Below are 115,343 nucleotides of genomic sequence, written 5' to 3' on the forward strand. Positions count from 1 at the left end.
AAGGATAAAGCCTATGAGTGGGGAAATACCCGTAAAGGGTACTGGCGAGTTGCAGGAAGTCCAATTCTGCAACGTGCATTGAATAACCAATACTGGGAATCCATTGGATTAAAGAGCTTGTCGGACAGGTACATCTCTTTACGGAATATTTCATGAACCGCCGTATACCGAACGGTACGTACGGTGGTGTGAGAGGTCGGGGGCTCGCCGCCCCCTCCTACTCGATACCTAAAGGGCAGTTTAGTTCAGTATGAACCCAACGCAACTTCAGGATTTCTTTAGGCTGCATAGAATCGCATGGTGACTATGCAGTGATGGAGTCGGCTTGAACTAGGTTTTTTGATGTGACTAATGGTAGTGGAAAATCAAAAAAGAACCTGGACAGTTTTACCAGGTTCTTTATATTGCACACAAACAGACACGATGATATAATCAGATCACGACCGTGTCAAGTTATATGGTCAAAAATATTGCATCTTACACTTTAAGTGTACCATGCCGGTAAACTCTTGTCAAATGTTTTTTTTATTTTAATGGTTAGGAGAGATATTGAATGAGTTCTTTGGTTCTCGGTTTTCAGGAAATGGAAAAAACACAGCTTTGGCTCGTTGGCGGAAAAGGGTTGAATTTAGGGGGATTATCAAAAATTCAAGGGATACAAGTACCGGAAGGATTTTGTGTTACAACAGTGGGGTACCAAAAAGCCATCGAACAAAACGAAACGTATCATGTTTTGTTGGATCGACTAACCATGCTAAAAGTAGAGGATCGAGACCAAATTGGTGAAATCAGCAGGAAGATTCGACAAATCATTACGGAAGTAGAAATCCCTTCCGATGTTGTGAAAGCAGTTGCTCACTATCTCTCCCAATTTGGCGAGGAACATGCTTATGCAGTGCGTTCTAGCGCGACTGCTGAAGATTTGCCGCATGCTTCTTTTGCCGGTCAACAAGATACCTATTTAAATATCATCGGCAAAGATGCGATCTTGCAGCATATCAGCAAATGTTGGGCTTCCCTGTTCACGGAGCGCGCGGTAATCTACCGTATGCAAAATGGATTCGATCACAGACAAGTTTATTTATCCGTTATCGTTCAAAGGATGGTTTTCCCGCAGGCTTCAGGGATTTTATTTACCGCTGATCCGATTACTTCTAACCGAAAATTGCTATCCATCGATGCCAGTTTTGGACTTGGAGAAGCTCTGGTCTCCGGCTTGGTATCTGCCGATTGTTATAAAGTGCGGGAAGAGGAAATCGTCGAGAAGAGGATCGCAACCAAAAAATTGGCTATCTATGGAAGGAAAGAAGGTGGAACAGAGACAAAGCAGATCGATCCTGATCAGCAGATGTCTCAAACACTCACTGAGCAACAAATTTTACAGCTGGCACACATCGGAAGACAGATCGAAGCTTATTTTGGTTGTCCGCAAGATATCGAATGGTGTTTGGCTCATGATACCTTTTATATTGTCCAGAGTCGGCCGATCACTACTTTATACCCGATACCTGAAGCGAATGATCAAGAAAATCACGTCTATCTATCTGTTGCTCATCAACAAATGATGACAGATCCCATAAAACCATTGGGATTATCTTTTCACCTGTTAATTACTCCTGCACCTATGCGTAAAGCCGGTGGGAGGTTGTTTGTTGATATTACACAAATGCTGGCTTCACCTGACAGCAGAGAAATTTTATTAAATACCACGGGACAACACGATCCGCTCATAAAAGGCGCACTTATGACCATAATAGAGCGAGATTTTATAAAATTGTTACCAAATGATCAAACAGCACCGATTCTGGGCAGAAGTAAAACAGATATGCTGGCACAATTCGAGAACGATCCGACAATCGTTTCTGATTTGATTAAGCGTAGTCAAACATCGATAGAAGAGTTAAAACAAAACATCCAAGCGAAATCGGGATCGGATTTGTTTGATTTTATTCTGGAAGATATCCAGCAATTAAAGAAGATCTTATTTGACCCACAAAGTTCGGCTGTGTTTATGGCTGCTATAAATGCTACATCATGGATCAATGAAAACATGAACGAGTGGTTAGGCGAAAAAAACGCAGCAGATACTCTTTCTCAATCTGTACCGGGCAATATTACTTCGGAAATGGGTCTGGCGCTATTGGATGTCGCGGATGTGATTCGTCCTTATCCAGAAGTGATTGATTATTTACAACATGTAAAAGATGATAATTTTTTGGATGAACTGCTTAAGTTTAAGGGCGGACAGGAAACCCAAGACGCTATCCATGCTTATCTCGACAAATACGGAATGCGCTGTACCGGAGAAATCGATATTACCAGAACGCGTTGGAGCGAGAAACCAATTACCCTTGTCCCGTTGATTCTGAATAACATCAAATCCTTTGAGCCTCATGCAAGCAATCGGAAATTTGAGCAAGGGCGACAGGAAGCTTTGAAAAAAGAACAAGAGTTATTAGATCGATTGAAGCAATTACCGGATGGTGAACAAAAAGCCAAAGAAACAAAACGAATGATCGACCTCATCCGGAATTTCATCGGCTACCGGGAATATCCAAAATACGGCATAGTAAGTCGCTACTTCGTTTATAAGCAGGCTTTACTGAAAGAAGCCGAACAACTCGTTCAAGCTGGCGTTATCCATGACAAAGAAGATATGTACTATCTCACTTTTGAAGAACTTCACGAAGTCGTACGCACAAACAAACTTGATGATCAGTTCATCAACAAACGAAAAGAGGATTACAAATTTTCCGAAAAACTAACTCCCCCGCGTGTCATCACGTCTGATGGTGAAATCATAGCAGGTGAGTACAAACGAGAAAATTTGCCGGCTAATGCGATTGTAGGTCTACCTGTTTCTTCCGGAGTGATAGAAGGAAGAGCGCGTGTCATTTTAAACATGGAAAATGCCGATCTGGAAGATGGAGATATATTAGTCACCTCCTTTACTGACCCTGGCTGGACACCATTATTTGTATCCATAAAAGGTCTAGTCACCGAAGTTGGCGGACTGATGACCCATGGAGCAGTTATCGCGCGTGAATATGGCTTGCCGGCAGTTGTCGGAGTGGAAAATGCTACCAGACTGATCAAAGACGGGCAGCGAATTCGCGTGCATGGAACAGAAGGGTATATTGAAATATTGTAAGCTTGTGGCATTTACTCCTTGAATGTCAAGCATCTTCGTTGGCATAAGGAATACGCTCAAGAACGAGCTGGAGTTCACCCTCAATTTGCTCAAGCTGCCGCTGGGCCAAACCATATTCTTCGATCAATTGACCTATGTGCAGCTTATAGGCGTGCAAAGCCTGCGTAGCACCAACGCGGCGTTTAGCGAGTGAGATAAGCAGCTCAGCACGCTGTAAACCTGAATGGCGCTACACATATTGCTTCCAGCCGGCAATGACTTGCTCCGTCAGCGTTTTTTAACCATATCCGCGATGACGAGCGCGTCTTTCCGGTCGCTTTTCGATGGGGTATTGTCTCGGTTTTCCTTGTTCTTTTTGACGAGGTGGGGATTCACATAGCAGATCCTGAATCCAGCAGCCAAACCGTTGAAAGCCTTCGCCGTGGTTGCCGAACTCCAGCGGTGAGCCGAGAGCAATCCCCCGATAGCTTACTGCATGAGCAACATGGACTCCCTGGGCGATGTCTACGACAACCAGATGCGATGAGGAAATGTTTTCAATGAGTTGATTTTGCTTGTGTCCTGCGATCTAAACTTCTATAGTAGAGCGACCTCCTGGATGGGCTTTTTGAGGCTATGACCTCGTGCGCAACCCCATCGTACCGAGGCGCTCGTTTTTGTGCAAAGACCAAATTATTCATTCTACAGGAGTTCTAGCAGGACATTATCGGCTGCCTTTTCCACGTTAACAGGCAGAATAGCATAATACAACGCCTGAGATATTTAGAGGATGCATCGAGTATAATGAATTAAAACAGCATCGGTGGGTGGTTAAAATAAAAAAAATAATCTTCACTGGCGGGGGATCTGCAGGGCATGTAACCGTTAATATTGCATTGATGCCTGAATTCATCCGTGCAGGCTGGGCAACCGAATATATTGGTTCAGTGGACGGTATTGAAAGGCAGCTAATCACATCTAACTTTAATGTAAAATACCATTCAATATCTACAGGGAAACTAAGGCGGTATCTAGATTGGCAGAACGTAAAGGATCCGTTTAAAGTTGTGAAAGGGATTTTTCAAGCTATCTGATTTGCACCACCTTTTCGGAAACGGCCTCTGCCTTTAACAATCACAAATGTCATTACATAGGGCCCGTTCTTAGAGATGGATTAATCAAAGGTAATGCCGAACGAGGACGGGCATTCGTGGGGTTTTCGAATATTAATAAGCCTACAATACTTATAATGGGGGGAAGTTTAGGAGCACGGAAAATCAATCATGTGATTCGAGAATCCTTATCACAATTGACAAAGCGATTTAGAGTCATCCATCTTTGTGGGAAAGGGCATCTGGATTCTACTATTTCTAATTCTGATTACCGCCAATATGAATATATAAACGAAGAACTACCGGACATATTGGCCATGTGCGATTTTGTGATTTCGCGAGCTGGTTCTAATTCAATTTTTGAGTTTTTATCTTTAAAGAAACCAATGATTCTGATTCCTCTTACTAAGGAACAGAGTAGAGGAGATCAACTTCTAAATGCGGGTTCTTTTGAAAGCAAGGGTTACTGTAAAGTTCTACATGAAGAACAACTGAATCCTGATAGCTTAATTGCTAGTGTATATGACTTGGCAGAAGAAAAAGAACTGTATATTCGAAACATGAGTTCTTTCGAGCGTAATGATGCCGTAAGCCTTATTTATAATCTGCTTATTGAAACCGCAAAGAATGAACAAAATGATGAATAAATGATTATTATACTAAAGTAAAACTCGTTAACGGATAACGATAGCTGAATAACCATCAAGAGGCTTCCGCAATTGATTGGGGCCTTTTTCAGCTAACAGGCAGGTTAGTTCAGTTATAGAGCATTTCTTTCTAATGAGAAATGTTTTTTTTTTTTTTTTTTTTGGATAAAAAGAATATCTATAAAACAACAATAATATATTTAATATCAGTAATTATTTATTGTAAAACGATATTCTCTATGTTAAAGTCAAATTAAATTTAATAATAAGTGGGGGGCTTTTTATGGAACGAGGAACAACACTCTTTTTAAAGGTAGCTGTTATTCTTATTGGAATCCCAGTTCTTGCTTTGTGCATATTTTTGGTGCCTGAGATAGCGAATTTTGCAGCAGAATTGTATCCTGATTATACGTATATCAAATATCTCGTTTTCATTGATTTGTATGCAACGGCGTTACCTTTTTACTTTGCTCTGTATCAAGCTTTTAAACTTTTAAGCTGCATTGACAAGAACAAAGCTTTCTCGGAATTATCTGTACGGGCTTTAAAAAATATAAAATACTGTGCAATCACAATCAGTGGCTTGTTTGTGGCAGGCATGCCGCTCTTCTATCTCATGGCGGAGAGAGACGATGCCCCAGGTATCATAGTCATCGGAATGGTCTTGATATTTGCCTCCATGGTGATTGCCGTTTTTGCTGCTGTTCTCCAGAAGCTTTTAAAAGAGGCGATAGATATAAAATCAGAAAATGATTTGACGGTCTGAGGTGAAAACAATGGCGATTATAATCAATATTGATGTAATGTTGGCTAAAAGAAAAATGAGCGTAACAGAACTTTCGGAGAGGGTTGGAATAACAATGGCTAACCTTTCTATATTGAAAAATGGAAAGGCAAAAGCGGTTCGATTATCCACTTTAGAGGCGATTTGTAAGGCTTTAGAATGTCAGCCTGGAGATATACTAGAATACAAAAGTGACGAAGACAGCACCATTATCGGTTAGAAAAGAGCCAAAAAGTTTTAGACTGGCCTCGAAGCCACTCGGCGCATAACGAGGAGGTAAACATCATTGAAACCAATATTACAACTATTGCATTTTGGCTATCATCAGGCGATGAGCTGCATATTTCCTGTTGCGATCTTTGGAACTTTAGTTTTTTCTAGCGTAATAGAAGTGCCCTTCATTTACCGTTATGATGCCATTCTTCTTATACTGCTTGCAGTGCAGTACCTTATGTACCGCAGTGGACTCGAGACACTCGATGAAATTAAGGTTATCGGTATATTTCATTTTATTGGTTTGCTGCTGGAAATATATAAGGTACGGATGGGATCATGGTCATACCCTGAGCCTGGGTTTACGAAGTTGCTCGGAGTACCGCTCTATAGCGGATTTATGTATGCCAGTGTAGCAAGCTTTATGTGCCAGGTATGGCGTAGACTGAAGATGGACATGACCGGCTGGCCGGGGCTTACTTCTGCGGGATTACTAGGAGGAGCTATCTATCTGAACTTTTTCACACATCATTTTATTCCTGATTTTCGTTGGTGGTTGACGGCGCTTGTGCTTATTGTCTTTTGGAGAACATGGATCATATATCGGGTACGGACCATTACTTATCGAATGCCTTTGACACTGGCTTTTTTCATTGTGGGTTTTTTTATCTGGTTAGCCGAAAATATAGCTACATATTTTAATGCTTGGAAATATCCTGACCAGTACCAAGCCTGGCAGCTGGTTAGCTTCAGTAAGATCAGTTCGTGGTTCCTACTGGTAATCATTAGCGTCATTATTGTTGCCCAGCTTAAACATGTTAAAGCTGGCCGTAAAACGAAAGTTCCATGGTCCAGCTAAGATTTGGCTAACGGAACACATAACTTATTTTCTGGAGTCGCCGATCTTATACTCAATGTAAGAGAAGGATCGAAAATTCAGATCTGAATATATAGAACGCTAAAGTCGAATGCAAAATGCCCGCCTCCTGCAAACAGGGAACGGGCATTTGATATGTGTATTCGGTTACGATTTCCTTACCGCGCCGTAATATATCCTTCGGCTTTCAGCAGCTCGGCGATCAGCACCGCGCCGCCGGCAGCTCCTCTGAGCGTATTGTGGGACAGGCCGACGAATTTGAAGTCGTACAGCGAATCTTCGCGCAGGCGTCCGGCGGAAATGCCCATGCCGTTCTCAAGGTCGCGGTCCAGATTCGTCTGCGGCCGGTTGTCTTCTTCAAAATACGTAATGAACTGTTTCGGCGCGCTCGGCAGTTCAAGTTCCTGCGGACGGCCTTTGTAGTTCTTCCAGCTTTCCAGAATTTCTTCTTTGGAAGGCTTGTTCTCGAATGAGACGAATACGGTAGCCAGATGGCCGTCCGTAACCGGAACGCGGATGCATTGGGTTGTGATATGCGGAGCGGATGCTTTTACAATCTCCCCGTTATCGACGGTTCCCCAGATGCGCAGCGGTTCCTGCTCGCTTTTTTCTTCTTCTCCGCCAATGTATGGAATAACGTTGTCCAGCATTTCCGGCCAATCGGTGAAGGTCTTGCCCGCTCCGGAAATTGCCTGGTAGGTGCTGGCGACGACCTGTGTCGGCTTGAAGCCGCGCAGGGCGGTCAGCATTGGCACATAGCTCTGAATAGAGCAGTTGGGCTTAACGGCGATGAAGCCGGTTTCGGTTCCGAGACGCTTGCGCTGGCTGGCGATAACCTCCAGATGCTCCGGATTGATCTCCGGAACGACCATCGGCACGTCTGGCGTCCAGCGGTGGGCGGAGTTGTTCGAAATAACAGGCACGCCCGCTTTGGCATAAGCCTCTTCAAGAGCTTGAATCTCATTCTTCTTCATATCGACAGCGCAAAAAATCAGGTCGACTCCGGAGGCTACTTCCTCAACGTGCGAAGCGTCCTGAACGGGGATATGTTTAACACTTTCGGGCATTGGGGTAGAAAGCTTCCATCTGCCCTTCACCGATTCTTCGTACGTTTTGCCCGCAGAGTTCGCGCTGGCGGCGATTGCCGTAACCTGAAACCACGGATGATTTTCCAAAAGAGCGATGAAGCGCTGGCCGACCATTCCGGTCCCGCCGACGATACCGGCTCTAAGCTTTTCTGTCATGACGTTTTTCAGTTCCTTTCGAAGGCCATAAATAATAGCGGCTTATAATGTACTGAATTATAAAGGATATGCCGGGAACCTTCAATATGAGATTGCCCCCAAGCGGCATAATTATTTCATAATGTGTAAGGATTCGGTGACAAACCAGTGATGTCTTTCCCGCATGGTGTCCTCGGTAATTTTATCCAGCCCCCAATCGGGAAATTTGGACAGACGCAAAGCTGCATATAAATCCCAGTAAGGAAGATTTGTGAAATCGATTGCGGTCATCATGGACCGATATTGCCGGGTGAACTCCTTCATGGCCTCTATTCCAAAATGAAAGAGAATTTCGAGCCGGCTATTAGCAAGGTCAACCAAAGGATCGCCCAAAGCTGCGTCTTCCCAGTCGATAATGGCTGCCAGCTTCCCGTCATTCCACAAAATATTTCCCGGCCAATAATCTCCATGCAGGAGGGCGAGATTATTTGTCCGGGTTAGGGGCCAGACCGCATTCAACGTTTCCCGGATCTTGCTTACATTCAGTGATTCGTCGGTATGTAAAGAACTCTGGGCCAGCATTTCGGCGGCAATTTCCTCTTGTATAGGCAAGGGCAAGTGGAGTTGTGAGTAATTCACACGATGAACAGCTGCCAGATTCGCCGCCAACTGGAAAACGTAGGAATTCAAATTTGAGGGAGTGAAGTCCGTCCCGCCTGGCACATACTCGATTACTAAATAGGGCTCCGGAAAAATTTCGCAGGACTCGTCAAGATAATAAGGCCCCGGCACTGGAAGACCTTCGGATCGCATCACCTGCAAAAGCTTGAATTCGGCCGCTGCGATCTTCGGGTTTCGCTTAAGATCGGCTTCGCCGTGCCGGCGGACGATCCTGTTTGTAATTCGGCCGTCGCCGAGCAGCAATTCAATCGCTGTCACCCTGGCCGAAACTCCTCCTGTCATCTCCCGTTTGGAGAGCAGCTTTCCTTCGGGTTCCATCCTGGACACCAGTTGTTCAAATTTGTTATCTTCATTTGATTTAGCCATCAGTTCCTCCAATAAGACTTGATCACATAAAACAAGCGGCAGTACAGGACTTTGGTTCACATTCCCGTCGGCCGCTGTGTTTTTAAATAAAAGGAAGGATAAGCTTTCGCGCTTATCCTTGGTCTTATATTTTTACGGGAAAACGTGGCTGAGATGGAACAATTACGCCGTTCCTGGCGTCTGGGATTCCCGGGTTAGACCTCCTGTATTTTAACCAGATTTGTTGTGCCTGTCTTCCAGATCGGGATGCCCGCGCACAGCACGACGGTGTCGCCGGCGGCGAGCGTTCCCGTCTTCATCGCATTCCGGACCGAAGACTCGAACATCTCGTCGGTCGTGGATACCGGATCGCCAAGGACAGGGACGACGCCGGAGAACAGACAGATTTTGGGCAGCACCTCCGGATGGGGCGTAACGGCGATAATCGGCGCCTGCGGCCGGTGCTTGGAAATCATCCGTGCGGTGAAGCCGCTCTCGGTTGCCGCGATAATCGCCTTCGCTCCCAGGATCAACGAGGAGCTGACGGCGCTGCGGCTGATAACCTCGGTAATGCTCTCACTTTCCCAGTCGAAGCCCTGAATAAAACGGTCTTTGTAATTGATCATCGTCTCGGCTTTTGCGGCTACGGCCGCCATAGTACGCACCGACTGAACGGGGTATTTCCCCGCTGCCGATTCACCAGAAAGCATGACGACGTCGGCTCCTTGAAGCACCGCGTTTGCCACGTCGCTCACCTCCGAGCGGGTCGGCCGCGGATTGATCTGCATCGACTCCAGCATATGGGTCGCCACAATGACCGGCTTTCCGGCACGGTTGCACTTGTCGATCATTTCCTTTTGCAGCATCGGCACATCTTCGATGGGAACCTCGACCCCAAGATCGCCCCGGGCCGCCATGATGCCGTCCGATGCCAGAATAATATCATCCAGATTAGTCATGCCTTCATGATTTTCGATTTTGGAAATAATTTGCACATGGCCGGCTCCACTTGCGTTCAGAATGCCCCGGATTTCCCGGATGTCGTCGCCCTTGCGAACGAAAGAGGCGGCGATCATTTCGATGCCTTCCTTTAACCCGAATTGAATATGCTTGATGTCTCGCTCAGTGACGCCGGGCAGAGTCGTGCGGATGCCGGGAAGATTGACGCCTTTTCTCGGCTTCAGCAGCCCGCCGCTGACAATCAGGCATTCGATGTCATGGCCCTGCACTCCCGTCACGGTCAGGTCGATCAGCCCGTCGTCGATCAAAATCCGGTCCCCGGGCTTAACGACTGCAGTCATGTCGGGATAGTTGACGGAAATGCGCTGCGCGTCGCCGAGGATTTCTTCGGTCGTCAAAATCAGTTTCTCTCCGGCCTTCAGCGTGCAAAACTCTTCTTTCAACTTCCCGATCCGCACCTCGGGTCCCTTGATATCCATCATAATCGGCACAAAAGTGCCCAGTTCGGATGCGGCCTGCCGCACATTGCGGATTCTGGCCGAATGCTCCTCCAGCTCCCCGTGCGCCATGTTCAGCCGGGCGACCGTCATCCCGGCGGCGATCATTTCCTTTAGCGTCCCGATCAATTCGGAAGCGGGTCCGATGGTGCAGATAATTTTGGTTTTCATGATTATTAATATTCCTCCTTGCATCGCAAGATTGGCGGACATATGCTGAATATATTATATCGTATGTCCATCCCGTTATTCATTGAATTACCCTTGTCTAACGGGTATAAACGTTATAGAGGAGGAGTGAAGGTTATGACGACATGGAATCTTGAAGGAACAAAATGCCATCTGCTTGTCTGCGGGGGAAGCAGCTGCAAGAAGCGCAGAGGCGAAGATATTCTGGAGACGATCGAAGAGGAGATTGAGAAGCAGGGGGCTGAAGCTTTGATTCATCCGACGCAGACCCGCTGCATGGGCCGGTGCGGTGATGCTCCGGTGGTCATTGCCTATCCTGAAGGGGTCTGGTACGGGGAAATGTCGCCGAAGCTGGGCAAGACTCTGGTCAGAAAAACGCTGCTGGGCGAGCCGCTCGAAGAAAATAGAATGTACACATACGGAGAGGAAGGCATGAAGGCGTCCACCGAACGGGGGACAAAGGGGAAGAGAAAGGGAAAAAAAGCAGCCAAAGTGTAATTGACGCAATTTGGACAGGCCCTGCCTACCCGCTTTGGCAGTTTTGCCGCCGCGGGTTATTTCTTTTTGCGGCGCGGGGGATTATGATCGAGAAGCAAGGATAAAAAAGGAAATAGTTAGGGGTGAACCGGATGTTCGCAAAGCTTGCCGACCGGGATCCCGTTCTAAACGGAAGTTCGTTCCTGGAAGACGAGATCCGATTTAATCTGCTGCATCTCATCTGCGGTTCTCCGGACGCCCTGCGGATTAAAAATTGCAGTAATGAGCTGATATTTGCCCAGACCCCGGGATTTAATCCTTGGCTCTGGATCGCTCCCGGACTTTCGGAAGAAAGGGAGGACGAACTGCTCCGGAAGCTGGCGGAACATGTTCGGTCGCAGGATTTTCCCGGCATATCCGCCGATTACGGGATCGCGGAGTCTTTTGCGCGTTATTATACGGAAAGCCGCGGGCTTAAGCATGAGCCGTATATGATGCTGGAAGCGTATGCCTGCCCGGAAGTCAAGCCTCCGGCGGGTGTCGGAGGAGTCATTGAACGCGCGAACTCCCGGCATACGGAAATGATCGCGGCGTATTTGGCCGCTTTTTCCAAAGAAGCCTTCAATTTCACGCCCCAACCGAACGAGGTGTATAAAGCGGCCACGGCTGCGATCGGCACGGGAGGGTTGTACCTTTGGCAGGAAGGAGGCGAAACCGTCTCCATTGCGAGAATCGCCCACCGAACCGCCAGACATGCCCGGATTAATGATGTATATACGGTGCCCGGTGCGCGAAAAAAAGGATATGCAAGCGCCATCGTGGCGGCTTTATCCGATTACTGCTTGCGGGACGGCTTAACGCCGATGCTCTACGCGGATGCCAAAAATCCGGATTCCAACAAAGTATATCAGTCCATCGGCTTTGTAGGCGCGGGGAGAATCTCGGATGTGCGGTTCAAGCAATGACAAGTGTCATTCCTGGGCGGCTCTGCCTGTGCCGGATCTTCTAACGGCGTTAGCGGTACCATGAAACAATCCGGCCGGCCGAACGTTTTCGTTCAGGAACGGGACGGCCCAATTTGACTTGCCCAAGTCATGTTGACTATGCTAGCAAGAAGAAACGTCAGACGGCGTCTGTTCAAGACGCAAGTACGTTTCTCGTAGAAATAGAAGTCATCATACGATAAGCGCGAAGCTTATATAGTCTTATATTTTAAAAAAGCTTACGGCCGCTTTATTACTCGCAAAGTGGGAGGCTGAAGGATGCAAAGGTTCCAAGTCTGGCCGGAAAAATTCCGCAAATTTTTTCTGAACAATAAATTCGTCGTCTTTCTGCTTGTGATGCTGCTAATCGGACTCAACGTGCTCGTATTCGCCAAAATTCCGTTCGTCTTCAGACCTTTGTCGGTGCTGCTTCATACGGTGGCTCTGCCGCTGATTTTATCGGGCGTCGCCTATTACCTGCTGAATCCGCTGGTGGACCGGCTGGAGAAGAAGAGCGGGGTGAAGCGCGCTTACGGCATTGTGGTGCTGTATCTTTTTATTATAGGCGTGATCACCGTCATTCTGCTGACAGTTATTCCGATTATCCGGGGGCAGCTGCTGGGGCTGATCGACAACTTTCCCCGGTACAGCTCGCAGATTCAGCAGGAGCTTGCCCATTTGACGGGCAGCGAGCTGTTCGATCAGCTGCAGCAGAACACGGGAGCCGAGCTTGACACGGTGACAACCCGGGTCACGACATGGCTGACCACTTTTTTGCATAACGCTCTAAACAGTGTCGGCAGCTTTGTCGGGGCGCTGACTGAAATTGTGCTGGGAATCGTGACAACCCCGCTCATTCTCTTCTATCTCCTTCGGGACGGGAAACGGCTGCCCGATTATATTTTGCGTCTGGTGCCCACCGCGCTGAAGCCTCAGACCCGGATGGTCCTGTCCGAGATGAACCAGCAGATCTCTTCCTATATCCGCGGTCAGATCATTGTCAGCTGCTGTATCGGCGCGCTGCTCTATATCGGCTACCTGATTATCGGGCTCGAATATTCGCTTGTGCTGGCCATCGTGGCTGCCTGTACCGCGGTAGTTCCTTATCTGGGCCCGGCCATTGCGATTACGCCCGCGCTTATCGTGGCGCTGGTCACCTCGCCTTTGATGCTGCTGAAGATGGCGATTGTCTGGACGGCCGTACAACTGGTCGAAGGCAAATTCATCTCTCCGCAGATTATGGGTAAATCGCTTAAAATTCATCCGATTACCATCATCTTCGCCATTGTTTTCTTCGGCAAAATGTTCGGCGTTGTCGGCATCGTTCTGGCCGTGCCCGGCTACGCCGTGCTGAAGGTAGTGGCGACGCATATTTTTCAGTGGTTCCGTTTCCGTTCCGGACTGTATGCTTCGTCCGGCGAGGATGACGGAGAACACTCATAAGACACACTGACGAAAGGGTGACCGCTTGTGAGACAGGCTGAAGCATCAACGATATATGGAACGGTGAGAGGCATACGGAAAGATGGCGTCAACGTCTGGCGCGGCGTCCCTTTCGCCTCTCCGCCGGTCGGAGAACTCCGCTTCTGCGCGCCCTTGCCTCCGGAGCGTTGGGAAGGGGTGCGGGACGCCTCCTCTTTCGGTCCGGTAAGCCACCAGCCGCCCGACCGGAAAGGCACCCGATTCCCCGGAGAATCTCCCGTTCATGACGAGGATTGCCTGTATTTGAATGTATGGGCGCCTTTAGAGGCGGATTCACTGCCCGTCATGGTATGGATTCACGGAGGGACGTTCCTGACGGGAGCGGGCAGCCAGCCGCTGTTTGACGGAACGGCTCTGGCCTTGGACGGAAACGTCGTTGTCGTATCGGTCAATTACAGGCTTGGACCGTTCGGGTTTCTTCATTTGTCGCCGCTTGGCGGCAACTACTCGTCCAATGCGGGACTGCTGGATCAGATCGCCGCGCTGGAATGGGTAAGGGACAATATTGGCGGCTTTGGGGGCGACCCGCGGCGGGTAACGGTGTTCGGCGAATCGGCGGGGAGCATGAGCATCGCCGCTCTGCTGGCCATGCCTGCGGCTCGCGGACTGTTCACTGGAGCGATCATGCAGAGCGGCGCGTCGCAGACGCTAAAGCCCGCCCAGGGCTGGGGAATTGTCATGGAGCTGCTTGCCGAGCTGGGCCTCGGCCGGGAGGATGCCGGGAAGCTGCGGACGCTTCCGGCCGAGACGATTGCCCAGGCGGCGGGCAGAATGATACAGCGGCTGACCGGGGGATCTCCCGGCATGTTTTTTCAGCCGGTCATCGATCCGCTGACGCTGCCCGAAGAGCCGGTTCGGGCCGTCGCGAACGGTTCGGCTCAAGGCATTCCCGTGCTGATTGGAACCAACCGCCACGAAGGGGACTATTTCTTCCGCGAAGGGGCGCCGGTTCCGGAAATCGGCCAGTCGCTCAGGGCGCTTGAGCAGGCGCTTGGCGTCCCCGATTTGTCGGAGCTTGCCGCTCATTATCCTGCGACCCGTGAAGGACAGGCCGGTATTTTGACCGATGTGTTCTTCTGGCGCAGCGCGGTTGCTTTTGCGGAGAGCCTGCTTGAACACGGACCGGTCTGGATGTACCGTTTCGATTGGGTCGTGGAAGCCCATTCGCTGCTCTCCAGAGCGGTACACACCGCGGAGATTCCTTATGTGTTCGGAAACCTGTCGCATTTGCGGCGGATGGGACTTGCGGTCAGTCCCGCGATGAAGACTCTGTCCGACAGGATGCGGAGCGCATGGATCGCATTTGCCTACAGCGGAAAGCCGGATACCGGACAGCTTACTTGGCCGCAGTATGGGCTTGCGGAACGGGCTACCCTTGTCTTTGACGAGACGGCATCCGTTCTGAAGGACCCCGAGCCTGATAAACGCCGGCTGTTGTCCAAATTTACGGAGGCGGGAATATGAGCGCACCGGATAGCGTGCAGAAGGAATATTTTCGCCGGCTCTTCCGGCATGCAAGCTGGGCGGACAAGAGGATTATAACTGCTCTGCGGCAGAGAAACCGGATTCCCGAGAAGCCGCTGGCTCTGCTGGGACATATACTGGCGGCGGAAAAGGTATGGCTGATGCGCATAAACGGCACAGACGGTCAAACGGTGAAGCTGTGGCATCCTCCTACCGGCCTGGAGGAATGTGCCGCCCTGGCAGAGGAGAACGCCGCAGGGTACGGGGAGCTTCTGGACATGCTGGACGACTCCGGGCTGAACGCGGCGGTTGCGTACCGCAATAGTACCGGGAAGGCGTATAACACTTCCGTTTCGGATATTCTGACTCATGTTGCGCTTCACGGAAGCTACCACAGAGGACAAATCGCTTCATTTTTGCGGCTTGAAGGGCTGGAGCCGGTGAACACCGACTATATCACCTTCGTTAGAGACAAGGACGTTTGAAAATCGGGATTGTATTTATAAACCGACTGATCTGGTGAAAATCCGGAGCCGATAGGGGATTGCCCCAGACCTTTTACCTAAAAAGAACGCCCAAGCCGGTTGTTGCCGCTGGCTTGGGCGTTCTTTTGCGTCAGCCGGATTTCACCGGACAGGAGGTGGAATTCGGCTGATTCGGCACTTATTCGATGTGGGGAACAAGCTTTACCGATCCATAGCCAAGCGACCCCAGCTGACCCTTGGTCATGAACAGCCTTCCACCGGTATTAAAGCTGTTCGAAGGGGTAAGGACGATTTTTGCCGCTCCCTTGGAGATTGTATATTGGTAGTTCGCCGCTTTATAGGTACCCGCCGGCTGGTCCAGCAGATCTACCTTCCAGCCGAGCGCTTTCGCGAGAGGACGCACCGGAATCCAGCGGGTGCCGTTAACCTCGAATACCGTGGATACCGGGATGCTCAACCCGTTTATCCCCGCCGTATATTCGTATTCTTCAATAACAGGAACAGGGACAACGGGCAGATTGTCGGGGCTAATGCCGTCAGGAAGAGAGAGCTTTGGCTTGGAAAGAACAGACGGATAGATAGCAGAACGCTCGGCTTCGTCCTTCAGGAGATGGGAGGAAGCCTTCTTCAGATCGTATACCCGCAGCAGCCGGCGGGGCTCGTTCTGCACGTAAAGCAGCTTGGAGCTGGCATTGTTGAAGGCATACATACTGCCCGCCAGCACCGTTGTTCGTTGGTTCGTTTCGGGATTGTAAGCCGTAATCATATTCTGCTTGGCCCTGCTGTCGTATCCGGATTCCAGCAAAGTGTGGCGGTCTACCCATGCCGTCAGGTAGCTTGTCCGCGTCGATTTGAACAGCTTTACGGCGCCGGTCTTCATGTTTTTCAAATAGTAGTCATTAAGCTTGGCGATATAGTCGCTGTACAGCCCGGGTGATGAAACGTAAAGGTAGCGGGAACGCTCCAAAATTCCCCAATTTCCGTCGGGAGAGAGGGAATAGATATTTCTGTGAAGGATGGACTGCCGCTCTGGATCATATACATTGCCGCCTTCGGGATCATCTGACCCTCCGATCCGCGCGGTGCCGTCTTCCCATACACTGAATGAACGGAACGGTTCCTGCCATTTGGCATAAGTGCCGTCCTGCTGTCTATAGACCACCGATTTCCGGTTTGTTCCGTCAGCCGCGCTGCTGATCGAGTACAGCTCGGTTCCTTTGGAAGCATCCAGCAGGTAGTCCTGCACGACGACGCCGGATTCGGCATGGATGGAAGGCGAACCGTCGAGATGGAAGGCCAGGAGCACTGCGGCGGCCAGCACGAAACGGCGGATTTTAAAACGGAATGAGAACTTCATAATCTGGTCGTTCCTCCTTTTTTTAGATAATAATATAGACTGGTTCGACCTGGAAAAGGTTTCGAATCAAATGTATAATAATCCATTTTATAGAAAATAAGTTCAGCTGGTTGCCGATGAAAAAGAGTAAAAATAAGCCTTTCCACCCATACTACCGTTAATCTGGCATGCCGGCGCTTTGGGCCGGAAGGAAGAGGGTCTCGCCCAAAGCGGGCGGCTCTATGTTGAGATTGCTTGATGAGGAGGGCAGCGGATGAAGACCCAATCTGGCTCCGCCATCTATATACAACTGAAGAATCGGGTGACGCTTCCTCATGGAAAAGGGGTGACCCTAGGCGACATTGCTTTTTTAATCGCCCCGCCGGAGCTGGAGGAGCGGCTCAAATCGCTGCTTCTGGTCCAGCCGGAGTACAGTGACGGCAACCTGATTCTCATCGATACGCTAAAGGTCATTCCCCTCGTGAAAAAGCTTGTGCCGGATGCCGATATCGAGCCCATTGGCGAAGGCAGAACGATTGTGCAGATCAGCGGACCCGAGGAACCGCGCAAGCCGTCTCCGGCGATGTTCGCCCTTGTCTGGCTGCTGCTGTTCTTCGGCGCGGCGCTGACGATTATGAATTTCCATGCGGACGTAAGCATGCAGGAAGTGCAGATCCGGATTGTGGAAATGCTGACCGGCCGCAGGGATGAGCATCCTTATTTGTTCCAGCTGGCCTATTCGATCGGCATCGGCTTTGGCATGGTCATCTTTTTCAACCATTTGTTTAAGAAAAAATGGAACGAGGAGCCTACCCCGCTGGAAGTGGAAATGTTCCTGTATCAGAAAAACATCGACCAGTACGTCATTCATGAAGAATACCGGAAAATGAAGCGCAGCGAAGAGGGAATGAGCGGGGAGGAAACGTAAAATGACGGCTCCGATCGAAGTGGGCCTGAATTTGCTCCTTGGCATTGCTGGAGGCATCGCCGTGGGCGGCGGGGTAATCGCCCTGTTCGTCGTGCTCGATATGATTCCGCGACTGGCGCAGCTGACGGGCTCTTACGAAAAGGTCCATTGGTACGAAGGCGCCATGGTCTGCGGATCGCTGCTTGGGACCGTGAGTGATTTCTGGAACTGGAAAATAACGGCGGGACCTGTGGTAGAAGCGGCGGTCGGCCTGTTCGACGGAATCTTTGTCGGCATGCTTGCAGCGGCTTTGACGGAGGTGCTGAACGTACTGCCGATTTTGGCCAAACGCCTTCGCATGACTTCATACCTGTTCGGACTGCTGCTGGCGATGGTATTCGGTAAAGTTGCTGGTTCATTGTTTGATTGGTTTGTGTATCGACAGTAAACGGAGGGCTTGAGATGAGCAAATACATTCACAGCGGAGATTACTTGGAAAGCAATGGAGCCGGGCAGGCCGATGCCGCAACGGAGCAGGGCATCGTGGATGCCGCCGCGGAGCAGGGCATCGTGGATAGCACGGGTGAGGCCGCTCCCGGCGCAGATCAAAGCACCGTAGATGCCGTTGTCGGCCCGGCTGATGCCGCCGCGGAGCAGGGCGCCATTGATAGCACGGGTGAGGCCGCTCCCGGCGCAGATCAAAGCGCTGTGGATGCCGTCGGCCCGGCCGATGCCGCCGCGGATCAGGACATCGTGGATAGCACGGGTGAGGCCGCTCCCGGCGCAGATCATAGCGCCGTGGATGCCGTCGGCTCGGCTGATGCCGCCGCGGAGCAGGGCATCGTGGATGGCGCGGGTGAGGCCGCTCCCGGCGCAGATCAAAACGCCGTGGATGCCATTGTCGGCTCGGCCGATGCCGCCGCGGAGCAGGGCATCGTGGATAGCACGGGTGAGGCCGCTCCCGTCATCGATCAAGGGACCGGCCCCAGCGATATGGAAGCTGGCCGCGAGCTTGGAGCGCCGGATGATGTCTCCGAAGGAGAGACGTCCGGCTTCCTGGGCATTCTGCCTGACAGGAGCGATGAGGAGTCTCCCGCGAAGCAAGCCCATGGAGATATAACCCCTTCTTCGGACGAAAACGCGCCGTCAATGATGGAGGCCGGGGACACGCCGGAAGAGGACGAGGCTAATCGGGGAACGGAAACCCTTCAAGGAAAGGGGGAAAGAAACGGAAAGCCCAAGGACCCCAAACAGAAGAAAAGGGATAAGGAACTGTCGAATTCGGTGGAAGAGTCGATCGAGTATTGGCATGGCGAAGACAAGGTTCCGGAATCGCTTAATCAGACCAAAGAAGTGCTGACCGAAGTGATGGGCCTTGGGGCGTCCTTTGACGTTGTATTCCGCGAGATGACGTTCGGCGGGACAAAAGCCGCTCTGCTGTTCATCAGCGGCTTTGCCAAGGACGTCATTCTGGATGAAATCCTGAAGCGGCTTACCTACCTGACCCCGGAGGATATATCATCCGACGCTTTTGCCGCATTCATGATAAACTACATCCCCCATATCCAGGTCGAGAAGTCCGAGAAGCTCAGCGATGCGGTAATCAAGACGATGTCGGGAATGAGCGCGCTTTTTGTCGAGGGGGAAGCCCAAGTCATTATCATGGATACGCGGTCCTATCCGGTCCGCGGACCGGAGGAGCCTTCCATCGAGCGGGTGGTGCGCGGCGCGCGGGACGGGTTTACCGAGACGCTGCTGAGCAATATTGCGCTTGTGCGCCGCAGACTGCGCGATCCGGGCCTGAAATTCGAGCTGCACCAGGTAGGCCGGAGAACGAAGACTGATGTGTCCATCGCCTATATCGACGACATTGCGGACAAAACACAGGTTAAAGCGGTCACCGAAAAAATCAAAAGCGTCAACATCGAAGGCATTCCGCTGGCCGACAAGCAGCTTGAAGAAGCGATAATAGGAGAGAAATGGAATCCGTATCCTATGGTCCGATACTCCGAGCGGCCCGACATCGTCGCCTCCCATCTGCTTGAGGGCAGAGTCGTTGTGTTCGTCGATACATCGCCGAGCGTTATGGTCATCCCGACAACATTTTTTGACCTGTGCCAGCATGCGGAAGAGAACCGCCAGACCCCGTTAATGGGTTCATATTTGAGGTGGGTGCGGTTCGCCGGAATTTTCGCTTCCATTTTTCTGCTGCCGCTCTGGATGCTGTTTGTCATCCATCCCGAGCTCAAACCGGCGCCGCTTATGTTTATCGGTCCGCATGAAACGGCGAAAATCCCGCTGCTCACTCAGTTTCTGATCATCGAGTTCGGTGTGGATCTGCTGCGCATGGCCGCGGTTCATACGCCGTCGCCGCTGGGCTCTGCCATGGGCCTCATCGCCGCGATTCTGATCGGGGACATTGCCGTCCAAACGGGGCTGTTCGTCAATGAAGTCGTTCTCTACATGGCCGTGGCTACCATAGGCATGTTCGCTACGCCAAGCTATGAACTCGGACTGGCCAACCGTGTCGTCCGGCTGCTGCTGCTGCTGGCTACGGGTTTGTTCCACGTCGCCGGGTTCGTAATCGGCTCGACCCTGCTTATCGTGCTGCTGACGGTCAACCGTTCCTACAACTCGTCCTATCTGTGGCCGTTTATACCTTTTAATGCAAAAGCGATGGGAGCGATCCTCTTCCGCCAGTCGGTGATTTCTTCCAAAACGAGGCCGTCGTTCAACAAAACGAGGGACAATACGCGCATGTCCCCGGCCACCGGCAAGAAGGACAAATCGTAGGATAATACAAATCAACTGCGCATTTGTCCATTCTTTGACGTTCCCTTCCTCTGCTATACTGAATATCATAAAAGAATGGGATGGATATTCCACAGAAATCGGAGGATTGCGAATTATGTTTTTACACGGGACGAGCCGGATTAACGATGCCGGACATTTGGAAATAGGCGGTTGTGACGTAACGGAACTCAAGGCGGAGTATGGAACGCCGCTGTATATAGTGGACGAGCAGCTTGTTCGCCGCCGCTGCCGCGAATATATGGATGCTTTTGCGGCTTCCGGTCTTGGATTTCAGGTGGCTTACGCGAGCAAGGCTTTTTCGGTAATGGCGATGTGCCGCCTGGCCGATGAGGAAGGCCTGTCGCTTGATGTCGTATCCGACGGCGAGCTGTACACCGCGCTGCAGGCGGGTTTCCCGGCCGAGCGCATTCATTTTCACGGCAACAACAAAACACCGGATGAGATTGAAATGGCGCTTGAAGCGGGAATCGGCTGCTTTGTCGTCGACAATCTGGTAGAACTTGAACTGCTGCAGGCTATTGCGGTCGATAAGAATAAGACGGTCAGCATCCTGCTGCGCGTGACGCCGGGCGTTGAAGCGCACGCCCATCACGCTTACGCCGCCACCGGCCAGACCGACTCGAAGTTCGGTTTCGACATCGGCAACGGCTCCGCACAAGAAGCGGTAGGCCTGGCCTCGGGTAAAGCCAATTTGCAGCTTCTCGGCGTTCATTCGCATATCGGCTCGCAAATTTTCGAAACGGAAGGCTTCCAGCTTGCAGTTGAGCGGGTCGCCGGATTCGCCCGCAAGGTGAAGGAAGAGCTGGGCATTGAGTTCAGCGTCGTGAATCTCGGCGGAGGCTTCGGCATCCGCTACGTGGAAGGCGATACGCCTCTGCAGGTATCGGAATACGTCGCGGCAATTACCGATGCGGTGAAGACGCATTTTGCCGGAATCGGCAGTGAGCTGCCGGAAATCTGGGTGGAGCCGGGCCGCAGCATTATAGGCGATGCCGGCACGACGCTCTACACAGTTGGTACGAGCAAGGAAATTCCGGGCGTACGCAAATATGTCGCCGTCGACGGCGGCATGACCGACAATCCGCGCCCGGCGCTGTACGAGTCCAAGTATGAGGCCCTGCTTGCCAACCGGGCCAACGAACAGCCGGAAGAGACCGTAGCGATTGCGGGCAAATGCTGCGAAAGCGGCGATATGCTGATTTGGGATCTGGAGCTTCCAAAGGCGGAGAGCGGGGATTTGCTCGCCGTAGCCTGCACAGGCGCCTACAACTACTCCATGGCCAGCAACTACAACCGCATCCGCCGTCCAGCCGTCGTATTCGTGCAGAACGGCCAAAGCGATCTTGTGGTTAAGCGCGAAAGCCATGGCGATCTGATTGCCAATGACATCGTGCCGGCGCGAATCGCGAAACAGCCGGTTACAAAATAAAGAAGAACTGGAGAGCCATCCTGCACATGATGTGCATGGATGGCTCTTTGCCACGCCCAGCGCGGGCTAAACGTTCCCGTAAATAGGCGGCTCCGGGCAGATCAGCGCAGCGCTTCGGCGCAGGGCGTGCCGCCCATCCGGCTCGGGGTGACACGGCGGGCATAAGAAGCGGCGTACGCTCTTTGCTTTGGGGAGGCTTTCATAGTAAACTGTTAAGGGATTGCACATTTTGTCCAATGAGAAAGGGGTATTTATATATGGCAAAGCAAGCGAAAATCACACTCGAGAACGGCGGCGAAGTGGTGCTGGACCTGTTCGACCAGGACGCTCCCAATACAGTAGCCAACTTCGAGAAACTGGCGAAAGACGGTTTCTATAACGGTCTTGTCTTCCACCGCGTCATTCCGGGCTTCGTCGCTCAAGGCGGCTGTCCGAACGGAACCGGCGCCGGAGGCCCTGGATATACGATCAACTGCGAAATCAACCCGAACAAGCACGAGCGCGGAACGCTCGCCATGGCGCATGCCGGACGCAACACGGGCGGCAGCCAGTTCTACATCTGCTATGCTCCGCAGCCGCATCTGGACGGCCAGCATACGGTATTTGGCAAAGTCGTAAAAGGCATGGAATATGTCGACGCCTTCCAAGGCCGCGACAAAATGACTTCCGTGGAAGTATACGAAGCGTAAGAAAACTCTTCGAGTTAAGCCCGTCTGTAAGTTCCAAGTTATTCGGAACCTGCGGCCGGGCTTTTTTGTGTTACAAAAAATTTAAGAATCACCGATTTATGGAAGTCATAAATTATTTTTATACAGCACCTCTCTTCGTCCCCAGTATTGTCTGGATTAGCCGCAAATGGCGCGTTTTTGCCGATAATCCCTCCCTTTAAGTCCTTGCCGGATTGAAGCCTGTGTTTTAATTATTTAACGTGCCTTCTTGTACACTTTTCGTTCTTTATAGTAGACTATTTTCATATCTTACAGCGAACGAAAATAGCGGTTTGTCCGCCAGCCGGTTCTGCACCAAATAATACCTCTTAAAAATGATTGAATTTCAATTTCGATCATGAAAAAATGGGTAATACAAATTAGGGTTATTCGAGTACCATACCTGATTTGGAGCATAATCTTTGGGCGACTGGAGGAGTTGGAACGGATAGGCGAGAGCGGGGCCGAAGCTTGAGATGGGGACGGGAGCGACCGGGAGACATACATAAGCGAGCGCAGAAGAGGGTTGAAACGCAGAAAAAGATTGATTAGCAAGGAGGCAGAATGCGGGGGGAGACAACATCATACATTCGGCATCAGTCCGCTTTTTATAAATCAATGATCAAGGTACTGTACCTTCAAATGACTATGGGAGAGGGGAATAAAAGGATGACGTTGCGGAAAACGATTAGGAAGAGATTGGCCCTGTGGCTCGTGATCCTGATACTGGTTGCCGAGTACAGCTACGGGCTGGGATTTGCAACCGAAGCGAAGGCGGGAGCAATCGAGAGTGACAGGAACATCATCACCAGCGTTTCGATGGCGGTGTACGGTCCGGACGGCCAGACGGTTACGGGGGATGTTTACGAACAAGGCTCCGAGGTGACGTTGAATTATACGTGGGCTTTACAGGACGGGCATGGATATCATGACGGGGATACATTTTCTTTTCAGATTCCCGAACAATTCAAGCTGTACAATGATATCAGCGGACCGCTGGTTTCGGATGAAGGCGATGTGGGAAGCTTCACGGTAAACAAAGATACCCACCTTGCCGTAATGACATTCAACAGCTTCATCGAAAATCATGATAATGTCCATGGAACGTTAAGCCTCCGCACCAAGTTCGATAAAGAGGTTATCAAAGGAAGCACCGTTCAGGAGATTCCGTTCCCGATTAACGGGGATACCCAGATCGTCGTGCTGCGCTTCAAGCCGGATGTCGCGTCAACCATTGAGAAGAAAGGAACACCGGAGGGGTATAACGCGCAGAGCATTCATTGGACCGTTGACGTGAACAAGACGCTGGAATCCGTATACGGCGCGACTGTAACCGACCCTATTCCCGAAGGACTGACCCTGGATCCGGTGACTGTCGCCGTGTATCAGCTGGATGTCCAACTGGACGGAACGGTAAGTCAGGGGGTTCTCGTCGATCCCTCAAACTATACGCTGGATTCGCAGGACGGAGTGCTCAAGCTGAAGTTCGCCGGTTCTCCGGTCGACGGCGCATACCGTCTCGCATTTTCCACAGAAATTACCAATCTGACCAAAACGAAATTTACAAATAAGGCATCTTTCTCGGGCGACAATCTGACCCCGGTGGAAGCCTCGGCAACGGTTGAGGTTAAACGCGCGCCGAGTCTCCAAAAATATGCTATTCATTATGAGCCTTCAATCCAGACCATCACCTGGGGAATTAATTACAATTATAACTATGGAAGCATTCCGCAGGCCGAAGCGGTGCTGAAAGATTTGTTCAACGAGACTCAGGGACTGGCCGCGGGTTCGGTTAAAGTCTACAATGTGACGGTGGACGGTGATGGAAAAGCAACGGTGGGCGCACAGCTTGCCGAAGGAACGGATTTTACGCTCACACCGGCATCGGCGGCTGGAAAGACCGGCTTCGAGATCAGGTTTTTGCAGGATGTAAGCACGCCTTATTTTATCGAATACAAGACCAAGTCCAAGGATCGGCTGTTCTCGCCAAAAAGAATCACCAACACCGTAACCTCCGGCACTTATAAAGCAGAAGCCAATCAGGATATTTATCCCGTCATTATTTATAAAACGGTCGATGCTACCGGCGCGAATTACCGCAACAAAACCGCGGACTGGAAAATTACGATTAATGATGACGGCTACCCGATGAGTAATGTAGTCGTCAAGGATACTTTTCCGTATAGCGGACTTACTTTTATTCCGGAATCACTGGTCGTCCGCAGCGCTTCAGGAGCCGTGGTCCCCGCTTCGGAATATACCCTGGAGTACGATAAACCTGTAGTGCAGGGCAAAGGGTTTACCGTCACCTTCCTGAAGCCGATTACCGGAAAATATACGATCAGCTACAAGCTGCATTTTGACTATTACGGTCTTACGGACGGCAAGGATAAATTCTATAATACGGCTTTCTTGACCTGGGACGGAGGGTCCGCTTCGGCGGAAGGAGTGTTCAATCCCAGAATCGAAGTCAAGAACAATGGATTTAAATTTGGCGAATACAATGCGGTCTCCAAGTCCATCTCGTGGTACGTCGCAGCCAACTATAACAGCAAGCCGTTAAAGAATGCCGAAATCGTGGATGTGATTCAAGCCCCACAAACCCTGATTGACGGTTCGGTGAAGCTGAAGGAGCTCTATTTATATCCGAGCGGCCTGACCTCCAGAAACGGGGATCTGAACGTCAAATATACGTATACCGTCACTCAAGAGAACGGCAACAGCATTTTGCGGATAAAGCTGCTGGAGCCGGTCGATTATCCGTTTTATATCGAGTTCAAGACCAGTCTGGATGGAAAACTGATCAACAACGCCAAGATCAACAATACGGCGAACATTTATGACGAAAATAAGCCGGTATCGGGAAATCTCACCGGTTCTGTAGCCATTCCGTACGGCGGAGAGTACGTGGTCAAGAACGGGGAGCAGATTGGCGACAAAATCAATTGGAGCATCCATATCAACCGCGGTCAATCGTATATCCGCGACGCGAAGATTACCGATGTCGGAAGCGCAAACCAACTGCTGCTGACCGATTCGTTCCATCTGTATCCGACGACGGTTTCCCCAAGCGGAACGATAACCAAGGCAGGCGCCGAGCTGATCCAGGGAACCGACTATATTCTTGACGTCACTACGACGAATGATGGCAAGCAGACGTTCGTCTTAAGCTTCAAGAATCCGATCGGGTCGCCTTATATTCTGGAATACCAGTCGCTCATCGCCGCGCGCAGCGGAGAAACGGTGACGAACGCCGTAACGCTCAGCGGCAATAACGTAGTGGAAGTCACCAAAGTGACCTCTACGGAAATTATTGTCGGGGTATCAAGCGGTTCGGGAACGGGTAACGGTACACGAAGCGTGCTGGCGGTCAAAAAGCTGGATGACAACGATAATCTGAAGCTTCTTGCCGGAGCAACGTTTGACCTGTACCGGTTAAACGGCAGCGAACGCCTGTTAATTGGAACGCAGACGACAGGCGCGGACGGCATTGCTGTATTTAACGGCATTTTGTCCGGAAGCTATATACTGGTTGAAACCAAGGCACCCGCCGGATATGTTCTCGATTCCGCCGAGCGTCCGATAAGCGTCGGGGCCGGTGCGAACATTATTCTGCCGATAACTAACCATGTGCTTGCTTCGGCAACGCCGTCCGTTACCCCATCGGCAACACCGTCTGCGTCACCGACGCCAACGCCGTCCGTTACGCCATCAGCAGCGGCATCCGCGTCACCGGCGCCAACGCCGTCCGCGGGGGGGCCGTCGGAAACGCCGACTACGCCTCCGGTGGTCGTTCCGGTTCCGTCAGCTACGCCAACCGGTTCAAGTGTTCCGGGAGTAATCATCCCGGATGAACAAATCCCTGGGGGACCGGCGAATACGAGTGAGCCGCAGCCTACGCCGCAGCCGAGTGTAACGCCGACGGAAGTGCCAATTGATGACGAGGTTCCGCTAGGCGGGGTCGACATTGACGAGGATGACGTACCGAAAGGGAATCCTTCCGATCCGGGAGTAAGCCCCGCCTCCGGCCAGCTGCCGAAGACCGGGGAAGGAAGCTCGCTGCCGATCTATATGGGCGGCTTGGGTCTTATCCTGATCGGCATTGTCCTGAACCGCTGGTTAACCCGCAACAAGAAAACGGATTGAATTTGACTTTAACTCAAATAAACGGCCGGCTGAGCCGGAAAGCGCCCGGGATGCTTAAATCCCGGGCGCTTTTTATGTATTAATTTTGCCTAGCCGTCCGTATCTGTGATCAGAAGCTAAAGGAAGAAATGAGTAGATCAAATAAATGGAAAAAGCGGAGCTAATTCGATTCAAAACTGAGCTGCGGCCTAGTCTAAAGGGAAAAGCTCCATCTAAATTGGGCGGATGTGCTGGGATTTGGCCTTATGCAAGCATTAAGAAGGAGTTTTTCCATCTAATTAACCGAAAGAGTCCTCTGCCGAAAAATAAGAGGGAGATTTTCCTATTAATGTATAGCCGGATGCCAGCCGAGCCGTATTTATTAATAAGGAATGGCCATTCCTCGGCAGCGAACAAGGCATTCAACGGCCTGAATAAGCTATACTGGTAAGGAAAGGTATAATCATTGAATAGCGGGGAGGAATGGTATGCTTCAGGAACGGCTTATCGTCAATGTGTTGACCGCAGCGCTTGAGACCGGCGGTGATTTTGCGGAGATATTCGCCGAGGACAAGACTAGCGGAAGACTGGAAATGGTGGGCGGAGTTTTGGAAAGCTCTCTCTCCGGCCGCGATTACGGAGTAGGCATTCGGATTCTGAAGGGGAACTTTTCCGTCTATGCGTACACGAACGACAGCAGCGAGCACAATCTGATCGCCACGGCTCGTTCGGCTGCTGCGGCGATCCGCGGCAGCGCAGCCGGGAGCGCGGTAATGGATCTTCGGCGGACGGACTTCGATAATCGCCATTCCGTCGAAATCATGCCGGACAGCTCGCAGAAGAAGCGCAAAATCGAACTAATGCGGCGCGCCCACAGTACGGCGGCAGGATTTGATCCATGCATTGCCCAGACGAAGATCCATGCGACTAATCAACTGCAAAATGTGCTGATTGCAAATACCGAAGGCTTGCTGGTGCAGGATACGCGGGTCTACACGAGGCTGGGGATCAGCGCGGTGGCGGAGGATGGCGACCAGAAGCAATCCGGATTCAGCGGGCCGGGCGCCTATGCCGGTCACGAGTTCCTCGAAGGTCTGGACATCGAAGAGCATGCCCGCACGGCTTCCCGGATTGCCGTCACGATGGTGAAGGCGGGCTTCGCGCCCAGCGGAAGGCTTCCCGTCATTATCGACAACGGGTTCGGCGGCGTCTTGTTCCATGAAGCCTGCGGCCATGGGCTGGAATCGACGGCCGTCGCTCCGGGATCGTCGGTGTTCGCGGGCAAACTCGGCGAGCGGGTCGCTTCGCCGCTTGTAACCGCGGTGGATGACGGCACGATTGCGAATGCTTGGGGCTCGCTGAATATCGACGACGAGGGCGCAAGGACGCAGCGCAATGTCCTGATCGAGAACGGCTTACTGAAGGGCTACTTGATCGACCGGATGGGCTCTCGCAGAATGGGTATGCCTTCCACTGGCTCCGGCCGCCGGCAATCGTACAAATTCGCTCCGGCGTCACGGATGAACAACACGTTCATCTGCAACGGAACATCGACCCGGGAGGAGATTATCGCGAATACCGAATACGGCATTTATGCCAAGTCCATGGGCGGTGGATCGGTCAATACGGCGACAAGCGATTTCAATTTTGCCGTTCAAGAAGCCTACATTATTCGTAATGGTAAAATCGCCGAACCGGTCAAGGGTGCGACCCTGATCGGCAAAGGAATCGACTGCTTAAGCAAAATCGACATGGTCGGCAACAATCTCGAACACGGACAAGGCATGTGCGGGTCAGTCAGCGGAAGTCTGCCGGTTAACTGCGGACAGCCCACGATCCGGATATCGGAAATGACCGTAGGCGGAAGAAAGGGGGAGTAGCGCGGTGAATATCGAAGAGTTTCAGGAAGCCCTTTTTGCCAAAGGCAGGAAAGCGGGATTCACCGAAATGGAGATTTATTATGCGAACAGCCGGTCCATCTCGGTATCGGTGCTTAAAGGCGAAATTGATGCGTATAAAATCGTCGAGAGCGGTGGTCTGTCGTTCCGCGGCCTCATCGGGGGCAAAATGGGCTATTCATCCACCGAGAGGCTGGATGATGAATCCATTGACTATTTGCTTGACGAAGCGGGAAGCAATGCTGAAGTGCTGGAGAACGAGGAGCCGGAAGAATTGTTTGCCGGTTCCGAGCGCTATCATTCCGTGAATACTTATTCGGCTTCTCTGATTAAGACTTCCCCCGACCGATTGATCGAAGCCGCCCTTGCGATGGAACGTATAGCTCTTGAAGCCGACCACCGTATTGATATGGTTAGACGCTCCGCCGCCTCGGTCAGTGAAAGTGAAGTGCTGATCGTCAATACGAAAGGCCTGAACTGCCACAGAAAGCACAGCTCCGCATCTGCGAGCATTTATGTACTGGCTAAAGAATCCAAGGACGCGAAGGAGACTGTGACCGGAGGCTGGTTCGATTTCTCTCTTCGAAGCTTTGACGATATCGATCTGGAAGCGGTGGCGCTGACAGGCGTCCGGGAGGCCGTTTCCAAGCTTGGCGCAAATACGGTACAATCGGACAATTATCCGGTCATTTTCCGGAATGACGCCGCGACCTCTTTGCTGTCAAGCTTCACTTCAGTGTTCTCCGCAGAGTCGGTGGACAAAGGATTTTCCCGGCTGAAGGGCAAGCTCGGCGAGCGAGTGGCGGGGAGCAATGTATCGATTATCGATGACCCGCTGATGGACAACGTTCCGTCAAGCAAATCGTTCGATGCGGAAGGGAGTGCTACCGCGCGCCATGAGCTGATCAAGGACGGGAGACTGCTTACTTTTTTGCATAATCGTAAAACGGCCCGGAAGACCGGAGCCGCAAACACGGCCAACGCCGCAAAAGGCGGATACAAAGGCATGGTCGAAGTTTCGCATCATAATCTGTATATCGCACCCGGAACGGCCGCACTTGCGGAAATCATCCGCGGCACGGAGCGGGGAATTCTGATCGTTGAGCTTCAGGGCCTGCATGCCGGGACGAATGCGACTTCGGGGAGCTTTTCCCTGGCGGCAATAGGCTATTTGATTGAGCACGGAGAAATTGTAAGACCGGTGAACCAGATTACGGTATCCGGCAACTTTTTCGAGCTGCTGAACGGGATCGAGACGATCGGAAATGACCCGCGGTTTGTCGGCAGCTGCACCTCTCCGACGCTCAAAATCGGCTCATTGTCCGTGTCGGGAGCTTGATTCCACACCGCACGACGCGTCAAAAATCAAGGCAGATGGCGGAGTTCCGCCGTCTGCCTTTTAAAATATAAGGATGAAAGGTTTTGGAACAAGCTTGCGGAGACAAGGCTTTACCTTGCGGGCAGTCTTGCCTGCAAATTCAGGCACAAAATGTCGGATAAACCTGTTCATTTTCAGTTAATTTATTAATGAGAGGAGGTCATAACCATGGATTTGCTCAAAAGTATGAATGGAGCGTTGAGATATATCGAGGAAAATATCGCTGGCGACATCGACTTCAAGGAGGCGGCAAGGGCGGCTTGCTGCTCCGATTTTCATTTTAGAAGAATGTTTTCCTTCCTTGCCGGCATCACACTTTCGGAATATATCCGGCGCAGGCGTCTTACTCTGGCGGCATTTGAGCTTCAAGGAAGCAGCGTAAAGGTCATAGATATTGCGGTCAAATACGGATACAGCTCGCCGGACGCTTTTGCAAGAGCTTTTCAGAAACTGCACGGCATTGCACCATCGGAAGCGAGAAATAACGGCCATTCGCTTAAATCCTATCCGCCGATGACCTTCCAGTTAACCATTAAAGGGGGAAAAGAAATGAACTATCGGATGGAAGAGAAAGAGGCCTTTCGCATAGTGGGGATTAAGAAAAGAGTCCCGATCCGCTTCGACGGGGTCAACCCGGAGATTGCCGCGATGTGGGAAAGCTTGGACAGCGAAACAATCCATCAGCTCAAAAGGCTTTCCAATGTGGAACCCAGGGGGCTGCTTAGCGCATCCGTGAACTTTTCCGAGGGCAGGATGGAAGAAAAAGGGGAGCTGGATCACTATATTGGAGCAGCGTCAACAGAAGAGTGCCCGGCCGGCTTGACGAAGCTTGAAGTTCCCGCCTTAACTTGGGCGGTATTCGAAGCCGTAGGCCCTTTCCCCGGTACACTGCAGAATATTTGGGGACGCATTTATTCGGAATGGTTTCCGTCGGCCAACTATGAGCAAGTGGAAGGACCGGAAATGCTGTGGAATGAAAGTAAAGATGTGACCTCGCCGACATTTAAAAGTGAAATATGGATACCGGTGATGAAAAAGCAAAGGATGCAATCTTATTAGAAGATTCGGGAGTGCAGCGAAATTCTGGGTGATTTGGCTTACAATAATAAAGTAAATTTAAATATGTGATTTGATAAGGATTGATTTTAATCCGATAAAATGATAAGATACCGTCATAATCATTGGTATTTATTACGTTCTCAAATAAATATGACAATCCTTCAGGGCAGGGTGAAATTCCCTACCGGCGGTGATGATTCGTATGACGCGACAGCGGCATGCGAAAGACAAGTCCGCTACCCGGATCGCGCTTCCCGCGCGGACGGTGGACCCGGTGAGATTCCGGGACCGACAGTATAGTCTGGATGGAAGAAGGAGAGTTGCCGTTTGCCCTTGTCGTTAAGTGGCAAACCTGATGAAATGGCTCTGCATAACATGTGCGATAATTCACAAGGCCTTTAGTCCGGTGATTTATCCGTATATGGGTTTCGGATGCATTCACACTCTCAAACTGCCCATTCACGGCTCCTTAAAGGAGTAGTGGATGGGTTTTTTAATTAAATCAGCATCTGGCGGTTGAAGATCGGAGGCTAGGCATGGAAGTAATGAATGACGAGTTCTACATGTCGCTTGCGCTTGATATGGCCGAGCGGGCCCAAGGACAGACGGGGATTAATCCGGTTGTCGGGTGCGTCGTCGTTAAGGACGGCGCAGTGATCGGCCTGGGAACCCACCTAAAGCGGGGAACGGGCCATGCCGAGGTACATGCGCTGAATATGGCTGCAGGGCAGGCGGCGGGAAGCACCGCATATGTAACGCTGGAGCCGTGCAGCCATTACGGCAAGACACCTCCGTGCAGCGAGCGGCTGATTGCCGAAGGCGTGGCAAGGGTCGTTATCGCTTGCGAGGACCCGAATCCACAGGTAGCCGGACGCGGAATCGCGATGCTCCGGGAGGCGGGAATCGAAGTGGAAGTCGGGCTGCTGCGCGAACGCGCCCTGCGGCTGAATGAAAAGTTTGTCAAATACATTTTGACGAAGCGGCCTTTTGTCACATTGAAAAGCGCCAGCACGCTGGACGGCAAAATTGCCACGCGTACGGGAGACAGCAAGTGGATTTCCAACGAGTCGGCGCGGGGAATCGTACATACGCTGAGGCATCGACATCAGGGCATCATGGCCGGTGTTGGTACGATCATTGCCGACAATCCCTCGCTGACAACCCGGACCGAGGTGCCGGGTATCAATCCGGTGCGGATCATCATCGATTCGGGCCTCCGTACACCCCTTGAATCGTCGGTTGTCACCGACGGGCAGGCGCCGACGATCATTATTGCAGCGGAAACCGCCGATGCCGCGAAGGAAGAAGCGCTGACGGCGGCCGGGGTACAGGTGCTGCGCTGCGGCGCGGGGCCGCGTGTCGACCTGGCTGCCGCGATGTCCAGGCTCGGCGAGCTGGAAATCGGCTCCATTCTGCTGGAAGGCGGCGGCATCCTGAACGGGGCGATGCTGGAGCAGGGGCTTGTGGACCGTGTGGTGCTCTTTTTCGCTCCGAAGATCGTCGGAGGAGGCGCCGCGGCGCCGGCCGCGTTTGCATTTGACGGGGTGGAGCTGATGAGGAATGCCGTTACGCTGCGGGGTGTGGAAGTGGAAGTTCTCGGAGATAATGTGTGCATCAGCGGCATTCCCGAGCTTGTATAGAAGGAGGGTGGAAGCAGGATGTTTACAGGACTGATTGAAGAAATCGGCGTGCTGCGCGGCGTTTCGTCCGGTGGAGAAGTAATGGTCCTAAATATTGGCGCATCCGTCATCATGGACGATCTCAAAATCGGCGACAGCGTGTCGGTCAACGGAGTCTGTCTCACGGCGACTTCCTTAAGCGACCACGGCTTTACCGCCGATGTCATGCCCCAGACGTACCGCAACAGCACCCTTAAGGAGCTGCGGGCGGGCAGCCGAATCAATCTGGAGCGGGCCATGGCGGCCGGCGGACGATTCGGGGGACACATCGTGCAGGGCCATGTCGACGGTATCGGAACTATCAAAAGTGTAAAACGCGATCAGAACGCGGTTGTGTTTGAGATATCGCCGGGCCGAAAGACGCTGTTCAAGTTTATTATTCCGAAAGGCTCGATTACGATAGACGGCATCAGCCTGACGGTGGCGGGCACGGCGTCCTCGTCGTTCACGGTGTCGATTATCCCCCATACGCTCGGCGAAACCGTGCTTGCCTATAAGCGCGCCGGGGACAGTGTCAATCTCGAATGCGACGTGCTGGGCAAGTACGTGGATCATCTGCTCCGGTACGGCTCGTCCCCGCAAAATGCCGAGGATGGGGAAGAGGCCGAAGGCTCCCGCATCAGCAGCGAATTTTTGGCGGCGAACGGTTTTTTATAAGATTGTGATTTTCTTGAATCCAGGAGGTCAAAAAAATGAGTCAACAGCACAACGAAGATATTCGTTTGGACCCGATTGAGGAAGCCATCTACGATTTAATGCGCGGCAAGGTCGTTATTGTTGTCGATGATGAAGACCGCGAGAACGAAGGCGATTTTATCGCTTTAGCGGAACGGGCGACCCCGGAAGTGATCAATTTCATGATTACCGAAGGACGCGGGCTTGTCTGCCTGCCGATTACGGCGGAGCGGGCGGCGGAGCTGGATTTGAAGCCGATGGTTAGTCAAAATACCGACTTTCACGGCACGGCGTTCACCGTTTCGATCGATCATAAGGATACGACAACCGGCATCTCGGCCTATGAGCGGTCGCTGACCGCCAAGGCGATTATGGACCCGAAAGCCGGCCCTTCGGATTTCCGCAGACCGGGCCATATGTTCCCGCTGATCGCCAAAAAAGGCGGCGTGCTGCGCAGAAGCGGCCACACGGAAGCCGCCGTCGATCTGGCCCGGATGTGCGGCGCCTATCCCGCCGCAGTGATATGTGAGGTCGTAAAAGAAGACGGGACGATGGCCCGTCTGCCCGATCTGCATGAAATTGCGAAGAAGCACGATCTGAAACTCATCAGCATCGCAGACCTGATCCATTACCGGAATGAAAAGGAAAAGCTGGTCACCCGTGAAGTTTCGGTCCGCCTGCCCACCGACTTCGGCGAGTTCCAAACGATTGCCTATACGAACGAAGTGGATGAAAAAGAGCATGTCGCTCTCGTCAAAGGGGATATTTCCGGAGACGAGCCGGTGCTGGTCCGCGTGCATTCGGAATGCCTCACCGGCGATGTATTCCATTCCCACCGCTGCGACTGCGGCCCGCAGTTCGAAGCGGCGCTCCGCCAGATCGAAGCCGCGGGAAAGGGCGTTCTGCTCTACATGCGCCAGGAGGGCCGGGGCATCGGCCTGATCAACAAGCTGCGCGCGTATAAGCTTCAGGAACAAGGTCTCGACACGGTCGATGCGAATCTGGAGCTCGGTTTCCCGGCGGATCTGCGTGATTACGGAATCGGAGCGCAAATCCTGAAGGATTTGGGCGTTCGCCGGATCAAGCTGATGACGAATAATCCGCGCAAGATCAAGGGGTTGGAAGGTTACGGACTTGAGGTCGTGGAGCGCGTGCCGATCCAGATGCCGGAGAACGAAGACAATACGAATTATTTGCACACCAAGCAGTTGAAGCTCGGGCATCTGCTGAAGTTCGACGACATTGAGCAGAACGAAAGCACGAAAGCGTAAGCCAATTTATTTCGCAAGCCGATTTTTAACGAAAACCGACTAATTTATTGAAAGGGTTGTTGATGAGTATGCCGCAGATTTTTGAAGGACATTTAGTTTCGGAAGGTTTGAAATACGGGATTGTAGTAGGACGTTTTAACGAATTTATTACGAGCAAACTGCTGTCGGGCGCACTGGACGCTTTCAAGCGTCACGGCGTCAAGGATGAAGAAATTTCCGTAGCCTGGGTACCGGGAGTGTTCGAAATTCCTCTGATTGCGCAAAAGATGGCCGAAAGCGGCAAATATGACGCGGTCGTTACACTGGGCACCGTCATCCGCGGCTCCACGACCCATTACGATTACGTCTGCAACGAGGTAGCCAAAGGAGTAGCCGCCATTAATCTCAAGACCGGCGTTCCGACGATCTTCGGCGTGCTGACGACGGAGAACATCGAGCAGGCGATCGAGCGCGGCGGCACAAAAGCGGGCAACAAGGGTTGGGACGCGGCGGTATCTGCTATTGAGATGGCCAATATTTCCAAATTATTCTAACCGTAGGCAGAACCGGCGGACAAAGCGTGTCTTTGACATGTCAAATGTCCGGCATCTGTGATAGAATAATAGTGAAAGAGTCTGCATGGCAGCAGGAATGCGAAGAAACCGAATTTAATCTTAAGTTTTCGACTTGTGTAGCGTCTGATTCAGGCGCTGCACTTTACTTTTTTGAAATATAAAATGTATAAGCTGTTTGCTTATCATTATTGTCTTATATTTTACGGGAAACGGCTGCCGTTCGTTCAAAGGCGGAGGAACGTTTCTAGTTGGCGGGAGGTGCCTCGTGACTGTATTGTACAAGCTGGAGACGTTTGAGGGCCCGCTGGATTTATTGCTGCATTTGATCGACAAGGCGGAAATCGACATCCAGGACATTCCGGTCAGCGAGATCACCGAGCAGTACATGGAATACTTGCGGAACATGCAGGAGCTTGAACTGGAAATCACAAGCGAGTTCCTGGTAATGGCCGCAACTTTGCTCTCCATCAAGAGCAAGATGCTGCTGCCCAAGCCGCCCGTGATCGAGATCGACGATTTCGAATACTACGAGGACGACGGTTACGATCCTCGGGCAGAGCTGGTGCAGCGTCTGATTGAATACCGCAAAATCAAGAGCATCGCCACCCAACTGATGGATATGGAAAGCGAGCGAAGCCTGATTTTTACGAAGGAACCGGACGATTTGGCTCCCTTTGTGCCTTCCCAGGTCGACAATACCCTGAAGGGGCTTCATGCTTCCGATCTGATCGCCGCATTTCGCAAGGCGCTTGGCAAGGCGGCCAGACGTTCCTCCTATGCGCGGATCACCAGAGACGAAATCTCCGTCAAGGACCGCATCCGCGACGTTTCCGCGGCGCTTCGGCGAACCGGGAAAGGCGGCCGGCTGCGCTTCTCGTCGCTGCTCGACGACAGCATGGCAAGGCATGAGATCGTTGCGACCTTTCTCGCCATACTGGAGCTGATGAAGATGAAGGCGATCTTTTGTTATCAGGAGAAATTGTTTGACGACATCGTGATGGAATGGAGAGGGGCGGAAGACATCGATGGATTACAAACGTCTGAAATCGATTATTGAGGGGCTGCTGTTTCTGGCCGGAGAGGACGGTTTGTCCGCGCGGCAAATCGCCGAAATTACCGAGCAGCGGACGGAACTCGTCGCAGGGGCTATGGAGGAACTGCGCGAGGATCTGGCCTCACAGGGCCGCGGTCTTCAGGTTGTGCAGATTGCCGGCAATTACCGGCTGGCGACTCTGCCGGAGCACGCGCCTTATTTCGAGCGTCTGGCCTATTCGCCTTCCCGTGCGTCTCTGTCGCAGGCTGCGCTGGAGACGCTGTCGATCGTCGCTTACAGGCAGCCGATTACGCGGGTGGAAATCGAGGAGATCCGCGGGGTGAAATCGGAAAGGGCGATCCATACGCTGAACAACAAGGATCTCATTCAGGAGGTCGGCCGCGCGGAAGCCGTTGGGCGTCCGATTCTTTATGGAACGACAAAATCTTTTCTGGAGACTTTCGGGCTGGCCAGCCTGAAAGAACTGCCAGAGCCCTCGGCGCAGGACGGCGGAGACAATCTGGAGGAAGAAACGCAGCTGTTGTTCGACAAGCTCGATACGCGCCAGTTGACGATCGATGAAATGGAACCATCGTAATATATTTTGCAGATGATGAAGAATCATAGACGAAACGGGTCTATGATTTTTTTACATTGGAGAGAAAAACTCATTTACGGGAGGGTCCAAGGTGGAAGCATGGTTTAGCTATAACTGGATGGTGAGGGAACAATGGTATGAGTGGTGCGGGGAATTGACGGAAGAGGAACTGCTCTGTGAACGGACTGGCGGCGTCGGAAGCATATTACGCACTCTTTTTCATATTGTCGATGTGGAATGGAGCTGGATTCGTTCTTTGCAGGGCAAACCGGATTTCCAGGAGGATTTCGAGGGCTATAAGACACTGGAAAAGGTGAGGAAGCTGGATGCGGAATTTCGTCCGGAAGTCGAGACGTTTGTTTACGCCTGGGATGACAATATGGAGACCCGAATTTTCCGCGATCCCCAGCCGGATGGCAGTGTAGCCGTTGACGCTTGGGGTGAAGTCATGCGCCATATGATTGCCCATCAAATCCACCATCTCGGTCAGCTTTCGGTTTGGGCCAGAGAAATCGGCAAGCGGCCGGTATCCGCTAACTTTATTGGGAAGAGCCTCATTAAGCCGGAAGAGTGATAGGGGTATCGCCAAGAATGCCGCCTATGAATCCTAGATTAATAACAATAATGTTAATTCAAAAACGAAGAACAACAATTAATTCTAATAACTGACGTTTCTTTAACGCCATTGGCTTTTACAGTAGCGGCTGCCTCAGTTAGCAAGGAGGAAGCTCCAAAAGCTGTTTCTAAAGTTTTTATTGGAGTATCTGCGGGTATGGTAGTCGGCGTACCAATCGTAAGTTTTATTGCTAATACTGTGTCGTTAGAAATGGCGATGGCATTCTTTCCTATTGTTAATGCAATTGTATTCATTGTTACATTACTATTTGTACCATCGATACCTGTTAAGGAAAGACTTTCTTACGGAGCTCAATTAAGCGTATTAAAAAAGTCAATTACATGGCTTTCCATTGCGGCTGGAAAATTACTTACTAATAATTCCATCAAAACTGCCGTATCATTTCCTTTTGTATTGGGAGCTGTTTACATCATATTATTCTTATTTAGACAGTTTAGCGTACCAATGGCTATCATTACTTTAATCTGGGGTATATTAGCTGGTATAGGGGCGAATATCAATGAATATTGGATGATGTCCGCAGCCCCAGAAGCCCCTGATTTTGCTAATGGATTATTTTTAACATCCTGTAACTTAGGAACAACATTTGGTGCGTAGGCGGGTTATTTATATCAGAGATGGGTACACAATACGTCGTATTGGTGGGAATTCTATCATTGTTATTAAGTTTGGTAACTATACTTAGAAACTACATGTCTACTCCTATACAACAACCTTCTAGGTAATAAATTCATGTATCAAAAAAGACCAGGTATGCTCGCTGCCTGGCCTTTTTATTTGAATTAATTATTTTAAGAAATACTATAGAATCCTCTCAAGTAAAATCCCCAATTCTTTTGCTATTGACTGAGGCGGAGAAGGCATTCCATCCTTTAACCATGATTCCAAAACCCCAACGTAAGCATTTGCGACGAATTTAACAATAACATCTTCATTTAGACCTTCATTTTTTCCATTTCCATTTGTTTTGTGCAACTCGTCCTTGAACCCTTCGATAACATAATCTAGAAACTTACTACGAAAAGAAGGGGCTGCTTCTTTACTGGCTAACATGGTTGAAAAGAATAGAGCGTGATTCTCAAAGTATTCGAATAAGATCTGGATAGCCTCTACCCATTCCACTTGACATGCCCATTCACTTGTTTCCTTAAGCTTGTTTATATGTTCTTCTATCAGCTTATCTAATAGATCAAATTTATCCAGGTAATGGAGATAGACCGTACTTCGGTTCACATTTGCCCTGTCAGAAATATCCTGTATGGTAATTTCATCGAATTTTTTTTCATTCATAAGTTCAAGAAATGCTTTTTTTATCGCTTCCTGAGTTTTGAGTACTCTTCTATCTACTTTCTGCATTGTTTCATCACCATACTTTCCTAAATATTATCAACAATTTTCATTCCTTTGCTGGATAAACAACACATTCCTTTAAATTAGCTACTACCGAAGGAAGGGATATGGACTGTAAAAAAGGGGAAATCCTATCGGTAATAGAAACTGTAGACAAAAACGCTTTGAAAATAATCGACAATTTTTATTGATTTGTTGAGTAAACAACAAATAACGTTCATTTAACGATTGTAAGCATCCTGTTTCTATTTATAATTATAAACAGATGTTGGTTAAACAATCAATGATGTTTTTCTTTGCTGGGCGAAGTCAATGTCCACCACTATAGTTTCAAAAGATTGACTACTAAACCATAAAGAAAGAGTGTTATTAACTATGTCAAAAGTTCAAGATAAAGTTGTTGTTATTATGGGTGCATCTAGTGGAATTGGTGAAGCAACGACCAAGAACTTGCACAAGAAGGAGCGAAATTAGTTATTGCGGCTCGTCGTGAGATCGCTTGAAAGCTCTTGTTGAATCATTACCAATTGCTGATATTTCATATGCTGTTGCAGATGTAACAAATAAAGACGAAGTTCAAGCCGTTGTAGATTTGGCGGTCGAAAAATATGGTCGTGTCGATGTACTCTACAACAACGCCGGAGTCATGCCACTTGCTCCACTTTCAGAAACACGCTTTGATGAATGGCGACAAATGTTAGACATCATGAAAAAACAACAATCGGGTCAAATTATTGCGACTGACTCCGTAGCTGGGCATGCTGTATGGCCTGGTTCAGCTGTGTACTCTGGGACAAAATTTGCTGTTCGTGCGATCATGGAAGGGCTACGTCAAGAAGAACGGGAAAATAATATTCGTAGCACCATTATCTCTCCAGGAGCAGTGGATACGGAGTTATATAACACTATAAATGATCCAGAAACACAAGAAATGTCGAGGAAAAATGCACGTACAGAAGGTTTCGGAATAAAGTCAGAGGATGTGGCAGATGCAGTAGCTTATGCCATTAGCACGCCTGAAACTGTTTCGGTAAGCGAAATTTTGATTCGTCCAACGAAACAAGCTCTTTAATAGATGTTACGAACAAGGAAATCTTTTCTAAAGAAAAATAAAAATTACTAACTAACGGATGCCGAGGCTGCCGTCAAGTTGGCTGTTGACCGATTTGGCCACATTGATGTGTTGGTCAACAACGCAGGTAACTTCTATGGTGGCTTCTACGAGGAACTGACCCCAGAGCAGATTGACCGTCAAATCACCACCACTTCTATGGCCCGATGAACGTCACCCGTGCCGTGTTGCCTGTGATGCGTAACGCTCGTTCTGGTCACATTATTTCAATTTCTTCACTTGCGGGATTGGCTGGATTTGAGTTCAATGCCGCTTACGCTGCTTCGAAGTTCGGTCTTGAGGGTTGGATGGAGTCGTTACGTTATGATGTCGCTCCATACGGCATTATAACGACCATCGTCGAACCAGGTTTCTTCCGTAAAGAACTTTTGGAGCCGGAATCAACCTACTGGGCTGAGCGATCTATCGATGACTACGCCGAGCGTAACCACCGTTTCGCTGGATAGCTGGTGCAGATGCGATTGCTGGTGCGGAACAGAAGGTCACTAGACTTCAACAACAGATCAACGCCTATCGTGACCTGTCGACCTCCCCGCTTACGAGGATGCATAATTTAGAGCAGAATTTTATGGTTTAAAGGGGGAATAACATTGGAAAGACCATATATTATCTGCCACATGCTAACTTCATTGGATGGGAAAATCATTGGAGATTATTTGAAAACGGAACGAGCAGCTTACTTTTCAGACGAATACGAAACAATCCATAACCGTTACGGATGTAAAGCATGGATGTGTGGCAGGGTTACCATGGAGAAAGACTTTACTTTCGGACATAAATTAGATTTAAAACAAGATCACATTTCGACGATCCCTAGAACGGATTACGTCGCAAATAAAGATGCTGAAAGTTATGCCGTAGCAGTAGATCCCTCTGGGAAATTAGGATGGACAGAAAATTCAATTGCACCATGGAATGAGAATAGGACGGAGGATCACATAGTAGAAGTCCTTACAGAGCAAGTTTCTGATGCTTACCTGGCTTATTTAAAAAATCTGGGTATTTCTTATATTTTCGGCGGAAAAGACCGATTGAATTTTACTGTCGTAGTGGAAAAGCTAAAAAATCTATTTTCAATCGATGAATTAATGCTAGAAGGTGGGGGCTTTTTGAATGGCTCCTTTTTGAATGAAGGATTAATTGATGAATTGAGCCTGGTTTTAGTCCCAATTGCAGATGGTGCATCTAACTCTGTGACACTATTTGAAACGAGCTCTTTTCTAACAAATCAGCATCCAGTAAATTTCTTCTTAAAAGAAGTCGAAAAACTGGACGATGGTGGGCTATGGTTGAAGTATGTAACAAAACGTGACTAACCTTCATTTAACAAAAGAATAGACGAATTTGCCGCCATGCGAATTTTTCCAGTAAAGAATTGCCATACTAATCCAAGGAGTTCTAACACAAGGATGCTTGGAGGTTAACACGTGAAGCTATGGCTGTTGATTGGCGCCTGGCTGCTGCTCGCGGCCGCGATACTGCTGCTCTCTTCCCGCATTTTTTTTCATTTCAGTCTGAACAGAAGAGGGCATGATGACCGGATCGTGCTTGATATCACCGCCCTTTTCGGACTTGTCAAGTATCATTACACGCTTCCGGCGCTCGTATTCGAGGGACTCAAGCGCGGGCTGCATGTCAAGCTGGAAGAGACCGGAATCGCTCCGGTCAAGTCGGCGAAGGAGGGGGAAGCGAATATCGACAAGGAGGATGTCTCGGAATGGTTTGAATTCGGAAAAAAAGCACTGAGGGCCACGCGCGGACTGAAACGCTGGACCGCCGACACGCTGTCCCATGTGCAGATTACGAAGCTGGACTGGTCCACCAATTTCTCCCTCGGCGATGCGGCGGGAACGGCCACGGCGGCCGGGGCGCTCTGGGGATTGAAATGGACGGTCATCGGCTGGACCTCACAGTGGGTGAAGCTGATGCGCAGTCCCCGTCTGTTTGTGGTTCCGGTATTTGAAGACACCGTGAAATTCTCCACTGAGGTCGATTGCAAGGGGAGAATATCGGCGGGCTACGCGCTGTATGCGGGATTCAGGCTGCTGGTCCGGGCTATGCAGGCCGATGAAGGGATCAAGCAGTGGAAAGAGATCGTCCGCGAGATGCGGTCCCGCCGGCGCGAAAAAAGCGTCGCATGACTTCGGCGGGTTACATAGTAACACTTCTTTCGGGGGAATATATACGACGTGAAGGAAATCAATTCCCTAGAAGCCGAAGGAGGATAACAATATGAGTGACCACCCCATTCAAGGTCTGATGCAGACCGCGATGGAAAACATCAAAGGCATGATCGACGTTAACACCATCGTCGGCGAGCCGGTTGAGACGAAGGATGGCAGCGTCATACTGCCGATCAGCAAAGTCGCGTTCGGATTTGCCGCCGGCGGCAGTGACTTTCAGGCGGAAGACGACGATAAGCCTGTGACAGGACAGAACGGCGGCGTGAAGCTGCTTCCGTTCGGAGGCGGCAGCGGGGGCGGGGTTTCCATTCGGCCGATCGCATTTCTCGTAGTCGGCAGGGAGGGTGTGCATATCGTCCCGCTGGACAATCAAACTCATATTTTCGAGAAAATTATCGACGCTACTCCAGGCCTGATCGACAAAATCCAGTCGATGTTCCAGACCCAAGGCGGAAACGCTACCGGACAGCAGTATACGCCTGCTCCGCCTCCCGTTCCAGTTAGCGACGTTACTTTTACCCCGTCTACCCCGGTGTAGCCGCCCTGCATAAGGCTCGCTTTGTGCGGGATCTCCGGGGATGACGAATGGATTACAAGACAGGTGCGGCTTCGCCGCGCAAATAGGGATGTCGCTTAGCTGCGATATCCCTTTTTTGTCAGGAGAAGAATTTATACGATTTCAGTATCCTTCTAAGGAAGCTGTTGCAACGACGAGGCTCCGCTTAGCGGGGCTATTTTTTGCGGCAGGGCGCCTTTGGGACATACCGTTCCGGTCGCCCGCATACACTTGTACAAAATGCCGATAGGAAGCCGGAGGATGAACATGAAAAGAGTAAATTTCAGATCTTCTCTAGCCCTGGTCTGCTGCAGCCTGCTCCTCCTCTTCACTCCGATTGCGGCGGCTGAACCGGATCAAGGGAGCGTATCTACCCATGCCAAGGCGGCCGCGCTGATTGATGTGGAGTCCGGGCGGATTTTGTACAGCAGCCACGGCGACGAGCCGATGCTGATCGCGAGCCTGACCAAGATCATGACCGCAATCGTGGCTATTGAATACGGCGATTTGAACAGCAAGGTCAAGGTCGGAAAGAAAGCTTTTGCCAAAGAAGGGTCATCTCTGTTTCTCAGGCTGGGCGAGGAGATGACGCTTGAGAACATGCTGTATGGTTTGATGCTGCGTTCGGGCAACGATGCGGCGACGGCCATCGCGGAGCATGTCGGCGGTTCGGAGGAAGGCTTTGTTCACCTGATGAACGCCAAAGCGGAGATACTGGGCCTTAAAAATACCCATTTTGCCAATCCCCACGGGCTTGACGCCGAAGGGCATTACTCCAGCGCGAATGACTTGGCCGTGCTGACGGCCTATGCTATGCATAATCCCGTATTCAAGGAAATCGTGAAGACGCAGGTGAAGACGGCGGACAATCCGTACGAGGAATGGGACTACAAATGGAGCAACAAAAATAAAATGCTGCGCCTCTATGAGGGAGGGGACGGGGTGAAGACCGGCTATACGAAAAAAGCCCTGCGCTGCCTTGTCAGCTCCGCGACCCGGGACGGCCAGCAGCTGGTCGCCGTGACTCTAAATGACGGCAACGACTGGAACGATCACTCCGCGCTCCTGGATTTCGGCTTTAACCGGTTTCCGCTTAAAATGATGATCGAGCGGGGAGAGAAGCTTCAGGGCTATGAACTGGTGGCGGGATTGAATTTCTCATATCCGTTTAGCCCGGGAGAACAAGAGCGGGTCGTCACGGAGCTGGTTCTTAACGGGAAGCAGGAGACCAGAGAAGGCGCCGATAAGGACTTCGGACTCCGGGGGGCGCTCGTGCTGAAGCTGGGCGGCGTTCCGATCGGACGGGTGCCGGTCTATGAACCGGAACGTCTGCCGCCTGCCGCGACTCCTTACGCCGACAAGTATGCTTCAACATCGGCCCACCCGGCTGACACATGGCTTCAAGCGGCGGGCAGCGCGCTTCGCGCCCTGTTCCGACTCGGTACGGAAGGAGGAGTCTCCCATGATTAACGGGATATGGCTCGGCATGATCCTCATCGGTTTTGTGTTTGCCGCGGTGAACGGCCGGATGGACGCCTTCACCGGAGCCGTGTTCGACGGCGCGAAGAACGGGGTGACGGTCAGCTTCGGGCTGATCAGCGTTCTGGTGTTCTGGCTGGGCATCATGAAGATTGCCGAGGATGCCGGGCTGCTGCGAACGATCGCCAGGGTGCTTGGACCGGTCGTCCGCTTTCTGTTCCCGGATGTGCCGAAAGGGCATCCGGCGATCGGCTATATTCTGTCCAATATGAGCGCCAATCTGCTCGGCCTGGGCAATGCGGCGACGCCGATGGGCATCAAGGCGATGCAGGAATTGCAGACGCTGAACCCGGACAAGGATACGGCGACTCCCGCGATGTGCACTCTGCTGGCGCTGAACACCGCCAGCATCACGCTCATTCCGGCGACGCTGATCGCGATCCGCCTGAACTACGGCTCCGCCGATCCGGCGGGCATCGTCGGCACGACGCTGGCGGCGACGCTGGTCGCGACACTCGCCGCCGTCTTCGCAGACCGGCTGTGCCGCCGGCTGCATTTGCTGCGAAGGCCGCCGGGGCCGCCGGCGGCCCGCCGTTCCCGCACCGGGGGAGGAACGGCTTCTCCGCCCCCGGTGGCGCATTCCCAAGCGAAAGGGTGACCGCCCTTGTACCAGATGATCAGCCTAATATCAACCTGGGCCATTCCCGTCATGATCGCTTTTATTCCCTTATATGCCTATGCCCGCAAGGTTCCCGTCTACGAGTCGTTCGTAGACGGAGCCAAGGAGGGCTTCGGCACGGCGATAGCAATCATTCCCCATCTGGTCGGCATGATGGTGGCGATCAGCGTGTTCCGCGCTTCAGGAGCGCTTGACTACCTGATGGGATTCATCTCGCCGCTGCTGCGCGGTCTTGGAGTTCCGGCGGAGGTGCTGCCGCTCGGACTGCTGCGACCCCTGACCGGCACAGGGTCGCTCGCTTACACTACCGAGCTGATTCGAGTGCACGGCCCCGATTCGCTCATTGGGCGGATCGCCTCCACGATCCAGGGCAGCACGGACACAACACTGTACGTACTGACTGTCTATTTCGGCGCCGTCGGAATCCGCAACGGGCGGTATGCACTTAAGGTAGGGCTCTTCTCGGACCTTGTCGGCTTCGCGGCGGCGATCGCGGTCTGCCTGCTGGTATTCGGCTGACGCCAAGTCCGAATGCCGGGATTGGTCGGTGGTTGAGGGGGTTGATTGAGGGGGGCTAGGCTGGGGGAAGGCTGGCTAGTGGGATGTGGGGATTCCTGTGTTTACGGGTTTGCAGGAAAAACGCCAGCCACCGTACCTCGGACACAGACTGAACAGAAGCAATTAGTTATTGGGTCAATGGGTGGTTTTTGCAGGAACCTGCCGCTAACCGTGCCGGTCCCTTGCCCCCGCCATCTCTAAGCCGCCGTTAAACGGGCGGCTTTCGGCTTTTCGGGCGAAGGCGTAACGCCGGCTCCGCTTTTTTCATATGTTATTGAAGCAATGAAAAAGGGAGGCGACGCGGCGTGCCTTATAAAGGGTTCATCATTCATACTTCCGCCTGTCCGTCCATCAACGGCAAAGGCTTCGATTTCTGGATCGACGCCTCGGGAACAGTCCATGCGGCCCCGCTTCTGACAGATCCAGACTATATTCACCTCTGTCTGGAGGGAGACTTCGGACTTCCTTCGGCAACCGCGGCGCCCGCCGAGAGCAAGCAGCAGACCTTTGGCGCCTGCAAGCTGATCCTGGACCTGGCAGCTTTGTACGGCATCACCCCGCTGATTGTTAAGCCCCATAACGATTTCTGTCCCGGTTCCTATTTTCCATGGAATGAACTTGTGCTTTATCCCGGCGATGGTTATCATTAGTCTGAGGTGACCAATCGACAATGGAAAGATTACAGAAAATACTGGCACAGGCGGGTGTGGCGTCAAGACGCAAATGCGAAGAGCTGATCCTGGCCGGCAAAGTGGAAGTGAACGGCGAGGTCGTTACGACGCTCGGAACGAAGGCCGATCCGAATACCGATATTATTAAGGTGTCGGGCAGACCGATCTCGGGCGAGAATAAAGTCTATATTATGTTTAATAAGCCGAAGGGCGTTATTACAAGCGCTTCCGATCCGAAGGGCCGCAAAATCGTAACGGATTACATGAAGGGCATCAAAGAGCGCGTGTATCCGATCGGAAGGCTCGATTACGACACGGAAGGTCTGCTCCTGTTGACCAACGACGGGGAATTTGCCAATCTCCTGACCCATCCGAAGCATCACGTACCCAAGACGTATCTGGCTACGGTCAAAGGCATTCCCCACGGAACGGCGCTGGACAAGCTGAAGGCCGGCATCAAGCTGGAGGACGGCATGACCGCTCCCGCCGAGGTGGAATACAAGGATATTGACGAGGACAGCAAGGAGTCGGTTATCAGCATCACGATCCACGAGGGCCGCAACCGCCAGGTCCGGCGCATGTTCGAAGCGATTTCCCATCCCGTCATCCGGCTAAAGCGGATTTCGTTTGGCGATATCCTGCTGCAAAATCTGAAGCGCGGTTCGTACCGTCATCTGACCAAGGATGAGATCAACGGGTTAAAGCAGCTTGCCATGGCCGGACTGGCCAAAGGAAATAACACGCGCAGAGACACATAATGTTCACAAGTGCCGCCAAGACCCCACGGAAAAATGTGACCGTATTCGTTATAATGTTCATAGGATGTTCACACTTCTCGTTAACGATATGAACTGTATCACAGAAGGGGGCAATCTGTGTGGGCAAAGCGAGAAAACCGGTGCAAATCATCATTTTGGCTTTAATCGTTCTGCTTGGCGGTTACGCGATTGGAACCTCGGCGTTTGGAGGCGGCGGCAAGCCCGAAGAGGGCAGCCGCGCTCCATCCATCGAGCTGCTCGGGCTGGACGGCCAAACCCACACGCTGGACGAATATAAAGGCAAGCTGGTTGTCCTGAATTTCTGGGGCTCCTGGTGCGCTCCATGCGTTAAGGAAATGCCTGCGCTGGAGGCCCAATGGCAGCAATGGAAGGACCAAGGTGTTGTCGTCGTCGGCGTCAATGTCGGCGAAGATCAAATGACGGTCCAGAATTTTGTAAACGGTACCGGCGTCGATTTCCCGATTCTGATGGACCCGGACAGGGAGGCTGTGCGCCGCTACGGGGTTTCTCCCCTGCCGACAACTTTTTTTATCAACGCCAAGGGAAAAGTCGATACGATTCATATCGGACAGCTTGATCTCAGCACGCTGAGTGCGCAAATCGGAAAGCTGGTGAATCCATGAACGGACGTCTGCCCCTGATTGTCAATACGAAATGCGAATGCGGCCACCAGAATCCGGTCGGTACGGTGCTGTGCGAAGCATGCGGCAAACCGCTGCTTGATGACCCCGAATCCGGCGAGACTCTTGAAATGCGCTATGACGGCATGGCCCGCCGCTCCCAAAAGGCCGATCCTGACGTTATCGACCGGGTCTGGAACTTTTTTTCCTCGGTCAAAATCGCGATCTACCTGATCGTCCTGACTCTTCTCGGCTCCACGCTGGGAACCATTTTTCCGCAAGAAAGCACTTTTCTGAATATCGATCCTTCCACGTACTACGAGCAGCGTTACGGCACAGCCGGCGAAATCTATTACAGACTCGGCCTTTCCCATACCTATGAATCATGGTGGTTCATCACCCTGCTGGTCATGATCGGGGCATCGCTCGTCATCTGCAGCCTGGACCGCGTGCTCCCTCTCTATAAAGCGCTCAGCCGGCAAAAAATCCGCAAGCACCGACGTTTCCTCACCCGGCAGAAGGTTGTTCTTGTAACGATGGTGGCGGAGGACCCGGAGGTATGGACGGCAAGGGCCGTTCAGCCCCTGAAGAAACAAGGCTATCGTGTCTTTACGGACGGCGGCGCGCTGCTGGCGGAGAAGCACCGGTTCAGCCGATGGGGACCTTACGTTATACATATCGGTCTGATCGTTTTTTTGCTTGCCGTACTGGCAAGAGGGCTGCCGGGCCTTAATATGGATCAGCATCTGGCTTTTCCCCAGGGAGATCTCATTCACATTCCGGACACCTCCTATTACTTGAAGAACGAGAAATTCACCGTGGAGTTCTACTCCGATGAAGAGATGCCCGAAGAGTTCCGCGGCAAAAAAGTGCTGCCAAAGCTGTATGAAACGAAGGCGGTGCTTTATGAATGCACGGAGGACTGCGGCGATCCTTCCAAGGAGCCTAAGCTCACGAAGGTGGCTTCCCATCCCATCCAGGTTAACGATCCTTTGAGCTACAAAGGAATGAAAGCGTATCAGTTCGACTACGACCTCACACCCGTGCTGCGCTCGGTGACGCCGAAGCTTGTGAATTCCAGGACGGGGGATTCTTACGGCGCCTTCAAGCTGGAGATGAAAAATCCGCAGCGTTCTTTCAGCGCCGGCCCGTACACGCTGGAACTGAAGGAAAAATATATGGAGTTCGGACTGAACGAGGCAGGGCAGCCGATATCCAAATCGCCGTATCCGAACTCGCCGGCCTTCCTTTTTCTGATCAAGGGTCCGAATTTGCCGGCTGGCGGAGAGCAGTATTTCTATTTTCCGAAGCAGAACGACAAGGCGGAATTTCAGCAGGACGCGATCAACGACAAGCTTGGAGGAGCCGGCCGCTTTCTGGAGCTGGAGGTGGGTGATATGAGCGGCGTCGATTTCTCGGAGTCGACCAGTTATCTCAACATCCGGGTTGACCGCGCAATGCCGTTTGTTTGGATCGGCGCCGGGATAGTCATGCTCGGCCTGGTGCTTGGCTTCTATTGGCAGCACAGACGGATATGGCTGATCGTGGAAGGGGGAGAGCTGACGCTTGGCGGGCATACGAACAAGAACTGGTTTGGCTTCCGGCGGGAGGTAAGCTTTTTTCTGAACAAAATGGATATCACTGCGGATGAAAAATCATTGGACAACGGGGGAGGCCAGGCATGAATCTGCTAAAGTTCAGCAATGATGTATTTATCGCCGCTTTTTTCCTGTACAGCATAGCGTTTATGTTGTTTACCATCGCCATTATGGGACGCAAATGGTCCGGTCGCAAGCCGGAGGAGCATACCGCGCGTTGGGGCAAGATCGCCTTTATCACCTCATCCCTTGGACTCCTGTGCCATCTCGCCTACTTCTTCACCCGCTGGGCGGGCGGGGGACATATTCCCGTCAGCAACATGTATGAGTTCATGAGCTTCCTGTCCATGATGGTGATGGTTGCGTTTACCGTTATTTTCTCCATTTACCGCAAAATCCTGCTCGGACTCTTCTCCGTTCCGATTTCCATCATTGTTATGGCGTACGCCGCCGTGTTTCCGCAGGAAGTGCAGCCCCTCATTCCGTCGTTAAGATCGATTTATCTGAATATCCATGTGACGCTGGCGGCGCTCGGCGAATCGTTTTTTGCCGTAGGCTTTGCGGCGGGACTGATGTATCTGCTGCGCACGGTCAATTTTAAAAGCTCGTCAAAAAGCGACAAACGCCAGCAGCGGGGAGTCGAATTTACGTTGTTCACCATCATCGTCATCATCGGATTTTTGGCTTCGGTGTTCGCTTTTCGGGGGGCGGGATACGAGACGGTTTTTATTAGAAGCAATGTTACCGTTGACAATCCCGGGCAGAATGATAGTACAATAGAGAAAGTCAGTTATAAAATGCCACCCCTTGTGGCACCTTACCATAGCGAAATTGAGAGCTTCCAGTCGTTTTTTGGCATAAAGGAACCGCTCTTCGAGGCGCCTTTCTGGATGAAAGGAGTCAATGCCGGAAGGAAGCTCAATACGGTCCTCTGGTCGCTTTTGTCGGGTGCCGTACTTTACGGTGTACTGCGTCTCATTGTCCGCAAGCCGCTGGGCAAAGCGCTTCAACCTGCACTCGATGGAATCGACGAAAGCGATCTGGACGAGATTACTTACCGGGCAATCGCCATCGGTTTCCCCATATTTACGCTGGGGGCTTTGATTTTTGCCATGATATGGGCCCAGGTGGCATGGGGAAGATTTTGGGGCTGGGACCCGAAGGAAGTATGGGCACTTGTGACTTGGCTGTTTTACAGCGCCTATCTCCATCTCCGGCTGGCCCGCGGATGGCAGGGCCATAAATCCGCATGGCTGGCCGTACTCGGCTTTCTGGTTGTCATGTTTACTCTGGTTGGCGTCAATCTGGTTATTGCCGGACTCCATTCGTACGCCGGTACAGACTAAGTTCTTCGGGCGGAAAATGGGAGCGCCATTCTCAGAGTAATCTTCTACTGTACTCGATGAAGGGGTTGTTGTGAAATGGCAGAGCATCTGAACAGAATTCTGGTGGTGGATGACGAGGAACGCATCCGCCGGTTGCTAAAAATGTATCTTGAAAAAGAAGGATATGAAATCGACGAAGCGGAAGACGGAGAGATCGCGCTGCGCAAAGCGACCGCCGCCGATTACGGATTAATTTTGCTGGATGTCATGCTGCCCGGAATCGACGGTATCGAGGTGCTGACCCGGCTTAGAGACGTGAAGTCTACTCCGGTCCTTATGCTGACGGCCAAGGGCGAGGAGATTAACCGTGTACAGGGCTTTGAGATGGGCGCCGATGATTATGTCGTCAAACCTTTCAGCCCGCGTGAGGTGATCTACCGGGTGAAGGCGATTATGCGCCGTTCCTCGGCGACCGCTTTTTTGTCCAAGGAGTCCAATTCCAGCAACAATATCGTATTTCCGCATCTGGTCATCGAGCATGACGCTCACCGCGTCACTGCTGGAGGACAGGAGGTCAGCCTGACGCCGAAGGAATACGAACTGCTGCATTATTTGGCGGTATCGCCGGACAAAGTGTTTTCGCGGGAGGAACTGCTGAAAGATGTGTGGAATTACGAATTTTTCGGCGATCTGCGCACGGTGGATACCCATGTCAAGCGTCTTCGCGAGAAGCTGAACAAGGTGTCGCCGGAATCCGCGGCTATGATTACGACAGTGTGGGGCGTTGGCTACAAGCTTGAGGTCCCGAAATAAGTGAACTTCTGGAGAAGCCTTGTCGGCAAGCTGTGGGTGACGATTATCTGTCTCGTCGCTGTCGTGCTTATGACACTGGGGCTGTTCCTGCTGCCATACATTGACAGCAATTTCGCCAATTCCGGCGCTATTAAACGATTGTTTATGTACACGGCTTTGATCGGATTTTCCATGACGACCTTCTTCGCCTTATTTCTGTTCACGAAGATTACGCAGCCGATGCAGCAGGTCATCTCCGCGGCGAACGCCATTCGCCGCGGAGAGTACGGCAAGCGGCTGAAGCTGGTTACAAGCGACGAAATCGGTGAACTGGCGACCTCCTTCAATCATATGGCGGCTGAACTGGAGGGCACGATCCGAAGTCTGAATCATGAAAAAGGGCTGTTGTCCAGCGTGCTCCGCAGCATGAGCGATCCCGTGATCACTTTCGACAACGAAGGGCGGATCGTTCTGACGAATCCGCACGGCCAGTCCCTGCTTGAGAGCTGGAGCGATTTGAAATGGGAGCAGGAGGGGGAAGCCGATCTTGAGGAACCGGACGGTGAGGCCCAGGGCATTCCGCTTCCGCTCCGCCCTCTGTTTCAACGTACGCTTGAGGAAGGCGGCGATCACAGCTCCAATGTGCATGTGCGCCAGGGAGTATGGTCGGTGCATATGGCGCCGCTCTATTCGGATAACCAAATTCAGGGCGCCGTGGCGGTTCTGCGCGATGTGACGGAAGAAGTCAGACTTGAGAAAATGCGCCGCGACTTTTTGGCCAACGTGTCCCATGAAATCCGTACTCCGCTGTCGATGATGCAGGGCTACAGCGAGGCTCTGCTTGACGGTATGGCGTCTTCGCCGGAGGAGAGCAGCGAGCTTGTGCAGGTAATTCACGACGAATCGCTGAGGATGGGACGGCTGGTGAAGGATCTGCTTGATTTGGCCCGAATGGAAGCGGGACACACGGATTTGCATAAATCCCCGGTCGACATGAACGAGCTGCTGGAACGGATATACCGCAAATTCTCCGTGCGCGCCAAGGAACGTGAAATCGAGCTTCACTGCATTAGAAAGAGCAATGAGTTATGGCTTCATGATGCCGATGAAGATAAGCTGGAGCAGGTGCTGACGAATCTGCTGGACAACGCGTTCCGTCATACTCCCGCCGGTAAAAAAATAGATATCGTCGCTGACTGGGTCGCTTATTCGAACCGTTCGGAAATCGAAATCGAGGTTCGGGACGAAGGCGTGGGCATACCGAGCGAAGATCTTCCGTTTATCTTTGAACGTTTCTACAAAGCGGACAAAGCGCGGGTTCGCGGGGAAACCGGCGGTACGGGCCTCGGCCTTGCGATCGTGAAGAATATCGTCGAATCCCACAGGGGACATATTTCGGCAGCCAGCAAGTTAGGGGAAGGAACCTGCTTTACCTTGCGTTTGCCTGTCGAAAAACAATAAAATTTAAACAATTCTTGACAGCGCCTCTTGCAGTAGAGGTGCTTTTTGTTGAATGGAGCCGATAAATCTTGTTCTCCGTGGAACAAACGGTGTAAATATAGGTATCCGTAGAACAGGAGGATTTTCCATGAGAAAAACGACAATCGTTGAACATTTTTTTTATTCTTCGGCAATCATCCTGTTACCAGATATGCTTCTGGGCGGAGGCGCGTCATGAGCCGCTATATTTTGTCGCTCGACCAGGGCACGACCAGTTCGCGGGCGATCCTGTTCGACGAAGATGCCAGAATTGCCGGCCAGGGTCAATACGAGCTTACCCAATATTTCCCCCGACCGGGTTGGGTGGAGCATGATCCGGAGCAGATCTGGGATATGCAGCTCAAGGCGGCAAGAGCCGCCATGGTTAATGGCAATATCGATGCCTCGCAAATCGCCGCTATCGGCATTACGAATCAGCGTGAGACGGCGCTCGTCTGGGACAGGGCGACAGGCGAACCGGTTTATCCGGCTATCGTATGGCAGGACCGTCGAACCGCGGAGATGTGCGAGGAGCTTAAGAGAAAAGGGCTTGAGCGGGAAATCGGGGAGAAGACGGGCCTTGTGGCGGATGCCTATTTCTCGGCCACGAAGATCGCCTGGATTCTGGATCACGCGGAAGGCGCCAGGGAAAGAGCCGAGCGGGGCGAGCTGCTGGCCGGAACGGTCGACACTTGGCTGATCTGGAAGCTTACCGGAGGCGCTGTGCATGCCACGGACGTTACCAACGCGTCGCGTACGATGCTGTTCGACCTGCACCGGAGAGTCTGGGACGAGAAGCTAATGGCCGAGCTGAATATTCCGGCGGGGCTGCTGCCTGAGGTCCGGATGTCGGGCGGGTCCTTCGGGACGGCGCTTAAGCAGTGGTTCGGAGCGGAAATCCCTATCGCGTCAGTGCTGGGAGACCAGCAGGCGGCGCTCTTCGGTCATACCTGTCTAGAACCCGGGAGCGCCAAAAATACGTACGGCACGGGCTGCTTCATCCTGATGAATACCGGAAGCGAAGCGGTAGCCTCGCGGCACGGGCTGCTGACGACGGTGGCCTGGGGAATGGGAGAAGAGCTGTATTATGCGCTTGAGGGCAGTGTATTCGTTGCAGGTGCAGCGGTTCAGTGGCTGGAAGAGGGCCTTGGCCTGATCGAAAATCCGGGGCAATCCGAGCAGAAGGCCCGGGAGGTGGAAGACAGTGAGGGCGTTGTTGTTGTGCCCGCTTTTACCGGACTGGGCGCGCCGTACTGGGATATGTATGCCCGAGGAGCGGTATTCGGGTTAACGCGCGGAACGACGTCCGCCCACCTTGTACGCGCCACTCTGGAATCGCTTGCTTTTCAGTCAAGGGATGTAATTGGCGCGATGGAGAAGGATGCCGGAATGCCGCTTGCCGAGCTTCGGGTGGATGGCGGGGCGGTCCGCAACGATCTGCTGATGCAGTTCCAGGCCGACATTCTGGGGAGCGAAGTGACGCGTACGACGTATGCGGAGACGACGGCGCTGGGCGCAGCTCTGCTGGCGGGACTTGCCGCGGGCTTCTGGAGCCGTGAAGAGCTGCGGAACTTCAATAAAGCGGAAAAGACCTTCACGCCAGCCATGCCGCAGGAAGAACGGGAGAAACGCTATCACATCTGGCATGATGCTGTTTCGCGGACCAGGGGCTGGGAGAAGCATGAGTCTCCGCGGGGGTAGTTGGCGGCCTATCCTCTAAATAGCCTTACACTTGAAAAGGCGGATCGCGATCCCTTAGGGGAGACGCGGTCCGCCTTCTGCGATATGGCCGGCATCAGCTGGTTGTTAGGTCACTCTTGCCGGGGTTCTCTCAAAATTTAAAAATATGAATCGTTTTCTGCAGGTTCAGGACCGCCCGGGTCATTTTTTCAGTCTCTTCGGCTACGCCCTTCAGGGCACGGATTTGCTCATTCATCGCCGCCGAAACTTCCTGGGTGCCCGCTGCCGACTGCTCGGTGATCGCCGATATATTCTCAATGGCTCCCGAGATTTGGAGCGCACTCTCAAGCATTTGATCGCTCTCGGCCGAAAAAACGGCGATCTGTTCCGTTATGTATTGAACGCTCTGGACAATCTCGGAGAAAATATGGCCGGATTCCAGGATTTTTTCATTTTGAATATGAACAATTTCTTCGTTGATCGCCGTGTTTTCCACAGCTTGAGCCATGTCCGATTCGATTCCCCGAACGAGCTTGAACACTTCCGTGGCGGCCGTCGCCGATTCTTCGGCAAGCTTGCGGACCTCCTCGGCAACCACAGCGAACCCGCGGCCGTGTTCTCCTGCTCTCGCAGCCTCGATGGAGGCGTTCAAGGAGAGAAGGTTGGTCTGTTCGGCAATTTCTGAGATGGTCTTCGTAATCATCGTTATACCGCGCGCGTTCTTCGACAGGGCTTCAATGCTGTCCGCGACCTTTTGCGTCGCTTCGATATTTCTGCGCATGCCCTCTGCCTGCACATCGATGGATTGGCGTCCCTTGTCCACAAGACTCAATGTCTGCTCTGAACGGTTGTTCATTTCTTTTGTCGCATGGGTGTAATTTTTCACTTTGTTCTCAATGCCCTTCACCGATTCCATCATGCCGGCGATATCGTTCGAGATTTCATTGGCTCCCTGCGCCAGTTCGTGGGAAGAAGAGGCGACCTGTGCCATAACGATCTGAAGCTCCAGATTTTTGTCCTCAATGCCGCGGCTGGCGTCCGTAACATGGCGGGTGATTTGGGAGGCTTCGCTCAGTATGACTCTAAGCTTGTCAATCATGGAGTTGAAAGTGCGGCTGATATCACCAACGGAGCCCGATTCGTCGGCTCGCACGGTGAAATCCCCTTTTGAAATTCTGTGAGTCACGGTGGAGATTTCCTCAAAAGTAGTTGTAAGCGCTCTCTCGATGAAACGGGATAACGGATAGGTCAGGCCGACCAGCACGGCGATCAGAATGAACCCCCAAATAAACTTGCCGATTAACGCAAAGACGACCAGTACCGGGATCGAGAATAACGCTGCCACCAGAAAACAACCCGCGAGTACCCTTTGGTTCAGCGGGAGCTTGCTCATCCAAGCCATATGAAATTCCCCCTTGAAAATTTTTACTGTATCAGTATAGGACTTTAGGCGGTCATGGTCTATTGTGAAAAATGCTTAATCTTTTTGTATGCCTGACATGGTGAAAAGGCCGATATTGACGGCAGGATTGTGCCGGTGTTTCTTATGGAAAAATAAAAAAAGACGCCGGCTGCCCTCGAAATGGGCAGCCGGCGCTTTATCTATACCGTCTTACAAGTTAGCGTTGAACAATTTACAGCAGTACGACCTCAGTAGCCGTGTTGATCTCCGGCAGAGCGGCCAGCTTCACAAGCACGTCTTTCGGCACTTCTTTGTCGACGGTCAGCAGCATAACGGCTTCGCCGCCCACAACGACCCGTCCCACCTGCATGGACGCGATGTTGACATCGTTCTGGCCGAGCAGCGTACCCACATTGCCGATGATGCCCGGTTTGTCGTTATGGGACACCAAGATTTGATGGCCTTCCGGAGCAATATCGATCGGGAATTTGCCCACTTGAACGATCCGTTCGCCGTATCCCTGCAGAAGCGTACCGGCTACGATGCGCTCTTCTCCGCCCTCGGCAATGAGCTTCACGGTAATCAGGTTGGTGAAACCTTTGGTTTTCGAAGCTTTCGTCACAACGACATTGACTTCGCGTGTCTTGGCCAAGTGCATGGAATTGACGATATTGACGTCTCCGCCGAAGTGGCGGGACAGCACGCCTTTAACGATATAACGGTTCAGCGGCTGTGTATCAACATCCGAAAGGTCTCCGGCAAATTCCAGATGAATTTCATTGATGGCGCCCTTCGTAATTTGCGAAGCGAAGCTTCCGAGCTTCTCGCCGAGATTAAAGTAAGGCTGCAGCTTGTTCATAACGCTTGGCGCAACCGGAGGAATGTTGACGGCATTGATAAACGGCTCGTTCCGCAAAATATGCAGTACCTGCTCGGACACGTCGATTGCCACGTTCTCCTGCGCTTCCACGGTGGATGCGCCAAGGTGCGGAGTAACGATAATCTTCGGATTGGACAGGAAAGGGTGATCCGCTTGAGGCGGTTCCTTTTCAAATACGTCGAATGCGGCTCCGGCCACGATGCCCGCATCGATAGCTTCCACGAGCGCCCCTTCATCAATTACGCCGCCGCGTGCACAGTTGACGATGCGCATGCCTTTTTTCATGACCTCAAACTGCGGGCCAGAAATCATATGACGTGTTTGCGGCGTCAGCGGTGTATGAACCGTGATGAAGTCAGCCCCACGAACGATGTCGTCGACGGATGCGAGCGTAACTTCAAGCTTTTCCGCCCGGTCTTGCGTCAGGAACGGGTCATAGGCCAAAATGTTCATGCCGAACGCTTTGGCGCGCTTGGCGACTTCGCTTCCGATCCGGCCCATGCCAAGAACACCGAGCGTCTTCCCGCGAAGTTCCACGCCGAGGAACGATTTTTTATCCCACACGCCGCCCACTGTCTTTGCATAGGCTTGGGGAATGTGACGGGCCAGAGCCATCATCATGGCAAAAGCATGCTCGCAGGTAGTGATCGTGTTGCCATCCGGAGCATTGATAACGACTACGCCGCGTTTGGTAGATGCTTCCAGATTGATATTGTCCACGCCGACACCGGCGCGTCCGATAACCTTCAGCTTGGACCCGGCTTCGATGATTTTCTCAGTGACGGTTGTCTGCGAGCGTACAAGCAGACCGTCGTATTCGCCGATAATTGCAATGAGTTCATCTTCACTGAGTCCCGTTTTCTTGTCTACCGTTACGTCGCTTGCTTCCGTCAACTGTTGGATGCCCAGATCGCTGATCGGGTCCGATACCAAAATTTTAAACATGCTTTCTTTTTCCTCCTTAAATGTGTATACACTTTATATTTTTGAGGAGGCCCTAAAGGGCTCTCCGGATTACCCTTAACAATTATTCCTCAGGCGAAGGCGATCATACCGCATTTTCAGGCAAGCGTCAACGCGGTGCCGCAGCAAAGAGCAAGGCTGCAGCCGGACCTGGGACGAAGGTATGCCTTCCGGACGATCGTTACGTCGCAAAGCAGGCAACAAAAAACTCCCGACCCCATACCGCTTCCGCGGTAAGGGACGAGAGTATCGTGGTACCACCCTAATTCACCGCATCCTTTAAAGACGCAGCCTCATTATCCTGTAAACAGGAACACTGGTAACGGAGATGATCCGATTGTGCCTACTGAAAGTTCGACACAATATCTCAGGAGCGCTAAAGACAACTGTCCGCCACCGGCTTGCACCACCCGCCGGCTCTCTGAAGACCTTCAGTAACTTTGTTCCATCATCGTTTTTTGCTTGATTAATTTTTCATAATGTAACATGGCTGTGCCACATGTGTCAATAGGATTTTGCCGGATAATTATGATATGATGCATTAGCCGGCTTAGTCGTAAAAGAACGGAAGCTCGGGCAGCGTCTCCTTGCCGTAGTACTGCAGGCGCCATTTGGAGAAATCCCGTTCCCCGAAGGCATCGGTGGATACAAGCAAGGACGTCGCACTCTGGATGCTCTGAAGCTTCAGGGAAGCCGCCATGCCTGAGTTGATCAGGTTATCGATCTTGGCTGTTACGTCCTGCGGGTCATAATCCGCAAAAACGCTTCGATTAAGCAAAATATCCGCGATGGCGGCGTTCTTGAGAAGGAGGGGCATCTTTTTCCATTCTCCAATCGAAATAACCTTTGGATTCCCCGTCTCGGAAGGAATGGAAGAATTCGCCTGGGAACCCCATTTCAGCATCGAGGTATAATAATTGCTCTGGCCCAAAAGGCCGTATTTGATCGCGCCCGCCGCGAGCTCGCCACTTTTCAGCGTCTTCGCCGCCTGGGCTCCTCCGGAGGCCGCGGACGCCTGATTCGCCGCTTCGGAGAAAAGGCGGAGGCTTTTCAGGATATTAAGCTGGCCCCGCTCCAAAAGAGGGGAATCGGTGAATAGGGAGGCCTGATTTACTTGCGCATAGGCGCTATCCGCGAGAGAGCGGAGACTTTTGAGTACATCAGAGCTGTCTTCGGCGCCTCCGGCAAGACGGCCGACCTTTTCGTTCCAGTTCCGCTTGAATTCCCGATAAGGCGAAAATACGTTATGATAGAAAGTAACGAGATCCGTTTGCCGGTAAGAGGTGTAACTTTTCGCGGATTGCTCAGCGGCCATTATTTTCTCGTATTTGCCCTCTACCTTGTCAGCCCCGACCTTCACTCCGGTAAAAAACACGGCAAAGGCAAAGATCAGGCAGAACAAAAATCCGAGCGTATACAGCAATGGGGTTCGGGATGTGAGGCGATTCATAAGCGACGGCTCCTTTTTTCTATGAGGATAAATTGGAATTTATCATCTGGAATATACACTATTAGGGAATAGGCAGGTTATAATGAAAAAATTTAAATTCGGCGATATAAAAGTAAAAAAAGCAACCCCGGAGCAGCTAACCGACCGGTTGCTGTTGATTAATCTGTATTTTACGCAGGGCCTTACCCTTATTATCGGTTTGGTCTGGATATTATTTCAGAAAAGAAACCCTTTTCACGTATTAAATTTTCCCGACGGTGTCCATTTTGCGGCCTGGGGCCTAGGTCTTGCGGTCATTATGCTCGTCGTGGACTTCGTGTTAACCTATATTGTCCCCGAAGAAACGATGGATGACGGCGGTATTAACGAACTGTTGTTCCGGGGCAGGCCGATCTGGCATATTGCGCTCATTGCCGCCATCGTATCCATCTGTGAGGAGCTGCTGTTTCGCGGAGCCATACAATATGCCTTCGGGCCCTATTGGACAAGCGTTCTGTTCGCCATAATCCATGTGCGCTATTTGAGGCACTGGATTCCGACAGGCTGGGTTTTTGCCAGCAGCTACGGTCTCGGACTTATCTATATCTATTCCGGAACGATCTGGGCGCCGATTTTATGCCATTTCATCATCGACCTGTTCTCAGGGCTGGTGATTCGCTACAGGAGGGAGTCATGAGTGATGAGCTCAGCCGGATAAAGTCCCGTCAGAACAAAAAGAACCGCGGGACAACATCCGGCGCCAATGCAAGCAATCGGGGCAAAGCGGAAGCTTCTTCTGCAAAGAAAAAAGAAGGGGGATCCGCGCAAACCCTGTCCCGCTCCCGAAAAAGGACCGCCGACGGCGGTAAGTCCGGTCAGGCAAGCCGGAAAACCGCGACCTCAAGGGGAGGAAGAAGGGCAGACCGGCCCAGACCGGGAGAGAAAGAGGAGCAGTCGGCTCCGTCCCGCTCGGTAACCTACCGGTCGGAGCGAATAAAACTTAGCAAGCTGTTTGTCAATTCGCTGAATGTATTGTTTATGATGCTCCTGATCCTGCTGGTATGGTGGGGGATAAAAGGCGCACCGCCGCTGAGGACGCTATGGTAGCGGTTTGGGCCTTGCTGCTTACCGCAGCCGGCTTGGCAGCGATCGGTTCAGTCATGCTTGCCGGAGCTTTCCGCAGCCACCTAGTCAAAACGGATATCGAACTGGAATCTCTCCCCGGACCATTCGACGGTTACAGAATTCTGCTTGTGACCGACATCCACCGCCGGAGCCTTCCCCAAGGGATGCTGTCCGGCTTAAAGGGCAAAGTCGACCTCGTCCTGGTGGGCGGAGATATGACGGAGAAGAGCAGTCCTCTCCAGCGTCTTCACGCCAATATGGCCTTGCTATCTTCCATCGGGCCCGTCTATGCCGTGCACGGCAACCATGATTACAAGGCGGAAATTGAGGAGGTCGACCGTATCCTCGAAAAAAACGGGGTTCGGCTGCTGGCGGACGAGAATATTCCGCTGAAAAAGGGCGGGACGGAGCTTTGGCTCACCGGCGTAGATTACCCGAGGACAGGCGGCAAAGTCGCCTATGCTCCTCTGCCGGGGATGCCCCCAGGCAAGGAGAGGGAATGCCGGATGATCCTCGTTCATGATCCGATGTGGCTGCTGAAACGAGAAACAGTCCCGGCCGATCTCATCCTTTCGGGCCATACACACGGTGGACAGGTGGTGCTGCCCTTCATCGGACGCAGACATGTCGAAGCCTTTTACCATACGTATTCGGCCGGAATGTTCTTGTGGCCCAAAGGAGACGGTACGGGAAAAAAAGCCAAACTGCTGATCAGCCGCGGATTCGGCACCGCCCATCTGCCGCTGCGCTGGAGAAGCCCCGCCGAACTGAACATCTTGACGCTGAGAAGGCCGGCGGCTGGCAGGTAAATGATTGGCTTGGTGTACTAAGGAATATACGCATGTAACATAGCGGTATCAACAGATAACGCAGCCCCAATAAAAGGCCCCATTCTCCATATACAAGCGGAGAATGGGGCTTCTTAAATTTATCGCATCTTCAGTTCGATGCTGCGCGGGTCGACAAAGCCGTAGCCCTTGCCCTCAAGCGTGGTCAGCAGCGTGTCCAGCGCCTCGGTCGTCCATGGCAGCTCATGCATTAGAATATTGCTGCCGGAATGCAGCTGGTCGGTAACGTTCTTGATGATTTTCCCTGTTTTGTCGGCTTCCTTTTCGCCCATGGTCCAATCCAGCGAGCCGTTGGACCAGGTCATATACAGAAGACCGTTCTCAGCAGCGACCTTTTTGCCGACGTCTCCGCCCGCGCCGTGTGGAGGCCGGAAAAACACCGGCGTTTCCCCAGTGACTTCCTTAACGATTCTTTGCACATCCTCGATCTGCTTTTTTACAGCCGAATACGGTTTGTCTTTAAGAACGATATGATCCCAGCTGTGATTACCGATGATTCCGCCGCGTTCCTGGATCAGCTTGAGCAGCTCCGGATGTTCCTTGATTCGGTAGCCGTTGACGAAAAAGATCGCCTTGGCGTGATGCTTCTCCAGCGTGTCAAAGATTGAATTGATCGTCTTGGCTTCCTTCGGACCGTCGTCGAATGTCAGCAGCACGATCTTCTTGTTCGTGCTTTCATCATTGGGCTTGATGTCGTAGTTTTTGTTCATATGATACAGGAGCGGCACTTCCGCATTCATCCCGCTTTCGGACTGCTTTCCCCCACCCGGGGAGCTGTCACCCGATCCTACGGCAGCCGATGCGGCAGCTTCCGGAGACGCCGAAGCCGCAGGCGACGACGCGGCAGGCGACGAAGCGGCAGCTGTGACGTTTAGGCCGGCATCGGATACCTGTGGGGAGGGACCGGGTGCTGCCGCCGTTCCGGCCCCGGCCGGAGAAGGTGAGACTTCCGCGCTTTGCGCCGGAGCAGCCGAACCGCCGCCCGGGGACGAATTGTTCGAGCCGCCGCCGGTGCTGCTGCACGATGTCAGCAGAAAGGCGGCAATCAGCAGCGCTGCTGTCTGTTTACCCACTTATTTCAACTCGCTTTCCTGTCGTTAGGCTGTATGAGGCGGAAACTTTCCGCGAACACTAGTCATGATTTTACCATACAAGGAGGTAATAAATGTGAAGACTTCGTCATTTTTATGGGGAGTAATGCTGGGCGCCACCACCAGCATGCTCATGTCCAAGAAGCGGAATATGTTCATTCCTATGTTGGGACAGTCCGGCGCAGCCGGCAAAGCCAAGAACAAAATCATGGATATGGCAATGACAGGCTTCGGCAGCACATCCGCGGGCCAGCAGCATTCGAAAATGGAAAGCTCCCGGCCGGAGGGGCAAAAGGCGGAATCGACTGTCCGCTCCAAGGAGGCCAACCTCAGCATGCTGAAGGATTTCATCCGCAGCAACCCTGAAGTGAAACGGGATGTGGAACAGATTCTCAAAGAAACCCATACGGCCATACCGGGTTTGTAACCGTAACTAATGCTTGCAGAATCATTTTGGAGATTTCACATCGCCAAAATGGTTCTTTTTTTTGACAGCCAGGTTATTACTTAGAGCCGACAAGTCACATATTTTTAAAAATGTAGGGTGCTCCGCCTATATATTTACGTGCATTTATCTCGGCAAAATGGTAACATACATACATATCAATCACCATAATAACCATTTTTGGCTCATTACTCGGGACTCATCATACACTATAATAAACCTGAGTTTTCAAAAGGAGGATCCTGTCATGAGAATAGAGCGTTTAAGTCAAGATAAGATACGGATTTTCCTCACTTTTGACGACCTGAGCGAGCGGGGAATCCAGAAGGAAGACATGTGGCAGGAGGTCCCCAAAGTTCATGACCTTTTTACGGAGATGATGGATCAGGCTTACAACGAACTTGGATTTGACGCAACCGGTCCTCTTGCCGTAGAAGTGTTTGCTCTGCCCGCACAAGGCATGGTCGTCATCGTCACCCGAGGCAAATACGATCATCATTACGGAGCGTCTGGAGAAGAAGAACTGCCCGATGAGATTTATGAGATGGAAGTTACCCTTGAACAAGCGGACTCCATCGTCTACACTTTCCGCGATTTCGAAGTCGTGGTTGAAGCGGCGCATGTGCTTATCGGCAATATTACTTCCGCAGGCAAGCTTTACTCCTATAACAATAAATGGTATCTCTATTTTGATCCGAAGGAATTTGAGGAGCCTGCGCTGTCGGCGCTCGTGGCTGTTCTTGCGGAATTCGGGGATTCTTCCCCGGTAACCGAAACGGTGCTGGACGAATACGGCAAGACGGTTATGGCAGAGAACGCCGTTCAGCAGCTTTGCGCCTTTTTCAAACGCCAAGAATAAAGCGGGAGGGACGTATGCTTTGGCATTCCCTTTCCCTTGTCAACAACGCCGGCTGGCCCTGCCTGTTTCATAGGGAAAGAGCCGGCCTATTCTTTTATATTCGCTAGCGGGGAGGAACGTTCGGTGCTTTTGTTATCGGTAGTTTCATCGGCAGTGGCACCGGGTCTGGCCTTGCTGATTTATTTTTACCTGAAGGACAAGTATGACCAGGAGCCGCTTCATATGGTGCTTAAGGTCTTTTTGCTGGGGCTGCTGATTGTGTTTCCGGTTATGATTATTCAAAGAGGGCTGTCATTAGGGCTGGATGCGGGTCCGTACACGGAATCGTTTTTGATTTCCGCCGGGGTGGAAGAGTGCCTGAAATGGTTCGTGATGTATCATATCATCTACAATCACACCGAGTTCGACGAGCCGTATGACGGTATTCTCTACGCTGTGGCAATATCGCTCGGTTTTGCGACAATTGAGAATGTGATGTACGCTTGGTACAGCCACGCATCGCTCGGTTCCATGTTCCTCAGAGCGCTGCTGCCGGTATCGGGGCATGCCATGTTCGGCGTTGTAATGGGTTATCATCTCGGCAGAGCCAAGTTCTCGAAAGGGGCCAGAAGCCGCGGAATACTTGCCGTATCGCTGCTCCTTCCCTGGATGTGGCACGGAATCTACGACTTTATTTTGAATACGACATCGAGCTATTGGATCTGGTTTATCGTTCCGCTTATGGCTTTTTTATGGTACGGGGGCATGATCAAGGTGGCGCGGGCCAACAGCCTTTCGCCTTTTCGCCTGTTGAAACGGGAGGAAGAGATTAATCTTTAACGCAGATGGACACACTGTTACCGGGAAGATTTTCCACTGAGAAACTCACTCGGAGGCGAGGTGTCTTTTTTGCGTGTGAAAGTGCGGATCGTGTGCAAGCAGTGCGGCGAAAGCTTTATCCTGCGCGGCATAAAGACTCATGGCATTATTCAAACGGGATTCAAGCAATGCCTATGCAACTGCACCGAGGGTTTTTTGATTGAAGAGCAGGCATGAAATGCGAGCTTGCTCTTTTTTGCGTTTACTTAGCCGTTAGCATTGACGCGTTCCCTGTGCGGCGGTGCATAAGACTTCTTAACTTTTGTCAAACTAAGGGCAATAAGTTACCTGAAGGGAGTCTTTCAGCCATATGTACAGAAGAATGAGTGCCGTATTGTTCCCGTTGACGGCTCTGCTGCTCATCGGAGCGCTTGTATGGGGTTACCAGGAGAATCAGGAGAAAAACGCGGTCCTGCTGAAAGCGGAGAATCAATATCAGCGTGCCTTCCATGACCTGTCCTATCATGTGGAGCGGCTGCATGGTGAACTCGGCAATACGCTTGCCGTAAATTCGACCTCCGACGGAATGCACCGCAAGAGTCTTACGAATGTGTGGCGTCTGACAAGCGAGGCGCAAAATGAAATCAATCAGCTTCCCCTGACGATGCTGCCTTTCAGCAAAACAGAAGAGTTCCTCTCCAAAATATCCAATTTCTCTTACAAGGCGGCGGTGCGCGATTTCACGACCAAGCCTCTGACCGACGGGGAAATGAAAAACATGATGGCCCTGTATAAAAATTCAGGCGAAATCTCAAAGGATCTTCAGGAAGTTCAGAACAAGGTTATCACGAACCACCTCCGTTGGATGGATGTCGAGTCGGCTCTGGCATCGGAGAAAAAGGCCGAAGACAACACAATTATCGACGGTTTCAAGACGGTGGACAAACGGGTAAGCGCATATCCGGAGCTGGATTGGGGGCCTTCTGTTGCCAGCGTCTATGATAAACGTTCCGTCAAAAAGCTGACCGGTCCCCCGGTTTCGGCGGATGATATCCGCCGCAAGGCGTTGAAGTATGCGGATGCCGGAAGAGGAGCGAAGGTGCAGGTTACCGAAAACGGAAAAGACACAGAATGGGCTTCGTACACGGCGACGGTAAGCGGAGCGAAAGAAACGGTCAGCATGGATTTTACGACTAAAGGCGGACTGCTGATTTCCTATAATAATAACCGCGAGGTCGGAAGACCCAAGGTATCGATGGAAGAGGCGGCAGACAAGGCAGGCGAATTCCTGGAGCGCAAGGGTTATTCGAATATGGTGCCGGTAAGCGCCGACCGGTTTGACAACTTGGGAAACTTCACTTTTGTAACGGAGCAGGACGGAGTGCTGATCTATCCTGAAAAAATAACGGTCCGCTCCGGACTGGATACCGGCGACGTCACCGGATTTCAATCCAGCGATTACGTGGGCGAGCATCAGGCGAACCGCAAAATTCCGAAGCCGGGAATGAGCCTTGCGGAAGCGCGGAAAAAACTGAACCCCGGTCTTCGCGAAATGTACAACCGTCTGGCCTGGATCGAGAACGACGACGGGGAAGAGGTGCTCACTTACGAATTTGGGGGCCGCATCAACGGGTCGCAATACCGCATCTATTTGAACGCAAGCACCGGCATAGAAGAATCGGTGGAGGAGATCCGAACCGCTTCCGGAGCGCAGAAACAATAATTTATTGGGACTTCAAAAAGGCCATCCATAACCGGGTGGCCCTGTTTTATGTTGCGGCCGGATTCAGCAGAATGGATGACTAACTGGGGAAGATTCAGTAATATTTTCTCACCAGGCTGTCGAAACGCATGGTATAATCGCCATTATAGAATATCTTACTAATTTAAACGGCGGTGACAGGCTTGTATCCCAAAATCAACGACCATCTGTTCATAAAGGCGGCATCCAGCGACGCGACTGAATCGGAAACTGAATACCGGTCCAGAATTACGGAATGGGAAGACGAATCGTTTCTGATCGAAATTCCGATGCAGGAAGGCAGCGGACGGCTCAAGAAACTTCATATAGGGGACGAGTTGTCGGTCTATTTTATGAGCGAGGGCGGAATCAAGAACTATTTTTACACGCATGTGCTCGGTTTCAAGGAAGATGTCATCCGTATGGTGCGTGTGCGCAAGCCGGCGGAGGATGAAATTATTAAAATGCAAAGACGAAGCTTCCTGCGGGTCAGCGCAGAGCTGGAGCTTGCGGCCAAAACCAAGGGAGGAAGCCGGTTTCTGGTCCATACCGAAGATGTAGGGGGCGGCGGAACGTCATTCTGGACGGACGCGAACGTATCACTGGAACTGGGGGAGCGGCTGCAGTGCTGGCTGCTTGTCCCTTATCGCAACGGATCGAACGAACATGCATCCTTTGAAGCCGAAGTTGTCCGGATGAAGGAGCTTGAGAACGGACGGAGTCTCGCCATGCTCAAATTCGTGAACATTCAGGATGGCGAGCGGCAAAAAATAATTCGTTTCTGCTTCGAGCGGCAATTTGATTTCCGCAACCGTTAACGGGCTTTTATTATTTTTTCACGTGATATTGTCGCAAAGAGTTTCCGAATTCTCCAAAATTCGCCGTTTATCCCCGCTTTATAACCCATATTTTGAGTCTATGCGATTTTGCACTACCGTATAAACTGTGGTATAATTTTATAAGTCGCAGGCAATGCCTGCTTTTTTCTTGAAGATATCAGAAGGTAAGAATTTGGAATTCGGACCTTTCGGTATTTCGGGAAGAAACACCCGTCAAGAGCGGTCTTGGCTTTATTTTGAGGAGGAATGCCCCTTTGGTTAGGCAGGGGACACATACTTTGGACAGAATCAACGTCGCCATCGACGGACCTGCCGGGGCAGGCAAAAGTACAGTAGCCCGAATGGTAGCACAGAAGCTTTCTTACATTTATGTCGATACGGGAGCGATGTACCGGGCCGTTACCTGGTATTTGATCCGTAAAGGCATTAAGCCGGAAGATCACGATAACGTGCTTCAAACAGTGCGAAATATGGTGATTGAATTAATACCGGGACAAGAAGTGCAGAGAGTGTTGATCAATGGGGAAGACGCTACACCTCATATCCGCAGCCTCCAGGTCAGCGGCTTGGTATCGCAGTATGCAGGAATAGAGTCCATACGAACCAGACTAAGCCATTTGCAGCGTGAGATGGCGCTTGTCAAAGGGGTCGTGATGGACGGGCGCGATATAGGCACGACCGTGCTGCCGGATGCCGAAGTGAAGATTTTCATGACGGCAAGCGTGGAGGAGCGGGCACTCCGCCGCTACAAAGAGCTGAAAGATAAGGAGCAGGTGAGTCTGGAACAGCTTGAGAACGATATTGCACAGCGCGACCATCTCGATCAGAATCGGAAAATATCGCCGCTGCGACGCGCGGAGGACAGCATTCTGCTCGATACGACGTCGATGGATATCGCTCAGGTTGTGGAGACGATCGTGTCCCACTGCAGATCTTATGTTGGCGGGGAGAGAAATCATTTATGATTTATGTCATTTGCCGAGGATTGCTGCGCATGATTTATGCCGTCTTGTTCCCGCTGAAGACAGTCGGAAGAGAAAATATTCCGGAAGAGGGCGGGGTGCTGCTGTGCGGCAACCACACCAGTCTGCTTGATCCCATGACTATGGGCATCAAGCTGAAGCGCAAAGTGAACTATATGGCCAAGGCGGAGCTGTTCAACATTCCGGTTCTCGGCCAATTGGTCAGACAACTTGGCGCTTTTCCGGTGAAACGCGGCGGCGTAAGCAAGGAATCCATTAAAACGGCGCTTAATTTGCTCCGGGGCGGGCAAGTAATGGGGATTTTCCCGGAAGGGACGCGGAACAGTGACAGCGGAATTGCCAAAAAAGGAGCGGCAACCTTTGCTCTCCGCAGTGGCGCGGCTGTTGTTCCGGCGGCGATTATCGGCCATTACAAGCCATTTCGCCGGATGGTCGTCGTTTACGGCGCTCCGATTAATCTGAGCGAATATGCCGCAGGCGGCAGCGATTCGGCTGAAGCGGTTACCAATCTGATCATGGCCCGGATTCGTGAGATGCTGGAAACCGGCAAGCCCAGCGGCAACTGAAGCGATTTAAGAAGCGAAATGATTCCTCTGCCGAAAAGCGGCATAGCCGTTATTTTTTGGCACATAATAGGGAAGTAACAAATTAAAGCGGGGCTTTCGTTAAAGATGTATGTTTTGAACCCTGCTCTAGTGCGGGTTTAAATAAATGGGGTTTTGAATCGAGGAGGGTAATCACATGTCTGAAGAAATAAGAAATCAGGAAGCTGCGGAGAATGTGGTAAACAATGAATCCGTAGAAGCGGTAGATTCCGCTGCTAACAACCAAGAGGAAATGGCAAGCCAGGATGAGCTGGAGCAAATCATTTCCTTGAAAAAAGGCGACACCGTGAAAGGAACGATCGTCAAAATCGAAGATAACCAAGCTTATGTCAGCATTGGATATAAATATGACGGCGTCATTCCGATTCGCGAATTGTCTTCCGTTCAGCTCGACAATGCCGCTTCGGCAGTCGAAGTCGGACAAGAAGTGGAATGCAAGGTTGTCAGCATCAATGACAACAAGGAAAGCCTCGTTCTTTCCAAGCGCGCTGTAGACAGCGAGAAATCTTGGGATGACCTGGAGAATTACTACAATTCCCAGGAAGCTTTCGAAGTTACCGTCGCCGACGTAGTCAAAGGCGGTCTGGTTGCCGACGTAGGCGCCCGCGGATTTATTCCGGCTTCCATGGTTGAGCGTCATTTCGTTGAAGATTTCAGCGATTACAAAGGACGTACGCTGCGCGTAAAAGTGAAAGAGCTTGACCGTGAGAACGGCAAAGTTATTCTTTCCGCCAAAGAAGTGCTCGAAGAAGAATTCGAAGCCAACAAGCAAAAAATTATGTCCGAGCTCTCCGAAGGCCAAATCATCGAAGGTACTGTACAGCGTCTGACCCAATTCGGCGCGTTTGTCGATGTGGGCGGCGTTGACGGACTGGTTCACGTATCCGAAATCGCTTGGAGCCATGTTGACAAGCCTTCCGATGTGATTTCCGAGGGAGACAAAGTACGTGTGAAAGTACTGAAGGTCGATCCGGAAAAAGGCAAAATCAGCCTGAGCATCAAAGCGGCAATGCCTGGTCCTTGGGATACGGCTGCCGACAAAATTCATATCGGCGATGTAGTAACAGGCGAAGTAAAACGCCTTGTCAACTTCGGTGCGTTCGTCGAGCTGTTCCCGGGCGTTGAAGGCCTTGTGCATATCTCGCAAATTTCCCACAAGCACATCGGCACGCCGCATGAAGTGCTTAAGGAAGGACAAGAGGTACAAGTTAAGGTTCTGGATTTCAATCCGTCCGAGAAGCGCGTTTCCTTAAGCATCAAGGAAACGGAAGAAGCTCCAGCGCCAAGTGCCAAGCCGGAGAGAAACAGAGACCGGGCGCCTAAAGAAGTGCTCGACAACCCTAACGTTTCGCTTAGCAACCAAGGACTCAGCTTTACGCTGGCCGAACGTTTTGGCGACAAACTGGACAAATTCAAGGAGAAATAATTCCTCTTTTTGTCTGACATAACGGGTATACTTATCGGCGAACCCTTTATTTGAGGGTTCGCCGATTGTGTTTTTAGGCGTTAGCCAAAGATAAGCTTTTTTGCTATGATGGGAAACGTAAGAAAGACAGGAGGAATGAAACATGGCAAGACCCGTTGTGGCCATCGTAGGAAGGCCCAATGTCGGGAAATCGACGATTTTCAACCGGCTGATCGGCGATCGGCTGGCTATAGTTGAGGATAAGCCCGGAATTACCCGGGACCGGATATACGGCGTATCGGAATGGAACGGCAAGGCGTTCAGCGTAATCGATACGGGCGGTATCGAGATTGATGGCGAGGATACGATTCTAAAATCCATCCGTGTTCAGGCGGAGCTTGCGATCGAGGAAGCGGACCTTATCGTATTCATGTGCGAAGCGAAGAGCGGACTGACGAATGCGGACGAAGAAGTGGCCCAGCTGCTGTTCCGGTCGGGCAAGCCGGTGATTCTGGCGATCAATAAAGTGGATAATATGAAGCGGGCTGAGGACATCTATGAATTCTACAGCCTGGGATTCGGCGATCCGATCGGTATTTCCGGCAGCCATGGCACCGGAATCGGCGATCTGCTGGATGCGGTTACGGAGAAGCTTCCGGAGCCCAAGGATGAAGAGTATGATGAAGATGTGATCCGCGTTGCGCTAATCGGACGCCCGAATGTAGGCAAATCGTCGCTGGTCAACGCAATTCTCGGCGAGGAGCGCGTAATTGTCAGCGATGTGGCGGGCACGACACGCGACGCGATTGATACACCGTTCGAACGCGATGGACAGAGGTATGTTCTCATCGATACGGCCGGTATGCGCAAGCGCGGAAAAGTGTACGAAACGACCGAAAAATACAGCGTGATGCGCGCCATGCGGGCGATTGAACGAGCGGATGTCGTGCTTGTCGTCATTAACGGCGAGGAAGGCATTATCGACCAGGATAAGCATATCGCCGGGTATGCCCACGATGCCGGCAAGGCGTCGATGTTCGTAGTCAACAAGTGGGATGCCGTCGAGAAAGACGACAAGACGATGCAGCACTTTGAGAACAAGATCCGCGACCATTTTCTGTTCATGACTTATGCGCCGGTCGTCTTTTTGTCCGCGCTGACGAAGCAGCGCCTGCATAAGCTGCTGCCTATTGTACAGCATGTCGCACAGCAGCACTCCCTCCGCATCGCCACGCATCTGCTCAACGATGTCGTATCGGATGCCGTTGCGATCAACCCGCCGCCGACCGACAAGGGACGCCGTCTGCGCATCAACTATGTGACGCAGGTGGCGGTGAAGCCGCCGACGGTTGTTGTATTCGTGAATGATCCGTCACTGATGCATTTCTCCTACGAGCGTTATCTGGAGAACAAAATCCGCGGTGCGTTCAATTTTGAGGGAACGCCGATCCGAATCTTTACACGGCGTAAATCCGACGATGAATAGGGGAGAAGAAGCGTGGCGTTTGAAATTGCGGTAATTGTAATCAGCTATCTGCTTGGCTCTGTCAGCTTTAGCGTTCTGCTGGCGAAGCTGCTCAAGGGTATTGATATAAGGCAATACGGAAGCGGTAATGCCGGGGCAACCAATACACTGCGGGTTCTTGGAACAGGACCCGCCATACTGGTACTTGTTCTGGACGTGCTTAAAGGCATTATCGCCGTTTGGCTTGGAGTATGGGCGGACGGTTGGGGAAGCGGAGTCGCCGCCGCTTGCGGCATCGCTGCCATAATCGGGCATAACTGGCCGTTGTACTTTCATTTCAAAGGGGGCAAAGGGATAGCAACCACGATCGGCGTTATGGCGACGTTATCCTTAATGCCCGCGTTGTATGCCGGAATTATCGCGATTCTGGCCATCGTTGTTACCCGCTATGTCTCGCTCGGCTCGCTTCTGTTCGTTGCTTTGACACCGGTGTTCCTGCTGTTCACCGGCTTTACATATCCGGTGCTCTGGACGAGCCTCATCATCGCCGTCTTTGCATTTTGGCGGCACCGGACGAATATAATTAAAATCGCGCAACGGCGCGAGAATAAAATCGGTTCCAAATCCAAAGGAGGGAAACGCGTTGTCTGACAAAATCGCCGTACTGGTCGCGGGCAGTTGGGGAACGGCGCTGGCAAGCGTTCTGGCGGCGAACCATCCGGAGGTTTATCTGTGGACGCGAAATAAAGTTCAGTCGGACGAAATCAATTCCAACCATACGAATGAGCATTATTTGCCTGGCGTTGTTCTGCCTGAAAGCATCATCGCCACGACCGATATGGAAGAGGCGGTTAGGGACACCAAGGCGGTTGTCATTGTGGCTCCCTCTTCAGGCATGCGCCAGGTCGCCCGCAGTCTGAAGGCTTACTGGAAGGATGATATGCTATGCGTTCATGCGACCAAAGGCTTTGAGACGGAGACGATGAAACGGATGTCCACGGTGATATCCGAGGAGCTCGGGTGCGATGAGGGACGTATCGTTGTCCTGTCCGGGCCGAGCCATGCGGAGGAGGTTGTCCGTCATTGCCCGACGACAGTCGTTGTCGCTTCGCTGGATGAAAAAGCCGCGGTATTGGCGCAGGATCTGTTCATGAACAACGACTTCCGGGTGTACACGAACCGGGATATGGTAGGCGTGGAACTGGCTGGAGCGCTCAAGAACATCATAGCGCTCGGGGCTGGAATGTCCGATGGTCTCGGTTACGGCGATAATGCCAAGGCGGCGCTGATTACCCGGGGAATTGCGGAAATCTCCCGTGTCGGCGTGGAACTCGGGGCGAATCCCCTGACGTTCGCCGGTCTGGCCGGAATCGGCGATCTGGTCGTAACGGCGACAAGCAAGCACAGCCGCAACTGGCGGGCGGGTTCTCTGCTCGGGCAGGGCAAGCCGCTGGATGAGGTGCTGGAGTCGATGGGCATGGTGGTTGAAGGAATCCGCACAACCCAGGCGGCTTATGCCATTTCCGCCAAATTGGGTGTCCAAATGCCGATTACGGATCAAATTTATCATGTGCTGTTCCAGGGCCGGAGTCCGCGGGAAGCAGTTGAGGCACTTATGGGACGCGATCCGAAGGCGGAATTGGAATCCATCTCCCAGGAAACCTGGGAGCAGTGGCATACCTAAAGCGAACTAAGGTACGCCCAACACCTTTCGCCGGATATCCTCATATGCTGTATCGGGGATTGACGGAGGAGGGATTAGAAAATGAGCCGAAATTTTTCCAAGGACGCCTTGAACGCCATTAATAAAAAGACGGGCAAAAACATCTCGGAAGGCGCCGTTAAAAAACTGGCCAGTACGGTCAAACCGGGAACGCTGCAGAGTGAAGCCCAGCTCCGCCAATTGATCAAGCAGGTGTCCGCGATGGCCAAAGTGCCGGTGAGCGAAGACACGATCAAAGAAATTATCAGTGCGGTGAAGAAGACCGGGAGTTCGAGCAGCATGGAAAGCTTAATGAAAATGATGCTGAAAAAATAAGAGTTTTCTTTTCCAAAAGAGCAGAAGGACCTGGCGGTTCGGATGCTCTTTTTTTTGCGGCCGTGTTATAATATAACTACAATTCCAGCTGAATGGAGGCGTACGCATGGACCCGATGACGAAAATGTGGCTGTCCCTGATTGCCATTTTGATTATGGGGTTGTCCGTATTTCTCATTACGTTTGCCCGCAGCAGGACGAAAGGCCTTCTTCGCGGAGTTTTGTCTGTCATCGCTTTTCTGACTATGCTTATCGGGCTGCTTGGCGGCGCGGCCTCAATTATGTAAGCCGTTACATATTTCGGATTGAATCGTATTGCGATTTTTGAAGGAATGGGGCGTGAAGAAATGTTGGGCGGCAATACAATGCCACAGGAGTTGCGTCAGGCTATTGTACAGGCTGTTGACGCACTAAGCGCTGCGGGTGAGGGAGACCCGCCGTTATGGCTGCTAGGGGGGAGCTGCGGACTGCTGCTGCACCATGTTCAGCTGGCGGCTCCTCCCCGTGATATTGATGTGTATGCGGACTTGGAAGCTGCAGGCAGGCTTCATGCGGCTCTCAGCCGATATGCCTGCGGAGAGCCGGCCGAAGACCGGAGCCGCGGATGCTATTCGCTAATCGGCCATTACCGGCTGGGAAATTATCATCTGGAACTCGTTTGCGGGTTCGAGGTGTGCAGCGGTCCTTCGAAGTACTGTGTGGAGACCGGGGTTTTACGGGGGAACGCGCCTGTAGAGGATTACCCCGGAATCGGAAGGCTGTGCCTTATGCCGCTGGCCCATGAATTTGTATTCAACGTGCTGCGCGGACGAAGAGACCGATTTGAGGCGATCGCCGCCGTCATGAGACAAAATTTACCGGCGCATCTGCCTCTTTTGCAAAACCTGATCCGGCGCAATTCGCTGGAGAATTCCCATATCGGGCTGCTTGGAGAACTTCTAGGCGTTTCGGCGCTTTGTTCCTAAGAGTGCGATTCTTACTTGAATCACCATTAGGAGGATAATAACATCGATGAAACCGCATAAAAGATACAAGGTCATCTTTCTCCCGGAGGGACAGCAGACCGAGGCGGCAAGAGGGCTTTCACTGCTGGAGGCGGCGCGGAAGGCGGGCGTCAAGATTGCAACCCGGTGCGGCGGGAAAGCCGGATGCCTGATGTGCAAGGTCAAGGTGGCCGCGGAGGAAGCAGGAGCGGTGAAACCGCCCGGAGATGCCGAGCGCCGGAAGCTGGGCAGCCAACTGAACGAAGGCGTGCGTCTGGCCTGCCAAGCCGAGGTATGGGGCGACGTCCATGTTACCGTTCCCGAAGACCCATTGAAAGCTGCCGTGCGCCGCAGGCTGGAAGAAGCCCGGCGCGGCCGGGAGGATGAATTATGGTAAGAATACGGAGTGGATGGATGACTCGCCGGGTGCAAATTACTCGAGAGGGCACACTGCCGTCTTTACGCGCCGCCGGTTTGCAGGGTATTCTGGTCCTTGCTCTTTTTCTGTCGGGCTGCATGTATCCCGGCAAGGAGGATAGCGGTTCTGCCATCATCTACCGGGAGAGTGTCAAAAAGATACAGACCGCTGTCGATGATTACTATAAAGAGGAAGGCTTGCTCCCGATCATGAATGCCGACGAGACGACGCCGAGATACGAGAAATTCCGGATTGATCTGGATAAGCTTAATAAAAGGGGCTATTTGGACGCCATTCCGGCGACGGCCTTCGAAAAAGGAGGCAGCGCCTACTTTTTGCTGCTGGATGAGGAGAGGAATCCGACGGTCAAAGTGATGGATCTCGTAACCGTCCAGGCCGTGAATGATGTCCAGCGGAAGGTGAATCTGTACCGTTCGTCCCATGGCGGCGAGCTGCCCGCTGCAGGAGAGCTGTACCCCGGCCTGTATTCGGTCGACGGCAAAAAAGCCGGAACGGAAAGCCTGAAGCTGACCAGCGTATATTCCGGCCAGGAGATGGATTTCATGATTGACAGGACTGGCAGCGTATACGCGGATTATGTGTTCGATATTATGTCTGCGGTGGACAAGGGGACAGAACAGCCGGCTCCCGATGAGGATCTGCGCTCGTACTTGCTGGAAAATTCCTGGTTTGTCCCTGTCAAATCGCTCCCTTATTACTGGGTGGGGGGGCAGCCTGTTCCCCATCCTTTATCCGATAAGTAAAGTGACGGTCTAACCGAATACGCGCATTTTTTCAAAAAGGCGGATATCCGACGAGGGAGCCGTCTTTTTCCTGTTACCCTAAAGATTATGGGTTTGTCCGGCCTCCGCTTCACAAGGGTTCTATTTCGGGTGCCATCCTCATATACATGATGAGAAAGCTTCCGGGTGCCGGTAACGCCAGCCGTGTATTGCTCCTCCTAAGGAGAAACAACCTTCAAATTGCGTGAATGCAGGTCATAAATCCGCAATGGGTACATATGATGATACTAGTCCAAATGCATGTCCGAGCGTTCGGAGTTTACCGCGGGGCAAAGCTTACGGACCTTACGGACCAAGCTTCAGCCGGGCAGTGCGAAGTCCGGTTCATTGCCCTGCAGGCGATGAACACCGGCGGCAAGCGCGAAGTCGATGCTCTTCAGGCATTTTTCTTCGGAAGTATATGAGGAGGGGATCTCTTTTGGAAAAAGTGGATATTTTCAAGGACATTGCCGAACGTACCGGCGGGGACATCTATCTGGGAGTCGTCGGCGCGGTCCGCACGGGGAAATCGACATTTATTAAGCGCTTTATGGAAACGATCGTACTGCCCAACATCACGAGCGAGGCCGACCGCGTGCGTGCCGTGGATGAGCTGCCGCAGAGCGCGGCGGGCAAGACGATCATGACAACCGAGCCGAAGTTCGTTCCGAACAATGCGGTTCAGATTAAAGTGGCCGAGGGGCTCGAGGTCAATGTCAGGCTTGTGGATTGCGTCGGCTATGCGGTTGATGGCGCAAAGGGCTATGAGGACGAGAACGGTCCGCGGATGATCTCGACGCCGTGGTTCGAAGAGCCGATTCCCTTCCAGGAGGCTGCGGAGATCGGCACGCGCAAGGTGATTCAGGAGCATTCAACGCTGGGCGTCGTCGTCACGACAGACGGAAGCGTTGCGGAGATTCCTCGCAGCTCCTATGTAGATTCGGAAGAACGCGTCATTGCGGAGCTGAAGGAGGTCGGCAAGCCGTTCGTGCTCGTTATCAACTCGACCCGGCCTAGGAGCGAGGAAACCCAGCAGCTCCGCGGCGAGCTTGCGGCCAAATACGATATTCCGGTCATGTCGCTTAGCGCAGCCACCATGACTGAAGAAGATGTCACCGGCGTGCTGCGTGAAGTATTGTATGAATTCCCTGTGCATGAAGTGAATGTCAATCTGCCGAGCTGGGTGATGGTGCTTCCCGAAAATCACTGGCTGCGCAGCAATTACGAGAATTCGGTACGCGATACGGTCAAGGATATCCGCCGCCTCCGTGACGTCGACCGGCTCGTTTCCCAGTTTACGGAATATGACTTTATCGACAAAGCCGGACTCAGCGGCATGAATATGGGCCAGGGCGTCGCGGAAATCGACCTGTATGCGCCCGAAGAGCTGTACGACCAGGTGCTGATGGAAGTCGTCGGTGTCGAAATCCGCGGCAAGGACCATCTGCTGCAGCTGATGCAGGAGTTCTCCCACGCCAAGCGGGAATACGACCGGTTCGCGGAAGCGTTGGAAATGGTCAAGACGACCGGCTACGGCATCGCCGCGCCTTCCCTGGCGGAAATGGCGCTCGACGAGCCGGAGCTGATCCGCCAAGGCACACGCTTCGGAGTGCGGCTGAAAGCGACGGCTCCTTCCATCCATATGATCCGCGTCGATGTCGAATCGGAATTCTCGCCGATTATCGGTACGGAGAAGCAGAGTGAAGAGCTTGTCCGCTACCTGATGCAGGATTTCGAGAACGACCCGATCAAAATTTGGGAGTCGGATATTTTCGGCCGGTCGCTGCACAGCATCGTCCGGGAAGGCATCCAGGGCAAAATTGCGATGATGCCGGACAACGCCCGCTACAAGCTGCAAGAAACGCTTGGCCGTATCATCAACGAAGGCTCAGGCGGCTTGATTGCCATTATCTTGTAAGGAGCGCAGCAGTTAGAAGGGAAATAGGAAGAGCGGGACCTTGGGGTCCCGCTCATTTTTTGATAGAATCGAATGTGCAATTTTTCGGGAGACGAGCGAAATCACTGAGCAAATTCGAGGCCAAGACCGCATTTTTGGGGCTATTGTATGCGGATTGGAGGTTCAGGAAATCATTTCAGCTTGTTTTTTTAGGAACGCCTTGAAATTATGGATGGCCTGTATTACTATAAATTTGTTGCGCATCCGGGGAAGGATGCCGGCAATGTTTCACTTTACGAAATAATCACGTATATTTTACGTTGAAACGGAAACAGTGAACAATAACAGAGAATTATCCAGGGAGGTGAGAAGAAATGAATAAATCTGATTTGATCAATCAAGTGACGGAAGCCACTGAACTTCCCAAGAAAGATGTTACCAAAGCGGTAGACGCCGTATTCGAGGCGATTACGGAAGCTTTGCAGGGTGGTGACAAGGTACAACTGGTCGGATTTGGCAACTTCGAAGTCCGCGAGCGTTCCGCACGTAAAGGCCGCAATCCGCAAACCGGTGAAGAAATCGAAATTCCTTCGAGCAAAGTTCCGGCATTCAAACCGGGCAAAGCGCTTAAAGACGGAATCAAATAAGATTTCTACATATCCGTTCTATAATCTTGATTTGTAAGTTCATGCCGCCCTTCCAGGCGGCATTTATTTTTAAGAGCGGGAAGCGACAGGTTAGAAGAGAGGAGATTAGAGATGAGCGACAGCAAAAACGCGACCGCCCAGGATGCAGCGGCAAGCGATTATATCGTGGTCAAGGCCAAGGAGAACGGCGTGCAGGTGATCGGACTTACGAGAGGCCTGGATACTCGTTTCCATCACACCGAAAAGCTCGACAAGGGCGAGGTGATGATTGCCCAGTTTACCGATCAGACCTCTGCGATGAAGATCCGCGGCAAGGCGGAGATTATGACCAAGCACGGACAATTGGAAAGCGGGATCTGAACCAGCAGGCATAGCCTGCTTTTTTTTGACATATAAGAAGGTATACGCTCTATGCTGTCCTTATTCTTCTGTGCGCGGACAATGCCGCAAGGCGTAAAGGGGGATGAACGATGAACCGGACATGGTGGATCGGAGCGGCGATGCTGCTTACGGCGGCGTCCGCCGTCCTGCTTCCGAAGATGGAGAGCCTCCATTCTTCCGCTGTGCGTGTGCATGGAACGTTGGAAACCTTCTCGCCTGGTTCAAGCGGCATGGTTCTGAGCAACGGCAACCTGGTGGATGCTGTGGGTGGCCTGGATTTATCCCTGTCCATCGGCAGCGTCGATTGGGAAGACGGGGTGCTTACGCTGGATTTGAAGGTGACGGACAGCAGTCTCCAGCCCAAAGAAGTATACGCCGATATGGCCAAGACGTTCTATTTCGCTTTCCGGGATACGGAAAATGTCGATCAGGTTATGCTGAGAGTCATTGCGGAAGACAAATGGCTGGGTACGGCCCGCCTGCTGCTGGCCGCCGACGCCAGACGCCGGGAGTTGTCCCCCGAGCTGCTGGGCGAGCTTCAGACGGCGGATAATTTTCCGCTTCCGGGTCGGCTCAAGGCGGCTTTCCGGATCAGTGAAACCAGCCTGTGGAAAAATCAGTTCATTGCTCCCTAATCCGGGTAAAAAGGTACTAGGAGGCTTGAAGCGGCGAGATACAGGGCCGTGCGCGACCAAAAAACATGTGATATAATAGACAAGATTGTGAACAAAAAGATCGGTCATACTTTAAATTGGCTCGGAGGCTCAAATGAAACCGTACCGCATACCGCAACTGGCTAAATCTTATACGGACTACGACATGATTCAGCGGCATACGGAGCTGCCGCCATTTCCGGATGCCCGGGGATCGTTGTTATATATATTTCTGAACCATGGCGCTGCCCGGCAGCCTGATGCAGAGCTGTATACGCTCGTTACAGCCCTTGTCCAGCTGGGACTGGATACCCATGAGTCGATTGACCTTCCGGCCGGCTCTTCAGGAGAGGACGCCATGCGCCCGCGGCAGCTGAAGGTGCTGGCGGGAGATTATTTCAGCAGCTGGTTTTACCATCTTTTGGCCAAGAGCGGCGAGATCGGAATCATCGGTTCCTTAAGCTCGGCTATCGCTGAATTTAATGTTCTTAAAGCCCAGCTGTATAGTAAGGCACAAGAGCTGATGCTTACGGCTGAAGCCTATTTGCAGGCTATGGTGCAGCTGAATATGCGGCTGTTCCGTTCATTTACGCCCCTGATCGATCATCGGCTGGCCGACCCTTGGCAGAATCTGCTGTACGAGTTCAGCCGGTGCGAGACGGTGGTGCTGGAGCTGAAGCGGGGAGCATCCCCTGCCGAAGCGCTGAACGGATTCTGCTATTGGCATCTGCTGGAGGCTGGCAACGAGGACGAGAGACGGCAGCTTCGGGAACGGAAGTTCGAGCTTACAGACTGGAAGAAGCTGAAGATGAAGTATAAATGTGATTCCCTGCTGACGGACAAGCTGCACCAGGCGTTGGATTCCATTCAGGGAATTATTCAGGACCTCAGGGACGAAAGCCTGACCCGCGAGCTGCGGGCGGCGCTCGACCGCTTCCTTTTGCAGTCGAAAATTACAGGACAAGCTGCGGGGGAGGCATAGGATATTCCATGAATAAGTCAACGATAACCGGCGATAACGGAATCAAGCCGAAGGAACAGTATGTACATTCCGTATTTGAGAAAATCGCCGGAAAGTACGATACGATGAACGATATTCTCAGCTTCAGGCGTCATAAGTCCTGGAGGCAATTCGCCATGGACAAAATGGCGATGCGCCCCGGCGACACCGCCGTCGATTTATGCTGCGGCACCTGCGACTGGAGCATTGCACTGGCGGAGAAGAGCGAGACCGGCGACGTCATCGGTCTTGATTTCAGCGAGGGCATGCTTGCCGTAGGCCGCCGCAAGGTAGAGGAGCGGGGGCTCGACGAGCGGATTACGCTTGTTCAGGGCAACGCGATGAATCTGCCATTCGGAGACTGCTCCTTCAATTACGCGACGATCGGCTTCGGTCTTCGCAACGTGCCCGATCCCGTTCAGGTGCTTCGCGAAATGAAGCGCGTTGTGAAACCCGGAGGGATGGTCGTCTGCCTGGAATTGTCCAAACCGACGGTACAGCCATTCAAGGGCATTTATTATTTCTATTTCAGACGGATGCTCCCGCTGCTCGGCAAGCTGTTCGCGAAGAGCTATGAGCAGTACAAATGGCTTCCCGAATCGCTTGCACTGTTTCCGGACCGAAAGCAGCTGGAGCAGATTTTCCGTGAAACCGGCCTAGAAAGCGTAGAATCGTTCCCCTTGACAGGAGGCATCGCGGCATTACACATTGGGCTCAAGGAGAATGGGGATGTTTAAGAAAATCGGTATTTTTCTGCAGATGATCAAGTTTGAACACACGGTCTTTGCCCTTCCGTTTGCATTTATGGGCGCATTGCTTGGCTCGATGGTCATGTCCGGTTCACTGCCTTCCTGGCGGGACATCGGCTGGATCATCATTGCCATGTTCGGTGCGCGTAGCGCTGCGATGGGCTTAAACCGGCTGATTGACCGCGTAAGCGACGCCAAAAATCCGCGTACGGCCAAAAGAGCCATTCCTGCGGGACTGCTGAAGGCGGGGGAAGTGATTGTTTTTATCGCCTTTTCCTTCTTCCTGCTGTTCTGGGCCGCTTTCAAGCTGAATCCGCTGTCGGCCAAACTGCTGCCCATCGCGGTCTTTCTTTTAGTGTTTTATTCTTTTACCAAGCGTTTCACCTGGGCTTGTCATCTGATACTCGGCCTGACGATCGCGCTTGCACCGCTTGGGGGGTGGGTTGCGGTCACCGGCAAGGTGGACTTGACCGCAATGGTGTTTTATTTCACCATCATGTTCTGGACGGCCGGCTTTGACGTCATTTATTCTTGCCAGGATGTCGAGTTCGACAAGAAGGAAGGGCTGCGCTCCATTCCGGTCCGTTTCGGCGTCGCGGGAGCGCTTAAGATCGCCAAGGTGTTTCATATCCTGACCGGTCTTGGTTTTATATCGCTACTGTTTATGGCCCATTTGAGCTGGTGGTATATCGTTGGTATGGTGATCGCTTATATTATTTTGTTCTATGAGCACCATATTGTTTCTCCGAACGATTTAAGCCGTCTGCAAACGGCGTTTTTTACGATGAACGGGGTGCTCAGCATCGTGGTGTTTTCTTTTACTTTGATTGACTTGGTGGTGCAGACTTACAAATGAGCAATTCTAGCTCCAAAGGCTTCGTTGTAGGCATTACGGGGGCCAGCGGCGCAATCTATGGCATACGCCTGACGGAAACGCTGCTGTCGCTCGGCCGTACGGTGCATCTCGTTATAAGCAATGCGGGCTGGCGCGTTCTCAAAGAAGAGCTGGGCTGGAACGTCTCGGACCGGGAGGGCGTTCTGAATGAACAGTTCAGAGGCCGTCCCGGTTCTCTGTTCTATCATCCCGTCGCCAATATTGGCGCTTCCATTGCAAGCGGCTCCTTTCGTACGGAAGGAATGATCATTATGCCTTGTTCCATGGGAACGCTCTCGGCCGTGGCGAACGGCTCGTCCGACAATTTGATGACCCGCGCCGCAGACGTGATGCTGAAGGAAGGACGTACGCTTGTGCTGGTGCCGCGGGAGACACCGCTGCATGCGATACATTTGGAAAATATGCTGAAGCTGTCCCGGCTCGGCGTGCGCATCATTCCGGCTATGCCGGCTTTTTATTTCGGGCCGCAAACTATGGACGACCTGATCAACTTCATGGTTGGAAAGGTGCTGGACAGCTTCGGAATCGATCACGCTTTATTTCGCAGATGGGGGGAGTGACCACATGAAGAGCGGCCGTCCTGCCATAATCGGCAAAATCAGCTATACCAATTCATGGCCCGTTTTTTATAACTTTGATCCGTCGGTTCTTTCGTTTCCGGCGCGGATGGTAAGCGAGGTGCCCTCCGTGCTGAACCGCGGCATGGCCAGCGGAGACATCGATGTCGGGGCGCTCTCTTCCTTTGCCTTTGCCGAGGCCAGCGACAGGCTGCTGCTGCTGCCGGATCTGTCCGTCAGCTCGGACGGTCCCGTGGGGTCGATTTTTCTCTTCTCGAAGGGAACGGTTGAAGAAGCGGCGAAAGGTACAATCGCCGTAACGAACACGTCGGCTACCTCGGTGAACCTGCTGAAAATATTGCTGGAAAAGGCTGTGGGCGGAAAGCCGGAATACATAAGCGCCGAGCCGGATCTGGAACAGATGATGGAACGGGCCGATGCTTGTCTCCTGATCGGCGATCACGCCATTCGGGCATTGTGGCAGAACAATAATTATACGGTCACCGATCTGGGCAAGCTCTGGAAGAAGTGGACGGGGTTCGGGATGACCTTTGCGGTATGGGCGGTAAGCCGGAAATCGGCGCGTGAGGTGCCGGAGGCGATCGGCGAAATTTACAGAGCCTTCGCGGAGAGCAAGCGGCGCGGATTAAAAAATCTGGAGCCGGTTGTCATGGAAGCCTGCGGCCGGATCGGGGGCACTCCCGAGTACTGGTACGGATATTTCCGCAATTTATGTTATGATTTTGGAGAAAGGCAGCAGGAAGGTCTGAATCTCTATTTCCGCTACGCCTACGAAATGGGACTGCTGCCCCGGAAGGTGAAAATGGAGTTTTGGAGCGATAATCTGTTGACACGGGTGAAGGAATGAAACGACTGCAAATGTTCGGCCTGCTGAATAAGGATATGGAAGTTCTTGAAAAGGAGCTGTACCTCAGCGTACAGGGAGACGATCATCTGCTTACGGAAACGTCGCTGCACCTGCTGAAAGCCGGCGGCAAACGGCTGCGTCCCGTATTTGTGCTGATGGGCGGCAAATTCGGCACTTACGATCTCGGTAAGCTGAAGCGGGTCGCCATTCCCCTGGAGCTGATTCACAGCGCTTCCCTGGTCCACGACGATGTCATCGACGATGCCGATACGCGGCGCGGCGAGCCGACCGTCAAGGCCAAGTGGGGCGACAAAATCGCGATGTATACCGGCGATTATATCTATGCCAAGGCTTTGACCATAACGGCGGAGCTGCCGAATCCGCTTATCCATCAGATTCTCTCCAAGGCGATGGTGGAGATGTCGATCGGCGAAATGGAGCAAATCCGCGATTTCTTCAACAGCGGCCAGAGCGTCCGCCATTATTTGCGCAGGATACGGCGTAAAACTGCGCTGCTCATCGCCATCAGCTGCCAGCTTGGAGCGTTGGCAGCCGACGCGGAGCCGGAGGTCGCCCGGCAGCTCTATAATTACGGCTACAATGTGGGGATGGCTTTCCAAATCGGCGACGATCTGCTTGATCTGAGGGGAACGGAGAAGCAGATCGGCAAACCGCCGGGCAGCGATATGCGCCAGGGCAATATTACTCTGCCGGTCATCTACACGATGGAGGACGACCGTCTGCGCGGCTCTCTTCTGGACGAACTGAAGATGATCCGGGAAGGGAGCGCCGGGGTAGGGCGGGCTATCGATCTGATTCTCTCCGGAGACGGAATATCCCGGGCGGAGCAGCTGGCCTCGCGTTATATCGACAAGGCTCTGGCGGCGCTGGATCACCTGCCGAACAACCGCACGAAGGGCAATTTGCGTGACATCGCCTATTTTGTGACCGGCAGAAAGTACTGACAAAGGGGCAAGACTTAAAGTACGGCATTTTGTAAAATGCCCGGTTAACAGCCGTCTCCGATTTTGGTAAGATATCGTAAAAGACCATCATTCGTAAGGGAAAATGGAGAGTGAACCCTATGGAAAAGACGTATTTGATGATCAAGCCTGACGGCGTGCAGCGCGGACTAATCGGCCGCATTGTAGCGCGTTTGGAGGACAAAGGCTTTAAGCTAGTTGCCGCCAAGCTCATTACGATAACCGAGGAGCAGGCCAAGCGGCATTATGCGGAACATGAGGGCAAAGATTTTTTCCCCGATCTTGTCTCTTTTATTATTTCGGGCCCCGTTTTTGCCATGGTCTGGGAAGGCGATGACGTAATCGCCCTGTCAAGGCTGCTGATTGGCAAGACAAAGGTGGGCGAAGCGCTTCCGGGTACGATCCGCGGGGATTTTGCCAGCCACACGCCGCTCAATCTCATTCACGGTTCCGACTCTCCCGAGAGCGCAGCAAGAGAAATTGCCAACTTTTTCGCTCCCAAGGAACTGAATGATTATAACAAGGACATTGCGGCCTGGATCTGATCCGGACATAAAAGACAGGGGTAGATGAATATGATGCCTGAACGCGAAGCGCCGGCGGCGGATCCTGATTACACAGGATTTATTCACAATGTCAATAAAAGTACGGGCATCGACCTGTCACAGTACAAGGAAGCCCAGATGAAGCGGCGTCTGACGACTCTTCGCACGAAGAACGGATACCATAGCTTTTCCGATTTTTTTGCGGCGATGCTGAAAGATAAGGGGCTGTTTTACGAGTTCCTCGACCGGATGACGATCAACGTCTCTGAATTTTGGCGCAACCCGAACCGCTGGGAAGTGCTGCGCGATCATATTCTGCCCGAGCTGCAGGGAAGCGGCAAAAGGCTGAAGCTGTGGAGTGCGGCCTGTTCCACCGGTGAAGAGCCGTACACGCTCGCTATGATCCTGTCCGATAAAAAAATACTGTCCCAAACAAGCATTCTGGCGACCGATATCGATGATGGTGCGTTGTCCAAGGCCCAACAGGGGCTTTACCTGGAACGTTCGCTTAAGGATGTGCCCAAGGATGTGGCCGCGCGTTATTTTTCTCCGGAAGGTCATGTTTTCAGGGTTAGCGGCGATTTGAAAAAAAATATCGACTTCCGCAAGCAGAACCTGCTGCTGGACAAGTTCGATACCGGATTCGATCTCATTGTCTGCCGAAACGTAATGATTTACTTCACGGAAGAAGCGAAGGACAAGTTGTATCACAAATTCTCGGCCAGTCTTCGTCCCGGCGGCTATTTGTTTGTGGGGAGCACGGAGCAGATTTTCACCCCTTCCAAATACGGATTCGAATCTACGGAAACCTTCTTTTATCGTAAAAAATAGCGCCGGCACCGCCGTTGTCCAAATACTTGCAGCGCAAGGTATACTTTCAGCCGCATACAGAGATACTGAATGATAGAGTCAGTATGCCAAGCGAAAGGTCGTAAGGAAATGGATAAAAGCAAGGTGATTGACGCATACCGGCGCGGGATCATAACCGTGAGGGAATGCGGACAAATTCTCGGTGTGGAGGATGTGCAGCTTCAGCGCCTGCTTCAGCAGGAGGAGAGCAAAGCGTCTTATCCGCGGCAGAATCAGCACGTTGGGGGATAAGCTCGGCTGCTGCGTGTCCGGCCATAGCGCCGCCCGCTCCTTAAATGGAGTTCGGGCGGCGCTTTTTGTTCAGACAATTAAGAATGGATAAGCTTCGTGCTTTTCTTGTCAAAAGGGATTTCCCTATACTATAATGAGCAAAGGTCATTACGGATTTTAGCAGTTTACAGTTTGAAAGCGCGAAGGGGGAACGCAGCATGAGTTTACGTTATTTGACGGCTGGGGAGACACACGGTCCCCAGCTTACGGCGATTATCGAGGGTCTGCCCAGCAATCTTACGCTGGATTTTGAACAGCTTAATTTTCAATTGCAGCGGCGTCAAAAAGGATACGGCCGCGGCCGCCGCATGCAGATCGAGAAAGATACCGCCCAGATTGTCGGCGGGGTGCGCCATGGCGGCACGACCGGCGCTCCGGTTGCGCTCGTTATAGAAAATAAAGACTGGACGCACTGGAAGAACATCATGAATGTCGAGCCGATTCCAGGCGCGGACGAGGACAAGCGTCGGGTAAACCGCCCTCGCCCAGGCCATGCGGACCTGAACGGAGGTCTGAAATACAATCTGACCGATTTGCGCAATGTTCTGGAGCGCTCCAGCGCCCGGGAAACGGCAGCGCGGGTGGCCTGCGGCGCGGTGGCGCGGCAGCTGCTTGAAGCATTTGGAGTGAAGATCGCCGGACAGGTTATCCGGATCGGCGAAATCGAAGCTCCAGTGAACGACCTGCCGATTGACGAATTGATCGCCCGTACGGAAGAATCCTCGGTCAGAGTCGTGGACAAGGAAACCGAGAAGAAGATGGAAGCCTACATAGACCAGATCAAGGAAGAAGGCGACTCCATCGGCGGAATCGTGGAATGTATCGTCGAAGGACTTCCTGTCGGCCTTGGAACCTATGTGCAGTACGACCGCAAGCTGGACAGCGCCATTGCCGGAGCGGTTATGTCAATCAACGCCTTCAAGGGCGTGGAGATCGGCATCGGCTTCGAAGCGGGCAAACTGCGCGGCTCCAAAGTGCATGACGAAATCATGTACGATTCCGGCCGCGGATATTACCGGGCGAGCAACCGGCTCGGCGGCTTCGAAGGCGGAATGACGAACGGCATGCCGGTGGTGGTGCGCGGAGTGATGAAGCCGATTCCGACGCTCTACAAGCCTTTGCAAAGCGTGGATATCGATACGAAGGAGCCTTTTACCGCACAGGTGGAACGCTCCGATGCTTGCGCGGTGCCCGCAGCCTGCGTCGTGATGGAAAATGTGGTCGCCTGGGAAATCGCCAAGGCATTCCTGGATAAATTTGGCGGGGATTCCATGGAAGAAATCCGGGCCAATTATAATAACTACCTGGCCCAACTGGAGAGCTACTGATATGCGGAGAATTAAAGTAGCTTTGGGCGAACGCTCCTATCCGATTGTGATAGGCAGCGGAATTCTGGAGGGCATTGCCGGTCTGTGCGCGGAAGCTGGATTTCCGGTGCGCAGCCCACTGCTGATCGTCAGCGACAGCGCAGTGGCCCCTTTGTATCTTTCTGATTTGGAGACGCGATTAGAGGCCGGGGGCTACACGGTTGTCAGTCATATCATTCCGTCGGGAGAAGCCTCGAAATCTCTGACCGTATATGAAGAAGTGATGACGACGGCGATCTCTGCCGGTCTTGACCGGAACTCCGCCGTTTTGGCGCTGGGCGGCGGTGTCGTCGGCGATCTGGCGGGCTTTGTGGCCGCGACCTATATGCGCGGCATCGGCTTTATGCAGATTCCGACAACGATATTGGCGCATGACAGCAGCGTCGGCGGTAAGGTGGCGGTAAATCATCCGCTGGCGAAGAATATGATCGGGGCTTTCTACCAGCCGAAAATGGTCGTGTACGACCTGAATACGCTGCTTTCGCTTCCTCCGCGCCAGGTGCGTTCCGGTTTGGCCGAAGTCATCAAGCACGGACTTATCCTGGACCGCGACTTCGCCTACTGGTGCCGGGATCATGCGGCAGAACTGCTTGCACTGGACCCGGAAGCGCTCGGCTACGCGCTGGAGCGCGGCTGCGCCATCAAAGCGGATGTGGTCGGCGAGGATGAAAGGGAGCACGGACTTCGCGCCATTCTGAATCTGGGCCATACGATCGGACATGCCGTTGAAGCGGTGGGAGGCTATGGAACCTTTCTGCACGGCGAAGCCATCTCCATCGGAATGGCGGGCTCTGCGCTCCTGGCGGCCAAGCTGGGGCGTCCGCGTTCCCTGTACGAGGAGACGGTTTCCCTGCTCGGCGCGCTGGAGCTTCCAACGAGACTGCCGGCGGAATACAGCGAGGAAGAGATCATCGAAGCTATGATGCATGACAAGAAATTCAAAGAAGGCCGGATAACGTTTATCGTTCCCGACGAGATTGGAGCCGTCAGCATTGTTAATGGTGTTGAGGAGTCCGCGGTGCGCGAGGTTATCAGGCAGCTTAAAGAGGAGGGAAGCCCATGGTAAACCGCGGCATTCGCGGAGCGACTACCGTCAACCGCAACGAGGAACAGGAAATTTTGCGGGAAACGGTACTGCTGCTGCGGGAAATGGTCGAACGCAATGACATTATCGCCGAAGATATTTGCAGCGTGTGGATTACGATGACCACTGATCTTGATGCGACCTTCCCGGCGCGGGCGATCCGCGAAATTGAAGGCTGGGAGCTGGTACCGCTGATGTGCTCGACTGAAATTCCGGTTAAGGGAAGTCTGCCGAAATGCATCCGCCTGATGGTGCAGGTCAATACGGACAAGAGCCAGCGCGATATCCGCCATGTATACCTGAATGAAGCGCAGAAGCTGCGTCCCGATCTTTCAGAGAGCAAATAGCAGCAGAAGTTTTATAATAATATAGAACTCGGGGCTTTCCAAATAATTGGTTGTCTCAGGGGTTGTCAATAAGCGTTTGTATCATGTATAGTGTTATCAGACGAGTGAAGCAGAGTTAAGCCAGAGTTGAGATGAGCTGAGAAGAGCTGAGTGCAAGGGATGTTAAGGATACAGCCGAAGGGCGGATATTCAAGTGCAGGAACTGCGAACGTGAGGTTTGCAGGTGCACGGATAGCTGATCATTACTGATGCCTGGTTGTATCGTTTGGACTTTATCTTCCATAGGTGGGGGATAGCGTCTTTTTCGGAGATTGTATTTTGCGTTGCTTTGAATGCGGGGATCTTTTATGCATCGTCCGCTGCAGAGCGGCTGCAACTGCCTGATGCCGAAATCCCGCTCTTTTATACGCTTGCTTAACCTAACCTCTACTTCGGTGGAGGTTTTTCTGTATTTTCAGCTCAAATACCCTTTCTAAGTCCAAGGAGGAACGACAAATGACCAGTCCCAGTGTTGAACAAGTGATGTCGCTCTCGCGGCAGTATAACCTCATTCCCGTGGTGAAGCGGCTCCTGGCCGATATGGAAACGCCGATCCGGATTTTTCAGCGGTTTGCTGGACGCAAAAATGCCTTTCTGCTGGAAAGCGTGGAGGGCGGCATCCAATGGGCCCGGTATTCGTTCATCGGCAGCGATCCGTTCCTGCTCATTTCCGGCAAAAAAGGTGTCATCAATGTGGAAATCGGCGGCGAGAAAAAGCAGCTGAAGGGCAAACCGATCGAAGAGCTGAAAAGCCTGCTCCGTTCGTACCGCAGCCCGAAGCTTGCGGAAATGCCGCCGTTCACCGGCGGGGCGATCGGATTTTTCGGGTACGACCTGCTTCAGTATTACGAGAAGCTACCGGCCCATGCCAGCGATGATTTGAAAATGGATGATATTCGCTTCATGTTCTGTGACCGGATTATCGTGTTCGACCACGTTAAACAGCAGATTTTGCTGGTCGGCAACCTTCATATCAAGGATGGCGACACGGATTCCGATATCAGAGCCAATTACGAGAAATTGGACCGCAAGCTCGAAGAGATGGCGGAGGAGCTGCACAAGGAAGGACCGCAGGAAAATCTGAACCGGCGCAGCATTCCACAGGATATCGAGCTGGGTGATATTCACTCCAATTTGACGAAGGAGCAGTTTATCGGCAATGTGGAACAGGCCAAGGAATACATTCGGGCTGGCGATATTTTTCAGGTCGTGCTGTCCCAACGGTTCCATATCAATACCGAAGTGTCACCGCTTCATGTGTACCGGCTGCTGCGGACGCTGAACCCGTCGCCGTATATGTATTATCTCAAAATGGACGATGAAATCATTGTCGGCACATCGCCGGAGGCACTTGTGAAAGTGGATGGCGACCGGGTGGAGACCCGGCCGATTGCCGGAACGAGGCCGAGAGGCGAGAATGAGGCGCGGGACCGAGCGCTGGCGTCCGAACTGCTGGAGGATGAAAAAGAGAGAGCCGAGCATCTGATGCTCGTCGATCTGGGCCGCAATGATCTAGGCCGGGTTTCAAAGTTTGGAACCGTTAAGTGTGACTCCTTCATGGAGATCGAGAAATACTCCCATGTGATGCATATGGTGTCGAATGTTTCGGGCACGCTTCGTGAGGATAAAGATTTCTTCGACGCTTTCCTGTCCTGCCTGCCGGCGGGCACCGTATCCGGAGCGCCGAAGCTCCGGGCGATGCAGATTATCGCCGAACTGGAGCGTGAAGCGCGGGGAGCTTATGCGGGAGCGATCGGGTACCTTGGATTCTCCGGAAATATGGATTCCTGCATAACGATCCGGACGATCATCTTCCGCAAAGGCCGGGCCTATGTTCAGGCGGGAGCGGGCATTGTTTGGGATTCCGTGCCGGAGAAGGAGTACGAGGAGACCGTCAACAAGGCCAAGGGCATGCTGAAAGCGATTCGGATGGCCGAGGCGATGTTCCCGGCGAAGGCGAAGGACAGAGGCAGCATCAATCAGGATTACATGTACGAATATACCCCTTGACCGGGTCCTGTAACAGGCGGCTTAAGCGATAATCAATCTCTTATGAGCGAGAGGAGAACAAATGGCAATGAGCAGCAGCGTTAACCAATTGGTGCAGTCCGGGATCGCCGGACTGATTGAAAGCAAGGATTTATCCCGGGAGCAGGCGCGGGACATCATGGGCGCTATTATGGAAGGGGCGGCGACGCAGGCCCAGATCGGCTCCCTGCTTACCGCTCTGCGGATCAAAGGGGAGACCGTGGATGAGATCACAGGCTTCGCGCAAGCCATGCGCGGGTTCGGAACTCCGGTTGCCACAGAGAACGAGCGTCTGCTGGACACCTGCGGAACCGGCGGTTCAGGTATCCATAAGTTCAACATTTCCACGGCTTCTGCGATTATTTCCGCAGCCGCTTCGGTGCGCGTCGCCAAGCACGGCAACCGTTCCGCCTCAGGAAGAGCGGGCAGCGCTGACGTGCTGGAGGCGCTCGGCGTGAACATCCATCTGGATGCGGAGCAGGCGAAGCGGTGCCTGGACGATATCGGCATCTGCTTCCTGTTTGCGCAGATTTACCATCCGTCAATGAAATACGCAGCCGCCCCGCGGAGGGAACTTGGCGTGCGGACGGTGTTCAACATGCTCGGACCGCTCACGAATCCGGCCGGAGCGGACCGGCAGCTCCTGGGTATTTACGACCGGGAGAAGACCGAGACGGTCGCGCTGGTGCTCAAGGAGCTTGGCTCGAAGCGTGCGCTCGTGGTCAGCAGTCACGACGGTCTTGACGAGATCAGTATTTCCGCGCCGACCACCGTGTCGGAGCTTCGGGACGGCGCGGTGACGACCTATGAAATTACCCCGCATGACCTGGGACTTCCCAGCCATCCGCTTGAAGCCGTTCTCGGCGGCGGACCCGAAGAGAACGCGGCGATTATCCGTACGGTGCTGGACGGCGCAAAAACGCCTTACCGGGACATTGTGCTCGCCAATGCCGGAGCCTGCATCTATGTTGCCGGTCTTGCGGGTACGCTGGCTGAAGGTGTGCGAAAAGCGGCGGAAATGATCGATTCGGGCGAAGCGGCACGCAAGCTGGAGCAGCTTATTGCTATAACGGAGGAGCTTAAACATGTATCTCGATAAAATCGTAGCGACCAAGATAAAAGAGGTTGAGACGCTCAGTGCGTCGTTTTCCCTCTCGGAAGTGGAACGCGAAATCGCCGGACTGCCGGCAGCCCGCGGATTTCGCAGGGCGCTCACGCTCGGAAGGAAGCGTGATATAGGACTGATCGCGGAGGTGAAGAAGGCGTCCCCTTCCAAAGGGCTGATCCGCGCGGATTTTGATCCGGTGCAGATTGCCAAGGCCTATGAGGCAGGCGGAACGGACTGTCTCTCCGTCCTGACTGACAGGCAATATTTTCAGGGCAGCGGCGAATATTTGCAGCAGGTTCGGCAAGCGGTAAGCCTGCCGCTGCTGCGCAAGGATTTCATCATCGACGAGAAACAAATCTATGAAGCCCGGCTCCTCGGGGCGGACGCCGTTCTGCTGATCGCGGCTATATTAACGTCCGCCGTGCTCTCTTCCTTCACGGATACCGCGGGAAGTCTTGGGCTCGACGTATTAATCGAGGTTCATGACCGCAGCGAGCTTGAAGGGGTGCTGGACACGGGCAAGGCGCAGCTTTCCCATGTGCTGCTCGGCATTAACAACCGCAATCTGCATACGTTCGAGACCTCGCTTGCCACGACGGCCGAGCTTGCGGCGCTCGCGCCGGATGGCGTTCCCCTGATCAGCGAGAGTGGTATCGCGGGACCGGAGGACATCGCCTATTTGAAGGCGAACGGCGCGGACGGCGTGCTGGTCGGTGAATATTTCATGCGGCAGCAGGATGTGGAACAGGCAGTCGGTACGCTGCTCGGCCCTGTTTTGAAAGGCGAGGACCGGGTGCGGAATGGCTGAGGCGAAGGTAAAAATTTGTGGACTTCAGGACGTTGAAGTGCTAAAATCTATTGTACACTTGCCGGTTGATTATATCGGCCTTGTCTTTGCTCCGAGCCGCCGGAAGGTGTCGCCGGAGCAGGCAGCGGAACTGGCATCCGTCCTTGGAGAGTGGAAGGCGGGGCAGGCTCCGCTTGCCGCCGGGGTCTTTGTCAATCCGGAGATGGGCGAACTGAACGAGATTGTTGCCGCTGTACCGCTTGGCATTATTCAGCTGCACGGGAACGAAAGCCCGGCATTTTGCCGGGAGGTCAAGAAGGCCTTCCCCGATGTTCAGGTATGGAAGGCGCTTCCGGTAGCTGCGGAAATAAATGATACAGATAACAATGGATCGCTGCTGGAAAGCTATGCCGGCACGATTGACGCGCTCCTGCTCGATACGTACGATCCCGCACAGCGGGGCGGCTCCGGGCGGACGTTCGCATGGGAAGAGATTCCGGCTTACCGCAAGCGCGCGGGGGCGATGGGAGTGCCGCTGTACGTGGCCGGCGGACTTTCGCCGGACAATGTGGACGGGCTTCTGGCGGCTTACGCTCCGGACGGAGTGGACGTATCCAGCGGAGTGGAAAGTGATGGAGTAAAGGATATCGCCAAAATCACAGCTTTTGTGGAAAGGGTGAAGCAATCATGATACAGGTGCCGGACCGGCATGGACGTTTCGGAGCTTTCGGGGGACGCTTCGTGCCCGAAACCTTGATGAATGCATTGATAGAGCTGGAGGAAGCTTATAACAAGTTCTCAGCCGAACCGGAGTTTCAGGAGCAGATTAATTATTTGCTTAAGCAGTATTCGGGACGGGAGACGCCGCTGTACTACGCCGAACGGCTCAGCGCTCAGCTGGGCGGGGCGAAAATATATTTAAAGCGCGAGGATTTGAACCATACCGGGGCCCATAAGATCAACAACGCCATCGGTCAGGCGATTCTCGCCAAAATGATGGGCAAGAAGAAGGTTATTGCAGAGACGGGGGCGGGCCAGCATGGCGTGGCGACCGCTACCGTCGCCGCGCTTCTCGGAATGGAATGCAAAGTATTCATGGGCGAGGAGGATACCCGCCGCCAACAGCTGAACGTATTTCGAATGAAGCTGCTTGGAGCCGAGGTCATTTCCGTTACTTCGGGATCGCGGACGCTCAAGGACGCAGGCAACGAGGCGCTGCGTTATTGGGTCAGCAACGTAGACGACACTTTCTATGTGCTCGGCTCCGCGGTCGGCCCGCATCCGTATCCGATGATGGTCCGCAATTTTCAGCGGATTATAGGGGATGAGACGCGGAAGCAAATTCTGGAGGCGGAAGGTAGACTGCCGGATCTGCTGGTGGCCGCCGTCGGGGGCGGCAGCAACGCTATCGGCATGTTCTATCCGTTCCTCGAAGACGAGAGCGTGGGTATGATCGGCGTTGAAGCCGCGGGCAAAGGCGTCGATACGCCGTATCACGCAGCTACGATGAGCAAGGGAAGCCAAGGGGTGTTCCAGGGCTCGATGAGCTACCTGCTTCAGGATGAACACGGTCAAGTGATAGAGGCGCACTCCATCTCCGCGGGGCTCGATTATCCCGGGGTAGGACCGGAGCACTCCTATCTTAAAGATATCGAACGCGTAAAATATGTACCGATTACCGACCGGGAAGCGCTCGATGCCCTTAAGCTGCTGTGCGTGACTGAAGGCATCATTCCCGCGCTGGAATCGGCTCATGCAGTGGCGCAGGTTGAGAAGATCGCGCCGACGCTCTCCAAGGATGACATCATCGTAATCTGCCTTTCGGGCCGGGGCGACAAAGACGTGGAATCGATTATGGCGTATACGGAAGGGGAGGGGCTGAAATGACAACCGAAACGACGAACCGCATGGACTTGGCATTCCGCCGCCTGAAGGAACAAGGCCGGGCGGCGCTGATTCCGTTTCTTACCGTGGGCGATCCCGATCTGGAGACGAGCCTCGCGATTATTGCCGAGCTGGAAGCGGCGGGCGCGGATATGGTCGAGCTGGGGGTTCCCTATTCCGATCCGCTGGCGGACGGGCCGGTGATCCAGCGTGCTTCCGCGCGGGCGCTGCGAGGGAACATTCACCTGCGGACCTGTATGGAAGCGGCGCTCAAGGCCCGTAAGGCAGGAAGCCAGCTTCCGTTTATCCTTTTTACTTACTACAATCCCGTGCTGCAAATGGGACTCGATACTTTCTTTGCGGAACTGGGCAATTATGAAATCAGCGGGCTGATTATTCCGGATCTGCCGGTTGAGGAGTCGGAAGAGATGCGCCGCCGCAGCCGCGATGCCGGGATCAACCTGATTCCGCTCGTCGCGCCGACCTCCAGTGAACGCATCGCCAAGATCGTATCCGGCGCGAGCGGCTTCGTATACTGCGTGTCCTCGCTTGGCGTGACAGGCGAACGTACGTCTTTCCATGAAAGCGTGGACCAGTTCATCGAATCCGTCCGTCAGGCGACCGATCTTCCGGTGGCCGTCGGATTCGGCATTTCTACTCCCGAGCAGGTTGCCAGATTCGCAAAAATCTGCGACGGAGTCGTAGTTGGGAGCGCGATTGTCCGCAAGATCGAGGAAGTGATTTTCCTTCTTCAGGACCCCGGGAAGCGCGGCGAGGGACTGTTGCAAATCCGCGATTTTGTGGCACAATTAAGACCATAGTTAAAAACATCGACTGATATTACCGAGAGAGAGGACCGCTCATGAAGCCGAAACCCCATATCGTAGGCCTTCCGGTTTACAAACCGGGCAAACCCATAGAAGAAGTGAAGAAGGAATACGGACTTGACGAGGTCATTAAGCTGGCCTCCAATGAGAATCCGTACGGTTCATCGCCGAGCGCCAAAGCCGCCATTCAGGCCGAGCTCGATAATCTTAGTCTCTATCCCGACGGCTCCGCCGCCGAGTTGACCGCCGCACTGTCCGCCCATCTGGGGGTGCAGGCCGACAATATTATTTTCGGCTGCGGCTCGGACGAGATTATTGCGCTGATCGCCCGCGCCTTTTTCCTCCCTGGCGACGAGACGATCATGGCCGACCAGACCTTCTCCGTATACAAGAGCAACGCGGATATCGAAGGGGCGATCAGCATCGAAGTGCCGCTTGCTGAGGGCACCCACGATCTGGATGCGATGCTCGCCCGCGTCACTGACAAGACAAAAGTAATCTGGGTGTGCAATCCGAACAATCCGACGGGCACGATTGTGTCCGAAACGGCGCTAACGGCTTTTCTGGATGCGGTCCCGGACCGCGTAATGGTTGTGCTGGACGAAGCCTATTACGAGTATGTGACCGATCTATCCTACTCCGACGGCATCAAGCTGCTGGATCGCTATCCTAACCTTGTCGTGCTGCGGACATTCTCCAAAATTTACGGGCTGGCGGCGCTGCGGATCGGATACGGTATCGCGAGACCCGAAATCATCACGCTTATTAACCAGGTGCGCGAACCGTTCAACACCTCCCGTCTTGCGCAGGCAGCCGCGATTGCGGCGCTGGGAGACCGGGATTATGTGGAAGAATGCCGCCGCCTCAACAGCGCGGGGCTGGTGCAGCTTCAAGATGAATTCAAGCGGCTTGGGCTGCAATATTTCCCGTCGCACGGAAACTTTATTATGGTTGACGTCCGCGTGCCGGCGCTTGATATTTTCGAACTGCTGCTGCGCAAAGGCGTCATCGTAAGAGCCGGACACCGCCTCTATCCTACTTACATCCGGGTTACCATCGGCTCGGAGGAGCAGAACAAGGTCTTTATCCAGGCTTTGGAGGCCGCGCTCAAAGAACAGGGCGTTCGGGCATAGCACGGGCGACGCAAGGAATCTACAGAAGGCGAGTTGTTCAAAGACATGACGACTAAGATTGCAATTTTCGGCGTCGGGCTGATCGGCGGTTCCCTTGCCCTTTGCTTTAAGGGCAGGGAAGGCCTGAACGTTGTAGGCCACGCCCACCGCCCGGAGTCGGCTGCCAAGTATGTGAGCAGAGGCGTAGTCGACAGCGCGACGCTGTCATTTGAAGAGGCGGCGCTTGGCGCCGACTTTATTTTTTTATGCGTTCCCGTCGGGATGCTGGAGGAGTATCTGAACAGGCTGAGTAAGCTGCCGCTTAAGAAGGGCTGCATTATTACGGATGTCGGCAGCACCAAAGCGAGCATCGCGGCCTGCGCGGCTTCAATGGACCTTCCGGACGTTCATTTTATCGGCGGTCATCCGATGGCCGGTTCGGAGCGTTCCGGTGTGGAAGCGGCCTCGTCGCTGCTGTTCGAGAACGCCTTTTATGTGCTTACTCCGCCGCCTGGAGTTCCCGAAGAGGCGTATGAGTCGCTTAAGGCTCTGTTGGTACATACGAGAGCGCAAATCGTCCGGCTGGACCCGCAGCGGCATGACGAGATTGTCGGGGCGATCAGCCATTTGCCTCATATCATCGCTGTGGCGCTTGTGAACCAGGTTCACGAGTACGACTGCACCGACTCGCTTTACAGCACACTGGCTGCAGGTGGATTCCGGGACATTACGCGAATCGCGTCCAGCGAGCCCGTCATCTGGCGGGACATTCTGCTGAACAACCGGATGGTGATGCTTAAGCTGCTGAAGGATTGGAATGCGGAGGTTTCTTCCTTCGTAGAGCTGCTGGAGAACGCTGACGGAGAGGGAATCGAGGAAGCGTTTAAGGAAGCGAACGGTTTCCGCAGCAAGCTGCCTGAACGGCGCAAGGGCATGATTACACCGCTGTTCGACCTGCATATCGACGTTCCCGACCACCCTGGCATCATCGGACGGATTGCCACGGAGCTGGGCGATCAAGGCATCAACCTAAGCAACGTGCAAATCATCGAGAGCCGTGAGGACGTCCCGGGCATTATGCGCCTGTCTTTCCGTCAGGAAGGCGATATGGAGCGGGCCAAAGTGCTGCTGCAGCGGCATGATTATACGGTGTACGTATAGCGAATATAGGGAAGAGCAAGGCCGGGCAGACGCCCGGCTTTTTTAATTTAAGTATTTATAAGTTTCACACTTATTACTGAGGTATCCGTTAATTTGTCGGAATTATCAAAAAAGGCAAAAAAAAGACCGCTTTCAAAAAGCGGCCTTTGCTCATGTAGAGCTGAAGTATTGGATAGGAGTGGAGAGAAACCATACTGTACCTTTATTATATGTATCCGTTTACAATTTGTCAACGCTTTCATGAAAAAACTTACTCCAGTATTTTCCCCCGCTCCGGATGTGCCCGGAATCAATTTCGGCACGAAGTTGCCAGCAGCGGTTTTTATGTCGAACAGGGTTGGCGGAAAGAAGTTTACATGCGGCATCCGTCTATTAATGTCATCGGAAACCGAATTGTGGTACAATAGGAAAGTATTTTTATAGATTTGTTGTTAACCAATACGTCCGAATATTCGAAGCTTAAACATAGCCGTCATGAATATACATAGAAACCGGAGTGGAAATTGGCTCTTTTTTCAGAAAAAACCGCAACTTTTTTGGACCCGCTCGGTAATAATGATTACCAACGGGATATATCGTGCTATGGCGAGGAGGAAACGCCCACCATGACGGATTCCCAGTTAATCCAGCTGATCAAGCAGGGAAATACCGAACTTTATTCAGAACTCATGCGACGTTATCAACGCAAAATCCTGGCATTTGTCTATCACATGCTAAAGAACTCCCAGATGGAGCTCATCGCCGAAGATCTCTGTTCCGAAACGTTCTACAAGGCTTTTCGCAGCCTTCATTCCTTTCGTGAAGTAGACGCCTCCTTTTCCACATGGCTTTACACCATCGCGCGCAATACCGTGCTCAGCGAGCTGCGGAAGCACCGCGTAGGCAATGTGTCGCTTGAAGAAAGCGGCTATACGCCTGTTGCACCGCTGGAAGTGGCGCCGGAGCAGGCTGTGCTGCGCAATGAACGGATGAATCTCGTACGCAAAGCGATCAACAATCTTCCGGAAAAACAGCGGTCCGCGCTGATTTTACGGGAGTATGACCAAATGGATTACCAGGAAATCGCGATGATTCTTGATCAGAGCGTAAGCTCGGTCAAATCGTTGTTGTTTCGCGCCAGAAGCAGCGTAAAGCTTCAGCTTGAGTCCTATTTTTATGAACCTGCTTATGATGAACAGCCTGAGAGGATGAAAAGCCAATGAACTGTAGAGAAGCGCAGAATCTGATTCCGCTTCTTTGGGATGCTCCTCCCGATAAAAGGGAGCGCAAAGCTTTATTGCAGCATATCTCTCAGTGCTCCTATTGCTCCGCCGAATGGGAGATGTGGGAAGAAAGCGGCCGGCTGATCCAGGACATGAAGGCTTCGGTCAGCGACGAACGAGCCGAGGCTGTCAACGCGCGCGTAATGGAACGCATATATCTGGAAAGCCCTTGGCTGATGCCGGGCGACGGCAAGTCGGCCGGCAAGCCCGGAATCTTCCGGCGGCGGATCAGCTTGTGGATCGCCTGTTTTCTGGCGGTGTTCTTGTCCAGCTTCCTCTACTTTACATTGGTGCAGACGCCGGACAACACCACTATGGCGCAGAGCGGAATTGTACCGACCGGCGTCGCCGGATCAACCGGTGATTGGCAGTCCGTTTATCCGGTCAATTCCGGAGGCAGCGAGATAGTCGAGCCGCTTGTCGTGAGCATGGGGCCAACCCATCCGCAGTATTGGATGGTACTGTCCATGCTGGGAATAGGCTTATCCATCTTTTCGTTAACCCGGCTTAACCGGTACCGCAGACATTGAAAGAGCTCTCTTGAACACCCAGGAGGGCTTTTTTGCTGTCCGTACACTTTCAAAGTGAAGACATTTAAGCTCATCCATGTTACAGTAAGAAAAAAATATATACGGAAAAGGATGGGAGTTACTTATGTTGATGGGCTTGATACGCCATGGCCAGACGGACTGGAACGCTGTAGGCAGGATTCAAGGGCAAAGTGATATCCCGCTTAACGGCGAAGGCCGCAGACAGGCGAAGATGCTGGCAGAGCGTCTTCAGCACGAACCTTATCGCTGGGATTACTGCATTACCAGCAACCTTTCCCGGGCGGAAGAAACGGGGAGAATTATTGCCGGTCGACTTGGGCTTCCGCTGCTAGAGGCAGACGAGCGTATCAGAGAACGCGCATACGGTCAGGTAGAGGGGCTTACAGCCTCTGAGCGTGAAGCCAGATGGGGAAGGAACTGGGATCAGGAGGAATTCGGTCAGGAGAAGGATGAACAGCTTCAGACGCGGGCGCTTGCCTTTATGGGAGATATATCCGCGAAGCATCCGGACAAAAATGTGCTCGTTGTGTCGCATGGAGGTTTACTGGCCCAGCTTTATTCGGCGCTTTACAAGAACAAATATTCCGAGCGGATCGGCAACCTGTCCCTGACCATTTTGGAGAAGAAGGAACAGGAATGGAACCCGCTGCTGTACAATTGTACCCGCCATATCCTGCATAATCAGCGCTAACCCGATCCCCTCGGGTTATTTTTTTTGCGAAAAATGGAATAAAAAAAGCTAGCAATCCCATAATGGTATTAAAACGGCGAGGCGATGAAGATGAATCTGGCGGATATGCTCAGCTTTGCGGACATGAATCAGCTGACGGCCATAGCAGGCCGTTACCGCTGCGAATGCAAGCAAAATTCCAAGCAGGACCTTATTCAGACGCTGCTCATTACGCTTGGGAGCAAAGATTTTATGGAGGCCCAGGTAAGGGAATGCTCACAAGAAGACTTGCGCTTCCTCAATGCCCTGCTGTTTGACGAAAGAAGCTATCTTACTCTTGAGGATTTGCTTGCCGCGGCGAGGGCGGCGTCATTCGATACTCCGGCCGGACAAAGTGGAGGTTACCGCGACACCGTGACCCGGTTTAAAAATGGAGGCTGGCTCTTTAACGGTACTTCCCAGCAGTCCAGATACTTGTTTCAAGTTCCGAAAGACTTGAAAGAACGTTTCCGGGATCGGATGGCGTCACGGCTTAAGGAGGGATTGGAGCCGAGCGGAGAGCCCGACATATACAGGGAAGAAGGCGACCTGGCCGCCGCCGATTTGCAAGCGCTACTGCGTTTTATCCATGAAGACGAGCCGGAGCTGAATATGGAAGGTGCCATGTACAGAAGATGCCAGCAGCTTCTCATGAACAGTCTGCATATTCCCGAACCGCTTCTGACAAAAGGCGGCTGGCGGTTCGGTTACGGCAGAGCCTGTGAGCATTATCCGCCAAGGCTGGCCCTCCTGTACGACTATGCCCGCCATCGGCGCTGGATCGCGGAAGAAGGACAACGGCTAAGATTGACGAGTACGGGCGCTGCGGTTTTGGAAGAAGCAAAATACGAATCCCTGTTGCAGATTTTCTCCTTTTGGTTAAGACTTTATAAAGGCGCTATTCCAAACCTTCCATCACTCGTATACTGGATTGGCGTGTGTGCGAACGAATGGGTGACGGTTAAATCTTTGGAAAATGCGCTGGGCTGGCTGATCAAGCCGTTTTATTACGACGATGCCGGTTCGATTATGGAAAAACGCATTCTGCGTATGATGCTGCATCTGGGAATGCTTAGATTGGGTGAAGCGGCTTCAGGCCCCGTTGTCAAAATGACGGCTTGGGGAATGGAAAGGGCGCAATCCAAACAACTGCTCCTATAGAGCAGAGGAGTTTTGCAAGGCCGCATCACCAGAGCAAGCCTTCCTATGGATGCTAAAGGGGGAGAGTACTTGCGGATTGCGTATGGGACCTACATACCGCAGCTTCATCCGTCCGTCTATGTGGCTGAAGGAGCGAAACTCGTAGGTGATGTTAGAATTGGGCAGGATTCCAGCGTGTGGTTCAATGCCGTGCTCCGGGGAGATCTTGCTCCTGTCATTATCGGAGAGCGCTGCAACATTCAGGATGGTGCCATAGGTCATGTTGCCGACCGATTGCCGCTTGTGCTGGGTGACGATATTTCAGTCGGACACGGGGCTATCATCCATGGCTGCAGGATAGGCAATGGAACATTAATTGGAATGGGCGCCATTCTGTTGAACGGAGCAGAGATTGGTGAATATGCTTTAGTAGGAGCCGGTTCAATTGTAACCGAAAACAAAAAAATCCCCCCATACACCCTTTCCCTCGGATCTCCGGCCAAGGTAGTACGGGAACTGACGGATCGAGATCTGCTCCGGATGGCGCGTACTTCCGCCAGTTATGTGGAGAAAGGGAAAGAATACGGAATAACATAAACAGCGGAGGTGTATTCGAATGGACAAAATGAAGGCAACCTATGAAGTGATGTTAGGGCTCGCGGCAGAAATGGTGTGGGACGAAGCGCTGCGCAAGCGCCGGTGCGACATCTTGTACCGTGAGATTGACACGGCGCTGGCTACCGGTGACGAGGTTGCATTCCGAAACCTGACAGAAGAACTGAAAAGTTTGGCATAGAGGAGATGCGCTTTACGGCGCACCTCTTTTTTTGCAATATCAGAAAGTATAAGCTTCGCGCTTATCCTTAACCTGATATTTTTACGAGAAACGGATGCCTTCCTCTTCCAGAGGACGGCGAAGCCGTTTCTTCTTACGGTAATCATACTTCGCGTCTAATATAATACGGAAAAAACGGGGAGAGGCGGCGAGAGGATGAAATTCAGCGATTTCGACAGCGGCAGTTGGGCGGTAAATGGACAATTTTATGACACCTGTCTCATTCCCTTTACAGGATTGACAGGAAGGGAAACGCCTCCCCATACGGTGGAGCGTCTCGAACGTCTTCGCGACTCCATCGATATAGTGGAGCGTCCTTTCAAGGGACGAATTGTGGTATATCCTGCAGTGCAATACGACGTTGTTGGGAAAAGCGATATTATAAATGAAATATGTCACAATATCAAATCCAATAATTTCCGGTATGCCATCGTGCTGGATGCGATTGGATTGCTCACCGCCGACAACATAAATGAAAGCGATTTAATTATTGCTGTTAACGACTTTTTCGGCGATAATAGTGGTAAGGGGATTGCGTTTGCATTGCAAAAAATCCGGGAGATGTGGCATAAAGAAATGAACTGAAAATGTGACGATAAATCGACAATAATTATGCAATTAAACTTTTGTCCGTTTCTTATCCCTGACGATTTTATTGACGGGTATTGGAAGCTAAGCTATGATTAGGTTGAATGGATATATGTGATTTATATCATTGTAAACGGATTAATTCTTCCTCCGAGCGCTTTCCCAAATCCGATTTAGGGGGTAAACGCAAATATGAGCGGCCATGACGAATACCGGAATCATCCGAACGAGAAACCGCCCAGCCGTAAAGAAATGTCACGCAGACAGTTTTTGACGTACACACTAGGAGGAGCCACCGCTTTTATGGGAGCGGGCGCCGTTCTGCCGATGATCCGTTTTGCCGTGGACCCGATACTACATAAGAAGGGCGAGGGAGAATTCATCAAGGTAGCGGAAGAATCCAAGATAACGGGCGAACCGCAGGAATTTAACTTTGAGCTCAAGCAGCAGGACGGATGGTATGCCAGCACGGCGACGCTGACTGCCTGGATCCGCAAAAACGAACAGGGAGAAATTTATGCGCTTTCACCGGTCTGCAAGCACCTTGGCTGCACGGTCGGATGGAACAATAATAAGGCGACTCCGGACGAATATCATTGTCCCTGCCATGGCGCACGATACACCAAGGCGGGCAAGAATCTGGCCGTAGCGCCGAAGCCGCTCGATCAGTATAAGACGAAAATTGAAAATGGCTGGGTATACCTGGGCGATATTGTGCCCAATACCGAGGCCGCCAAGGAGGCGTAACCGCCGATGTTTAAAAATGTCTACAACTGGATTGACGAACGTTTGGACATTACACCCATCTGGAGGGATGTCGCCGATCACGAGGTGCCTGAGCATGTAAATCCGGCCCATCATTTTTCCGCATTCGTCTACTGCTTCGGCGGATTGACCTTTTTCATAACCGTCATTCAGATTCTGTCCGGTATGTTTCTGACGATGTATTATGTTCCCGACATTATCAATGCTTACGCCAGCGTCGAATATTTGCAGACCAAGGTCGCCTTTGGACAAATCGTCCGCGGCATGCACCACTGGGGAGCCAGTCTTGTCATCGTCATGATGTTCCTGCATACGATGCGTGTATTCTTTACAGGCTCCTATAAGGCGCCCCGGGAGATGAACTGGGTTGTCGGGATGCTTATTTTCTTCGTGATGCTGGGACTGGGACTTACCGGGTATTTGCTTCCCTGGGACAATAAATCGTATTTCGCTACAAAAGTCACGCTGGAAATCGCCAACTCCACGCCCGTGCTTGGCCCGGTGCTGAAGGAATTGATGCAGGGCGGCAGTATTGTAGGAGCGGAGACGCTGACGAGATTTTTCGCCCTCCATGTATTTTTCCTCCCGGCGGTGCTGCTTATTCTGCTCGTAGGACATTTCATCATGATTCGCAGACAAGGCATTTCCGGACCGCTGTAACGGCCATCCGGAGAGAGGAGGACATTTGATGGCACATGAGGACAACTCCAAGGAAAAAATAGTCTTTGTCGGCGACTCGCGGGTCAGGCGGGGAAACGGCTTTGTCCCTCCTCCCGACTATTCCGCCTATCCTGGGAAATCGGAGGCGTTCATCCCGAACTTCCTGCTCAAAGAATGGATGGTAGGCGTTGTGGTGCTGGTCGGCATTCTGGTTCTGACGATTTCGGAGCCTGCGCCCCTCGGCTTTCCCGCCAACCCCGGCGCGACGGTGATTCCGGTACCGGACTGGTATTTTCTGTTTCTGTATCAATACCTGAAGCTGCCTTACGCTTCGGGAGATTATATCGTCCTTGGCACGATGGGCGTTACAGGGGTCGCATTCGGCTCCCTGCTACTGGCTCCTTTTCTGGATACAGGCAGAGAACGCAGGTTCTACCGCAGACCAATTGCTTCGTCGCTGATGTTTCTGTCTCTGGCCTCCATTGTCTACCTGACGAACTCGGCCTGGACGGAATATAAGCATGAAATGGCAGCAACGGGACAGGTGCCCGAAGATGTGCAGCGTGAGGAAAAGGCGGCCGAGAACCGGGCGAAGGGACTGCCAACAAGCAGCGCCGTACAGGCGAAAGAGGTTGTCATCGTAGACAAGGAAGATCCGGCTATGGCAGCTTATCAGAAGGCCGGGTGCGTCGCCTGCCACGCCGCCGATATGAAGGGCGCGGCGGGCCCGTCCCTGCGCGGCGTCGGCGACAAGCATGACAAGGCTGGCATCATAACGATTATTAAAGAAGGGTACAACAACAAGATGCCGCCGATGTACGACACAGCCATCAATGCCGGCTTGACCGACAAGGACATCGACCACCTGGCCGAATGGCTTGCGAAACAAAAAACCGAACAGTAAAATAGAGGAAGATCGCATAACCTGATCGAATAATACGGTCAGGTTTTTGCATGCTTTGAGGGAGGCTTACCGTGTCAAGAGTTGCAAGAAAGATGGACAAACTGCTGAAACACCGGGCCATTATTTGGCTGCTGCTTGCGGTCAATATTCCGGGAACGATTTATGGATACATATGGTACGGCAATCAATTGGCCTATACGGCAGCCCATTACCCGGGCTGGCTGCTGCCGTTCGTACCCGACAGCCCGACGGCAAGCCTGTTCTTTACGCTGGCGCTTATCCTTATGTTATATCCACCCAAAACAGTGACCGGGGTTTCTGTAAGAGCTGTGATCGAGGCGCTGGCGGTCGTAACATCCGTCAAATATGGCATTTGGGCGGTCTCCATCATTGTAGCAGGCGGCTACCAGGGGGGGCCGGTCGATTGGCGAGACTGGATGCTGATGATTTCGCATACCGGGATGGCGGTGGAGGCGCTGCTGTACGCCCGGTTCTTTATTTGCCGGAAAATGATTCCGGTCGCGCTTCTGTGGACTCTGCTTAATGATACGGTCGACTATTCTTTCGGCGTCTACCCTTGGCTTCCAGCCACGCTTGAGGATGATGTGCTGCAGGTCCAGATATTCACCTTTTTACTGACTCTCGTCAGCGCGTCGGCTGCTTGGCTGGCCTCAAGGGACGTCCGGCTCCTGCGTCAGCGGGCTGAGCAATAAGACGATGTTCTAACCCTTGTCCCTGCGCATACACATAAGGCAGGAGGGATGTCTCATGCTGCGCGGGAGGTATTGGGTATTTATGACGCTGCTCGCCTTGGTCTGCACGGCGGCGGCAGGATGTGATGCGGCAAACGCTGCAGGCTACAATGAGGTTCTCCTGCCAGTGGGCAGGATGGTTTCCGGCATGGCGGAAACGCCGGCGGAGAAGACTCAGCCGCCGGTTGCCGCCAAAGCAGGCGCGCTGCAGTTAGAGCAGCAGACTGAGGCGCTGTATGGGTATGTTACGGAAGGAAATATCAACAAAGCAAGGGAAACGATTGATGCGATTTCCAGGTTGTTCGTGGCGTCTTCTTTTGAAGGACTTACATCCGTTGAAGGGGTTAATGCGCTCTCTGGAGCGATTTTGGACATGAAAGCCGCCGCCGCAGGGGTGAATGTGCAGCAGCAGCGGTGGGAGACGGCCGCCGCCAGACTGCGTCTGGCCGCCAATAGTCTGGCCCATCCCCGCCAGCCGATGTGGCTTCAATATTACAAGCTGATCCTTGAGGATCTGAACGATATGGAACATAGCGCGGTCGGAAACGATCTGGCGGGCTGGAAAACGGCGGTTTCCCATATACAGGAGCGCTACGATACAATCCGGCCGGCCATCATCATTGCCCGTAAGCCTGAAGAAGTGAACCGGTTCGATGCCTGGCTCTCCTATGCCTCAGGGCTGGCGGCGGCGTCCAGGCCGCCGGGACGGGAAGAGCTTATGAACGCCGTCTCGAACGGGCGGGAGGCCGCAAGGGTGATGTTCGGAAAAGAGAAGGATGAACCGACCCTGTCGCTTCCGCTCGCTCCTAGGGAATACGGCCCGGCGGGATGGCTGGGCGCGGGATTTATTCTCGCTACGCTTGCCTACACCGGGTACAGAAAATACCGGGGGGATAGAAGCCGGTGGCAGCCGTTCTGAATTAAGCGGCGATGATGTTCTCATAAAACGGAATCGCAAGCTGAGCGGGAAGAATTATTTCTAAAAGCGGGACCGGGTCTGGAATCTTCCATGCCCGGTCCCGCTTGGTCTGCTTATCCGTTTCTGATTACTAGTGAACTCTCCCCCACTTAGCTTACGCATGAAGTGGGGGCTTCTGTTGGCATCGATACAGGGTTGCACACGCTTGCGAGCTTCATGATTAAAGGCTCAGCGCCTGTTGCACCCGAATGAGGGAAGCCAACGTCCAATACGTTCGTTTTGCCAATGAAGGGTCTTTTGCCTCCAAGGACAACCACATCTTTTCAGATGTGGATTTTTGTATAATACGTAGCACGTACCGTGCGCCGATGTTATACGAGGCATTAAGGTCCGCGTGATACGTTTTTCCTGTTGCGAATACAGCAATATCACGCTTTATGTTGCGTTTTACAAATCCACTGCCATCAAAAGCAAGCGCACTTGTATTTGCAGGGTTGATGATGGAAACCCGTATCCCTAGAAAATGCGCCATTTCGCTCACTTTCGTTTGGATGCGCCGTTTCGCCCAAAACTGGAGTTTGGCACGAAGTCGCTTGGCTCCCCACGTTCCTTTAGGGAGACGCATCTTGCCTAAAAACTCCATGACAATGACCTCTGCGCTGTGCTTTTGGGCAAAGGCGATGATTCGATGCGCGGTATCGTGAACGATATGCGTCTGTAAGCCGTTCATCCGCCGCCAGAAATTCGGTTTTGCCCCTATACCGGATTGACGCTGGGCTTGTTTCAGTTTGCCTGTGATTTGGCGCATCCGGTCTTTTTCTTTGGCTTGGTTGATAAATGTCCTCGCCAAGACAGTGCCGTTAGCGTCCATCACGGAACAGACTGCGGAATTCGTTAAACCTAAATCAACGGCACACACCCGTTGCTTGGAAATTTCCGCCTGAGTCAACTTCACATCCCCTTCATAGGCGATATGAAGGGCATAGCGTTTTCCTTTTCGAACCAATGTGGGGTTGCGTTCTTTCATGCTCCACACGTTACGTTTGAATAGGTCTTGGCCTTTAAAGGTAATGGAGAGCCATACCCAATCGCCTTGATGAAATATCTTAATGTTGGCTGTCGTATCGGAGGTTCGAATGAACATATTGCCTTTGTACAAGCAAGGGAACGCCTGATGCTGAGCTTGGAGTGTCGGCGGTTTCTTCGAAAAGCGTTTCCCTTCTTGCCCAGCGTGTTGTCGCTCGGCTTGCCAAAGCTGAAAACGGGAATGATGACTTTTCACAATGCCAAACGCTTCCGCAATAGCACTTCTGCGGAAGTAAGAAGGAAACTTATAGAAGCGTTGATCGAATTCGGCGTAGAACGGATTCGGATTGTGCTTGGTACGGTGAGTCAGCCGTTCTACCGCCGTCACCACCGCTTGGGTGGATAACGATTCCAAGGCCATAAACTGCTCTTGAATGACCGTAATCAAGAACGACAGCGCCTCTTGATACACATGAAGAGTCGCATCTAGCATGCGGTGGTGAGACGTAATCGGATGTTTGAGTGTTTTAACCACCTTCATGAGATACGCCTCCATCGCAAGTCTGATGGATCTAGCATAACACAAGAACATATGTTTGGTGAAGCGAAAGTGTCTAACCCCCACCTTCGCTGTTGGCTTTAGAGGTGGGGGACTGCGACACTAAATCTGTTCAAATTTCCCGGAAGCCTTCCCCGTGAACGTCGTGCACATCGCTGATAATGACGAACGCCCGCGGATCGACCGATTTGACCAGTTGGCTGAGCTGCCGGATTTCCTGACGGGAAACGACGCAGTACACGGTATGCTTAGCTTGTTTGGAATAGGCGCCAATCGAAGGGATTAAGGTGACACCCCGATCCATGTCCGTGGTGATCAGCTCGGCGATTTCCTGCCCGAAGTCGCTGATTATCGTAAATGCCTTGGCGGCATATGCACCTTCCTGAATAAAATCGATCACGCGGGAAGAGATGAAGACGGCGACCAGCGTATACAAAATTTTCTCTCTCGGGATATAGAGCAGGGAGGAGCCGATAATAACAACGTCGATCGCCAGTATGACCTGCCCCATGCTCCAGCCGAAACGGCGGCCGCATATGCGGGCGACGATATCTACTCCGCCGGTCGTGCCGCCGAAACGGAAAACGATGCCGAGACCGAGGCCCAGCGTAACTCCGGCGTAAAGGGAGGCCAGGATAAAATCATGCTCCGTTCGGAAGGGCTCCACCCACCCAAGCGCGATCATCCGCTCGAATAACCACAAGAAGAATGACAGCGACCCGATGCCGACGCCGGTATAGACGATTTGACGCGCGCCGAGCACTTTCCAGCCAAGAAGAAACAGTGGAAGGTTAAGCAGAAGTGTGGTCAGAAACACCGGTATGCCGAAGCCGTAATTCAGGAGAATGGTAATCCCGGTTACGCCGCCTTCCATGAGCTGATTGGGAATAATGAAATAAAGCAGTCCAAAAGCGTACACCGCGGTCCCCAGCATGATCGGAGCGACCGTCTTGATGATCGAACTCAATTTTGCAGTATTCATGGATTCCTCCGTAATGCCGTGATAACGGCAGTTTTTCTCCGCTAACGGGAAAGTATACCTATAAACAAACGTAAGGCAAGCAAAAAAGATTTGTCTTCAAAACGTCTTTACGATAACATAGGGGCAAACGAAAAGGCAATATGCGGCAGAGCGAAAGGAGCGGCGCCCGAAGATGGAGAAAAGTCTCGCCGAAATACAGCGGGAAGTGGACGCTTACATTTCTCAGTTCAAGGAAGGTTACTTCAGTCCGCTTTCGATGCTTGCGCGCATGTCCGAGGAAGTGGGGGAATTGGCCCGGGAAGTCAATCATTCTTTCGGAGAGAAGCCGAAAAAGGCGGACGAGCCGGAAAATTCGATTGAGCTGGAGCTGGGCGATATTCTGTTCATAACCGTTTGCTTTGCGAATTCCCTCGGCATCGATTTGACGGAAGCCATGGACAAGGTCATGCTTAAATTCAATACCCGCGACGCAGACCGCTGGACGAAAAAAAACACCGATTAGGCGCCGCCGCATATGATGAATCATATGACGGAGGGTGGTACGTATGAGTCCCGGTGAATATGTGAAAGAAGCGTACCGCTGTATTTTGCGAAGCGATTTTGAGGAAGCGATTTTGTGCTTTGAAGCCGCGATAGCGGCCGACCCGAATGATCCGGAAGTCCGGTATCGCTGTTCAATCACTTACGCGCGCAGCGGAAGGCTCGAAAAGGCGGCCGAACATGCCAGGGCCGCAGTGAGGCTTGACGGCGCCAAGACGGAGTACAGTCTGCATTTGCAGCATTTGCAAGCAATGCTGCACGTGCAGGAAGCCAAACGGCTGCTGGAGGACAATATAGACACCAAGAACAATCCATACCGGCCGATTACCTTGTTGAACGAGGCGGTAAAGCTTGATCCCCTTTACGGGGACGCTTACGTATGGCTGGCAATCGCCTACAGCCGGATGAACGAGCATTTGCCGGCAATTGCAGCCATGAAGGAAGTCATCTCGCTGCATCCGGACGATGACGGTTTAAAGGAATTGATGAAGGATCTTCAGAAATCGCTGCAGAAGTACATGCAGTAATCATAAGCAGAATGAAAGCGGGGGTCATAAACGTAAATGAATAATAAAATCAGAGTTGTTGTTTCGGGAGCGGGCGGCCGGATGGGCAGAGAAGTCGTGAAGCTGGTTCTCCAGGATGAAGAGCTGACGCTTGCGGCCGCTGTAGACCGTTCGCTGCATGATATCGACGCGGGCCTGCTGGTAGGCCTGCCGGAAGCAGGGGTAGCCGTCACCGGGGACCTCGAAGCCGCTTTGGCGGGCGGGGGTGCGGATGTGCTGGTCGATTTCACGACGCCGCAATCGGCTTATGCCAATACGGCGTCGGCAATTAAATACGGTGTGAGGCCGGTCATCGGTACAACCGGTTTTACATCCGAGCAGATTGAAGAACTGGACAAGCAGTGCCGGGAACAGGGAATCGGCGGGCTGATCGCCCCGAATTTCTCGATTGGGGCCATTCTGATGATGAAGTTTGCGGCGCAGGCTGCAAAATACTTTCCTAATCTTGAGATTATTGAGTATCATGGAGATCAGAAGCTGGATGCCCCATCAGGCACCTCGATCAAGACCGCCGAGCTTATTGCCGAGGCGCGGGAGGAACTGCGTCAGGGCAACCCGCAAGAGGAGGAAATCATCGAGGGCGCCCGTGGAGGCTATTATAACGGTTTCCGGATACACAGCGTTCGGCTGCCAGGCGTTTTTGCTCAGCAGGAGGTTGTGTTCGGCAGCTTCGGCCAGACACTGAAGATCCGCCACGATTCCTATGAACGTGCGGGATATATGCCCGGCGTCAAGCTGGGCATCGAAAAAGTTATGGGATATACGGGAATGATTTACGGATTTGACCACTTTATCGAATAGACAGGGGAGAAACCGATGAAGATCGCATTTATAGCGCATGACCGCAAGAAAGATGAAATGGTTAATTTTGTAACAGCTTATGAACATGTGTTTCAGGGACATGAAATGTATTCGACCGGCACGACCGGTCAGCGTATTATGGAAGCGACCAAGCTGAGCATTCACCGCTATATGTCGGGGCCGCTCGGCGGCGACCAGCAGATCGGCTCGCTTGTTGCGCAGGACGAGCTGGACCTGATTATTTTCCTGCGGGATCCGCTGATGGCGCAGCCGCATGAACCGGATATCTCGGCTCTGCTGCGGCTCTGCGATGTGTACGGCATTCCGGTCGCAACCAACATCGCAACTGCGGAAATATTGGTCAAGGCGATTGACCGCGGCGATTTCGCCTGGCGGGATCTGGTACACAAGTACAAGCCGGGAGTCGACGAATGAAGCTCGACATTCTCGTGTTCGGTCCCCACGCCGACGATGCGGAGATCGGCATGGCCGGAACGATTGCCAAACATACGGCAGCAGGGCTAAAGGTCGGGCTATGCGATCTGACCGCTGCGGAAATGTCCTCCAATGGCACGGCCCTGATCCGCAAGGAGGAAGCCGCCCGGGCCGCAGCCGCGCTCGGCGCTGCATCCCGTACGAACCTGGGACTGCCTGACAGAGGACTGCGCCTGACGGAAGACCAAATTGCGGCGGTAACGGCGGAAATCCGCCGCTCCTCGCCCGATATCGTGTTCGCTCCCTACTGGGAAGACCGCCATCCCGACCATGTAGCCTGCAGCAGGCTTGTGGAGGAGGCGGTTTTTAATGCAAAGCTGCGTAGGTATTTGCCGTCTCTTCCGGCCGTTCCGGCTCCTCAGCTGTACTTTTACTTCATTAATGATTTGGGGCGTACGGATCTTGTCGTCGATGTAAGCGAAACTTACGGAGTCAAGGAATCGGCTTTATCCTGCTACCTCTCCCAGTTTCAGAAAACGCCGGGGGAGGATGTCGTGGCGACGCCGCTCAACGACGGGTATATCGAACGGGTCCGCTCAAGAGATATGCTGCTCGGACAGCGCAGAGGATTTCCTTTTGCCGAGGGCTTCGCTTCAAAAGTTCCATATGCGGTTGATTTGTTTAAAAGATAAGAAACAGTAACGGGACGGCACCCGCAAGAAGCGGATATGCGCGGACCGATTTGTCAATAAATAAAGGAGACGGACTTATGGACCGGTTGTTGAAAATAGGCATTACCTGTTATCCGTCTCTCGGCGGCTCCGGCGTAGTGGCTACGGAACTCGGAAAGCTGCTGGCTGAAAAAGGCCATGAGGTTCATTTTATCACTCACAGCGTTCCGTTCCGTCTTGGGACGTTTCAGAAAAATATTTTTTATCACGAGGTTGAAGTCAACGACTATTACGTATTCCGTTATCCGCCTTACGATCTTGCCCTGGCGACGAAAATGGCCCAGGTAGCCAAAATGGAGAAGCTCGATCTGCTTCATGTTCATTACGCGGTTCCGCATGCCGTCTGTGCCTTTCTGGCGAAGCAAATGGTAGGCGGCGGGGTCAAGGTAGTCACAACGCTTCATGGTACGGATATAACGGTGCTGGGCCAGGACGAATCGCTCAAGGATCTGATCCGGCTTGGCATTAACGAAAGCGATGCGGTGACGGCAGTGTCACAGGATCTTATCAATGAGACCCGCCGGATGCTTGATATTACGAACGAGATCGACCTGACCTACAACTTTGTGGACAAAAGGGTGTATTATCCACGGGACGTTTCCGATTTGCGGGGGGACTTTGCGTCTCCAAATGAAAAAATTTTGATGCACATCTCCAATTTTCGTCCGGTCAAACGTGTTGCGGATGTCGTGGATATATTCGCGAGGGTTTCAAGGAAGATTCCTTCCCGTCTCCTGCTAGTAGGCGAGGGTCCGGAGCTTCCGAAGATTCAGGCCAAGATCGCCGAAATGGGTCTGGAGGACAAGGTGCGGTTTCTGGGCAAGCAGGATGAAATCGCCCAGGTCATTTCGCTTGCAGATGTGCTGCTGCTTCCTTCGGAAAAAGAAAGCTTCGGGCTCGTTGCACTGGAAGCGATGGCCTGCGGCGTGCCGACGATCGGTTCACAGGCGGGGGGTATCCCCGAGCTGGTGCAGCATGGAGAAACCGGATATCTGGCACCGATCGGCGATACGGCAGCGATGGCGGAATACGCCGTTCGGCTGCTGACCGATGAGGCTCTGGCCCGGAAGTTCCGCACGGCTTGCCTGAAGCGCGCGTGCGAGGATTTCTGCAAGGATGCCATTACCGATCAATACGAAAGCATCTATCACCGCGTACTGGACCGCAAGACCGCGAATGCGGTCCGCTAAGAATGGAGCCGTGTCATTATGAATTGGAAGATGGCCGACCCCCCGATGGCCGAGGCTGCGGGCCGAATAATCGTCCGTCTGACCGAAGCGGGGCATGAAGCTTACTGGGTCGGCGGCTGTATCCGGGACGAACTGCTCGGGCGTCCCGTCCACGATATGGACATCACCACCTCCGCCAGGCCGGAGTCGGTCATGTCGCTTTTTCCAAGATGCGTGCCCACGGGTCTGCAGCATGGGACCGTTACCGTCCTGGAGGCCGGTTTTCCGTTTGAAGTGACAACCTACCGGACCGAGAGCGGCTACGCCGATCACCGGCGACCGGAGAACGTCGTCTTTGTGAAGGATGTCAGAGAGGATCTCCGCCGCCGGGATTTTACGATCAATGCGATCTGCATGGGTCTGGACGGAGCGCTGATCGATCCGTTCGGCGGGGCGGAGGACCTGCGCCGCCATTTGATCCGCTGCGTAGGCACAGCCGAGGAGCGTTTTGACGAAGACGCGCTCCGCATGCTCCGCTGCGTGAGGTTCGCGTCCACGCTGGATTTCCGCGTCGCGAAGAACACGTGGCGCGGTCTGCTGCGCCGCCGGGACGGACTGGCGCATATCGCCGTCGAGCGCGTCTACGCGGAGCTGGCGCGCATCGTGGAAGGCCCCAGGCCCTTACGCGGCCTGGGGATGCTTGCGCGCAGCGGGCTGCTAGCGCGCGGAAAAGCCCCGTTCCCCTGGACCGGCGAACGACTGGCGGCTGCGGCCGCCGGTCTCTCCGGCATCGGGGAACTGGAGAGCGCCCTCCTGCGGTGGGCGCTGCTCCTCCATGCCCTGGGCACCTCGGCCGGCGAGGCCGAGAGGTTGCTGCGGGCATGGACATTCCCGGGGTCGACGCGGCGAGGCGTCGCCCAGGTGCTGCGGGTCCGCGAGGCGTGGACCGCAGCGGCGGAGGCGGGGCCGGAGGAAGGCCCCACGGACTTCCGGCGGCGTTTCCTCGCCGCCGTGCTGGCCTTCGGCGCGGACGCCGCCGAAGGGTGGCTGACGCTGCTGGCCGCCTTTCCAGAAGGCGGCCCCGGCGCCGGGCTTGTCTCTTCCGCCCGGCAGTGGCTGCGCGAGATGCCCGTCCGCGGGCTGGCCGATCTGGCGGTGACGGGCGGGGATTTGGCATCCGCCCTGGACCAACGTCCGGGACCGTGGCTGGGGCAGCTGCTGCAGAAGCTGCTGCTGGCGGCGGCGTCCGGCGACGTGCCCAACGACCGGACGGTCCTGATTATGAAAGCGAAAAGGATGAATCATCATGAGCATTGAGAAGTTACGGGCCAATGCCGCCGAAGCGGAGAGCCTGCGGGATTCAGGCTGGGCCGAAAGGCTGCAGCGCCTGAATACGGTGGCCTCTACTCAGGAGGAGGCGAAGCTGTTGGCGGAGAAGGGCGCTCCGGAAGGGACCGCCGTCATGGCCGAGGAGCAGACGGGTGGACGGGGAACAAGGGGCCGGAAATGGCATTCTCCGAAGGGCAAGGGCATCTGGATGAGCGTTGTTTTGCGTCCGGCCATCCCGCTGCAGTCTACGCCCCAGCTGACGCTGCTGGCAGGCGTCGCCGTCTGCTCCGCCATCCGGAAGATGACCGGCGTTGAAGCGGGCATCAAATGGCCGAACGATCTTCTGGCGCGCGGCAGGAAGCTGTGCGGTATTTTGCTGGAATCAAGCTTTGGACCGGGAGGTCTCCAATATTGCATCGCCGGGATCGGCATC

117 protein-coding genes, 5 pseudogenes, 1 riboswitch and 1 other annotated feature (1 of these 124 running past the window's edge) are annotated in these 115,343 nt (G+C 52.8%); of the genes and pseudogenes, 110 read left to right on the plus strand and 12 right to left on the minus strand.

Features of this window, described 5'->3' with window-relative positions; all coding sequences use genetic code 11:
* The 3 genes and pseudogenes from EH198_RS24945 to EH198_RS24420 form a co-directional block, all read left to right on the plus strand.
* Positions 1-156, plus strand: a pseudogene (locus EH198_RS24945) (group II intron reverse transcriptase/maturase); the annotation flags it as partial.
* A gap of 397 nt (positions 157-553) precedes the next feature.
* Entirely contained in the window at positions 554-3,151 is a 2,598-nt protein-coding gene (ppsA, locus tag EH198_RS00010; protein WP_124693517.1) for a phosphoenolpyruvate synthase, read from the plus strand.
* A gap of 22 nt (positions 3,152-3,173) precedes the next feature.
* Entirely contained in the window at positions 3,174-3,344 is a 171-nt protein-coding gene (locus EH198_RS24420; RefSeq protein ID WP_185702691.1) for a hypothetical protein, read from the plus strand.
* An 80-nt stretch (positions 3,345-3,424) separates the two neighbouring features.
* Here EH198_RS24420 and EH198_RS00015 read toward each other — a convergent pair.
* Positions 3,425-3,544: pseudogene (locus EH198_RS00015) on the minus strand (IS110 family transposase); the annotation flags it as partial.
* Between the two features lie 422 nt (positions 3,545-3,966).
* On the opposite strand from EH198_RS00015, the pseudogene EH198_RS25440 reads away from it, so the two are divergent.
* The 4 genes and pseudogenes from EH198_RS25440 (at position 3,967) to EH198_RS00035 (ending at position 6,745) form a co-directional block, all read left to right on the plus strand.
* Positions 3,967-4,889 (plus strand): annotated as a pseudogene (locus tag EH198_RS25440) (glycosyltransferase).
* A 283-nt stretch (positions 4,890-5,172) separates the two neighbouring features.
* On the plus strand, positions 5,173-5,655 hold the full coding sequence (locus tag EH198_RS00025) for a DUF2975 domain-containing protein (RefSeq protein WP_124693518.1): 483 nt from the start codon (positions 5,173-5,175) through the stop codon (positions 5,653-5,655).
* 10 nt (positions 5,656-5,665) lie between these two features.
* The gene (locus EH198_RS00030; protein WP_124693519.1) at positions 5,666-5,893 is read left to right on the plus strand and encodes a helix-turn-helix domain-containing protein; all 228 of its coding nucleotides are present in this window, start codon (positions 5,666-5,668) and stop codon (positions 5,891-5,893) included.
* A gap of 66 nt (positions 5,894-5,959) precedes the next feature.
* Positions 5,960-6,745, plus strand: coding sequence for a DUF817 domain-containing protein (locus tag EH198_RS00035; protein WP_124693520.1), 786 nt, complete (start codon positions 5,960-5,962; stop codon positions 6,743-6,745).
* A 176-nt stretch (positions 6,746-6,921) separates the two neighbouring features.
* On the opposite strand, the gene asd is transcribed toward EH198_RS00035, so the two are convergent.
* The 3 genes from asd to pyk form a co-directional block, all read right to left on the minus strand.
* The gene (gene asd / locus EH198_RS00040) at positions 6,922-8,007 is read right to left on the minus strand and encodes an aspartate-semialdehyde dehydrogenase (RefSeq protein ID WP_124693521.1); all 1,086 of its coding nucleotides are present in this window, start codon (positions 8,005-8,007) and stop codon (positions 6,922-6,924) included.
* 111 nt (positions 8,008-8,118) lie between these two features.
* Positions 8,119-9,033, minus strand: a complete 915-nt coding sequence (locus EH198_RS00045; protein WP_124693522.1) for a phosphotransferase family protein — start codon at positions 9,031-9,033, stop codon at positions 8,119-8,121.
* A gap of 194 nt (positions 9,034-9,227) precedes the next feature.
* The gene (gene pyk / locus EH198_RS00050; RefSeq protein ID WP_124694477.1) at positions 9,228-10,643 is read right to left on the minus strand and encodes a pyruvate kinase; all 1,416 of its coding nucleotides are present in this window, start codon (positions 10,641-10,643) and stop codon (positions 9,228-9,230) included.
* A gap of 132 nt (positions 10,644-10,775) precedes the next feature.
* On the opposite strand from pyk, the gene EH198_RS00055 reads away from it, so the two are divergent.
* The 5 genes from EH198_RS00055 (at position 10,776) to EH198_RS00075 (ending at position 15,549) form a co-directional block, all read left to right on the plus strand.
* On the plus strand, positions 10,776-11,156 hold the full coding sequence (locus tag EH198_RS00055) for a (2Fe-2S) ferredoxin domain-containing protein (protein WP_124693523.1): 381 nt from the start codon (positions 10,776-10,778) through the stop codon (positions 11,154-11,156).
* A gap of 131 nt (positions 11,157-11,287) precedes the next feature.
* On the plus strand, positions 11,288-12,100 hold the full coding sequence (locus EH198_RS00060; RefSeq protein WP_124693524.1) for a GNAT family N-acetyltransferase: 813 nt from the start codon (positions 11,288-11,290) through the stop codon (positions 12,098-12,100).
* A 297-nt stretch (positions 12,101-12,397) separates the two neighbouring features.
* Entirely contained in the window at positions 12,398-13,561 is a 1,164-nt protein-coding gene (locus EH198_RS00065; protein ID WP_124693525.1) for an AI-2E family transporter, read from the plus strand.
* Between the two features lie 27 nt (positions 13,562-13,588).
* The gene (locus EH198_RS00070; protein ID WP_124693526.1) at positions 13,589-15,064 is read left to right on the plus strand and encodes a carboxylesterase/lipase family protein; all 1,476 of its coding nucleotides are present in this window, start codon (positions 13,589-13,591) and stop codon (positions 15,062-15,064) included.
* Positions 15,061-15,549 (plus strand): DinB family protein, encoded by a 489-nt coding sequence (locus tag EH198_RS00075; protein WP_124693527.1) that lies wholly within the window; start codon positions 15,061-15,063, stop codon positions 15,547-15,549. Before EH198_RS00070 ends, EH198_RS00075 begins: the two co-directional genes overlap by 4 nt.
* A gap of 178 nt (positions 15,550-15,727) precedes the next feature.
* Here the strand turns inward: EH198_RS00075 and EH198_RS00080 are convergent, their stop codons facing one another.
* Entirely contained in the window at positions 15,728-16,906 is a 1,179-nt protein-coding gene (locus EH198_RS00080; RefSeq protein ID WP_124693528.1) for a stalk domain-containing protein, read from the minus strand.
* Positions 16,907-17,159: 253 nt separating this feature from the next.
* On the opposite strand from EH198_RS00080, the gene EH198_RS00085 reads away from it, so the two are divergent.
* The 17 genes and pseudogenes from EH198_RS00085 to EH198_RS00165 all read left to right on the plus strand — a co-directional run.
* On the plus strand, positions 17,160-17,813 hold the full coding sequence (locus EH198_RS00085) for a stage V sporulation protein AA (protein ID WP_124693529.1): 654 nt from the start codon (positions 17,160-17,162) through the stop codon (positions 17,811-17,813).
* A gap of 1 nt (position 17,814) precedes the next feature.
* Entirely contained in the window at positions 17,815-18,240 is a 426-nt protein-coding gene (locus EH198_RS00090) for a stage V sporulation protein AB (RefSeq protein ID WP_124693530.1), read from the plus strand.
* A 701-nt stretch (positions 18,241-18,941) separates the two neighbouring features.
* On the plus strand, positions 18,942-20,585 hold the full coding sequence (locus EH198_RS00095) for a spore germination protein (RefSeq protein WP_124694478.1): 1,644 nt from the start codon (positions 18,942-18,944) through the stop codon (positions 20,583-20,585).
* A 115-nt stretch (positions 20,586-20,700) separates the two neighbouring features.
* Positions 20,701-22,035, plus strand: coding sequence for a diaminopimelate decarboxylase (lysA, locus tag EH198_RS00100; RefSeq protein ID WP_124693531.1), 1,335 nt, complete (start codon positions 20,701-20,703; stop codon positions 22,033-22,035).
* A gap of 257 nt (positions 22,036-22,292) precedes the next feature.
* Positions 22,293-22,724: a peptidylprolyl isomerase gene (locus EH198_RS00105; protein WP_124693532.1), complete on the plus strand. Its 432-nt coding sequence runs from the start codon at positions 22,293-22,295 to the stop codon at positions 22,722-22,724.
* Between the two features lie 687 nt (positions 22,725-23,411).
* Complete coding sequence (locus EH198_RS00110; RefSeq protein WP_185702692.1) at positions 23,412-26,888, plus strand: collagen binding domain-containing protein; 3,477 nt, start codon at positions 23,412-23,414, stop codon at positions 26,886-26,888.
* 467 nt (positions 26,889-27,355) lie between these two features.
* Positions 27,356-28,747, plus strand: a complete 1,392-nt coding sequence (locus EH198_RS00115; RefSeq protein WP_124693534.1) for a TldD/PmbA family protein — start codon at positions 27,356-27,358, stop codon at positions 28,745-28,747.
* 4 nt (positions 28,748-28,751) lie between these two features.
* A complete protein-coding gene (locus EH198_RS00120; RefSeq protein ID WP_124693535.1) occupies positions 28,752-30,104 on the plus strand; it encodes a TldD/PmbA family protein in 1,353 nt (450 codons plus the stop codon).
* A 207-nt stretch (positions 30,105-30,311) separates the two neighbouring features.
* Positions 30,312-31,202: an AraC family transcriptional regulator gene (locus tag EH198_RS00125; protein ID WP_124693536.1), complete on the plus strand. Its 891-nt coding sequence runs from the start codon at positions 30,312-30,314 to the stop codon at positions 31,200-31,202.
* 153 nt (positions 31,203-31,355) lie between these two features.
* Positions 31,356-31,523: riboswitch (FMN riboswitch) on the plus strand.
* A gap of 215 nt (positions 31,524-31,738) precedes the next feature.
* Positions 31,739-32,842 (plus strand): bifunctional diaminohydroxyphosphoribosylaminopyrimidine deaminase/5-amino-6-(5-phosphoribosylamino)uracil reductase RibD, encoded by a 1,104-nt coding sequence (ribD, locus tag EH198_RS00130; RefSeq protein ID WP_124693537.1) that lies wholly within the window; start codon positions 31,739-31,741, stop codon positions 32,840-32,842.
* A gap of 18 nt (positions 32,843-32,860) precedes the next feature.
* A complete protein-coding gene (locus EH198_RS00135; RefSeq protein ID WP_124693538.1) occupies positions 32,861-33,538 on the plus strand; it encodes a riboflavin synthase in 678 nt (225 codons plus the stop codon).
* 35 nt (positions 33,539-33,573) lie between these two features.
* On the plus strand, positions 33,574-34,827 hold the full coding sequence (locus EH198_RS00140; RefSeq protein WP_124693539.1) for a bifunctional 3,4-dihydroxy-2-butanone-4-phosphate synthase/GTP cyclohydrolase II: 1,254 nt from the start codon (positions 33,574-33,576) through the stop codon (positions 34,825-34,827).
* Positions 34,828-34,895: 68 nt separating this feature from the next.
* Entirely contained in the window at positions 34,896-35,360 is a 465-nt protein-coding gene (gene ribH, locus EH198_RS00145) for a 6,7-dimethyl-8-ribityllumazine synthase (protein ID WP_124694479.1), read from the plus strand.
* A gap of 286 nt (positions 35,361-35,646) precedes the next feature.
* Entirely contained in the window at positions 35,647-36,438 is a 792-nt protein-coding gene (locus EH198_RS00150; protein ID WP_124693540.1) for a segregation and condensation protein A, read from the plus strand.
* The gene (scpB, locus tag EH198_RS00155; protein ID WP_124693541.1) at positions 36,407-37,012 is read left to right on the plus strand and encodes an SMC-Scp complex subunit ScpB; all 606 of its coding nucleotides are present in this window, start codon (positions 36,407-36,409) and stop codon (positions 37,010-37,012) included. Before EH198_RS00150 ends, scpB begins: the two co-directional genes overlap by 32 nt.
* Positions 37,013-37,103: 91 nt before the next feature.
* Entirely contained in the window at positions 37,104-37,586 is a 483-nt protein-coding gene (locus EH198_RS00160) for a DinB family protein (protein WP_124693542.1), read from the plus strand.
* Between the two features lie 114 nt (positions 37,587-37,700).
* Positions 37,701-38,374 (plus strand): annotated as a pseudogene (locus tag EH198_RS00165) (MFS transporter); the annotation flags it as partial.
* A gap of 76 nt (positions 38,375-38,450) precedes the next feature.
* Here EH198_RS00165 and EH198_RS00170 read toward each other — a convergent pair.
* Positions 38,451-39,005: a TetR/AcrR family transcriptional regulator gene (locus tag EH198_RS00170; protein ID WP_124693543.1), complete on the minus strand. Its 555-nt coding sequence runs from the start codon at positions 39,003-39,005 to the stop codon at positions 38,451-38,453.
* 369 nt (positions 39,006-39,374) lie between these two features.
* Between EH198_RS00170 and EH198_RS00175 the strand changes: the two are divergent.
* From EH198_RS00175 to glpK, 17 genes and pseudogenes are all read left to right on the plus strand, one after another.
* A pseudogene (locus tag EH198_RS00175) lies at positions 39,375-40,071 on the plus strand (SDR family oxidoreductase).
* A gap of 108 nt (positions 40,072-40,179) precedes the next feature.
* A complete protein-coding gene (locus EH198_RS25260) occupies positions 40,180-40,281 on the plus strand; it encodes a hypothetical protein (RefSeq protein ID WP_281277991.1) in 102 nt (33 codons plus the stop codon).
* Positions 40,278-40,577 (plus strand): SDR family NAD(P)-dependent oxidoreductase, encoded by a 300-nt coding sequence (locus EH198_RS00180; RefSeq protein WP_281277975.1) that lies wholly within the window; start codon positions 40,278-40,280, stop codon positions 40,575-40,577. Before EH198_RS25260 ends, EH198_RS00180 begins: the two co-directional genes overlap by 4 nt.
* 144 nt (positions 40,578-40,721) lie before the next feature.
* Positions 40,722-41,447, plus strand: a complete 726-nt coding sequence (locus tag EH198_RS00185) for a RibD family protein (protein ID WP_124693544.1) — start codon at positions 40,722-40,724, stop codon at positions 41,445-41,447.
* A 111-nt stretch (positions 41,448-41,558) separates the two neighbouring features.
* Positions 41,559-42,272, plus strand: coding sequence for a DUF2953 domain-containing protein (locus tag EH198_RS00190; protein ID WP_124693545.1), 714 nt, complete (start codon positions 41,559-41,561; stop codon positions 42,270-42,272).
* A 91-nt stretch (positions 42,273-42,363) separates the two neighbouring features.
* Positions 42,364-42,852, plus strand: a complete 489-nt coding sequence (gene ytfJ / locus EH198_RS00195; RefSeq protein WP_124693546.1) for a GerW family sporulation protein — start codon at positions 42,364-42,366, stop codon at positions 42,850-42,852.
* 279 nt (positions 42,853-43,131) lie between these two features.
* A complete protein-coding gene (locus EH198_RS00200; protein ID WP_124693547.1) occupies positions 43,132-44,340 on the plus strand; it encodes a D-alanyl-D-alanine carboxypeptidase family protein in 1,209 nt (402 codons plus the stop codon).
* On the plus strand, positions 44,333-45,007 hold the full coding sequence (locus tag EH198_RS00205) for a nucleoside recognition domain-containing protein (protein WP_124693548.1): 675 nt from the start codon (positions 44,333-44,335) through the stop codon (positions 45,005-45,007). Before EH198_RS00200 ends, EH198_RS00205 begins: the two co-directional genes overlap by 8 nt.
* Before the next feature lie 15 nt (positions 45,008-45,022).
* Positions 45,023-45,547: a spore maturation protein gene (locus tag EH198_RS00210; RefSeq protein ID WP_185702754.1), complete on the plus strand. Its 525-nt coding sequence runs from the start codon at positions 45,023-45,025 to the stop codon at positions 45,545-45,547.
* Between the two features lie 344 nt (positions 45,548-45,891).
* Positions 45,892-46,236, plus strand: a complete 345-nt coding sequence (locus tag EH198_RS00215; protein ID WP_124693550.1) for a peptidoglycan recognition protein family protein — start codon at positions 45,892-45,894, stop codon at positions 46,234-46,236.
* 20 nt (positions 46,237-46,256) lie between these two features.
* The gene (locus tag EH198_RS00220; RefSeq protein WP_124693551.1) at positions 46,257-47,015 is read left to right on the plus strand and encodes a pseudouridine synthase; all 759 of its coding nucleotides are present in this window, start codon (positions 46,257-46,259) and stop codon (positions 47,013-47,015) included.
* 119 nt (positions 47,016-47,134) lie between these two features.
* Positions 47,135-47,659 carry a redoxin domain-containing protein gene (locus EH198_RS00225; RefSeq protein WP_124693552.1) on the plus strand — a complete coding sequence of 175 codons (525 nt, stop codon included), beginning with the start codon at positions 47,135-47,137 and terminating at the stop codon, positions 47,657-47,659.
* Positions 47,656-49,341, plus strand: coding sequence for a cytochrome c biogenesis protein ResB (resB, locus tag EH198_RS00230; RefSeq protein ID WP_246014050.1), 1,686 nt, complete (start codon positions 47,656-47,658; stop codon positions 49,339-49,341). The genes EH198_RS00225 and resB overlap by 4 nt, the downstream gene beginning before the upstream one ends.
* Positions 49,338-50,600, plus strand: coding sequence for a cytochrome c biogenesis protein CcsA (gene ccsA, locus EH198_RS00235; RefSeq protein ID WP_124693553.1), 1,263 nt, complete (start codon positions 49,338-49,340; stop codon positions 50,598-50,600). The genes resB and ccsA overlap by 4 nt, the downstream gene beginning before the upstream one ends.
* A 75-nt stretch (positions 50,601-50,675) precedes the next feature.
* Positions 50,676-51,392 (plus strand): response regulator transcription factor, encoded by a 717-nt coding sequence (locus EH198_RS00240; protein WP_124693554.1) that lies wholly within the window; start codon positions 50,676-50,678, stop codon positions 51,390-51,392.
* Positions 51,393-52,832: a HAMP domain-containing sensor histidine kinase gene (locus EH198_RS00245; RefSeq protein ID WP_124693555.1), complete on the plus strand. Its 1,440-nt coding sequence runs from the start codon at positions 51,393-51,395 to the stop codon at positions 52,830-52,832.
* A 213-nt stretch (positions 52,833-53,045) separates the two neighbouring features.
* Positions 53,046-54,551, plus strand: coding sequence for a glycerol kinase GlpK (gene glpK, locus EH198_RS00250; RefSeq protein ID WP_124693556.1), 1,506 nt, complete (start codon positions 53,046-53,048; stop codon positions 54,549-54,551).
* Between the two features lie 130 nt (positions 54,552-54,681).
* Here the strand turns inward: glpK and EH198_RS00255 are convergent, their stop codons facing one another.
* The 3 genes from EH198_RS00255 to EH198_RS00265 all read right to left on the minus strand — a co-directional run bounded on the left by EH198_RS00255 (position 54,682) and on the right by EH198_RS00265 (position 59,225).
* Positions 54,682-55,932 carry a methyl-accepting chemotaxis protein gene (locus tag EH198_RS00255; RefSeq protein WP_124693557.1) on the minus strand — a complete coding sequence of 417 codons (1,251 nt, stop codon included), beginning with the start codon at positions 55,930-55,932 and terminating at the stop codon, positions 54,682-54,684.
* Positions 55,933-56,164: 232 nt separating this feature from the next.
* A complete protein-coding gene (gene serA, locus EH198_RS00260; protein ID WP_124693558.1) occupies positions 56,165-57,757 on the minus strand; it encodes a phosphoglycerate dehydrogenase in 1,593 nt (530 codons plus the stop codon).
* Between the two features lie 251 nt (positions 57,758-58,008).
* Positions 58,009-58,236 (minus strand) — a binding site (T-box leader).
* An 89-nt stretch (positions 58,237-58,325) separates the two neighbouring features.
* A complete protein-coding gene (locus tag EH198_RS00265) occupies positions 58,326-59,225 on the minus strand; it encodes a hypothetical protein (RefSeq protein WP_124693559.1) in 900 nt (299 codons plus the stop codon).
* Positions 59,226-59,307: 82 nt separating this feature from the next.
* On the opposite strand from EH198_RS00265, the gene EH198_RS00270 reads away from it, so the two are divergent.
* From EH198_RS00270 to EH198_RS00280, 3 genes are read left to right on the plus strand one after another with little or no spacing between them, the layout of a single operon-like run.
* Positions 59,308-59,901, plus strand: coding sequence for a CPBP family intramembrane glutamic endopeptidase (locus EH198_RS00270; protein WP_124693560.1), 594 nt, complete (start codon positions 59,308-59,310; stop codon positions 59,899-59,901).
* Complete coding sequence (locus EH198_RS00275; protein ID WP_124693561.1) at positions 59,898-60,311, plus strand: hypothetical protein; 414 nt, start codon at positions 59,898-59,900, stop codon at positions 60,309-60,311. The genes EH198_RS00270 and EH198_RS00275 overlap by 4 nt, the downstream gene beginning before the upstream one ends.
* On the plus strand, positions 60,305-61,138 hold the full coding sequence (locus EH198_RS00280) for a metallophosphoesterase (RefSeq protein ID WP_185702693.1): 834 nt from the start codon (positions 60,305-60,307) through the stop codon (positions 61,136-61,138). Before EH198_RS00275 ends, EH198_RS00280 begins: the two co-directional genes overlap by 7 nt.
* Before the next feature lie 119 nt (positions 61,139-61,257).
* On the opposite strand, the gene EH198_RS00285 is transcribed toward EH198_RS00280, so the two are convergent.
* Positions 61,258-62,250, minus strand: coding sequence for a polysaccharide deacetylase family protein (locus EH198_RS00285; RefSeq protein ID WP_124693563.1), 993 nt, complete (start codon positions 62,248-62,250; stop codon positions 61,258-61,260).
* A gap of 94 nt (positions 62,251-62,344) precedes the next feature.
* Between EH198_RS00285 and EH198_RS00290 the strand changes: the two genes are divergently transcribed.
* From EH198_RS00290 to EH198_RS00545, 53 genes are all read left to right on the plus strand, one after another.
* Positions 62,345-62,695 carry a hypothetical protein gene (locus EH198_RS00290; RefSeq protein ID WP_124693564.1) on the plus strand — a complete coding sequence of 117 codons (351 nt, stop codon included), beginning with the start codon at positions 62,345-62,347 and terminating at the stop codon, positions 62,693-62,695.
* Positions 62,696-62,960: 265 nt separating this feature from the next.
* Entirely contained in the window at positions 62,961-63,572 is a 612-nt protein-coding gene (locus EH198_RS00295) for a genetic competence negative regulator (protein WP_124693565.1), read from the plus strand.
* Positions 63,573-63,695: 123 nt separating this feature from the next.
* Positions 63,696-64,391 carry a glutamic-type intramembrane protease PrsW gene (gene prsW, locus EH198_RS00300; protein WP_124693566.1) on the plus strand — a complete coding sequence of 232 codons (696 nt, stop codon included), beginning with the start codon at positions 63,696-63,698 and terminating at the stop codon, positions 64,389-64,391.
* 349 nt (positions 64,392-64,740) lie between these two features.
* Positions 64,741-66,093 (plus strand): germination protein YpeB, encoded by a 1,353-nt coding sequence (gene ypeB / locus EH198_RS00305; protein WP_124693567.1) that lies wholly within the window; start codon positions 64,741-64,743, stop codon positions 66,091-66,093.
* A gap of 182 nt (positions 66,094-66,275) precedes the next feature.
* The gene (locus EH198_RS00310) at positions 66,276-66,929 is read left to right on the plus strand and encodes a flagellar brake protein (protein ID WP_185702694.1); all 654 of its coding nucleotides are present in this window, start codon (positions 66,276-66,278) and stop codon (positions 66,927-66,929) included.
* Between the two features lie 275 nt (positions 66,930-67,204).
* A complete protein-coding gene (gene cmk, locus EH198_RS00315) occupies positions 67,205-67,915 on the plus strand; it encodes a (d)CMP kinase (RefSeq protein ID WP_124693569.1) in 711 nt (236 codons plus the stop codon).
* The gene (locus tag EH198_RS00320) at positions 67,912-68,499 is read left to right on the plus strand and encodes a lysophospholipid acyltransferase family protein (RefSeq protein ID WP_124693570.1); all 588 of its coding nucleotides are present in this window, start codon (positions 67,912-67,914) and stop codon (positions 68,497-68,499) included. The genes cmk and EH198_RS00320 overlap by 4 nt, the downstream gene beginning before the upstream one ends.
* 175 nt (positions 68,500-68,674) lie before the next feature.
* Positions 68,675-69,964, plus strand: coding sequence for a 30S ribosomal protein S1 (rpsA, locus tag EH198_RS00325; RefSeq protein WP_124693571.1), 1,290 nt, complete (start codon positions 68,675-68,677; stop codon positions 69,962-69,964).
* Between the two features lie 142 nt (positions 69,965-70,106).
* Positions 70,107-71,429: a ribosome biogenesis GTPase Der gene (gene der / locus EH198_RS00330; protein ID WP_124693572.1), complete on the plus strand. Its 1,323-nt coding sequence runs from the start codon at positions 70,107-70,109 to the stop codon at positions 71,427-71,429.
* A gap of 12 nt (positions 71,430-71,441) precedes the next feature.
* Positions 71,442-72,059 carry a glycerol-3-phosphate 1-O-acyltransferase PlsY gene (gene plsY / locus EH198_RS00335; RefSeq protein WP_124693573.1) on the plus strand — a complete coding sequence of 206 codons (618 nt, stop codon included), beginning with the start codon at positions 71,442-71,444 and terminating at the stop codon, positions 72,057-72,059.
* On the plus strand, positions 72,052-73,092 hold the full coding sequence (locus tag EH198_RS00340) for an NAD(P)H-dependent glycerol-3-phosphate dehydrogenase (RefSeq protein WP_124693574.1): 1,041 nt from the start codon (positions 72,052-72,054) through the stop codon (positions 73,090-73,092). Before plsY ends, EH198_RS00340 begins: the two co-directional genes overlap by 8 nt.
* Before the next feature lie 81 nt (positions 73,093-73,173).
* Positions 73,174-73,446, plus strand: a complete 273-nt coding sequence (locus EH198_RS00345; RefSeq protein WP_124693575.1) for a stage VI sporulation protein F — start codon at positions 73,174-73,176, stop codon at positions 73,444-73,446.
* 106 nt (positions 73,447-73,552) lie between these two features.
* Entirely contained in the window at positions 73,553-73,732 is a 180-nt protein-coding gene (locus tag EH198_RS00350; RefSeq protein ID WP_124693576.1) for a DUF2768 family protein, read from the plus strand.
* 78 nt (positions 73,733-73,810) lie between these two features.
* A complete protein-coding gene (locus EH198_RS00355) occupies positions 73,811-74,410 on the plus strand; it encodes a hypothetical protein (protein ID WP_124693577.1) in 600 nt (199 codons plus the stop codon).
* 46 nt (positions 74,411-74,456) lie between these two features.
* The gene (locus EH198_RS00360) at positions 74,457-74,825 is read left to right on the plus strand and encodes a 2Fe-2S iron-sulfur cluster-binding protein (RefSeq protein WP_124693578.1); all 369 of its coding nucleotides are present in this window, start codon (positions 74,457-74,459) and stop codon (positions 74,823-74,825) included.
* Entirely contained in the window at positions 74,819-75,610 is a 792-nt protein-coding gene (locus EH198_RS00365) for a DUF3939 domain-containing protein (protein ID WP_246014051.1), read from the plus strand. The genes EH198_RS00360 and EH198_RS00365 overlap by 7 nt, the downstream gene beginning before the upstream one ends.
* Before the next feature lie 260 nt (positions 75,611-75,870).
* A complete protein-coding gene (locus EH198_RS24425) occupies positions 75,871-76,053 on the plus strand; it encodes a hypothetical protein (RefSeq protein WP_124693579.1) in 183 nt (60 codons plus the stop codon).
* A 14-nt stretch (positions 76,054-76,067) separates the two neighbouring features.
* Positions 76,068-77,546 carry a stage IV sporulation protein A gene (gene spoIVA, locus EH198_RS00375; RefSeq protein WP_124693580.1) on the plus strand — a complete coding sequence of 493 codons (1,479 nt, stop codon included), beginning with the start codon at positions 76,068-76,070 and terminating at the stop codon, positions 77,544-77,546.
* Between the two features lie 353 nt (positions 77,547-77,899).
* Positions 77,900-78,172, plus strand: a complete 273-nt coding sequence (locus EH198_RS00380) for an HU family DNA-binding protein (protein ID WP_025691450.1) — start codon at positions 77,900-77,902, stop codon at positions 78,170-78,172.
* Positions 78,173-78,283: 111 nt separating this feature from the next.
* On the plus strand, positions 78,284-78,532 hold the full coding sequence (gene mtrB / locus EH198_RS00385; protein WP_124693581.1) for a trp RNA-binding attenuation protein MtrB: 249 nt from the start codon (positions 78,284-78,286) through the stop codon (positions 78,530-78,532).
* A 110-nt stretch (positions 78,533-78,642) separates the two neighbouring features.
* On the plus strand, positions 78,643-79,188 hold the full coding sequence (locus EH198_RS00390; RefSeq protein WP_124693582.1) for a hypothetical protein: 546 nt from the start codon (positions 78,643-78,645) through the stop codon (positions 79,186-79,188).
* 133 nt (positions 79,189-79,321) lie between these two features.
* On the plus strand, positions 79,322-80,188 hold the full coding sequence (locus EH198_RS00395) for a heptaprenyl diphosphate synthase component 1 (protein WP_124693583.1): 867 nt from the start codon (positions 79,322-79,324) through the stop codon (positions 80,186-80,188).
* Positions 80,189-80,196: 8 nt separating this feature from the next.
* A complete protein-coding gene (locus tag EH198_RS00400; protein ID WP_124693584.1) occupies positions 80,197-80,943 on the plus strand; it encodes a demethylmenaquinone methyltransferase in 747 nt (248 codons plus the stop codon).
* The gene (locus EH198_RS00405) at positions 80,936-81,811 is read left to right on the plus strand and encodes a UbiA-like polyprenyltransferase (RefSeq protein WP_124693585.1); all 876 of its coding nucleotides are present in this window, start codon (positions 80,936-80,938) and stop codon (positions 81,809-81,811) included. The genes EH198_RS00400 and EH198_RS00405 overlap by 8 nt, the downstream gene beginning before the upstream one ends.
* Complete coding sequence (locus tag EH198_RS00410) at positions 81,808-82,410, plus strand: UbiX family flavin prenyltransferase (protein WP_124693586.1); 603 nt, start codon at positions 81,808-81,810, stop codon at positions 82,408-82,410. Before EH198_RS00405 ends, EH198_RS00410 begins: the two co-directional genes overlap by 4 nt.
* 4 nt (positions 82,411-82,414) lie before the next feature.
* Positions 82,415-83,275 carry a menaquinone biosynthetic enzyme MqnA/MqnD family protein gene (locus EH198_RS00415; RefSeq protein ID WP_124693587.1) on the plus strand — a complete coding sequence of 287 codons (861 nt, stop codon included), beginning with the start codon at positions 82,415-82,417 and terminating at the stop codon, positions 83,273-83,275.
* Positions 83,272-84,240: a polyprenyl synthetase family protein gene (locus EH198_RS00420; RefSeq protein ID WP_124693588.1), complete on the plus strand. Its 969-nt coding sequence runs from the start codon at positions 83,272-83,274 to the stop codon at positions 84,238-84,240. Before EH198_RS00415 ends, EH198_RS00420 begins: the two co-directional genes overlap by 4 nt.
* Before the next feature lie 119 nt (positions 84,241-84,359).
* Positions 84,360-84,803: a nucleoside-diphosphate kinase gene (gene ndk / locus EH198_RS00425; RefSeq protein WP_124693589.1), complete on the plus strand. Its 444-nt coding sequence runs from the start codon at positions 84,360-84,362 to the stop codon at positions 84,801-84,803.
* Between the two features lie 33 nt (positions 84,804-84,836).
* Entirely contained in the window at positions 84,837-85,634 is a 798-nt protein-coding gene (locus EH198_RS00430; protein ID WP_124694482.1) for a CheR family methyltransferase, read from the plus strand.
* Positions 85,635-85,703: 69 nt separating this feature from the next.
* Positions 85,704-85,904: a hypothetical protein gene (locus tag EH198_RS24430; RefSeq protein WP_185702765.1), complete on the plus strand. Its 201-nt coding sequence runs from the start codon at positions 85,704-85,706 to the stop codon at positions 85,902-85,904.
* A gap of 197 nt (positions 85,905-86,101) precedes the next feature.
* Entirely contained in the window at positions 86,102-87,271 is a 1,170-nt protein-coding gene (gene aroC, locus EH198_RS00435; protein ID WP_124693590.1) for a chorismate synthase, read from the plus strand.
* Between the two features lies 1 nt (position 87,272).
* Positions 87,273-88,376, plus strand: a complete 1,104-nt coding sequence (gene aroB, locus EH198_RS00440) for a 3-dehydroquinate synthase (RefSeq protein WP_124693591.1) — start codon at positions 87,273-87,275, stop codon at positions 88,374-88,376.
* Positions 88,370-88,741, plus strand: a complete 372-nt coding sequence (gene aroH, locus EH198_RS00445) for a chorismate mutase (protein ID WP_124693592.1) — start codon at positions 88,370-88,372, stop codon at positions 88,739-88,741. The genes aroB and aroH overlap by 7 nt, the downstream gene beginning before the upstream one ends.
* Positions 88,742-89,236: 495 nt before the next feature.
* Positions 89,237-90,790: an anthranilate synthase component I gene (gene trpE, locus EH198_RS00450; RefSeq protein ID WP_124693593.1), complete on the plus strand. Its 1,554-nt coding sequence runs from the start codon at positions 89,237-89,239 to the stop codon at positions 90,788-90,790.
* A gap of 67 nt (positions 90,791-90,857) precedes the next feature.
* Positions 90,858-91,907: an anthranilate phosphoribosyltransferase gene (gene trpD / locus EH198_RS00455; RefSeq protein ID WP_124693594.1), complete on the plus strand. Its 1,050-nt coding sequence runs from the start codon at positions 90,858-90,860 to the stop codon at positions 91,905-91,907.
* Positions 91,894-92,724, plus strand: a complete 831-nt coding sequence (trpC, locus tag EH198_RS00460; RefSeq protein WP_124693595.1) for an indole-3-glycerol phosphate synthase TrpC — start codon at positions 91,894-91,896, stop codon at positions 92,722-92,724. Before trpD ends, trpC begins: the two co-directional genes overlap by 14 nt.
* The gene (locus EH198_RS00465; protein WP_124693596.1) at positions 92,717-93,394 is read left to right on the plus strand and encodes a phosphoribosylanthranilate isomerase; all 678 of its coding nucleotides are present in this window, start codon (positions 92,717-92,719) and stop codon (positions 93,392-93,394) included. Before trpC ends, EH198_RS00465 begins: the two co-directional genes overlap by 8 nt.
* Complete coding sequence (gene trpB / locus EH198_RS00470; protein ID WP_124693597.1) at positions 93,391-94,590, plus strand: tryptophan synthase subunit beta; 1,200 nt, start codon at positions 93,391-93,393, stop codon at positions 94,588-94,590. Before EH198_RS00465 ends, trpB begins: the two co-directional genes overlap by 4 nt.
* Positions 94,587-95,408, plus strand: coding sequence for a tryptophan synthase subunit alpha (trpA, locus tag EH198_RS00475; RefSeq protein ID WP_124693598.1), 822 nt, complete (start codon positions 94,587-94,589; stop codon positions 95,406-95,408). The genes trpB and trpA overlap by 4 nt, the downstream gene beginning before the upstream one ends.
* 41 nt (positions 95,409-95,449) lie before the next feature.
* Complete coding sequence (gene hisC, locus EH198_RS00480) at positions 95,450-96,547, plus strand: histidinol-phosphate transaminase (RefSeq protein WP_124693599.1); 1,098 nt, start codon at positions 95,450-95,452, stop codon at positions 96,545-96,547.
* Between the two features lie 45 nt (positions 96,548-96,592).
* Positions 96,593-97,687 carry a prephenate dehydrogenase gene (locus tag EH198_RS00485; RefSeq protein WP_124693600.1) on the plus strand — a complete coding sequence of 365 codons (1,095 nt, stop codon included), beginning with the start codon at positions 96,593-96,595 and terminating at the stop codon, positions 97,685-97,687.
* 605 nt (positions 97,688-98,292) lie between these two features.
* Complete coding sequence (locus EH198_RS00490) at positions 98,293-98,889, plus strand: RNA polymerase sigma factor (RefSeq protein ID WP_124693601.1); 597 nt, start codon at positions 98,293-98,295, stop codon at positions 98,887-98,889.
* Positions 98,886-99,479 carry an anti-sigma factor family protein gene (locus EH198_RS00495; protein WP_124693602.1) on the plus strand — a complete coding sequence of 198 codons (594 nt, stop codon included), beginning with the start codon at positions 98,886-98,888 and terminating at the stop codon, positions 99,477-99,479. Before EH198_RS00490 ends, EH198_RS00495 begins: the two co-directional genes overlap by 4 nt.
* Positions 99,480-99,603: 124 nt before the next feature.
* Positions 99,604-100,191, plus strand: a complete 588-nt coding sequence (locus EH198_RS00500) for a histidine phosphatase family protein (protein WP_124693603.1) — start codon at positions 99,604-99,606, stop codon at positions 100,189-100,191.
* A gap of 90 nt (positions 100,192-100,281) precedes the next feature.
* On the plus strand, positions 100,282-101,370 hold the full coding sequence (locus tag EH198_RS00505) for a hypothetical protein (protein WP_124693604.1): 1,089 nt from the start codon (positions 100,282-100,284) through the stop codon (positions 101,368-101,370).
* A 45-nt stretch (positions 101,371-101,415) separates the two neighbouring features.
* Complete coding sequence (locus EH198_RS00510; protein ID WP_124693605.1) at positions 101,416-101,946, plus strand: gamma carbonic anhydrase family protein; 531 nt, start codon at positions 101,416-101,418, stop codon at positions 101,944-101,946.
* 19 nt (positions 101,947-101,965) lie between these two features.
* Positions 101,966-102,145 carry an IDEAL domain-containing protein gene (locus tag EH198_RS00515; RefSeq protein WP_124693606.1) on the plus strand — a complete coding sequence of 60 codons (180 nt, stop codon included), beginning with the start codon at positions 101,966-101,968 and terminating at the stop codon, positions 102,143-102,145.
* A 195-nt stretch (positions 102,146-102,340) separates the two neighbouring features.
* Positions 102,341-102,769, plus strand: a complete 429-nt coding sequence (locus tag EH198_RS00520) for a DUF2487 family protein (RefSeq protein ID WP_124693607.1) — start codon at positions 102,341-102,343, stop codon at positions 102,767-102,769.
* A 195-nt stretch (positions 102,770-102,964) separates the two neighbouring features.
* Entirely contained in the window at positions 102,965-103,519 is a 555-nt protein-coding gene (locus EH198_RS00525; protein ID WP_124693608.1) for a QcrA and Rieske domain-containing protein, read from the plus strand.
* Positions 103,520-103,525: 6 nt separating this feature from the next.
* The gene (gene qcrB, locus EH198_RS00530) at positions 103,526-104,197 is read left to right on the plus strand and encodes a menaquinol-cytochrome c reductase cytochrome b subunit (protein ID WP_124693609.1); all 672 of its coding nucleotides are present in this window, start codon (positions 103,526-103,528) and stop codon (positions 104,195-104,197) included.
* A gap of 28 nt (positions 104,198-104,225) precedes the next feature.
* Complete coding sequence (locus EH198_RS00535; protein ID WP_124693610.1) at positions 104,226-105,101, plus strand: menaquinol-cytochrome c reductase cytochrome b/c subunit; 876 nt, start codon at positions 104,226-104,228, stop codon at positions 105,099-105,101.
* Between the two features lie 92 nt (positions 105,102-105,193).
* Complete coding sequence (locus EH198_RS00540; RefSeq protein ID WP_124694483.1) at positions 105,194-105,814, plus strand: DUF1405 domain-containing protein; 621 nt, start codon at positions 105,194-105,196, stop codon at positions 105,812-105,814.
* Positions 105,815-105,869: 55 nt separating this feature from the next.
* Positions 105,870-106,772, plus strand: coding sequence for a sporulation protein YpjB (locus tag EH198_RS00545; protein WP_124693611.1), 903 nt, complete (start codon positions 105,870-105,872; stop codon positions 106,770-106,772).
* Positions 106,773-106,992: 220 nt separating this feature from the next.
* Here the strand turns inward: EH198_RS00545 and EH198_RS00550 are convergent, their stop codons facing one another.
* Together EH198_RS00550 and EH198_RS00555 are read right to left on the minus strand one after the other, a co-directional pair.
* Positions 106,993-108,339: an RNA-guided endonuclease TnpB family protein gene (locus EH198_RS00550; RefSeq protein ID WP_124693612.1), complete on the minus strand. Its 1,347-nt coding sequence runs from the start codon at positions 108,337-108,339 to the stop codon at positions 106,993-106,995.
* A gap of 130 nt (positions 108,340-108,469) precedes the next feature.
* Positions 108,470-109,339, minus strand: coding sequence for a YitT family protein (locus tag EH198_RS00555; protein ID WP_124693613.1), 870 nt, complete (start codon positions 109,337-109,339; stop codon positions 108,470-108,472).
* 172 nt (positions 109,340-109,511) lie between these two features.
* Between EH198_RS00555 and EH198_RS00560 the strand changes: the two genes are divergently transcribed.
* From EH198_RS00560 to EH198_RS00595, 8 genes are all read left to right on the plus strand, one after another.
* Positions 109,512-109,841: a nucleotide pyrophosphohydrolase gene (locus EH198_RS00560; protein WP_124693614.1), complete on the plus strand. Its 330-nt coding sequence runs from the start codon at positions 109,512-109,514 to the stop codon at positions 109,839-109,841.
* 43 nt (positions 109,842-109,884) lie between these two features.
* Positions 109,885-110,406 carry a tetratricopeptide repeat protein gene (locus tag EH198_RS00565; RefSeq protein ID WP_124693615.1) on the plus strand — a complete coding sequence of 174 codons (522 nt, stop codon included), beginning with the start codon at positions 109,885-109,887 and terminating at the stop codon, positions 110,404-110,406.
* Positions 110,407-110,442: 36 nt separating this feature from the next.
* Positions 110,443-111,246, plus strand: coding sequence for a 4-hydroxy-tetrahydrodipicolinate reductase (dapB, locus tag EH198_RS00570; protein ID WP_124693616.1), 804 nt, complete (start codon positions 110,443-110,445; stop codon positions 111,244-111,246).
* Between the two features lie 15 nt (positions 111,247-111,261).
* On the plus strand, positions 111,262-111,681 hold the full coding sequence (mgsA, locus tag EH198_RS00575; protein ID WP_124693617.1) for a methylglyoxal synthase: 420 nt from the start codon (positions 111,262-111,264) through the stop codon (positions 111,679-111,681).
* Positions 111,678-112,373, plus strand: coding sequence for a bacillithiol biosynthesis deacetylase BshB1 (gene bshB1, locus EH198_RS00580; RefSeq protein ID WP_124693618.1), 696 nt, complete (start codon positions 111,678-111,680; stop codon positions 112,371-112,373). Before mgsA ends, bshB1 begins: the two co-directional genes overlap by 4 nt.
* A gap of 77 nt (positions 112,374-112,450) precedes the next feature.
* Positions 112,451-113,602: an N-acetyl-alpha-D-glucosaminyl L-malate synthase BshA gene (gene bshA, locus EH198_RS00585; RefSeq protein WP_124693619.1), complete on the plus strand. Its 1,152-nt coding sequence runs from the start codon at positions 112,451-112,453 to the stop codon at positions 113,600-113,602.
* An 18-nt stretch (positions 113,603-113,620) separates the two neighbouring features.
* Positions 113,621-114,898, plus strand: coding sequence for a CCA tRNA nucleotidyltransferase (locus EH198_RS00590; protein WP_124693620.1), 1,278 nt, complete (start codon positions 113,621-113,623; stop codon positions 114,896-114,898).
* On the plus strand, positions 114,888-115,343 hold the 5' portion of the coding sequence (locus EH198_RS00595) for a biotin--[acetyl-CoA-carboxylase] ligase (protein ID WP_124693621.1). 342 nt of this gene lie beyond the right edge of the window; only the first 456 of its 798 coding nucleotides appear in the window; its start codon is at positions 114,888-114,890; its stop codon lies off the right edge, out of view. The genes EH198_RS00590 and EH198_RS00595 overlap by 11 nt, the downstream gene beginning before the upstream one ends.

This window comes from Paenibacillus rhizophilus (genome assembly GCF_003854965.1).
Classification (GTDB): domain Bacteria; phylum Bacillota; class Bacilli; order Paenibacillales; family Paenibacillaceae; genus Paenibacillus_AQ; species Paenibacillus_AQ rhizophilus.

What these genes read in the sequence shown, in the direction of transcription:
- ppsA (WP_124693517.1), top strand. Translation starts at nt 554, where the DNA reads ATGAGTTCTTTGGTTCTCGGTTTTCAGGAAATGGAAAAAACACAGCTT.
- EH198_RS24420 (WP_185702691.1), top strand. Translation starts at nt 3,174, where the DNA reads ATGTCAAGCATCTTCGTTGGCATAAGGAATACGCTCAAGAACGAGCTG.
- EH198_RS00025 (WP_124693518.1), top strand. Translation starts at nt 5,173, where the DNA reads ATGGAACGAGGAACAACACTCTTTTTAAAGGTAGCTGTTATTCTTATT.
- EH198_RS00030 (WP_124693519.1), top strand. Translation starts at nt 5,666, where the DNA reads ATGGCGATTATAATCAATATTGATGTAATGTTGGCTAAAAGAAAAATG.
- asd (WP_124693521.1), bottom strand. Translation starts at nt 8,007, where the DNA reads ATGACAGAAAAGCTTAGAGCCGGTATCGTCGGCGGGACCGGAATGGTC.
- EH198_RS00045 (WP_124693522.1), bottom strand. Translation starts at nt 9,033, where the DNA reads ATGGCTAAATCAAATGAAGATAACAAATTTGAACAACTGGTGTCCAGG.
- EH198_RS00055 (WP_124693523.1), top strand. Translation starts at nt 10,776, where the DNA reads ATGACGACATGGAATCTTGAAGGAACAAAATGCCATCTGCTTGTCTGC.
- EH198_RS00060 (WP_124693524.1), top strand. Translation starts at nt 11,288, where the DNA reads ATGTTCGCAAAGCTTGCCGACCGGGATCCCGTTCTAAACGGAAGTTCG.
- EH198_RS00065 (WP_124693525.1), top strand. Translation starts at nt 12,398, where the DNA reads ATGCAAAGGTTCCAAGTCTGGCCGGAAAAATTCCGCAAATTTTTTCTG.
- EH198_RS00075 (WP_124693527.1), top strand. Translation starts at nt 15,061, where the DNA reads ATGAGCGCACCGGATAGCGTGCAGAAGGAATATTTTCGCCGGCTCTTC.
- EH198_RS00080 (WP_124693528.1), bottom strand. Translation starts at nt 16,906, where the DNA reads ATGAAGTTCTCATTCCGTTTTAAAATCCGCCGTTTCGTGCTGGCCGCC.
- EH198_RS00085 (WP_124693529.1), top strand. Translation starts at nt 17,160, where the DNA reads ATGAAGACCCAATCTGGCTCCGCCATCTATATACAACTGAAGAATCGG.
- EH198_RS00090 (WP_124693530.1), top strand. Translation starts at nt 17,815, where the DNA reads ATGACGGCTCCGATCGAAGTGGGCCTGAATTTGCTCCTTGGCATTGCT.
- EH198_RS00095 (WP_124694478.1), top strand. Translation starts at nt 18,942, where the DNA reads ATGATGGAGGCCGGGGACACGCCGGAAGAGGACGAGGCTAATCGGGGA.
- lysA (WP_124693531.1), top strand. Translation starts at nt 20,701, where the DNA reads ATGTTTTTACACGGGACGAGCCGGATTAACGATGCCGGACATTTGGAA.
- EH198_RS00105 (WP_124693532.1), top strand. Translation starts at nt 22,293, where the DNA reads ATGGCAAAGCAAGCGAAAATCACACTCGAGAACGGCGGCGAAGTGGTG.
- EH198_RS00110 (WP_185702692.1), top strand. Translation starts at nt 23,412, where the DNA reads ATGACGTTGCGGAAAACGATTAGGAAGAGATTGGCCCTGTGGCTCGTG.
- EH198_RS00115 (WP_124693534.1), top strand. Translation starts at nt 27,356, where the DNA reads ATGCTTCAGGAACGGCTTATCGTCAATGTGTTGACCGCAGCGCTTGAG.
- EH198_RS00125 (WP_124693536.1), top strand. Translation starts at nt 30,312, where the DNA reads ATGGATTTGCTCAAAAGTATGAATGGAGCGTTGAGATATATCGAGGAA.
- ribD (WP_124693537.1), top strand. Translation starts at nt 31,739, where the DNA reads ATGGAAGTAATGAATGACGAGTTCTACATGTCGCTTGCGCTTGATATG.
- EH198_RS00135 (WP_124693538.1), top strand. Translation starts at nt 32,861, where the DNA reads ATGTTTACAGGACTGATTGAAGAAATCGGCGTGCTGCGCGGCGTTTCG.
- EH198_RS00140 (WP_124693539.1), top strand. Translation starts at nt 33,574, where the DNA reads ATGAGTCAACAGCACAACGAAGATATTCGTTTGGACCCGATTGAGGAA.
- ribH (WP_124694479.1), top strand. Translation starts at nt 34,896, where the DNA reads ATGCCGCAGATTTTTGAAGGACATTTAGTTTCGGAAGGTTTGAAATAC.
- scpB (WP_124693541.1), top strand. Translation starts at nt 36,407, where the DNA reads ATGGATTACAAACGTCTGAAATCGATTATTGAGGGGCTGCTGTTTCTG.
- EH198_RS00170 (WP_124693543.1), bottom strand. Translation starts at nt 39,005, where the DNA reads ATGCAGAAAGTAGATAGAAGAGTACTCAAAACTCAGGAAGCGATAAAA.
- EH198_RS00180 (WP_281277975.1), top strand. Translation starts at nt 40,278, where the DNA reads ATGAACGTCACCCGTGCCGTGTTGCCTGTGATGCGTAACGCTCGTTCT.
- ytfJ (WP_124693546.1), top strand. Translation starts at nt 42,364, where the DNA reads ATGAGTGACCACCCCATTCAAGGTCTGATGCAGACCGCGATGGAAAAC.
- EH198_RS00200 (WP_124693547.1), top strand. Translation starts at nt 43,132, where the DNA reads ATGAACATGAAAAGAGTAAATTTCAGATCTTCTCTAGCCCTGGTCTGC.
- EH198_RS00205 (WP_124693548.1), top strand. Translation starts at nt 44,333, where the DNA reads ATGATTAACGGGATATGGCTCGGCATGATCCTCATCGGTTTTGTGTTT.
- EH198_RS00210 (WP_185702754.1), top strand. Translation starts at nt 45,023, where the DNA reads ATGATCAGCCTAATATCAACCTGGGCCATTCCCGTCATGATCGCTTTT.
- EH198_RS00220 (WP_124693551.1), top strand. Translation starts at nt 46,257, where the DNA reads ATGGAAAGATTACAGAAAATACTGGCACAGGCGGGTGTGGCGTCAAGA.
- resB (WP_246014050.1), top strand. Translation starts at nt 47,656, where the DNA reads ATGAACGGACGTCTGCCCCTGATTGTCAATACGAAATGCGAATGCGGC.
- ccsA (WP_124693553.1), top strand. Translation starts at nt 49,338, where the DNA reads ATGAATCTGCTAAAGTTCAGCAATGATGTATTTATCGCCGCTTTTTTC.
- EH198_RS00240 (WP_124693554.1), top strand. Translation starts at nt 50,676, where the DNA reads ATGGCAGAGCATCTGAACAGAATTCTGGTGGTGGATGACGAGGAACGC.
- glpK (WP_124693556.1), top strand. Translation starts at nt 53,046, where the DNA reads ATGAGCCGCTATATTTTGTCGCTCGACCAGGGCACGACCAGTTCGCGG.
- EH198_RS00255 (WP_124693557.1), bottom strand. Translation starts at nt 55,932, where the DNA reads ATGGCTTGGATGAGCAAGCTCCCGCTGAACCAAAGGGTACTCGCGGGT.
- serA (WP_124693558.1), bottom strand. Translation starts at nt 57,757, where the DNA reads ATGTTTAAAATTTTGGTATCGGACCCGATCAGCGATCTGGGCATCCAA.
- EH198_RS00265 (WP_124693559.1), bottom strand. Translation starts at nt 59,225, where the DNA reads ATGAATCGCCTCACATCCCGAACCCCATTGCTGTATACGCTCGGATTT.
- EH198_RS00270 (WP_124693560.1), top strand. Translation starts at nt 59,308, where the DNA reads ATGAAAAAATTTAAATTCGGCGATATAAAAGTAAAAAAAGCAACCCCG.
- EH198_RS00275 (WP_124693561.1), top strand. Translation starts at nt 59,898, where the DNA reads ATGAGTGATGAGCTCAGCCGGATAAAGTCCCGTCAGAACAAAAAGAAC.
- EH198_RS00280 (WP_185702693.1), top strand. Translation starts at nt 60,305, where the DNA reads ATGGTAGCGGTTTGGGCCTTGCTGCTTACCGCAGCCGGCTTGGCAGCG.
- EH198_RS00295 (WP_124693565.1), top strand. Translation starts at nt 62,961, where the DNA reads ATGAGAATAGAGCGTTTAAGTCAAGATAAGATACGGATTTTCCTCACT.
- ypeB (WP_124693567.1), top strand. Translation starts at nt 64,741, where the DNA reads ATGTACAGAAGAATGAGTGCCGTATTGTTCCCGTTGACGGCTCTGCTG.
- EH198_RS00320 (WP_124693570.1), top strand. Translation starts at nt 67,912, where the DNA reads ATGATTTATGTCATTTGCCGAGGATTGCTGCGCATGATTTATGCCGTC.
- rpsA (WP_124693571.1), top strand. Translation starts at nt 68,675, where the DNA reads ATGTCTGAAGAAATAAGAAATCAGGAAGCTGCGGAGAATGTGGTAAAC.
- der (WP_124693572.1), top strand. Translation starts at nt 70,107, where the DNA reads ATGGCAAGACCCGTTGTGGCCATCGTAGGAAGGCCCAATGTCGGGAAA.
- EH198_RS00345 (WP_124693575.1), top strand. Translation starts at nt 73,174, where the DNA reads ATGAGCCGAAATTTTTCCAAGGACGCCTTGAACGCCATTAATAAAAAG.
- EH198_RS00350 (WP_124693576.1), top strand. Translation starts at nt 73,553, where the DNA reads ATGGACCCGATGACGAAAATGTGGCTGTCCCTGATTGCCATTTTGATT.
- EH198_RS00355 (WP_124693577.1), top strand. Translation starts at nt 73,811, where the DNA reads ATGCCACAGGAGTTGCGTCAGGCTATTGTACAGGCTGTTGACGCACTA.
- EH198_RS00360 (WP_124693578.1), top strand. Translation starts at nt 74,457, where the DNA reads ATGAAACCGCATAAAAGATACAAGGTCATCTTTCTCCCGGAGGGACAG.
- EH198_RS00365 (WP_246014051.1), top strand. Translation starts at nt 74,819, where the DNA reads ATGGTAAGAATACGGAGTGGATGGATGACTCGCCGGGTGCAAATTACT.
- EH198_RS24425 (WP_124693579.1), top strand. Translation starts at nt 75,871, where the DNA reads ATGATACTAGTCCAAATGCATGTCCGAGCGTTCGGAGTTTACCGCGGG.
- EH198_RS00380 (WP_025691450.1), top strand. Translation starts at nt 77,900, where the DNA reads ATGAATAAATCTGATTTGATCAATCAAGTGACGGAAGCCACTGAACTT.
- mtrB (WP_124693581.1), top strand. Translation starts at nt 78,284, where the DNA reads ATGAGCGACAGCAAAAACGCGACCGCCCAGGATGCAGCGGCAAGCGAT.
- EH198_RS00390 (WP_124693582.1), top strand. Translation starts at nt 78,643, where the DNA reads ATGAACCGGACATGGTGGATCGGAGCGGCGATGCTGCTTACGGCGGCG.
- EH198_RS00395 (WP_124693583.1), top strand. Translation starts at nt 79,322, where the DNA reads ATGAAACCGTACCGCATACCGCAACTGGCTAAATCTTATACGGACTAC.
- EH198_RS00400 (WP_124693584.1), top strand. Translation starts at nt 80,197, where the DNA reads ATGAATAAGTCAACGATAACCGGCGATAACGGAATCAAGCCGAAGGAA.
- EH198_RS00405 (WP_124693585.1), top strand. Translation starts at nt 80,936, where the DNA reads ATGTTTAAGAAAATCGGTATTTTTCTGCAGATGATCAAGTTTGAACAC.
- EH198_RS00410 (WP_124693586.1), top strand. Translation starts at nt 81,808, where the DNA reads ATGAGCAATTCTAGCTCCAAAGGCTTCGTTGTAGGCATTACGGGGGCC.
- EH198_RS00415 (WP_124693587.1), top strand. Translation starts at nt 82,415, where the DNA reads ATGAAGAGCGGCCGTCCTGCCATAATCGGCAAAATCAGCTATACCAAT.
- EH198_RS00420 (WP_124693588.1), top strand. Translation starts at nt 83,272, where the DNA reads ATGAAACGACTGCAAATGTTCGGCCTGCTGAATAAGGATATGGAAGTT.
- ndk (WP_124693589.1), top strand. Translation starts at nt 84,360, where the DNA reads ATGGAAAAGACGTATTTGATGATCAAGCCTGACGGCGTGCAGCGCGGA.
- EH198_RS00430 (WP_124694482.1), top strand. Translation starts at nt 84,837, where the DNA reads ATGCCTGAACGCGAAGCGCCGGCGGCGGATCCTGATTACACAGGATTT.
- EH198_RS24430 (WP_185702765.1), top strand. Translation starts at nt 85,704, where the DNA reads ATGATAGAGTCAGTATGCCAAGCGAAAGGTCGTAAGGAAATGGATAAA.
- aroC (WP_124693590.1), top strand. Translation starts at nt 86,102, where the DNA reads ATGAGTTTACGTTATTTGACGGCTGGGGAGACACACGGTCCCCAGCTT.
- aroB (WP_124693591.1), top strand. Translation starts at nt 87,273, where the DNA reads ATGCGGAGAATTAAAGTAGCTTTGGGCGAACGCTCCTATCCGATTGTG.
- aroH (WP_124693592.1), top strand. Translation starts at nt 88,370, where the DNA reads ATGGTAAACCGCGGCATTCGCGGAGCGACTACCGTCAACCGCAACGAG.
- trpE (WP_124693593.1), top strand. Translation starts at nt 89,237, where the DNA reads ATGACCAGTCCCAGTGTTGAACAAGTGATGTCGCTCTCGCGGCAGTAT.
- trpD (WP_124693594.1), top strand. Translation starts at nt 90,858, where the DNA reads ATGAGCAGCAGCGTTAACCAATTGGTGCAGTCCGGGATCGCCGGACTG.
- trpC (WP_124693595.1), top strand. Translation starts at nt 91,894, where the DNA reads ATGTATCTCGATAAAATCGTAGCGACCAAGATAAAAGAGGTTGAGACG.
- EH198_RS00465 (WP_124693596.1), top strand. Translation starts at nt 92,717, where the DNA reads ATGGCTGAGGCGAAGGTAAAAATTTGTGGACTTCAGGACGTTGAAGTG.
- trpB (WP_124693597.1), top strand. Translation starts at nt 93,391, where the DNA reads ATGATACAGGTGCCGGACCGGCATGGACGTTTCGGAGCTTTCGGGGGA.
- trpA (WP_124693598.1), top strand. Translation starts at nt 94,587, where the DNA reads ATGACAACCGAAACGACGAACCGCATGGACTTGGCATTCCGCCGCCTG.
- hisC (WP_124693599.1), top strand. Translation starts at nt 95,450, where the DNA reads ATGAAGCCGAAACCCCATATCGTAGGCCTTCCGGTTTACAAACCGGGC.
- EH198_RS00485 (WP_124693600.1), top strand. Translation starts at nt 96,593, where the DNA reads ATGACGACTAAGATTGCAATTTTCGGCGTCGGGCTGATCGGCGGTTCC.
- EH198_RS00490 (WP_124693601.1), top strand. Translation starts at nt 98,293, where the DNA reads ATGACGGATTCCCAGTTAATCCAGCTGATCAAGCAGGGAAATACCGAA.
- EH198_RS00495 (WP_124693602.1), top strand. Translation starts at nt 98,886, where the DNA reads ATGAACTGTAGAGAAGCGCAGAATCTGATTCCGCTTCTTTGGGATGCT.
- EH198_RS00500 (WP_124693603.1), top strand. Translation starts at nt 99,604, where the DNA reads ATGTTGATGGGCTTGATACGCCATGGCCAGACGGACTGGAACGCTGTA.
- EH198_RS00505 (WP_124693604.1), top strand. Translation starts at nt 100,282, where the DNA reads ATGAATCTGGCGGATATGCTCAGCTTTGCGGACATGAATCAGCTGACG.
- EH198_RS00510 (WP_124693605.1), top strand. Translation starts at nt 101,416, where the DNA reads ATGGATGCTAAAGGGGGAGAGTACTTGCGGATTGCGTATGGGACCTAC.
- EH198_RS00515 (WP_124693606.1), top strand. Translation starts at nt 101,966, where the DNA reads ATGGACAAAATGAAGGCAACCTATGAAGTGATGTTAGGGCTCGCGGCA.
- EH198_RS00520 (WP_124693607.1), top strand. Translation starts at nt 102,341, where the DNA reads ATGAAATTCAGCGATTTCGACAGCGGCAGTTGGGCGGTAAATGGACAA.
- EH198_RS00525 (WP_124693608.1), top strand. Translation starts at nt 102,965, where the DNA reads ATGAGCGGCCATGACGAATACCGGAATCATCCGAACGAGAAACCGCCC.
- qcrB (WP_124693609.1), top strand. Translation starts at nt 103,526, where the DNA reads ATGTTTAAAAATGTCTACAACTGGATTGACGAACGTTTGGACATTACA.
- EH198_RS00535 (WP_124693610.1), top strand. Translation starts at nt 104,226, where the DNA reads ATGGCACATGAGGACAACTCCAAGGAAAAAATAGTCTTTGTCGGCGAC.
- EH198_RS00540 (WP_124694483.1), top strand. Translation starts at nt 105,194, where the DNA reads ATGGACAAACTGCTGAAACACCGGGCCATTATTTGGCTGCTGCTTGCG.
- EH198_RS00545 (WP_124693611.1), top strand. Translation starts at nt 105,870, where the DNA reads ATGCTGCGCGGGAGGTATTGGGTATTTATGACGCTGCTCGCCTTGGTC.
- EH198_RS00550 (WP_124693612.1), bottom strand. Translation starts at nt 108,339, where the DNA reads ATGAAGGTGGTTAAAACACTCAAACATCCGATTACGTCTCACCACCGC.
- EH198_RS00555 (WP_124693613.1), bottom strand. Translation starts at nt 109,339, where the DNA reads ATGAATACTGCAAAATTGAGTTCGATCATCAAGACGGTCGCTCCGATC.
- EH198_RS00560 (WP_124693614.1), top strand. Translation starts at nt 109,512, where the DNA reads ATGGAGAAAAGTCTCGCCGAAATACAGCGGGAAGTGGACGCTTACATT.
- EH198_RS00565 (WP_124693615.1), top strand. Translation starts at nt 109,885, where the DNA reads ATGAGTCCCGGTGAATATGTGAAAGAAGCGTACCGCTGTATTTTGCGA.
- dapB (WP_124693616.1), top strand. Translation starts at nt 110,443, where the DNA reads ATGAATAATAAAATCAGAGTTGTTGTTTCGGGAGCGGGCGGCCGGATG.
- mgsA (WP_124693617.1), top strand. Translation starts at nt 111,262, where the DNA reads ATGAAGATCGCATTTATAGCGCATGACCGCAAGAAAGATGAAATGGTT.
- bshB1 (WP_124693618.1), top strand. Translation starts at nt 111,678, where the DNA reads ATGAAGCTCGACATTCTCGTGTTCGGTCCCCACGCCGACGATGCGGAG.
- bshA (WP_124693619.1), top strand. Translation starts at nt 112,451, where the DNA reads ATGGACCGGTTGTTGAAAATAGGCATTACCTGTTATCCGTCTCTCGGC.
- EH198_RS00590 (WP_124693620.1), top strand. Translation starts at nt 113,621, where the DNA reads ATGAATTGGAAGATGGCCGACCCCCCGATGGCCGAGGCTGCGGGCCGA.